This window comes from Streptomyces sp. NPDC090045, from assembly GCF_044747975.1.
Lineage (GTDB): Bacteria > Actinomycetota > Actinomycetes > Streptomycetales > Streptomycetaceae > Streptomyces.
Genome location: NZ_JBIVFA010000009.1, coordinates 115,344 through 230,686, shown reverse-complemented (window position 1 = coordinate 230,686; position 115,343 = coordinate 115,344). Strand labels below are relative to the sequence as shown.

Below are 115,343 nucleotides of genomic sequence, written 5' to 3'. Positions count from 1 at the left end.
AAGACCACGCCGCCCAGGTCGCGTACGACCATCACGCGCCCGGCGAGGGTGGCCTGTTCGCCGGACCGGGCGCCGGGCGGGAGGCCCGGGTGGGCGGCCTTCAGCTGGGCGGTGGTGTGGGTGCGCGGGCGGATTCCCACCGGGTAGGGGTCGGTGCCGGCCGCCCGGATGCGTTCCAGTTTGGCGTGGCGGACGCGGACCTGCTCGGGCAGCCGCTCGGCGGCGGCGAGGCCCCCGCCCTCCTCCCCCACCGCGTCCAGCCCCAGGGAGTCGATGGAGGGCAGCCCTTCGGTGGTGACGGGGTTGGTGAGTCCCTTGGGGTGGGCGTTGCCCCACAGGGTGCGCAGGCTGGGTACGGAGACGAAGCCCTCGGCGATGCCGGAGGCGAGGCTGACCCGGGCGAGCGAGCCGGCGTCCTGGTAGCAGAGGAAGCGGGGGTACCACTCGGGCCCGTACTTGACGTTCGAGCGGTACAGCGCCTCAAGCTGCCACCAGCGGGAGAAGAACAGCAGCAGTCTGCGCCACAGTTTGAGGACGGGGCCGGCGCCGATCCGGCCGCCCTCCTCGAAGGCGGAGCGGAAGACGGCGAAGTTCAGGGAGATCCGCCGGACGCCCAGGCCGGGGGCCGCGGCGCACAGCTGGGCGACCATGAACTCCATGACCCCGTTCGGTGCGGTGCGGTCACGGCGCATCAGGTCGAGGGAGATGCCGTCCTTGCCCCAGGGGACGAAGGAGAGCAGGGCGATCAGCTCGCCCTGCGCGTCGAAGGCCTCGACCAGCAGGCAGTCCCCGTCGGCGGGGTCGCCGAGCCGGTCCAGGGCCATGGAGAAGCCGCGTTCGGTCTCGGTGTCCCGCCAGCGGTCCGCCCGGTCGACGATGGTCTGCATCTCGTCCTCGGAGAGGGCCGAGTGGCGGCGGATGAGGGTGGTGGCACCGGCCCGCTTGACCCGGTTGACGGCCTGGCGGGTGACGCGCATGTCCCGGCCGTCGAGGTCGAAGTGGGCGACCTGCAGGATGGCCTCGTCGCCGAGCTGCAGGGCGCTGAGTCCGGAGCGGGCGTAGGCGGTGGCGCCGTCCTCGGAGGCGCCCATGACGGCGGGCTGCCAGCCGTAGCGGCGGGCCACGGTCAGCCAGGCGTCGACGGCCGGGGTCCAGGCGGCGGGGTCGCCCACCGGGTCCCCGCTGGCGAGGCAGACGCCGGCTTCGACGCGGTAGGTGACGCCGGCCTTGCCGTTGGGGGCGAAGACCACGGCCTTGTCGCGCCGGGTGGCGAAGTAGCCGAGCGAGTCGTTGCGTCCGTAGGCGCCGAGGAGGGCGCGGATGCGGGGTTCCTCGTCCCCGTGCAGGGCGGCGGTCAGCCGCTGGGAGCGGAAGAGGGTGGCGGCCGCGTTCAGCAGGGCGAGGGCGCCGAAGAGGCCGAGCAGGAAGGAGAGCGGGCGGGGCGGGCGGCCGTCGAACTGGCGGGCGGAGAAGAGGCCGCCGAAGACCTCCTTGGCGGCCCAGTCCAGCCACTGGCCCTTGGGCAGCGTGCCGGGGAAGAGGGCGACGAGCCCCCAGCCCACGAGGACGGCGGCGAGCAGGCCGAGGCCCAGCACGAACAGGGCGTGCCACAGGGCCCCGGGCCGGGAGGCGGCGTAGAACTCGTCGCGGGCGGCGATCAGCACGGCCATGGCGGCGACGGCGATGGCCATGGAGGGGACGCCGATCCAGTAGTCGCCGACGGCCATGTCCAGCACGTCGTCGAGGATCAGCAGGGCCAAATAGGTGATGACGATCCACCAGGCGACCTTCTTGCGGGTGCCGAGGGCCGCGGCGAGGAGGAAGAGGAACACGGCGTAGGCGAGGTTCGCGCTGACCGGGACGACGATCAGGTCGAGGAACCGCACGACGTGGCGCAGGAGCCGCCGCAGCGTCGGGGAGAGCGAGAGCAGCGCGCACAGCAGGCCGAGGGCCCCGAAGAACGCGCCGAACCCGTCCGGCACCCGGTTCAGGAAGCGGTTCCGGGTCCCGCGCGTCTCCTCCACGGTGGCACTCATGGTTCGCACTGTAGGGAGGGCCGCGCCGGTGCGCGCGCCGAGCGGAACGGGGCATCGCCTAACCTCGGCAGGGTGACGGAGTACGTGAACACGGGATTCGAACGCGGTACCGACGGACCGAAGGTGATCCTGGCCGGGGTCGACGGGTCCGAGTCCTCACTGCGGGCGGCGGCCTACGCGGCGGGGCTGGCCCGGCGGCAGAACGCGCTGCTGGCGCTGGTGTACGTCCAGCCGGTGATGCCGGCCGGGGCGGCGCTGGGCGCGCCCGTGGCCGACACCACCGGGGAGATCGCGGAGGGCCTGGTGGCCGAGATCCGCGCGTCGGCGGAGCGGCTCAAGGGCGTCTACGAGGTGCGCTGGCAGTTCCACACCTTCCGCGGCGATGCATACACCGGGCTGGTGAGCGCGGCGGAGGAGCTGATGGCGGACGCGGTGGTGGTCGGCGCCTCCGAGCAGGCCGGCCACCGCATCGTGGGCTCGGTGGCGATCCGCCTGGTCAAGGCGGGCCGCTGGCCGGTGACCGTCGTCCCGTAGAACGGCCCGGGAACCGGCCTCAGGCCGGCTTGCGCCACACGGAGATGTGCTTCGCGGAGTCCTGGGTGAACGGCGCCCCGTCCCAGTCCGCGACGCGGCGTTCCCGCTCGAGCCCGGCGATCCGTGCCATCAGGTCGAGCTCTGCCGGCCAGGCGTAGCGGTGCCGGGAGTGGTCGCGGCGGTAGCGGCCGTCCTCGCCTTCGCCCTCGCGGGTGAAGTGGTGCGAGACGAGAATCTGCTCGACGAGGTCGAAGGTGTCGAAGCCGAGATGCTGCTCGGAGACGTCGAACGGCACCGCGACCTGGCCGGGCGGCAGGAACCGCAGCGGCGGCACCCCCAGCTCGATGACGAACCGGCCGCCGGGCGCCAGATGACGTGCGGCGTTGCGGAAGCACTCGACCTGCTCGTCCTGCGTGAGCAGGTTCGTGATGGTGTTGTAGACGAGATAGACAAGGGTGAACTCGCCGGGGACGACGGTGGTGGCCATGTCCCCGATGACCACCGGGAGCGTGCCCTCGTCGATCTTGCGCCGCAGCACCCCTGCCATGTGCTCGGACAGTTCGATGCCCACCACCGGCACGCCGCGTTCCCGGAGCGGGACGCCCACCCGTCCGGTCCCGATGGCGAACTCCAGTGCCCGGCCGTCTCCGGCGAGCTCGGCGAGGAAGGCGAGGGTCGGTCCGAGAACGGCGGCCGAGGAGGTCCCGGCCTCCTCGGCGTCGTAGCGGTCGGCGGTCTCACGGGTCCACAGCTCACTGCTCGTCACGGGCGGCCACTCTGCCGGGTGCCGAGGGGCGCTGTCGACGCATTTGCTTCCCCCCCTCCTACTGGGCGAGGGTGAGGCCGTCCTTGGCGGCGCCCCGGCTGAGCACGGCCTCGATGATCTCCTCCCGGGCGCTCTCGTGGTCGTCCCGGTCGGAGGGCCGTGCGAGGTTGACGACCCGGCCGGCGGACAGGTCCATCATCTGCGGCACGAACTCGGCCTTGGTGACCTGCCAGCGCTGCCCGGCGGCGGCAGGCGGGGCGAAGGTGAAGCGGCCGATCGAGCCGTAGTTGCCCCGCATGTCGCGAGCGCCCGTGTAGTTGAACATCTCGCCCGCGACCTGGTCGCCCATGCCGTAGATGATCCAGGTCCCGTTGACCTTCTCGTAGGGCTGCGGGATGTGCGCGTGCGTGCCGAGGATCATGTCGATGTCCGGCCGGCCGCCGCTCTGCGAGGCGGTCAGCGCCTTGCCGAGCGAGAGCTGGGTCTCGTCCGGTTCGGTCTGCCACTCCGTGCCCCAGTGCACGCTCACCAGCACCACGTCCGCGCCCGCCTTCCGGGCGGCCCGCGCATCCGCGATGATCTTGTCCTGCTTCATCAGGTTGACCGCCCACGGCTGGCCCTCGGGCAGCGGGTAGCCGTTGGTGTCGTAGGTGTACGCGAGGTGCGCCACCTTGGCGGAGCCCGCCGTGTACGTGGTCACCGTGGCCGCCTCGGCCGCCGTACGGGCCGAACCGGCGTGCTTCAGCCCGACCTTGTCGAAGCGGTCCAGCGTGCGGCGCAGCCCCGCGGCCCCGTCGTCGAGGGTGTGGTTCGAGGCCGTCGAGCAGCCGTCGTATCCGGCGTCCTTCAGCCCGTCGGCGACCTCCGGCGGGGACTTGAAGGCCGGGTAGCCGGAGAACGGTCCGCCCTCCTCCCCGTAGATGGTCTCCATGTGGCAGAGGGCCAGGTCGGCCGCGGAGACCACGGGCTTGACCCCGGAGAACATCGGCTTGAAATCGTAGCCGTCGCCGCCCGCGTCGTTCGACGCGCGCTGGATGACGGAGTTGTGCGGCAGTACGTCCCCGCTCGCGACCAGGGTGAAGCCCTGGCCGGCCGGGGATCCGGCGGCGCTGGAGGGGGCCGGTCCGTCGCTGTTCCCGAGGCGGGCGGGTGCGGGGGCGCCGCTGCCCGAGCATCCGGCGGCGGCCGCGGACAGGAGGAGGGCCGACAGGAGGGCGACCGCCTGGGGCAGGGTTCGCTTGGTCATCTACCCAGCTCTCATTAGTACGACTATCTGATATCCGATCACCTGCAATCCATAGAAGTCGACGCCGCAAGTCAAGGAGCGGATCCGGACACGGGCACCGGGCCCACCCCAACGGCGGACACCCGCGGCGCCTCCTGCCGTTCGCCGCGCCGTTCGACCGTTCACCGCCCGCCACGGCCGCCCGGCGGACGACCCGGTGCCTTGGGCGCATCGCCGCGGCGGGACGGTTCCCGGGCGGCTCGCCGCAGGTCAGGGTGGACGCGACGCCTCCCCTGCGGACCCCGTACGGACCCCCGGCAGCCCCCACGCATCTCGGAAGGAGCCCCTCGTGCCGCTCTCCCCCGCCCTCCCGCACACGGACCCCGAGGCGCTGGCCGAACTCCAGCGCGATCACGGGCGGGCCCTGTTCGGTTTCCTGCTCGGCCTCACCGCGGGGGACGCCCAGCGCGCGGAGGACCTCGTACAGGAGACCCTCGTACGGGTCTGGCAGCACCCGGAGGCCCTGGCGAGCGGGCACGAGTCCATGCGGCCGTGGCTGTTCACGGTGGCCCGGCGGCTCGCCATCGACGCCCGCCGGGCCCGGCTGTCACGGCCGCTGGAGGTGGAGGCGGAGGGACTGGAGCAGGCGCCCGCCCCCGACGACGCGGTGGCCGGATCGGTCACGGCGATCGACGTCCGGCGGGCCGTGGGGTCCCTGGGGCAGGAGCACCGCGAGGTGCTGATGCAGGTCTACTTCCGGGACCGGTCGGTGGCGGAGGCCGCCGCCGAACTCGGCATCCCGGCCGGCACCGTCAAGTCCCGTACGTACTACGCCCTTCGCGCCCTGCGGAAGGGACTCCAGGGGTACGGCTACGGCCTCGGAGCGTGAGGTTCCGGCGCGTGCGGACTTCGGGGCAACGGGTCCGGGAAGGCCGTGAAGGGACGCGGACCGGACAAAAAACGCAGGGATTTGGGCATAAGTGCGTCCAAGTTGCGTAAACATCCCCCGCTGCGTGAGCCGCGCGGTGAAGGCTCGGGACTGACGACGACGACGCGCACGACGCGTGGGAGAAGGTGGAACGGTGCAGCCCGAGGGTATGAACGGCACCAGTGACGGCGGGCTCGCGGTGCCCATGGCCTGGCTCTACGCCGAATACATCGCGGACGAACTGCTGCGTACGGGCCGGCTGATCCCGGTCAGCACCCTGGAGTTCCGGGCCGGACGCGACACGCTCGCCCTGACGATCTACCTCTCGGACGCCGCCGGCGAGCTCTCCGGGATCCGCGTGGTCTCGCAGCTCGACGAGTGGATGTCGCTGACGGCGTACGGACACCCCTGGCGCGACTGGGTGCACACGCGGTTCCTCGCGCTGGGCGAGGAGGCCAGGGAGCGCGACCGCGGTGAGGACCCCGACCTGGAGCTGGCCCGGGCGGCGTGGCGCTGGCTGGACCGCACCGAGCTCTTCGCCACCAATCTCGACCCCGGCCGGCACGGCCACGCCGACACCCCGCCGGGACTGGACGAGAACGCGCGGGTGTGGACCCCGGCCTGGCAACTCGGGCTGCCGCTGGGCCACTTGGCGATGCACCTGTTCTGACGCCGCTACGGGGAACGTTCGGCGGGGTCCGTCACCAGGCCGGTGAAATCGGCCTCGTTGCGCTCCGCCCGGGTGACGTACCACCGGGCGATGAGCCACATCACCGGATACACCAGCAGGCCGAGCGCCGCCCACACCAGCGGCCCCGAAGCGGCCCGCGGCAGTACGAACACCAGCGGCAGCGTCCCGACCAGCGCCGCGAGCGCCGCCAGCGCCCCCAGCCCGGCGCGCAGCTGGCTGCGCATCAGCGCCCGTACGTAGGTGGCCCCCAGGGTGGTCTGCTCGGATATCTCCGAGCGGGCCGGGGCATGTGCGGGCGGCCGGCGCCGGGCGCCCCGCGGCACCCCGGTGACGATCTCGCGCCGGGGCGGCGCCTGCTGCTGCTCCTCCGCCATGGCGTGGGAGTCTACGCAGCGCCCCGCTATTTGAGGAGACGTGACAGCCGCCGGTCGGCCAGCGGCTTGCCGCCGGTCTGGCAGGTGGGGCAGTACTGGAGCGAGGAGTCGGCGAAGGACACCGAGCGCACGGTGTCCCCGCACACCGGGCACGGCTCCCCGTCCCGGCCGTGCACGCGCAGCCCGCTCTTCTTCTCGGCCTTGAGCGCGCCGGCGGCCACGCCGTGCGCCCGGGCGACGGCCTCGCCCAGGGTGGTGCGCACGGCCTCGTAGAGGTGGGTCACCTGGTCGTCGTCGAACGAGGCGGCCAGCTTGAAGGGGGAGACCTTCGCCGCGTGCAGGATCTCGTCGCTGTACGCGTTGCCGATGCCCGCGAGGACGCTCTGGTCGCGCAGCACGCCCTTGATCTGGCGCCGTTCCCCGTCGAGCAGTGCGGCGAAGGCGTCCCGGTCGAAGTCCTCGGCCAGCGGGTCGGGGCCGAGGCGGGCGATGCCGGGGACCTCCCGGGGGTCGTGGACCACGTAGACGGCGAGGCGCTTCTGGGTCCCGGCCTCGGTGAGGTCGAAGCCGCCGCCGCCCTCCAGTACGACGCGCAGCGCGAGCGGCCCCTTGCCGGGGCGCGGCGGCTGCGCGGGCAGGGTGTCCTGCCAGCGCAGCCAGCCGGCCCGGGCCAGGTGGGTGACGAGGTGGAGCCCGCCGATCCGCAGGGCCAGGAACTTGCCGTACCGGGCGGTGGCGCCGGCCGGCTGTCCTTCGAGGGCGGACAGCGGCGGGTCGTACGTCTTGAGCACGCTGACGGCGAGCGGGAGGACGCGCTGGACCACCCGCCCGGTGAGGTGCTCGTCGAGGTACTCCCGCAGGGCCTCGACCTCGGGCAGTTCCGGCATGGGTCCAGCCTGCCGCCGCCTCAGGCGAAACGCGAGCTGGGCACGGGCCCCGGTGACGCGACCCGGTCGCGGGGCGCCGAGAGCCACCCGGTGCGGACCCCCGTCACGAACGCCCGGAAGGCCTCGTCCGGGTCGGCCGGGGTGGCACCGTCGCCCTCGTCCGGGGCCGGGTCGGCCGCGGCGATCCCGGCGGCGATCTCCGCCTCGGGCCGGTCGTCGTCCTGCCACGGCGGGGCGACGTACTGGCAGAGCAGCGCGCTGGAGTCGGCGCTCACCGCGGGCGGATCGGTCCAGCAGGTGGCGTGCTCGTGGAGGATCTGGCCGTCGGCGCGCTCCCGCAGCGTGCGCACGAGTTCCTGGTCGGCCGCGTTCAGGTCGTAGGCGACGACGAGGGTGTCGCCGCGGTTGGGTTCGTACGGGACGGCGGGCAGCCCGAGCACGCGGGCGGCGGCGAGCCCGAGGATCCGGTCGGACCGGCCGGGGAGCAGCGAGACGGTGGCGGGGGTGCGCCCGGCGGCCTCCAGCGCTTGCGCGAGCCGGGCCAGGCCGCGGCGGCACTGTTCGGGGCTGTCGCCGAGGTAGGCGTACCGGCCGGTCATCCCGGCGTCCCAGCCGTACGGGGACAGGGTGCCGAGCAGGCCGCCGGTGAGCCCGTAGTGCCAGCCGCGCAGGTCGGCCGCGCCGAGCGGATCGGAGTGCCCCGCGGCCTCTTGGGCCCTTCGGGACCGGCCACTGCGCAGCACCTGGCGCGCCTGGCGCTCGCGCGCGCCCGACCACTGGGGGTCCTCGGGGGCGGGCAGGTCGTGCAGCAGCCGCTCCGCGGCGTCCAGGTCCCCGGCCAGCAGGGTGTGGTGGACCAGCAGGTACGTCTCGGGCCAGGCGGGCAGCCGGTCGCCGCGGCCGGAGAGCAGCGCGGCGGCCTCGGTGTGGCGGTGCTCGTCCTCCAGGGCGGAGACCAGCTCGGCGAGGAGCGGCCGCGAGTCGGGAAGCAGCCGGAGCGCCTCGCGCAGGGGCGCGACGGCCAGGAAGGCGACGCCGCGCTCCACGCAGGCGTAGCCGAGGTCGTAGAGGGCCTGCGGTTCGCCGGCTCGCTCGGCGGCGGCCCCGGCGGCGTCGGCCAGGTCGGTGAAGCCGGCACTCTCGGCCAAGGCCCTTGTGGCTGAGGCGAGTTCGGCGACGGGGAGGGTCTCCGCGCGCGGGCGCAGAGAACGCACGGCTCCGGGCAGATCCCCTGCCTTGAGCAGCCGGCGGACGTCTTCCATGGCGATAGTCATCGCCGTCGATCCTCACGGACCGGGCGGCCCCCCGCAACGGACTTTCCGCGTCTGGGCGCGGGTTGGCGCTCCGCGGGACCGGCCACCGGGCTCCGACCCTCGACTCCGCACGTGATCGGCCGAACCGGTCCTGGTAGGTGCGAAGACCCTTGGCCACGAGGGCGTCCCGATCGACGCGGTCCAGCCGGAGTCCTCTGCCGATCGCTTCGATGAACTCGTCGTGGAAGACGAACACATGGTGCCGATGGGCTTCCGGCAAGGACCTTCCGTAGTGGCGCATGACGTACTCGTGCCGCTCGGCCGGCCACGGCGAGTCGTCCATGACGTAGGCCCAGGCCCATCGGCCGGGGCCGGACATCACCGCGCCATTTTCACCGGGGCCCAAAGGTTGTCCATGGAATAGGAACGAGTACCGCGTGCCCGCGTGGGGGGCCGGCGGCCGTCATGGGGTGGGGCAGGGTGGGTTGAAGTCGACCGCCGTGAAGTACTGGGCCCATTGGGCTCTGGTGATCCGGGGGTACGCGCCGGCGCAGATGCGGGTGGCGACCCGGTCCAGGCCCGTGTCCCGCAGCCGAATCGTGAAGTCGTTGCCGCCGGTGGCCAGGGTGTGGCCGTCCGGGCTGAACGCCACGGCCGGTACGGGGTTCGCGTGGCCGGTGAGGGCGGCGGGAGCGGCCGCACCGCTCAGGTCCCAGAGCAGCGCCTTGCCGTCCGCGGCGCCGGCTGCCAGCCGGCGGCCGTCCGCGTCGAAGATCACCGTGTAGAGCCAGGAGCCGGACCCCGGCAGCTGCGTCACCTTCGCCGGGTGGCTGATGTCGCTGACGTCGATCAGCCAGACCGTCTTGTCCGTACGGTGGAAGGCGGCCAGCCTCCGGTTGTCGGGGCTGAACACGCCGCCGGTCAGCGGATCGGACCGGAACGGGGACGGCAATTCCCGGGGGTTGCGCGGTGCGCCGACGTCCCAGAACCTCAGCGAACCCGACTCGCCGGTGCTCGTCACCAGCGTGCGGCCGTCCGGCCGGAACGAGGCCATCGTGACGTGCGGCCCGTCCTCGGCGATCCCGCTCAGGCGCCGGGGGTTGCCGGGATCGGTCAGGTCCCACAGTCCGGCCGTGTCCTGTGCCCAGACGGCCAGCAGGTGGCCGCCCGGGGCGAAGGCGGTGCCGGCGACTTCGCCGCCGTCGGGGCTGATGACCGATGTCTGCCGGGGCTTGCGGGGATCGGTCACGTCCCAGACGCGGGCGGTGCCGTCCTCGCTCGCCGTGACGAGGGTGCGCCCGTCCGGACTGAACGTCACGCACCGGACGAACCTGGTGTGCCCGTGCAGGACCGACAGCGGCCACAGCGCCCGGCCGCCGGTGACCTGCCACAGCCGTGCGGTGCCGTCCCAGCTGGCGCTGGCGAGCAGGTGGCCGCCGGGGCCGAACGCCAGGGACGTGACCACGTCGTCGTGGGTCGCGAGCGACAGATCCCGCAGGTCGAGGAGCCGGTCGGAGGTGGCGAGCACGCGGCCGTCCGGGCTGAACGCGGCTTGGTAGAACCCGCCCTGAAGCGTACTGGTCCGCTTCGGGGCGGTCCGGGCGGCGAGATCCCAGAACTGGGTGGACCCGCCGACCGAGACGAGCGTGCCGCCGTCCGGGCTGAACGCCACCGACCAGACGATCGCAGGATGGACGGGCAGGACGGCCAGTGGCTGCGCTCGCCGGCTACTGGAGACGTCCCAGACCCGTGCGGTGCGGTCCCAGCTCCCGGTCGCCACGGTCCGGCCGTCCGGGCTGAAGGCGGCCGAGGTCACGGTGTCGGTGTGTCCGCGCAGGACGTCGAGGAGGAGCGGATGCGCGGGGTCGTCGACATCCCACAGTCGGGTGGTGGTGTCGCCGGTCGTCGCCACCGTGCGGCTGTCCGGGCTGAACGTCACCGAGGTGACCGTGGCGGAGTGACCGGGCAAGGTGGCCAGCAGCCGCGGCTCGCGGGGATCGTGCACGTTCCACAGCCGCGTCGCACCGTCGGTGTGACCGGTGGCGATGAGGCCGCCGCTTGGGCGGTACGCCACCCACGTCGGCGCGGAGTGCTGGTCCGGCAGGGTGCTCAGCTCGGCGGGCGCACGCCGGTCGGTCACGTCCCACAGCCGTACGGAGCGTTCGCTCGCCGTGGCCAGGACCCGGCCGCCGTCGTCGAAGGCCACCGACATCAGCCGCTCCGGCTGGTCCACGACGGCCAGCTGTACGGGGTGGTGGGCGTCCCCGACGTCCCACAGCCGGGCCGTGCGGTCCCAGCTCGCGGTGGCCAGGACCGTGCTCTTCGGGGCGAAGGAGACCGAGACCACGTCGGAGGTGTGGCCGGTGAGCCGACTCGTGTACGGCGTCGCGAAGGTGCTCATGAGCTGGTCGCGGACGTCGCCGGTGGCTGCCAGCCGGTACGCGGCCAGGTTCAGCTGCGCGGCGAGCGAGGGGTTGTGCTGCCGCACCTCGGCCGCGTCCGCGGCGGCCTTCCGCGCGATGGCCACGTTGCGCTGCCGGAGGACGGAGTCGCGCGAGTCGACGGCCAGCCCGCCCGCGGTCGCCGCGATCACCACCAGCACGGTGAGCAGCGTGACCAGCTGCCGCAGGCGGACCGTCCGTCGCCTGACCGCCGCGATCTCGCCGGCTTGCGCCTCCCGGCTCGCGTCGAGGAAGCGCCGTTCCTTGCAGGTCAGCCGGGTGTCGTCCGCGGCGGCCAGGTCCAGCGCCGCGGCCAGGCGGGCACCCCGGTACAAGGCGTGCGGGTCGCGGTCCTGCACCTCCCAGCCGGCGGTCGCGTCGGTGAGCTGCCGGTGCAGGAGCAGCCGGTCCCGGTCTTCGGTCAGCCAGCCGCGCAGCCTCGGCCAGCACCGGATGATCGCCTCGTGGGTGATCTCGACGCACCCCTCGTCCAGCGTCACGAGCCGTTGCCGGGCGAGGGATTCGAGCACGTGCACGATGTCGGGGCCCGGGTCCAGCTCGTCCCGGGTGATCCGGCGCCTGGTGTCCTCCGTACCGTCGCCCAGCGCGGTCAGCCGCAGGAACAGCGACCTGGCGAGGTCTTGCTGCACCGGCGACAGGGCCCCGTAGGCGGCCTCCGCGGTGTGCGCGAGCGCGTGCTGGATTCCGCCGGCCGCCAGATAGCCCTCCAGGGTCAGGCGGCTGCCGCTGCGCCGGCGCCAGGTCTCCACCATCGCGTGCGACACCAGTGGCAACGCGCCCGGCTGACCGGTCGCGTCCGCGACCACGGCTGCCAGCAGCGGGCCGGTCACCGTGCAGTCGGCGAGCACGGCCGGCCGGGTGATGGCCTCGCGCAGCTCCTGGCTGCTCATCGGACCGACCGCGATCTGCGCGTCGCGGATCGCCTCGACCAGCCGGGAGTCCTGGACGCAGTGGCCGTAGAAATCGGCGCGCACGCCGAGTACCACCCGGGTCCGGCTGGTCGCCGCCGTGGCGGCCGCGAGCAACAGGGCGATGAACGCGCCTCGTTGGTCGCGGTCCCCGCAGAGGGTGAAGACCTCCTCGAACTGGTCGACCACGATCAGCGTGTCGACGTCCGGTGTCCGGTCGAACATGGCCTGCCGGATGCGCAGGTGCAGCGCCAGGGGATCGTCCAGCAGCTCGGTCACCAGCGCGCCGGGGGCCTCTCCCGTCGCCGCGGCCAGGTGGATCGCGCACTCCTCCACGGGATGCGGGCCCGGCGTGAACAGCATGACCGGCGACCCCGCCGCCCGTGTGCGGGCGACGAGCCCCGCCCGCAGCAAGGAGGATTTCCCCGATCCGGAGGGCCCGAAGACGGCCAGGAAGCGGCGGTCGCGCACCTTCGCGAGCACCTCGCCGGTCAACCGCTCGCGCCCGAAGAAGCGATCGGCGTCTTCCGGTTGGAATGCCGACAGCCCCGCGTACGGCGCGCTCTGGCGGTTGGTCTCCCCGGGCTCGTCGCGTGGTGCGCTCGCCGCGATCTCGGCGGCGAGCGCGGCAGCGATCTCGGCAGCGACCGCGTGCCATCGGGTTTCCCACGCGCGGCGGTCGCCCTGGCACGCCTCGACATAGGCGAGCGTGACGGCGAGGCTGGGAAACGTGTGTCCGCCCGCGGCGTCCGACAGTGTCGTGGACGAATAGTGCGCCCGTTTCGCCAGTGCCCGGTAGGGCGGCCGTCCCGCCGCCTCGCGCAGCTTCCGTAGGTCTGCCGCAAACCGTGTCAGCGGACCGGAGTCCAGGTCGAGCGGGCGTTCGGGGCGTGGCATTGCCTTCCTCTCCGCGTCCTTCCGCGTCTTCGCGCGTCTCTCCGCAGCCGTGTTGGGTGGTGTTTGTCCAGCTTTTGATGTCCGGAATCCTCGTTCCGGCGCCGGACAACGACCGGCGGCTAGACAAGGGCCAGCGCAACCGCGCAACAGCGATCGGAAGGGGAAATCATGAGGTCCGTGCGACGACTGATGCTGCTGGCGGCGATCACCGGGCTGCTGGCCGGCCCTGTCTTGACGGGTTCGCCCGCCTATGCCGCGGCGCCGCTGCTCAAGTCCAACCTGAACGGAAGGTGCGCCGACATCTTCATGTTCCATCAGGAGAACGGCGCCTCCACCGTGACGTGGGACTGCCACGGCGGCACCAACCAGCAGTGGTACTGGGACGGTGAGCAGATCCGTTCCAGCATGAACGGAAAGTGCCTGGAGATCTACGGCCCGCATCTGGGCGACCAGGGCTCGGTGAGCATGTGGGACTGCAACGGCGGTCTCCACCAGAGGTGGTACCGGAACGGGAGCGAGCTCCGTAACCGGGTGAACGGGAAGTGCCTCGACATCCTGGCCGGCCGGCCTGACATCGGCCAGCTCCTGGTGAGCTGGAGCTGCAACGGCGCGCGGAGCCAGAGCTGGGACTTCTGAACGCCCGCCCGGCCCGGCACATCACGTGCCGGGCCGGGCAGGGCAGGGCCGAGCAGGGCAGGCGCCCAAGGGAAGTCGGCTGTCAGTGGCCCGCTTCAGGGTGGCGTGCAACCGCTGGGTCAATGCGGTGGCGAGCACGGTCCTGAACGGCCGTGCGATCGCCGTCACCGGGGGCTCGGACGACACGATGCGGGGGTGGGACCTGGCCGGTCGGGAGCCGGCCGGACAGGTGGTGGACGGCCCGTGGGCCTCGGGAGGCCAGGCCGTGACACCAGGAGGCAGACTGCTGGTCTCCTCCTCTGCGGGACTCGCCGCGCTCACCCACCGCCGACAAGCCGGAGGGAGCCAGGCCCGGGCGGACCGGACTGGCCTTGTCAGTACCGGAACAGCACTCCGCGCCAGGTCCATCCCGCGTTGAGGACCATGGTGCGCAGAGGATCCCGCACGTCCCGCGTGTCGAAGCGCAACGTCTCGACCTTGTGCCGACGGCCGTCGGCACCACGCTGGAACTCCCACTGCCGGTACACCTTGAAGCCCCCGCGGCCGTACTGCTGACCCGATTCGTGCGACGGCTCCCACCGCTCCTCCAGCACGAGCACCTCGTGCTGCGCCGGCACCAGGCGCATGCGGGTCTTGAGCCTCAGCTTCGCCTTCGGAATCTCGCACTCCGCCACCAGGTCGGCCTTCTCCTTGGGCAAGGCATGGCGCACGCTGAACGGCACGTTGCGGCCGTTGAGCGCGAGCAGCGCCTCCCTGAGCTCGATGGTGGGCAGGGGTCTGACACCGCTGTCGGGGTACTTGGTGCCGGTCCACTTGTCCCAGAGACGGCCCATCGTCACACCCCCGCCCCGGTGTCCGCGCGCACCGTGCGCACGAAGTCCTGGAACTCTCCCAGGACTCTGTCGCGCTGAGCCTTGGTGTGCGGGGCGGCCTCCGGAGTGGCAGCGACGAGCCGGCCCTCCGGCATCGGCACCGGCAGTGTCGTGGGCATCTCGGGCCCTCCTTCCACGAAAACGAGCATCAGTCGAGCATCCAGTCCTTGAAATCGCCAGCAGCGGCGTCGGGTGGTGCCAGCACCTGATCCCACAGGTTGCCCCCGTCCGCCCACGTCCACAGCCAGTGGCGCAGCGACGGCATCGCGTGCCGCAGGCCGTCGTGAGGATCCTGCCCCCGGTCCGGTACCCAGCCGTCGGCATCCCAGAGCAGCACCGGGTGATCAACCGCAATCAGCGAGACGTACCACTCCATGGTGCAGCCAGCACCCGTCAGGAAGAACCACGACGCCGACGCCCCCCACCCCGGCCGATCGGTGTGCATGGTCGTCGCGCACGGCCAGTCCGGTACCTGCCAGTGCGGAACGCGGCGCGGCGTCAGCGATGCAAGGCCGCCCTCCGGTCCGAACCCCCCGTCACCGATCTCGGTGTAGAGGCGCCGGAGCAACCGGGGCAGCCGATACCCGAGCGTCCGTTCCGCGCGCTCGACTTCGGCCATCGCAAGCGGCGGAAAAGGCTGGTCCGGTAGGCAGCCCGGGGTAGGCGCCACGTCTTCCGCACCCCACGCAAGGGCGTGCAGCCTCTCCAGAAGCGCGTCGTCATCCGCAGCGGTGCGGTGGGCAGCGTCGGTCACGAGCCGGGACTGTAGTACGCGTGACCGACACCCCTTGGCCCAAGGCCCTGCGCAGGCTCGGACCCTGCAAGGATGCCAGGGACGGTGATGGGGACTTCGGCTCGGCGATGGGTGGATTCAGTGGGACACGGGGGCCAGGAGCAAACCGACTGCAGGACCCGGCTGATGGTTGTTGCCCGGGAGGAACCGTTGCGCTTGTGCTTCGAGCCCTGGGCCAACGAGTACACGGTCCCTGCGGGGCTGAGTGTCATCGTCGAGTTCGGCGACGACGGGCGGCCGGTCGAGGTGGTGCACGAGTCGGACGGGATCACTTTCCACAGTGGCGGGCTCCACCCCGATGTCTGGAGCCTCGACGGCGAGCCCCTTTTCGTACTCAGCGACACCATGCCGGTCTCCCCGGACATGACCAAGTACCTCAAGCCGCTCGGACGGCTCGCACTGCAGCGGGATCGAACTGGACAGGCGGCTCCCTAACCCTCCCCGAGTGCCCGGCACCAACGGCCGCCGCCCGGACCTCCGCCCTGGAGCGGCTCGAGGCGGACCCGGGCACCGCCGCGACGCGGGACGGAGCCCAGGAAGTGCTGCGTGAGGAGATCGAGGCGGATCCGGACTGGGGACGCCGACTCATGGTGTACTTATCGGCCCCTTCGTCACAGAATGTCGGCAGTGTCGTGATCACGGGCAGCCGGGTGTCCGGCAGCCACATCTCCCTCGGTCCGTTGACCGTCAACAACACACCCGGGGGCCGGGCCTTGATCGCCGCGGCGGTGGTGCTGGTCCTCGCGTTGGTCACGCTCGGCACGTACGGGGCCGTGCAGGTCCTCACCTCGGACGGCTCGCCGCGCTCCGCCTCAACCGGAGCAACACCCGGCAATAAGCCTTCGGGGCCGATCGGCGAGGGATCCGGGCCGCAGCCGTCGGGCTCGACCGGGCCGAGCGCCGGTGCGGGAAGCGCCGGTACATCGTCCGGGGCCACGAACGGAGGAGCTGCGTTCCCTACAGAGCGTGAGGCCATGGAGGTTCTTCCCACAGAGGGCGAGGTGCCGTCGCGCCTGGAGGTCCGCCTGCCTCCGAAGGTGACGGCCTCGACAAGCGGCTGCGCCACCGGGGTCGTCACTTACACCGCCGCCGGCGAATACGAAGATCTCGCGACCTTCCGGGCCGAGGCCTGCGGGTCAACGAGAGACGCGGAATTCACGTACGAGTTCAGGGTCAGGCAGCTGGAACACAACGACGGGCTGGCACTCAAGAAGACGACCATGGCGGCTCTCGGCGACGAGCGCGTGAGCTATCAGAGCGAATACGCGGTGGGCCGCAACAAGGGGTCGCACATGATCGTCCGAGTGGGAAGGTTCGTCCTCACCTTGACGTACGGGCCGATCTCCTCCGATGCCGCGTTCCCCCAGGACATCGAGAGCATGATCCGCGCCTTCGTCGAGAACGCGCAGGCCAAACCGGTCGGGTGACCACTCACTGGAGCGGCGTGAAGCGCACCTCGTCGAAGCGTGCAGGTCACCCCGCGATCAGGCACCAGCGGGGCGCCGAAGGGCGGCCGGCTCCACGTCGAGCGCCGCCAGCAGTCGGGCGCTGCGGTTTCCCGGCTCGCTGAGCAGCCGGTCCAGCAGGGCGGAGGTGCCGCCGGCCATCGTGTCCTTGAGCAGCTCGCGCGGCGGCACCGTGTCCTGGCCGAGGTCCGTGCTCGCCATCACCGCACGTACCCGTTGGTGGTCCACCCCGGCCTCGACCAGGACCCGACCCCCGTCGTAGTCGGCTTTCGCCTGTCTCGTCAGGTGCGGGTAGGCCTGCGCGACCGCGTACGTCCGCAGCAGGCCCAGGAGGACATCGTCGGTGCGGACCCTCCCACGGTGCTGTCCGGCAAGCTCCCCGGCCTCCAGGCGTGCCCACAGCACCGGGTGCGCCGCGACGTTGAACGGCGTCACCCTGACCAGCAGCGTCGTCCAGAACTGCCCCAGCTCGCGGGGCTTGTAGCGGCGGCGGCCCACCAGGGCATCGCGCGTGGAGCGCAGCTCCGGCGCGACAGCGTCCGCCACGGCGGGGACCCGTCCCGAACGCACCGCCTGCTGCAGCGCAGCAATGTCCACCCCGCATCCGTTCAGGTAGCTCACCGCCCCGCAGGACGGGTCGTCCAGGATGGCCACCAGCAGATCGGCCGGCGAGCGCTCGATGCCGTGACCGGTCACGGACGGCTGTTCCTGGCACCGGGCGAGCGCCGCTGCCCCGGCCGTGCTGAGCGCGAGCGAGCGGTCCTCCTGCCCGGCCAACGGAACCTCGACCTTTCCTGGTTCCTCGTCCAACCCCCCGACGCCCTGGCGGATCACGTGCGTCGTGAGGTCGTACGGGGCGAGGCACTCCTGAACCCGCTTGTCCTTGCCGATGCAGGCCAGCAGGGTGTGCGTGCTGACGTGGCGCCTTGCGTAGACCGGGCCGAAGGCGGTGAGGAGGGCCTGGTCGGCGCGGAAGTCTGAGGTCATGCGGAAGATCCTGGCCACGGCGCAGGGGTGTTGCATCAGCCGAAGGTCGAAGGCCCGCGCGACGAAAGTCGCCGATGCCGAGCCGGCCAGTTCGCGGTGCGGTCCTTCCGAGATGCCGCCCCCGTCGAGCAGGTAAGTGCGTGCTGCTGGCCTGAAAGCCGGCTGCCGTGCGGCTACTTCAGGAGCCGGAAGCCGGGCTGGCGAGCCCACGCTCTGAGGAATTCTGCTGAGCCGTAGGCGGCGGGCCACGGATCCGTCACCGTCGCGACGATGCCTGGAAGGCCGGTCACGATCGGGATCTGATTCTCAAGAAGTTCGGCATGGGCAACGCCGCCGATCACGTCCATGACAGCGGCGGTGAGCAGGGCCGTGACGACGTGATCGACCGGCCTGTTGCAGAACGCTATGACGTCGACGGCGTGGGTCGGGGTGAAGCCGATCAGTGGCTCCTGGTCGACTTCGTCGGCGTGCTCGGCTTCGAAGATGGCCTCGTCGCCGATGCCGGGTCCCATGAGGGAGACCATGACAGGCCGACGTCCGTCGGTGCCTCCGGTGTCGGCGATGCCGAGGCCTTCCGCGTGAATGTTCAGGTCGTACTCGCCGACCCGCTTCTCTTCAAAGCGAGATGAGGAGCGGACGAGGAGTTCCCGGAGCCGCTGGATGGCCATAGGTGGGACGGGCCCCGCCAGCTCAATCACCAACACCGGTCCGCCCATGACGAGAGCCTAGCCAGCCTGGGCTCCCCTCCCCAACCGATTACGCAGCTGCCCTACCCGCAGACGCCGAGCCTGGACTGTCAGACCCCTGCGGCAGGCTCGCCGACATGGACGAAGACACCATCTGGCGCGGGGTCACCAGGGGATGGTCCCGTCGTCCTCGAAGAACGAACCGCTCGGGCCGCCGTCCGGCAGCGTGGCGAGCCGGATCGCCGTGGCTGCGCCCTGCTCGGGGGTGCGGGGTCCGTGGAAGCCCGTGAAGTCGGTCGCTACCAGACCGGGGCAGGCGGCGTTGATCAGGATGCCCGTGCCGGCGAGTTGGCGGGCGTACTGCACGGTGACGGCGTTGAGGAACGTCTTCGACGGCGCGTAGGCCGCCATGACCGGACCGATCTCGATGTCCGGGTCCGCCTGCCGGGTCAGGGAGCCGACGGCGCTGGAGACGTTGACGATGCGGGGCGACCTGGAGCGCCGCAGCAGCGGCAGCATCGCGTTGGTCACCTGGATGACGCCCAGCACGTTGGTCTCCACCACCGTCCGGACCACGTCGAGATCGAGGCCGGTCGGATCCTGGGCCCACCCCGGCCCCATCTCCCCCGAGATGCCGGCGTTGTTGACCAGGACGTCGAGGCCCCCGGCCTCCAGCTCGACCAGTTCGACGGCCTCGGTGACGCTGCGTCGGCTGGTCACGTCCAGCGGCACGCCAAACGCGTCGACCCCGGCGGCGCGCAGCTTCCCGACAGCGGCCCCGAGCCGGTTTTCGTCACGGGCTCCCACGCCCACGCGGTGTCCCAAGGCGCCCAGACCGGCCGCGATTGCATACCCAATGCCTTTGTTCGCGCCGGTTACCAGCGCGATCTTCGCTTTGCTCATGACATCGATGCTCGCCCTCAGCCGAGCGGAGCGTCCAACACCGAAGCGGTATCCTGCGATACCCACCAGGTATCAGCGCAGGAAGGGGACAGCCGTGGACGCCTTGGAGACCCGCGAGCTCAGGTACTTCATCGCCGTCGCCGAGGAGCTGCACTTCGGCCGCGCCGCCGAACGCCTGGGCATGGCCCAGCCGCCGCTGTCCAGAGCCATCCAGCGGCTCGAGAAACGCCTCGGGGTCTGTCTGCTGGACCGCGACCGCCGCGGCGTGCGCCTGACCGGCGCCGGCGAGGTGCTGCTGCACGAGGGTCGCGCGGCCCTGGACGCGACCGCCGCCGCGGCGCGACGCACCCGCCGCTTCGGCAGCACAGACCGTCCGGGCGGCCCCCGAGAACGCCTGGTCATCGCGGTCAAGGCCGCCGCCTCCCACGATCTGTTGCAGCGGCTGCTCGACGCCTACGCCGCCGAGCCCGACGCCGCCGAGATCGAGGTGCTGGCCGGCGGTTTCACCGAGCAGGAGCAGATGCTGCGCGACGGCCGCGCCGATGTCGCGCTCCTCATCGTGCCGTTCAACTCCCTGGCCGGGTTCGACAGCGAAGAACTGCTGACCGAAGGGCGGATCGCCGTCCTGCCCGCAAGGCACCCGCTCGCGGCGCGCAAGGTTCTGTCCATGGCCGACATCAGCGACGTCCCCGATCTCCCGATCGCCCGCTGGCCACGACACGGCGCCTACGCACCCGGTCCAGGCCCGGAAGTCCGCGACCACACGCAGCTGGCCCAGCTGATCGCCCTCGGACGCACCATGGCCGTCGTCCCGGACTCCGCCCGCACCTGGCTATGGCACGAGCACGCCGCCGTACCCCTGACCGACGCACCCCCCGTCCACACCCACATCGCCTGGCCCCCGCACAGCCGTTCACTCGCCCTCGCCAGCCTGATCCGCACCGCCACGCGGCTGATTCCGGACACCGCGCTGACGCATTGAGCGGCTGCCACCATGGAGTAGCCGGTCAGGACCCCGCCACGCCAGCGCCCTGACCAGCCGCTTCAGGAGGGTGGATCTGATCCCGACCTGTACTCTCAACCACCGGAAACATGGCCTGACTTCGGCAGCTGATGCGGGCGTCTTTCTGCTGTCAGAGCGTCAGAGGAGAAGGTGACACCGTGCCGGTGGCGTTGATGGGCGTGCTGCTGCTCCTCAGTGTGGCCACGGCGGGAGCGGGCATCGTGACCGCTGTACTCCTCCTGAAGAACCCGCCCCTGCCGCGGTCCGCATTCTGTGCGGTGCTCGTTCTGATCTTCTCTTCTTCGGCAGCGGCCGTGTACTGCTACGGCTGGTACTCCGTCACCTTGGGAGGCCCGTTCCCCGAACTGTGCGAAGACCGGAACGCCCTCGGTGCCGAATTGGCGAGCGTGAAACAGGAGTACTGGCCTCTTCGCAGCGCCTGCGTCTACACCGATGGCCCGACGGTGGAGTACGTCTCCATGTCGATCAACGTGCTCGTCTGCGTGCTGGCAGGCCTTGCCGTCGTGCTGACCGTTGCCGCCGCGTTCCTGCGCCGGCCGCAGGCGCCGCGCGAGGTCAGGAAGTGCGCTTCAGGGTCCAGGTGTTCGGGCTGAAGCTGGGGACGGCCGAGTAGCGGCAGCCGCTCGAGTAGTAGGTGTTGGTGATGGTCCAGCCGGCGGGCGGCCAGGTGGAGGCACAGGCGTTGACCTGGGTACCGACCGGGTAGCCCCTGAGGTCCTTGATCTGCTTGGTGTTGGGCGTGAAGCCGGAGCCGCACCCGCCGCTGTTCCACCACTGGGCGTCCACCCACCCGTCCGGGGTGAGCGTGCTGGAGCACATGGTGAGCGTGTCGCCCGGTGCCGCCGAGGCGGGGCTCGCGGTGATCGCGAGGGCGGTGACGGCCATGGTGGACAGAGCGGCGGCGAAACGGGTGCGGATCACGGGACGTTCCTTCCTCGGCACGCTGGGATCGCCGCCGACCATCGGCAGGCCGTACCAGGCGCCGCCTCATTGCTATCCGATCAGTGCAGGCTGCAGACAGTCACCTTTGGGGCATAACCCTGCGGCGGTTTAGCGCCGCAGGGTGCGGGGGTGGGGTGCCCTGGGCGCCGCCGTCCTCGCCGTACTGCTCAGGTCGCAGTGCCGACGGGCGGAAATCATCATCAGGGCGCACTGGTCGCACGGGTGGACGCCGCCATGATGTGCGTCATGGCACAAGAACTCGCAACGCTCGCCCAGCAGACCGCGGACCGGCTGGCCGCGCAGCACGTCGGTGTGGTGGTGGCCGCGGTGGCGGACGACGTCGTGGAGATACGGGGTGCGGGAAGCACCGGCGCGGACCACGGGCGCGTCCCCGGTCCCGGCACCCTGTTCGAGATCGGCTCGGTGACCAAGGCGTTCACCGCCCTGGCCCTGACCAGCCTGGCCTCCGCCGGCACGGTGGGCCTGGACGAGCCGCTCGGCGATCTGCTGCCCGCCGGGACGGCCGTTCCGTCACGGGACGGCCAGGCGATCTCCCTGCAGCATCTGGCCACCCACACCTCCGGCCTGCCGCGACTGCCGAAGGGCATGCTGCTCCAGGCTCTGCTGCGCCCCTCGAAGCCGGATCCGTACGCCGGCTGCACGGCCGACGTCCTGCTGTCCGGGCTGGCCCGGACCCGCCTGGGGGCCACTCCGGGGAAGCGGTTCCGCTACTCCAACCTCGGAGCCGGGCTGCTGGGACTGGCTCTCGCCCGCCGGGCGGGCACGGACTACGAGACCCTCATCACCCGGGAGATCTGCGCCCCGTTGGGCATGACCGACACCGTCGTCACGGTGGACGGCACCCGCTCGGAACGCTCCGCACAGGGCCACGCGCGCCGCGGGCGGCCCACCGCTCCGTGGCACCTCGCCGACCTGGCGGGAGCGGGCGGCCTGCGGTCGACCGCGACCGACCTGGTGGCCTTCGTACGGGCCCAGCTGGACGGCGGCCCCGCGGGGCTCGCCGAGGCGATCCGCCTGAGCCGTGCGTTCGAGCACCGCCGGAGCTCCTTCGCCTGGGTGCACCTCGGCTGGATGGCCCACCGCCTGCACCCCCGGCAGGGCGGCCACCTCCAGATCTGGCACAACGGAGGAACCGGCGGCTTCTCCTCCTTCGTCGGGTTCGACCCGGAGAAGCGACTCGCCGTCATCGCCCTCGGCAACACCCGGCGCCCGGTGGACGGCCCCGCCTTCGACCTCCTGCGCACCCTGCAGACGGAGCGTGCGGCCACGCCGCACTGACCACGGCTCGGAGCCGCTCCGGCCGAAGGCCGCGATCTCCCCCGTCAGGACGGGCCTTCCGCAAGGCCCGTCAGCCCATGACGAACTCGCACCACACGCACTTGCCGCCGCCCCGCGGTTCCACGCCCCACACGTCCGCCAGCCGGTCCACCAGCATCAGTCCGCGGCCCGAGACGCCCGCCTCCCCCGCCTCGCGCCGCCGCGGCAGCGCGCTGGAGCGGTCCTCGACCTCCACCCGCAGCCTGCGTTCGTGGCCCGCCAGGACGCGCAGGGTGACGATCGCCGGGCCGTCGGTGTGCATCAGGGCGTTCACGATCAGCTCGTCCGCCACCAGTTCGATCTCGTCGGACCGCTCCCGCGCGCCCCACGCGCGCACCGCCGCCCCGATCATGTGGCGGGCCGCCACCAGGGCCTCGGGATCCCCGGGTGACACGTGCTGCTGCAGGCGGCTGCCGGCCTGCGGGGCGGCCGCCACCTCGCGGCGCAGCAGGAGCAGCGCCATGTCGTCGTTCCCGCCCCGGTCGTCGGCGAGCGCGCACAGCCGGTCCGCCAGGAACTGCAGGTCGGCCGGCCCGCTGCACATCTGGGAGGTCAGCAGCTGGATGCCGTCGTCGAGGTCGGCGCCGGGCTGTTCCACCAGGCCGTCGGTGCACAGCAGGAGCGTCTCCCCCGGGTCCAGTTCCACCGTGGTCACCGGGTATTCGAGCTGGCCGAACTCCGCCGAGAGGCCCAGCGGCATCCCGCCGCCCACCGGGAGCCGGTGGCAGTCCCCGTCGCGGGTGCGCAGCAGGGGGTCGATGTGGCCGGCCCGTACCAGCTGGAGCACTCCGGTGGAGAGGTCGGCCTCCACGTAGGTGCAGGTCGCGAAGCGGTCCGTGTCCAGTTCGTGCAGGAAGACGGAGGCGCGGGCCATGACGGTGCCGGGCGAGTGCCCCTCGGCCGCGTACGCGCGCAGGACGATCCGGAGCTGGCCCATGACCGCCGCCGCGTGCGTGTCGTGGCCCTGTACGTCGCCGATGACGGCGCCGACCCGGCCGCCCGGCAGCGGGATGACGTCGTACCAGTCGCCGCCGATGTCCCGGCCCATCCTGGCCGAGCGGTACCGTACGGCGATCTCCCCTCCGGGCACCGAGGGGATCCGTCTCGGCAGCATGGCCTGCTGCAGGCCCTCGGCGAGGTCGTGCTCCTGCTCCAGCAGCATGGCCCGCTGGAGGCTCTGCGCGATGCTGCTGCCCAGTGCGACGAGCAGGTTGCGCTCCTCCTGGGTGAAGCCGTCCTTGTCCTGGTAGAGCAGCCCGATCGCGCCGATGGGACGGGCCTGGGCGATGAGCGGAAGATAGGCTGCCGCCGAGATCCGCATGTACGAGATCTTCGACCAGAGCTCGGGATAGCCCTCGGCGAACTCGTCCGCGGAGTCGAGGAAGCGCGGTTGCAGCGAGCGGACGACCTCGCTCATCGGGTACTGCTCGTCGATCCGGGTGTAGCGGGTGCCGGGGACGAAACTGTCCTGGGGGCCCTCGGCCACCAGGTGGATGCGCCCGGCCTCGACGAGGCCCATCACCATGCCCATGGAGCCGAGCCGCTCCAGGCCGTGGGCGTCGCCGATCACGTCGATGACGTCCCGTACGGTCCGGGCGTGCGCGAGGGCGGCCGTCGTGGACTCGACCACCGAGGTCTGGCGGCGCCGTTCCTCGTCCAGGCCGAGGCGCTCCGCCGAGTGGCTGAGCTCGTCGGTCGCGTCGCGGACGATGCCGATGATCCGGTACGGCCGCCCGTCCGGGCCGCGCATGACGCGGCCCTGGGTGTGCGTCCAGCGCAGCAGCCCGTCGCGGCACCGGATGCGGAAGTAGGCGCCGTAGCTGTCCGTCCCGCTCTTGAGGGCGGAGGAGACGAGGGCGTCGAGGCGCGTCGACTCGGTGGCCGGGACGCGCGGGGAGAGCGACTCGGGCCGTCCGTCGTACTCGTCGGGGGTCGTGTCGAAGACGTCGAGGGCCGCTTCGTCCATGTGCATGAGACCGGTCACGAGGTCCCAGTCGAAACTGCCCATGCGGTTCAGCGAGAGCGACCGGTCCGGGTGTGCGGGCCAGTCGTCCGGCAGAGATACGGTGGTCGGCACCGATCCACCATGACACACGGGCCGGTCAGGCGCTCTCCAGCGACTGGCTCCCGTCCGAGGGCTGCGGCTGCAGGTCCGGGTCGACGTACGGGTCCGTGTACGGGTCGGCATACGGGTCCGTATACGGGTCTGCGGAGGGGACCGTGTACGGGTCCGCGTACGGATCGGCATAGGGATCGGCGTACGGATCGGCATAGGGGTCGTTCGGCTGCGGCACCGCTGCGTCGGGGTCGGGCACGAGCCCCGGGTCGTCCGGGTTGGGCTGCGTCAGGTCGAACGGGATGTCCGAAGGAATGTTCGAGGGCACGTCTCCCGGCAGGTCGGAGGGCACGTCTGCTGGGCTGTCCGAGCGCGGCTGCTGCGGCCGGGTGACGGAGTCCGACGGCGAACCCGGGGTCTGCGGGACGCCCGGGCTCTGCGGCGGGTTCTCGCCCTGCGGGTTCTGCGGGGTCTGCGGATTCTGCTGGGCCGTTCCGGTCGGCCGGCAGTCCGGCCCCGCGGCGGCGGGATCGTTCTGGCACGGCTGGACCGAGGCGGACCCCGACGGGGTGACGGGCCCCGACGGGATGCCGTCGGCCGGGTCGTACTGGGGCAGCGTGCGCGGGGGCCGGTCCTGGGCGCCGTCGTCGCCCCGCTTGCGTTCGATCCAGGTGTTGTCGGCGATGTTGACGATCACCAGGTTGTTGATCACGTGGGGGGTGGGTTCGATGACGACGACCTGGTTGGGCTGGTAGCCGCTCCACGGGTCGCCCTTGTGCACCGGGGAGCCCTTGGCGGCGAGCGGGGAGGCCAGCGGGTTCCCGCAGCCGCAGCGCACCCGGGGCATCCCGTGTTCGTCGACGAGGACGGCGGTGCCGGCCTGCAGGACGGACTGGAAGCCGTCGGCGCCGCCGTCGCGGAAGGCGTGGTTGGTGACGCGGGTGTCGGCGCGCAGGACGACGGGGGTGAGGCCGCGCAGGAACTCGGGGATGCTCGCCTGCTCGATGTCCGCGGCCTGGGCGAAGGCGCGGGCCTTGTTGTTGTCGGCGGTCAGGAAGCGGACCTGCTGTTCCACGTCGCAGCTGCCGAGCCGCTGGGTGCCGCCGTAGAGGCCGGGTGTGGCCGCGTTGATGGTGCGGATGCCCTGTCCGGTCGGATTGGGCAGCGGGGGCTGTACGGGAGCGGACTCGGCGGTGGCCGAGGAGGCGGTGAAGGGGTCGGGGCCGGCGGAGGCCACGGGCTGCAGGTAGACCTCCTGGCTCTCGGGTCCGGCCGCGCTCTTGGGCTCTTCGGCGTGGCCACAGCCCGCGGCGAACAGGCCGAGGAGGGCCAAGAGGGCGGCGCCGGCCGGTAGGTGACGGCCCGACGTCTGACGAGATGTCGGATCTGACGGTGCATGCACGTGGATCTCCCTTTTCGCCCCGGTTGCTCCCTCTTGTCTGCCCCATGCGCGCGAGACCCGCAACCGGAGGGCGTCTTGAACATGTTCAAGGAAGGCCGTAGGCTCACCACCGTGAGTTGAACGCGTTCAAGGCGTTCGGCCGCAGCATTGGGGGGAGTCCAGGATGACGGTACTGGTGAACATGATCGTCACCCTGGGCATGCTGTACGTCGTCCCGGCGGGCCTGCGCCTGATCGACCCGGCCGGGCTCCGCCGGACCGCCCGCCTCTGGCCGCTGCTCGCCGCCCCCGGAGCGCTGTGCCTCTGGCTGCCGCGCGGGCTGACCGCCACGGCGCTCGCCGCACTCTACGCGGCGGCCTGCCTGGCGCTCGCGGTCCGGGCCCCGGTCCGGCTGCTGCGGGGCCGCACCCCGGGGCGCGCCCCGGCCCTGGGCCCAGCCGAGATCGCCGTCGCCACCGCGCTGGTCTCGCCCTCGATCGCCGGGACCGCGCTGGTCGCCGAGCGCGCCGGGTACCGGCTCTTCGACTTCGACCTCGACATCCTGGCGCTGACCGTGCCGCACTTCCACTTCGCCGGGTTCACGGCCGCGCTGGTCGCGGGGCTCGTGTGCCGGGCCGTCCGGGACCGGCCCGCGACGGGGCTCTCGCGCTGGGCCGCGTACAGCGTCCCGGCCGGCACCCTGCTGGTGCTGCTCGGCTACTTCGTCGACGACTGGGCGGAGCTGGTGGGCGCGGTGGTGCTGACCGGCGGGATGTGGTCCGTGGCCCTGCTGACCTGGCGGGAGATCCGGCCCGCGGCCCGGGACCGCGGCACGCGGGCGCTGCTCGCGACCTCGGCGGCCGTGCTGGTGGCCACCATGCTGCTCGCCCTGTGGTGGGCGGTCGGCGAGGCCACCGGGATCGTGCACCCCACCCTGACCTGGATGGCCGCGACCCACGGCCTCGGCAACGCCCTCGGATTCGCCCTCTGCTCGGTACTGGCCTGGCGGCGGCTCACCACCGACCCCCGTCCGCCCGCCGACGGCGACCGGCCGCTCACCGTCGAACACCCGCCGTTGACCACCCACCGCTGATCGCCCACCGCTGATCACCACGCCGGCCATCCGCCACCGACCACCCACCGACTGGAGACCTCGCCATGACCCGCCTCATCAGCGCCGGCCGGGACACCGTCAACTACCCCGACAGGGGCGCGACGGCCCACCGGCCGCTGCCCGCCGGATATCACCACCTGAACCACCGCACCCGCCTCGGGCACGGCCGCGCCGTCTTCGAGGCCGCCGGAACCGCGGTGACCACCTTCCACGCGCACCGCACCTCCGGGATGCGGGTGCGCGCCGACGCCGGCGCCGTCCGGCCCGGGAGCCGCGTGGTCGTCGGGATCGGCGTCGGGCCGCTGCGCGTCGACGCCCCGTGCGAGGTGGTCTGGACCGCGTACGAGCCCGCGCGGATCGGTTTCGCCTACGGGACCCGGCCCGGCCACCCCGAGTGCGGGGAGGAGTCCTTCATCGTGGACATGGACCGCGACGGCGCCGTGTGGTTCACGGTGACCGCCTTCAGCCGCCCGAACGCCTGGTACACCCGTCTGGCCGGCCCGGTGGTCCCCTTCCTCCAGCTGAGCTACGCCCGCTGGCTGGGCCACCGCCTGCGCAAGCTGGCCACCGCCGCCTGACCGGTCCGATACTGGAGGCGATGGACTGGTTCACGGCGCCCGGATACTGGCTCGCCCGGCTGGTCTTCCAGCGGGCGCTGGCCGGCGTCTACCTCGTCGCCTTCGTCGGGGCCGCCCTGCAGTTCCGGGCCCTGATCGGGGCGCACGGCATGCTGCCCGTGCCGCGCTACGTGCGGTACGTGCCCTTCCGGCGCGCCCCAAGCCTGTTCCAACTGCGCTACTCCGACCGGCTCTTCGCCGGCTGCGCCTGGACCGGCGCGGCACTGGCCGCCGCACTGGCCGCCGGAGCCGGGGACGAGGTGCCGCTGGGCGCCGCCATGGCCATGTGGGCCCTGCTGTGGCTGCTCTACCTCTCCATCGTGAACGTGGGGCAGACCTGGTACTCCTTCGGCTGGGAGTCGCTGCTGCTGGAGGTGGGCTTCCTCGCCGTGTTCCTCGGCAACGCCTGGGCGGGACCACCGGTGCTGGTGCTGTGGCTGCTGCGCTGGGTGCTCTTCCGCGTGGAATTCGGGGCCGGGCTGATCAAGATGCGCGGGGACTCCTGCTGGCGCAAGCTGACCTGCCTCTACTACCACCACGAGACCCAGCCGATGGCCGGGCCGCTGAGCTGGTTCTTCCACCATCTGCCGAAGCCGCTGCACCGGGTGGAGTGCGCGGCCAACCACGTGACCCAACTGGTCGTCCCGGTCCTGCTGTTCACCCCGCAGCCGGTGGCCTCGTACGCCGCCGGGATCATCGTCGCGACGCAGCTGTGGCTGGTACTGTCCGGCAACTTCGCCTGGCTGAACTGGCTGACGATCACGCTGGCCCTCTCGGCCGTGGACTTCACCGGGCTCGCGGGCCCTCCGCCGGCCGCCGCCTCGCAGGGGGCTCCCGTGTGGTTCGTGGTCCTGGTCTGCGCGGTGACCGCCCTCGTACTGTTCCTCAGCCGCCGCCCGGTGCTCAACATGATCTCGCGCCGGCAGGTGATGAACCGCTCCTTCGACGCACTCCACCTGGTCAACACCTACGGGGCTTTCGGCTCGGTCGGCCGGGTCCGCATGGAGGTGGTGGTGGAGGGCACCGCGGACCGGGTCCCGCACGAGGACGGCGCCTGGCGGGAGTACGGATTCCGGGGCAAACCGACCGAACTGCGCAGGATCCCGCGTCAGTTCGCCCCGTACCACCTGCGGCTGGACTGGCTGATGTGGTTCGCGGCCATCTCCCCGGGCTACGCGCGCGACTGGTTCGGGCCGTTCGTGGAGCGGCTGCTGGCGGGCGACCGGGACACGCTGCGGCTGCTGCGCCACAACCCGTTCCCGGACGCGCCGCCCGTCTACGTGCGGGCCCTGCTCTACCGCTACCGCTTCACGACCTGGCGGGAGCTGCGCGAGACTGGGGCCTGGTGGCACCGCACGCTGGTGCGCGAGTACCTCCCGCCGACCCGTCTCGCGGACGCCTGGCTGTCAGAGCCCGAGTAGAGCGGCCTCCCGCTCGGCGTCGAGTCCGGGGGCCGGCCGGTCGGACCGCTGCGGGGCCTGCCCGCCGAGGGTGCGGAGCCAGGCCCAGGTGTCGGCCACGGTCTCCTCGACCGGGCGGCACTTCAGGCCGGCCTCCAGCGCCCTGCTCACGTCCCCGCCGAACATGTGGTCGTGCAGCTCGCCCTCGGGGAGCCAGACCGGGAGTTCGGTCCAGGGCTCGACGCCGGCCTCGAGGATCAGCGCCGGTTCGGTCCAGCGCAGTTCGGCGCCGCCGCCGGTGACGGCGGCGCAGGCGTCGAGGAGGGCGCCCATGGTGGCGTGCCCGACCGGGGAGACGAGGTTGTACGGGCCGCCGAGCCCGGCCTCGGCCGCGTCCAGGGTCCAGCGCGCGAGGTCGCGTACGTCGATGTACTGGAGCGGGAGTCCGCGCGGGCCGGGGGCGAGCACCGGGCCGCCGCGTGCGGTGCGGTTCAGCCACCACGGGAGCCGGCCGATGTTCTCGTACGGGCCGAGGACGAGTCCGGCGCGCACGAGCAGGGCACGGTCACCGAAGGCGTCCAGCGCGGCGAGTTCGCCGCCCCGCTTGTCCTCGGCGTAGGCGGTGGCCGCGGCGTCCGGCGACCCCTCGACGAGGGGGCCGTCCTCGCCCAGCCCCGCGGGGGCCGGGTAGGCGTACACCGAGCGGCTGGAGATGTACGCGTACCTCCGGGCACGGCCGCTCAGCAGGCGGGCGCTGTCACGCACCGCCGCGGGCGCGCCGCCCCAGGTGTCGACGACGAGGTCCCACTCCCCCGCGGCGAGGGCGTCCAGGCCCCCGGGGGCGGTGCGGTCCCCGTGCAGGGCCGAGGTGCCCGGCGGCGGCGCGTGGTGTCCGCGGTGGAAGACGGTCACCTCCCAGCCCCGGTCGAGGGCCTCCTCGGTGACCGCGCGGCCGACGAATTCGGTACCACCCAGCATCAGCAGTTTCATGCGCTCCAGCCTGCCGGTGGCGTGCGGGGCGCGGAAGCGGTGATCGCCGACAGCGATGACGCTCAGGGCGTACGCGGGAAGGGAACCCGCCGGGAAGCCGCCGAGTTGCCGCCGGGAAGGGCAGCGCCCCCGATGCCGATCGGCACGGGGGCGCTCTGCACTGCTCTGCGGATCAGTCGATTCCGGGCAGGATGTGCGATTCGGCGAGGTCGTCCTCGTACCCCGCGAGCCGGATCGGGGCGGAGCGGGCCCAGACCTCGAGGCTGCCGAGTTCGTCGGTCCGGGGCTTCTTCGCCCGGGATGCCGGTCGCTCCAGCAACGTCGGTTCGGGCTGCGTCATTTCAGTCACCGCGCACTCCTTTGTGTCGCGTAACCCGGCAGGCGGACCGCGCGCCGGGCAAGGGATCAAGGGTTTTCCGGACGCGGTGGCGCCTTAATGGAGCGCGGCCCGGATGGGGGCCGTCTTGATGCCCCAGAGTACACATATGAGCGGACCTCCGCTCGATAGGAAGGCAAAATCCGCTGCGCCCTCTTAGTTTCGTCCCGAGTTCAGCAAGTCGTAGGTCGGCGGGTACGTCACGGGTGGTGTGCTCGGACCCGGATGCGCGAGGCGCGACGGAGGGGGTCGGCGGTGTCGAGGTCCGGAGTGCCGGAGGCCGAAGTACCGTACGTCACAAGCGTGGTGGAGCTGATGGACCTGCTGCACCGCAGCCGCGACGACCACGCTCTGCGGATGGCCGCGCTGATCCGCCGCTCCCACCCCTCCGACAAGGAACTGCAGCTCGCGGGCCTGCTGCACGGCATCGGACGGCTGCTCCGTCCGGGTGACGGAGCGCGACACGCCGTACTCGCAGCGGAAGCGGTGCGCCCGCTGCTGGGCGAGCGGGTGGCCCGGCTCGTACGGCTGCACGCCCCGGGCGCGGGGAGCGACCGGGCCGGTGGGGCCGACGGGCAGGGCGACGACGCCGACGCGGTGGCCACCCTGCGCCAGGCCCACGACGCGGCCGCCGGGTCCGGACTGGACGCGGGCGTGCTGGAGGACTGGCGGCCGCTGCTGGAACTGGTCGCGGCCGGGTCCTGCCGGGCCGCGCCCGCCCGGAACGCGATCGACCCCCTCGGTTCTCCGAGGGGGTCGATCGCGGGCATGCCGTAAGGGCTGTCCCCGGGGCGGCCCAGGGGCCGCCGGGACTACCAGTTCGCCGGGGCGTAGTCCTTCAGGAAGACGCCGAACAGGTCCTCGCCGGCCTCGCCGCGGACGACCGGGTCGTAGACCCGCGCCGCGCCGTCGACCAGGTCGAGCGGGGCGTGGAAGCCCTCCTCGGCCAGGCGCAGCTTGTCGAAGTGCGGGCGCTCGTCGGTGATCCAGCCGGTGTCGACCGAGGTCATCAGGATGCGGTCGGTCTGGAACATCTCCTGACCGCTGGTCCGCGTCACCATGTTCATCGCGGCCTTGGCGGCATTGGTGTTCGGGTGCCCCGCTCCCTTGTAGCCGCGGCTGAAGACGCCCTCCATCGCCGAGACGTTGACGATGTACGCACGCCCGCTGGACGCCTTCCGGGCGGCCTCCGCCATGGCCGGCCGGAGCGCGCTGATCAGGATGAATGGCGACGTGTAGTTGCACAGCTGGGTCTCGAGCAGCTCCACCGGGGAGATCTGGTCGATGGTCTGCACCCAGGTGTTGCTCTCGACGACGTCGGGCAGCAGGCCGCCCGCGTCGATGGCGGTGCCGGCGAGGTGCCGCTCCAGGCTGGCGTTGCCCGCGACCAGGGCGAGGTCGGCGACCTTCTGCGCCTCCAGCCCGCTCACTCCGACGGGCAGCGCCGCCAGGCCGTCGACCGCGCCGGAGTTGAAGGCGCCGATGACGTGGTGGGCGGGGAGCTCACCGGCGGGCAGCGGGGCGGTCTCCCCCTCGACCAGCGCCGCGTAGGCGCTGGGCAGGCGGCGCACGGTCTGCGTCGCGTTGTTGATCAGGATGTCGAGCGGGCCGGCCGCGGCCACCTGGTCGGCGAGGGCCACGGCCTGGGCCGGGTCGCGCAGGTCTATGCCGACGACCTCCAGGCGGTGCATCCAGTCCGCGGAGTCGTCCATCGCCTTGAAACGGCGGATGGCGTCCTTGGGGAAGCGCGTGGTGATGGTGGTGTGGGCGCCGTCGCGCAGCAGCCGCAGCGCGATGTACATGCCGATCTTGGCCCGGCCGCCCGTGAGCAGGGCGCGCTTGCCGGTGAGGTCGGCGCGGGCCTCCCGCCGGGCGCGGTTCTCGACGGCGCACTCCGGGCAGAGCTGGTGGTAGAAGTAGTCGACCTCGACGTACCGCGTCTTGCAGATGTAGCAGGAGCGCGGGCGCTGGAGTATCCCGGCGATGCGGCCGGCCTCGGTGACCGAGGAGGGCAGGATGCCCTCGGTCTCGTCGTCGATGCGCTCGGCGGAACCGGTCGCGGTGGCCTCGGTGACGGCCTTGTCGTTGGCGGTCTTGGCGGCGCGGCGCTCCTGGCGGCGGCGCTGCTTGACCGTGCGGTACAGGCCGGCGGTGGCGCGGCGTACGGTGATGGCGTCGGGGTGGTCGACGTCGAGCTTGTCCAGCTCGTCGAGCACGCTGAGGCAGAGAGCCAGTCGCTCGGGGTCGATGCCCGGCCCGTAGGCCTGCCCGTGGTCGTGGCTTTCTTCGGTCACCGTCATGGCCGCTGCCGTTCCTTGATCACTCGTCCGCATCCGCCTGCTGCGGAAGTCCTCAAAAGGGGAACTGTACGGATCCCACGCGCCTGGAGCCAAACCCGCTCCCGGATCCTGCACGGACCGCGAGCGGCCGGTCACGGTAGGGGTCGGCCGTGGTGGCTCCCGGGGCGCTTAGGGGTCGTCTTCCGCTGCTGTAAGGGCCACGCTGGCGTACTCCTGTACTACGCCGGGAGTATGACCGGTGACCACCTGTGGGCGGAGGAATAGCGCAGATGGGTCGGGCATTGTGGACCTTATGAGTGCACTGGCGCTGGCGGTCCTGCTCTGCCTCGTGTCCGCCTTGGCGTACGCGGGTGGCGCGATCGTCCAGGAACGGGTCGCGGCGAGCACGCCGGACCGCCCGTACGCCCCGCTGCGGCGGGCCGGCTGGTGGGTGGCGGTGGGGCTGAACGGCCTCGGTGCGCTGTTGCACGTGGTGGCCCTCGCGTACGGACCGCTGAGCCTGGTGCAGCCGCTGGGAGCGCTCACCATCGTCTTCGCGCTGCCGATGGCGGCCGTCTTCGTACGGCGCCGGGCGGGCGCGGCGGCCTGGCGCGGGGCGGTCCTGGCCACGGTGGGTCTCGCCGGGCTGCTGGCGCTGACCGGCGGGGACGGCCGGGCGGTGCAGTCACTGGCGGACGGCGAGGGGAGCCTGCTGCTGACGGTGACCGGGGCGGTGGTGGCGGTGCTGTTCGTGGCCGCGCACCGGATGCGCCGGCCGGTGCTGCACAGCGTGCTGCTGGCCGGGGCCGCCGGTACCGCCTTCGGCATGGCCTCGGTGTTCACCAAGTCGGTCGCCGAGAGTTTCGCCCCCGGCGCGCTGGGCGTCCTGTGGCCCGACCTGACCGCGATCGCGGCGCTGGCGGCCGCCGGGCTGCTGCTGTCGCAGGCGGCCTACCGGGGCGCCGGGCTGACCGCGCCGCTGGCCACCGTGACGGTGATCAACCCGGTGGTCGCGGCGACGGTCGGCATCACCCTGTTCGACGAGGGCTTCCGGTACGGGGCCGCGGGCACGGCCGCGGCGGTGGCCAGCGCCCTCGTGGCGGCGGCCGGCCTGGTCCTGCTCACGGTCGTGCCCTCGCACGTGCGCGGGTCAGATGCGGACTCCGTGGCCCCGGAGGTACTTCAGCGGGTCGATGTCGGAGCCGTATCCGGGTCCCGTGCGCATCTCGAAGTGCAGGTGCGGGCCGGTGGTGTTGCCGGTCGAGCCGGAGCGGCCGATCCGCTGGCCGCCGGAGACCTGCTGGCCGGCCTTGACGCCGAGGGCCGAGAGGTGGGCGTACTGGGAGTACCGGCCGTCGGTGTGCCGGATGACGACCTGGTAGCCGTAGGCACCGGCCCAGCCGGCGGAGACGACCTGGCCGGGCCCGACCGACTTGACGGTGGTGCCGGTCGCCACGGGGAAGTCGACGCCCGTGTGGTAGCCGCTGGACCAGTGGGAGCCCGAGACGCGGTACGCGGTGCCGAGGGCGGCGTCGACGGGGGCGGAGAAACCGCCCGCATCCGGCTTCTGCTGCGCTGAGGCGGGCTGCGTCGCGGGCTTCTCGGCCGGCTTTTCGGCTGGTTTTTCGGCCGGTTTCGGCGGTGCGGGCTTCTCCGCGGGCTTCTCGGCCGACGGCTCCCTCGGTTTCACCGGGTCGGCGGTCCGCGGCGGCTTCTCCGGGTCCTGCCGGGCGGGCGGGGGCGTCGACGGCTCCGCGGGCGGCTTGGCCGGTGTGGCGGTGATCCGCAGGGTGAGCCGCTGGCCCGGGAAGATCAGGTTCGGGTTGGGCCCCACCGTGGCGCGGTTGGTCTCGTACAGCGCCTGCCAGCCGCCCTCGACGCGCTGATCGGTGGCGATCGCGGAGAGCGAGTCGCCGGGCGCGACGACGTACGGGTTCGGCAGGACGGAGGTCCCCGTCGGGCGGGGTGCGCCGGCCTGCGCCGGGGCCGCCGTCTTCACCGGCTGGGACGGCGTCACGGCCTCGGGCTGCGCCGCGGACTGCGTCTTTGGCTGCGACGGCGCCTGCGGGGCGACGGCCGGTGCCGGGCCGCTGCGGGTGAGGCCGGCCTTCTTGCCGCACTGCGGCCACGCCCCGGGGCCCTGGCCCTTCAGGACCTTCTCCGCGACCGCGATCTGCTGGTCCTTGGTGGCCAGGTCGGCGCGCGGCGCGTAGGCGGCGCCGCCGAAGGCCCGCCAGGTGCTCTGGCTGAACTGGAGGCCGCCGTAGTAGCCGTTCCCGGTGTTGATGCGCCAGTTGTTGGTGGATTCGCAGGCGGCGACCTTGTCCCAGGTGTCCACGGTCGCGCCGTGGGCGACCCCGGCGCCGATGAGCGGGAGCGCCATCCCGGCGCCGCCGGCGGTGACGGCCAGCGAGGCCCGGTTGATACTGCTCGGCTGATACCGGCGGTGCCGGCCCCGTACACCCATGGGAGCCCCCATTGAAGACATCAGGAACCGCACAACTTAACGTTGCGAACAGAGCATGACAAGGGGCGCAACGGGGCGCTCGCCAGCGGTACTTGACGGTGTGTTGCCCGTCAGGAGATCCACGGGCAGCCGCGTGGGGGTAGCGTCGGCAGTCCCGCACACCGAAGCACACCGAAGCACGCAGGAGCGCAACGATGAGCACCAGCACAGCCCAGATCGGCGTCACCGGACTGGCCGTCATGGGCAGCAACCTCGCCCGCAACTTCGCCCGCAACGGGTTCACGGTGGCCGTCCACAACCGGACCTCGGCCAAGACCACGGCCCTGGTGAACGAATTCGGGCACGAGGGCAGCTTCGTGGCCGCCGAGTCGGCGAAGGAGTTCGTCGACGCGCTGGAGCGCCCCCGCCGCATCGTCGTCATGGTGAAAGCCGGGGACCCGACCGACGCCGTGATCCGCGAGTTCGCCCCGCTCCTGGAGGAGGGCGATGTCATCATCGACGGCGGCAACGCCCACTTCGAGGACACCCGGCGCCGCGAGAGGGAACTGCGCGAGCAGGGCATCCACTTCGTCGGCGTGGGCATCTCCGGCGGCGAGGAGGGCGCCCTCCTCGGCCCGAGCATCATGCCCGGCGGCTCGCAGGAGTCGTGGGCCTCGCTCGGCCCGCTGCTGGAGAAGATCTCCGCCAAGGCCGCCGACGGCACGCCGTGCACCTCGCACGTGGGCCCCGACGGCGCCGGACACTTCGTCAAGATGGTGCACAACGGCATCGAGTACGCCGACATGCAGCTGATCGCAGAGGCCTACCACCTGCTGCGCGAGGTCGCCGGCTACTCCCCCGCGAAGATCGCGGAGACCTTCCGCGGCTGGAACCGGGGGCGCCTGGACTCGTACCTGATCGAGATCACGGCGGAGGTGCTCGCGCACACGGACGCCGCGACCGGCCGCCCGTACGTCGACGTCGTGGCCGACGCCGCCGAGCAGAAGGGCACCGGCCGCTGGACCGTGCAGATCGCCCTCGACCTGGGGGTGCCGGTGTCGGGGATCGCCGAGGCGGTCTTCGCCCGCGCCGTCTCCGGCCACGCGGACCTGCGGACGGCCGCACGCGGGCTCGCGGGCCCGACCGCCACCGCGCTCGCGCCGGAGGCGGCGGAGGCCTTCGCCGCGCAGGTGGAGCAGGCGCTGTACGCGTCGAAGATCGTCTCGTACACCCAGGGCTTCCACCAGATCCGCGCGGGCAGCGAGGAGTACGGGTGGGGAGTGGACCTGGGCGCGATGGCCTCGCTGTGGCGCGGCGGCTGCATCATCCGGGCCGCGTTCCTCGACCGGATCCGGGCGGCCTACGACGCCCGGCCGGACCTTCCGAGCCTGCTGGCGGACCCGGGCTTCGCGGACGAGATCGGCGCGGCGCAGGAGGACTGGCGCGCGGTGATCGTGGCGGCCGTGGGCCAGGGCATCCCGGTCCCGGCGTTCGCGGCCTCACTGGCGTACTACGACGCCCTGCGCGCCGAGCGGCTGCCGGCGGCCCTCACCCAGGGGCAGCGCGACTTCTTCGGGGCACACACCTACCGGCGGACCGACCGCGAGGGCTCGTTCCACACCCTGTGGAGCGGCGACCGCTCGGAGGTCCGCACGGACTGATGCCCGGCGCGCCGCCCTAGTCGGGGGCCCGGATGCCTAGCTGAGGGGCCCCGGCTGGGGGATCGGTGCGGGTCCCGGAGGCGGGGGGATCGGGTCCGGCTCGGGGACCGGTCCGGGCACGGGCGGCACGGGCCGCGGCATGGGCTCGGGATCGGGGAACGGGCTGGGCTCCGGAGGCGGCGGCTGGGTCTGCTCTACGTTTCGTCCCATATGTTCCAGTTTCCCGCGATGGCGGCGGGTACGCCCCCTACCGCGAGGCCGACGTCAACCGCAGGCCGGCGGCCAGTCCCGGGGCAGGGCTGGACAGCACCGGGACCGGGCTCGTGGTCAGGCCGGCGGCCCCGGCCATGGACGCCTGGGCCAGCACGATGACGTCCGCGCCGGTGACGGCATCGGCGGCCGCGGCCACGCGGGCCAGGTAGCCGCCCGTGTCCCCCGCCTCGAAGCGCTCCCAGGCCCCGGCGACCAGGTGCGTACGGACGGACACGCGCCGCTCGCCCGCCTCCGCCTCCTCGGCCAGCAGCTCCGCGGTCGGCGCGAGCGTCGACTCCAGGGCGGCCAGTACGGCGATCCGCGCGCCCGTGCGCACCGCGGCGGCCGCCATCGGCCGGTCCACCCGCAGGACGGGGACACCGAGCTCCGGAGCCAGCGACTCCGCGGTCGCCCCGATGGTCGAGCAGGTGACCAGGACGGGCGCGGGCCCGGCGGCGGCCGGCGCCGAGGCCAGCACCGCAAGCAGGGCCGGGGCCACGGCCCGGGGCCCTTCGGTGCGGGCCCGTTCCAGCAGCTCCGGCTCCACCAGGTGGTGCAGTACGGCCCCCGGGTGGTGCCGGTCGCGCAGCGCGTCGAAGACCGGGACGTGCACGGGCGAGGTGTGCAGCAGGACCAGGCCCGCCCGCGTCACCAGAGGTCGGAGTCCGAGTCGAGCTGCGCCTTGGCCGTCGCCACGACCCCGGCGGCCGGCTCGGGCGCCTGGTCGGGGTGCTTGGCGGCCCAGCTCGCCGCGTACGGGCAGAGCGGCACCACGGGCACGCCCTCGGCGGCGGCGATCCCGTAGAAGGTCCTCACCAGCTCCCCGGCGATGCCCCGGCCCTCATGGGCCGGCTCGACGACGGTGTGCACCGCCACCAGGGCGTGGGGGGCCTCGGCGAGCACGAAGTAGGCGATGAAGCCGACCACCGCCCCGCCCTCGACGGCGAGCAGCCGCCCGGCCTTGCGCTCGTCCCGGAACTCGATCGGCGCGCTCTGGCTCTCCGGCATGGTCCCCGACTCCCGTCAGACAGCCACCGCGTGGGGGCTGCGCTCCTGATCCGTACCCGGCACCGGGGCGGAGGGGTCCGCGCCCAGCTCTACGATCCGATTGTCGCCGTCCACGTGCACGACGCGGGGCTTCAGCACGCGCGCCTCGGCGTCCTCGACCTGTGCGTAGCTGATGAGGATGACCAGGTCTCCGGGGTGCACGAGATGGGCCGCGGCCCCGTTGATCCCGATGACCCCGGACCCGCGCTCACCCTCGATGACGTAGGTCTCCAGCCGGGCCCCGTTGGTGATGTCCACGATGTGGACCAGCTCCCCGGGCAGCAGGTCCGCCGCGTCCAGCAGATCGGCGTCGACGGTCACGGAGCCGACGTAGTGCAGGTCGGCCTGGGTGACGGTGGCCCGGTGGATCTTGGACTTGAACATGGTACGAAGCATGTGGAAACTCCCGGAATGTCTGCTCCCTGCCTGCTTCCCGCAGGTCAAGGGCGTTCGCCGGAGCCTACAACGATTCGCTTCTCCGGTCAGCTGTCCCGCTCGGCGCGGGGCCCGGTCCCGTGGAAACCCTGCGGGCCCTGCCGTTGGTGTCCCGGGGGCGGGGCGCCGGCGGCAGGGCCTGCGGGTGGGGAGGGGTGGGGCGGCTATTTCACCGAGCCTGCCATCACGCCCTGCACGAAGTGGCGCTGGAACGCGAAGAAGACGATCAGCGGGACCACCAGGGACAGGAACGCCCCCGGCGCGAGGACGCCGATGTTGCTTCCGAACTGCCGCATCTGGGACTGCAGCGCGACGGTGAGCGGCTGGGACTCGCTGTCCGCGAAGAGCAGCGCCACCAGCATGTCGTTCCAGACCCAGAGGAACTGGAAGATGGCCAGGCTGGCGATGGCCGGCCGGCCGAGCGGCAGCACGAGCCGGGAGAAGATCCGCCACTCGCTGCCGCCGTCCATCCGGGCGGCTTCCAGCATCTCGCGCGGTATCTCGGCGAAGTAGTTGCGCAGCAGGAAGACGGCGAACGGGAGGCCGTAGGCGACGTGGAAGAGGACGACGCCCGTGACCGTGCCGAACAGTCCCACCGCGCCGAAGAGTTTGGCCACGGGCAGCAGCCCGATCTGCACGGGTACGACGAGGAGCCCGACGACCACCAGGAAGACGCCGTCCCGGCCGGGGAACTCCAGCCAGGCGAAGGCGTATCCGGCGAGTGCCGCGATGGCGACGACGAGGACGGTGGTCGGCACCGAGATCAGGACGGTGTTCCAGAAGGCCCCCGCGATGCCGGAGTCCTTCAGCAGGGCGCCGTAGTTGTCCAGGGACAGCTGGGACGGATCGGTGAGCGCGGTCCACCAGCCGTCGGTGGCGTTGTCCTGCTCGGAGCGCATGGAGGACAGGAGCAGGCCCGCCAGCGGTGTGATCCATACGAGGGCGACCAGGATCAGGATGCCCTGGACCACGGAGCTGCCCAGGAGGCGCGAGAGCCGGCCCCCGCGACGGCGTCCGGGTGCGGACGCCGTCGCGGAGGTGGACGGGGACGGGGGGACGGGCCGGACCGCCGTCGTCCGCCGGGACGGCCCGGGCCGCTCGACGGTGCTGTGGCCGCTCATGCTCCACTCCTTCGGAAACGCCGAACGTTGAAGATCATCGCTGGGACGACCAGCAGCAGGAGCACCATGCTGAGCGCGCTGCCGAGCCCCTGGTCGTTGCCACCGCCGAAGGAGACCAGCCACATGCGGGTGGCCAGCACGTTCGCCTCTTCCTGCACCGGGCCCGGCGCGATGATGTAGACGAGGTCGAAGACCTTCATCACGTTGATCACCAGGGTCACGAAGACCACGGTGAGCACCGGTGCGAGCAACGGCACGGTGATCTTGCGGAAGATCTGGCTCTCGGTGGCACCGTCCATCCGCGCGGCCTCCAGCGCGTCGCGCGGGATGGCCGCGAGGCCGGCGCCGATCAGGACCATCGCGAAGCCCGTCCAGACCCACAGGTAGGCACCGATGATGGCCGGCGTCACCAGCGCGGGACCGAGCCAGTCCACGCCCTGGTACGGGGCGTCGAAGTTGGCCGCGGGCAGCCGGACGGTGTAGTCGCCGTCGGCCAGCCCGGCGAAGCGGAAGGAGCCGTCCGCCGCCGTTGTGGCGGTCGCGGCCACCCGGCCGTCCCGTACGGCCTCGACCGTCATGCCGGGCAGCCCCTTCTCGCCCGGGTCGACCCGGCCCGGCGTGCCCGCGCCGCCGGGGGCGAAGTCGAGGTAGACGACGCCCCCGATCGCGTCCGTGCCGGGCGCCGCGGCGGCCGCGTCCGCAGCGGCCTTCGCCTCGGCGGGCATCGCGTCGGGTGCGACCCCGAGGAACCCGAGGCTGAGCGAGCCCCCGGGTCGCACGGTGCTCCCGGTGCTGTACGGGCCGCCCGCCGTGCCCGTCAGACCGTGGCCCTCCCGGGCCCGGGCCGTCGGATAGGCGGCGGCGTCGTCGAAACCGTCGTGGACCCCGACGACGGCGGCGTTGAGGACGCCCCGGTCCGGGTCCTGTTCATAGGCGAGCCGGAAGATGATGCCCGCGGCGAGGAACGAGACGGCCATGGGCAGGAAGAGCACGAGCTTGAACGCGGTCGCCCAGCGCACCTTCTCGGTGAGCACGGCGAGCATCAGCCCGAGTCCGGTGAGCAGGGTGGGGGCGACGACGACCCAGACGGCGCTGTTGCGGATGGCCTTGAGGGTGGCCGGGTCCTGCACGATCGCCGCGTAGTTCGCGGCTCCGACGAAGCGGTCGCCGTCGGCGTCGAAGAGGCTGCGGCCGAAGGAGAAGAGGACGGGGTAGACGACCAGCGCGCCGAGGAGCAGCAGGGCCGGCAGGACGAAGACGACCGCGAGGCGGCGCTTCCTGCGCTGGGCCCGGCGCCGCCCGTCGGCCGCGGGGCGGGCGGTCATGGTGTCGGCCATGGCGGGCGCCTCAGTTTCCGTAGGCCTTGGCGGCCTCGGCCTCGAGCTTGACGGCGGTGCCCTGCGGGTCCGAGGGGTCGCGCAGGAAGTCCTGGAGGAGCTTCCACTCGCCCGCGCCCTTGGTGCCGCCGAAGGCGGCCGGAGCCTGGTCCGACATGTCGAAGCGGATCGAGTTGCCCGCCGCGATCAGCGAGTTGGCGGTGCTGCGCGTGGTGTCGTCGCTGTACTTGGCGAAGTCGACCTCGTTGTTCGGGGACAGGAAGCCGCCCGCGCCGGCCCAGACCTCGGCGGCCTCGGAGCTCGCCAGGAACTCGACCAGCTTCATTCCGGCCTTGCCGTTCTTGCCGTCCTTGAGGACGACCGCCGCGTCGCCGCCGCTGACGACGGGCGCCCTACCGCCGTCGACCGAGGGGAACGGGAAGAACTTGGCGTCCTGCCCGAGCTTCTTGCCGAACTGTCCCTTGGCGACGCCGCCGACGAAGTCGCCCTCGTAGACCATGGCAGCCTTGGGCTCCGGGCCGAACACCTGCGCGACCGAAGAGGGGAAGTCGGTGCCCAGTGCCGTCTGGGCGCCGCCGGCGACGAGCTGCTTGTCCTTGAACAGTTCCCCGAGGGTGGTCAGGGCCCGGACGACGCTCTCGTCGGTCCACTTCAGCTTGTGCTGGGCGAGCTGGTCGTACTTCTCCGGCCCGGCCTGGGAGAGGTAGATGTTCTCGAACCAGTCGGTGAGGGTCCAGCCGTCCTCGCCGGCTATGGCGAAGGCCGGGCGGCCGGAGTCCGCGAGGGTGCGGCCGGTCTTCAGCAGGTCGCTGTAGCTCTTGGGTTCGCCGACGCCGGCCTGGGCGAAGGCCTCGGGGGCGTACCACACCGTGGACTTGTGGGCGGCCTTGAAGTAGAGGCCGTAGTACGTGCCGTCGACGGTGCCGTAGTTCTTCCACACCGGGGCGAGGGTGGATCCGACCGTCTGGGCGGTCTGGTCGGACAGGGGCTGGAGCCAGCCCTCCTTCGCGAACTGCTGGAGCACGCCCACCTGGGGAACCATCACCACGTCGGGCGCGTTGCCGCCTTCGATCTTGCTGCCGACGAAGGTGGAGACGTTGTCGCCGGAGGGGACGAAGACCGTCTTGGCGCCGGTCTTCTCGGTGAAGGCGTCGAGGACCTTCTTGAAGCTCTGCTGCTCGGCGCCGGTCCAGACGCCTGCCACGGTGACGGTCTGGCCGCTGAGTTCGCCGCCGCTCGCGGTTCCGGTGGCGCCGCCGCAGGCGGTGGTGGAGAGGGCGAGGGCGAGGGCCGCCGTCGCGGTGGCGGCACTCCGACGGGTCGTCTTGCCGGGTCGTCGCATGAGGAGTCCTTTCGAGGAGGTGAGGGGCTGAGGGGGAGGGCGGAGGGGCTCGGGGTCTACGGGTTACGGGGCCGGGTGCTCGCCCGCCCACCAGGCCGCGGTCGCCGCGGGGAGCACCCCGTCGGGGCAGGGGCCGCTGGCGAGCAGCGGAGTGCCGGGGACCGGGGCGGGCACCGGCTCCGTGCCGAAGTTGACCGCGCAGACCAGGCCGTCGCCGCGGGCGATCGCCAGCACGTGCGCCGGGGCGTCGAGCCAGCGCAGGGTGCCGTCGCCGAGCTGCGGCAGGGTGCGCCGCAGCTGGAGGCCGTCGCGGTAGAGGTGCCAGAAGGAACGGGTGTCGGCGAGGGCACGGTCGGTCGCGTGCTCGGCGAACCACTCGGGCTGCGGCAGCCACGGCTTGGCGCCGACCGCCTCCTGGCTGAAGCCGAACGGGGAGGCGTGTCCGGACCAGGGCAGGGGCACGCGGCAGCCGTCCCGTACGTGCTTGCGGCTGCCGGTGCGGCGGAAGATCGGGTCGGTGAGGACCTCGTCGGGCAGGTCGAGGACCTCCGGGAGGCCGAGCTCCTCGCCCTGGTAGACGTAGGCGGCGCCGGGCAGGGCGAGCATCAGGAGGGCCGCCGCGCGGGCCCGGGCGGCGCCCAGTCCGCTGCCCTCCACCCCGGGCTCGCCCGCGTAGCGGGTGACCGTGCGGACCTGGTCGTGGTTGTTGAGGACCCAGGTGACGGTGGAGCCGGTGCCGGCGATGTCGCGCATCGCCTCGGTGATCGTCGCGCGGAAGGCCTCGGCGTCCCAGGGTGCGCTGAGCAGGTCGAAGAAGAACGCCTGGTGCAGTTCGTCGGGGCGGACGTACTCGGCGTGCTCGCGTGCGGTCGGCACGGACACCTCGCCGACGAGCAGTCGCTCGTGGCCGTCCCCGGCGGTGTACTCCTCGCAGACCGCGCGCCAGCGGCGCCATACGCCGTGGACCTCGGGCTGGTTCCACGCCAGCTGGTTGACGGCGTCGCGGGCCCGCTCGTCGGCTTCGGGATCGTCCGAGTCGGGCATCTCGGGGTGCTTGAACAGTCCGGCGGCGACGTCGATCCGGAAGCCGTCGACGCCGCGGTCCAGCCAGAAGCGCAGCACCCGCTCGAAGTCGTCGCCCACGGCCGGGTCGCGCCAGTTCAGGTCGGGCTGCTCGGGCGTGAAGAGGTGCAGGTACCACTCGCCGGGGGTGCCGTCGGGCTCGGTGATCCGGCTCCAGGCGGGACCGCCGAACATGGCGCGCCAGTTGTTGGGCGGCTCCGCCCCGTCCGGGCCTCGGCCGGGCGCGAAGTGGAACCGGGAGCGCGGCGCGCTGCCAGGCCCCGCGGCCAGCGCTTCGCGGAACCACGGGTGCTCGCTGGAGCAGTGGTTGGGAACGATGTCGAGGAGCAGCTTGAGTCCGAGGCGGTGGGTGTCGGCCACCAGCCGGTCGAATTCGGCGAGGTCGCCGTAGACGGGATCGACGCCGCAGTAGTCGGCGACGTCGTAGCCGTGGTCGTGCTGCGGGGACGGATAGAAGGGGCTGAGCCAGATGCCGTCGACACCGAGCTTCCGGAGGTAGGGAAGCCCGGCCCGTACGCCGGCCAGGTCGCCGATGCCGTCCCCGGTGCTGTCGAGGAAGCTGCGGACGTAGACCTGGTAGATCACCGCGTCGCGCCACCAGGAGTCAGGTGCGGTGGCGGTGCGGGAGGGGTGGCCGGTGCCGGCCGGAAGGGTGCTGAGCATCTCGCGTCGACCTGTCTCTGCTGAATGCGAGAGCGCCCTGGATCAGGTGCGCTGTTATGCATGCATGTTAAGTAGGAGCGACCGGAATGTGTCAACGATGTGTCCAGAAACAGCCGAAAGCTGGGGTGGTTTGCTACGAAATGCCCAGGTGCACAAGAAAGGGCTCCTACTTAACATGTAAGTAGGAGCCCTGAGGGAGGTGCCGGAGTGCGATCAGCGCTTGCGGGAGATGGTCCCGAGCTCGCGCGCAAGCCGCGCCACCGCCTGCTCGGGTGTGTGGCGCAGCGCCATCAGGTCCTGCGCCGAGGCCTGCACGGCGAGGCTCACCTGGTCGTAGCGCGGGCTCTTGGGGCGCGGCGCCGCCGACAGCACGCTCTGGCGGAGCGTGGGCAGGTACGGATACGCGCGGATCAGCTCGGGATCCTCGTACAGCGCGGCGCGCACCGGTGGCAGCGAGCCCTCGGTGAGCACCTGCCGCTGGACCCGTTCGCTCGTGAGGTAGGAGATGAGATCGGCCGCCGACGCGGGATGCCGCGCACTGCTGCTGACGGCGAGGTTGGAGCCGCCCAGCACGCTGGTGCCGGGCCCGTCGGGTCCGGGCAGCGGCACGGCGCCGAACCGGCCCGCGACCTTCGACCCTTCCGCGCTCGCGTCCGCGTACAGATAGGGCCAGTTCCGCAGGAAGAGCAGCCGGCCGTCCTGGAACGCCTGCCGGGACTCCTCCTCCTTGTAGCCGAGCGCGTCGCGGGAGATCCAGCCGTCCCGGACGCCGTCCGCGAGGAAGCGCAGTCCGGCGCGCGCCGCGTCCGAGTCCACGGTCACCCGGGCGCCGTCGCCCTGCAGGATCGAACCGCCCGCCGAGTGCACGGCCTCGGTGACGTTGACGGTGAGCCCCTCGTACGGCAGGAACTGGCCGGCGTAGCCGTCCAGCCCGTGCTTCGGGGCGATCGTGCGCGCCTGGCGGACGAGGTCCGCCCAGGTGCGCGGCGGCTCCTCGCCTTCCTCGTCCAGCACGTCCTTGCGGTAGTAGAGCAGTCCCGCGTTGGTGACGTACGGGACCGCGTACAGCCGGCCGTCGAAGGTCGCGGTGTCGACGACCGGCCGCAGGAAGGTGTCCAGGGGGAAGCGGTCGCGCCGGAGCGGGGAGATCCATCCGGCGGCCGCGAACTCGGACGTCCAGGCGACGTCGATGTTCAGCACGTCGAACCGGTTGTTGCCCGATCTCAGTTCGCTGATCATCTGGGCCCGGGTCTCGTCCGCCGAGTCGGGCAGCTCGACGAGCGTGACGCGCTCGCCGGGATGGCTCTCGTTCCAGTCGTCCAGCAGCGGGGGGAGGTAGTCGGTCAGATCGCCCGCCGTCACGAGCGTGAGGGGGCCGCGGGCCCCGGAGGCCGCTCCCGCGTCCGCACGGACGCCGAAACCGGCGTATCCCGCCAGCACCACCGCCGCGACCAGGAGAGCTCTACCCGCGGCACGTGTCCACCGCATAGGTTCCTCCCAGTGCACGATCCGGCTGCGCCGCCGACCATCGCGGCCTATATATACCCGTTAGGCATGGGCGATACTAGACGCCCAGGCAGACAAGACGGGTGGCGATGGCCACTGGCCCGATGCCGGGTGAACAGTTGACTACGGAGCGGGAAGGAGGGGGGAGCGAGTGCGGCTGGCGCTCCTGGCACTCCTCGCCCGTGGCCCCGCTCACGGTTACGAGCTCAAGCAGGACCTTGAGAAGCTCTTGGGCGCCGCGTACCCTCAGCCCAACGTCGGCCAGGTCTACGTCACCCTCGGCCGGCTGGAGAAGAGCGGTCTGATCGACGGCGAGGAAGTCGAGCAGTCGGGCCGGCCCAACAAGCGCACCTACCGGCTGACGGACGCCGGGCACGAGACCGTGCTGGCCTGGTTCGAGGACACCGCCGAGGAACCCCGGGTACGGGACGAGTTCTTCATGAAGCTCGCTCTCGCGCCGGAGTCGGGTCTGGCCGACCCGGTCGCGCTGATCAACAAGCAGCGGCGGCAGTACCTCAACACCATGCGGGACCTGTCGAAGCTGGCCGCGGCCGAGGACCGCGACAACAAGATCTCCCAACTGCTGATCGAGGGCGCCATGCTGCACCTGCAGGCCGACCTCGACTGGCTGGAACGCTGCCAGGAGGAGCTGGAATGAGCGACGACGCCACCATCGCTCCTGCGGTACCCATCGTCCGCGCCGAGGGCCTGACCAAGACCCACCACGGCGAGGGCGCGCCGGTGCACGCCGTGCGCGGGGTGGACCTGGCCGTCCAGCCGGGCGAGTTCGTCGCGGTCACCGGGCCGTCGGGAGCCGGCAAGTCGACACTGCTGCACCTGGTCGGCGGCCTCCAGCGGCCCGACGGCGGCAAGCTCTGGATCGGCGGACAGCGGGTCGACGAGTACCGCGAGGCGCGCTGGGCGGTCCTCAGGCGGCGCAGCATCGGCGTCGTCTTCCAGTTCTTCAACCTGGTCTCCAACCTCACGGTCGCCGACAACGTCGAGCTCCCGGCTCTCCTCGCCGGCGTCTCCCCGAAGGCCGCCCGTGACTCCCGCGCGGAACTGCTCGCCGAACTCGGTCTGGAAGGCCGTGAGCGGTCGATGCCCGGCGAGCTGTCGGGCGGCGAACAACAGCGGGTCGCGCTCGCCCGGGCGCTGGTCAACCACCCCGCACTGCTGCTCGCCGACGAGCCGGCCGGCAGCCTCGACAGCAAGGGAACCCGCGAGGTGCTGCGGCTGCTCTCCCGGTTCCACCAGCGTGGCCAGACGATCATGATGGTGACCCATGACGCCCGGATGGCCAGCGCCGCCGACCGCGTCATCAGCTTCTTCGACGGGCGCATCGCCGACGACGCACAGCTCGGCGACGGGCGCCGCGAGCCGGCCCGTGGTGTCCGTGGCGTACTCGAACTGAAGGAGTGACCGTGCGGGCCACGCTGCGCTGGGCGCACGCCGACCTCCGCGCGCATCGCGGCGAAGCCCTCTTCGTCGTACTGGCCAGCGCCGGGATCATCGCCTCGCTCCTCCTGGCCGGCGCGCTGTTCAGCTACGCCGCGAACCCCTGGCAGCGGATCTTCAACCAGTCCCAGGGCGCGCACATCTGGCTGCACACCCGCGCCGGGGCGGACCTGGACGCCCTGACCGGCGTGGACGGGATCGCCGCCCTCTCGGGGCCCTACCGCACGGCGGCGACGACCGTCGAGTCGCGCGGCGCGCGGGCCGGGGTGACGCTGCGCGCGGCCGCGGTGGAGCCGCCGGGGACGGGACTGCCGATCGTCACCGCGGGCAGCTGGCTGGCCCCGCCGGACGGCGGCGGCGGGGCCGGCACCGTCGTGCTGGAGAGCTCCGTCGCGCGGGCGCTGTGGGCCGAGCCGGGCGACACGGTGCGGGTCACCGGGCCGGCCGGCGCCCCGCGCGCGCTGCAGGTGAGCGGGATAGCCGAGGCGGCCGAGCCGCACTACCGGCCCGGGGGCGGACCGGGCATCGGCTGGGTGCTCCCCGGCACTCTCGACGGGATCGCCCCCGGCGACACCGGGCAGAGCGTGGGCCTGCGCCTGGAGGATCCGAACGACACCGACTTCATGGTCCAGCGCGCCGTGACCGTCCTCGGTGCCGACCGGGTGGCCCAGGTCACCAAGTGGCAGCAGACACGGGCCGAGGCAGGCGGCGACGACCAGCTCCTCGGCCGGATGTTCGCCGTCTTCGGGCTCGGCGCCCTGCTCGCGGCGGCGCTCGCCGCGTCCGGAGCCATCGGCGCCCGGGTCCGTGGGCAGCTGAGGGACATCGCCATCCTCAAGGCCGTGGGCTTCACCCCCGGCCAGGTGACCCGCGGGTTCCTCGTGCAGCACCTGGCCTTCGCGCTCCTCGGCACGGCCCTCGGCACGGCGGCCATCGCCCTGCTGGGCGCGCGGATACCGGGGCGGATCGGCGAGGCGGCGGCGGTGTGGGAGGACCTGCCCGGCCACACCGCGCTGATGATCGGCATCCCCTGCGGCGCGGTCCTGCTGATCGCGGCTGCCACCGGACTCTCGGCATGGCGGGCCGGACGGGTCCCACCGGTGCCGGTGGCACGGGCCGCGTTGCCCTCCGCCGCGCCGATGACCGCACTCGGCAGGCGGGCCCTCGGGATGCGGGTTCCCCCGGCCCTGGTCCTGGGGTGGCGTGCGGCGTTCGCGCGACGCGGCCGGACGGTCATCCCGGTGGCCCGGCTGGCCCTGCCGCTGATGCTCATCACGATCGCTCTCGTCGCCTGGTCGACGCTGGACCAGTTCCGCAGCCGGCCGGCGCAGATGGGACTGCCCGCGGCACTGACCGTACGGGCCCAGCAGCCTGCCGGGCCGTCGGACCCGGAGCTGGAGAAGAGCCTCGCGGCGATCGCGGACGTCGCCGCGGTCCATCCGGGCGCGGAGATGGCGGCGCTCGCGCCGGGGCAGACCGACACCATCACGCTCCGCGGGCTGGGCACGGCCCGGCACCCGTATCCCTCCGCGGTCGTGGAAGGGCGCGCGGTCGACGGGCCGGACGAGGCGGTGGCCGGACAAGGGCTGCTGGATCTCCTCGGGGTGCGGGTCGGCGACTGGGTGCGGATGACCGTCGAGGGGCGGCCGCAGATCCTCCACCTCGTGGGCCGCACCCTCGAACCCGAATCGGGCGGCCGGGTGATCACCACGACCATCGACGCCCTGCGGGAGCGCGATCCGCAGCTGCGGCCCGCCTTCCACGCCTTGGTGCTGCGCGAGGGGGCGGACCCCCGCGCGGTGAGCGGCGCGCTCGCCGCGGCGGCCGGTGGAACGCTGGAGATCCGGGAGACACCGAATCCGGCCGACCGGCTGGAACCGGCACGCGGGGTGATCGCCGCCCTGATCGCGGTGCTGGCCCTGATCGGGCTGACCGAACTGCTGACGCTGATCAGCACCGGCGTACGCGACCGGGGCCGCGACCTGCTCGCGCTGAAGGCGATCGGTCTGACGCCCCGGCAGATCGGATCGATGATCGTGACGGCCGCCGGCCTGACGGCGCTCGTATCCGCCGTGGTGGGCACGACGGTGGGTGTGCTGTCGGGCAGTTGGCTGGTGGACACCCAGGGCGCGTCGAGTGGCATCGGCGCGGGGATCGCGCAACCGCCCCCGCTTCCCGTGCTGTTGACGGTGATCGTCGGGGCGGTGCTGGGCGCGGTGGCGGCTGCTGCGCTCCCGGCGACACGGGCGGCACGGCGGCGCCTGGCGGACTCGCTGAGCGAGACGCTCTGACCCTCCGGGGCCTCTCTGGAGAGCGGCGGGTCCTCGCCCTTGGCCTCGGCTGTCGCGGCGCCATCGATGCAGAGACCGTGACTTGGTGCAGCAGCCACGAACCTTCCGGCGGCGGATACCGCCGGCCGGAGGGATCATCGAGACGAATGGTCCGGCCGCCCCGGCCGCTGCGTCCGGCCGGCGGCGCAGGGGTCGCCGTCGGCACCGCAGCACTGGTGGCTGCCTCGAAGGACCTCGCGGCCAGGCACCAGGAAGAAGGCATTCCATGAAGGAGCCGAGTCCTCGACCCGTTGACGCCCCCAGCGGTCAGCCGCAGGAGGCGGACCGGCTGCGGGAGATCCTCCACGCTCCCGGCTACGTCATGATCCTCGTCTACTCGGCCCTCATCGGCATTCCGGTGTCGCTCATCGCGTTCTGGTTCCTCGTCGGACTCCACGAACTGCAGAACGTCTTCTGGTCGGAGCTTCCGCACCACCTGGGCTGGGACGAGGCCCCCTGGTGGTGGCCGCTGCCCCTGCTGCTCATCGCCGGCCTGATCGTCGGCCTGATCGCCGGCCGGCTCACCGGCGGGGGCGGCCACATACCCGCCGGCGGCCTGCACGCGGGCGCGACGACCCCGGCCGCGCTGCCGGGCGTGGTGCTCGCCGCGGCCGCGAGCCTGCCCCTGGGCGCGGTCCTGGGACCGGAGGCACCCCTGGTCGCCCTCGGTGGCGGCCTGGCCCTGCTCTTCCGGGACCTCACACGGACCCCGGCGACCCCTCAGATCACCGCGCTGCTGGGCGCGGCCGGTGCGGCAGCCGCCATCGCGGCGATCTTCGGCAACCCGCTGATCGCCGCCGTACTCCTCATCGAGGTGTCGGGGATCGGCGGTCCGCAGCTCTTCGCGGTCATGCTCCCCGCCCTGCTCTCCAGCGGAATCGGGGCCCTGGTCTTCACCGGCTTCGGACAGTGGACCGGCCTGGAGACCGGCAGCCTCAACCTCACGCTGCCCACGCCCCTGCCCCGCCTGGACCCGGCGGACGTGCTCTGGACCCTGCTCATCGCCCTCGTCCTCGCCGTGCTCCTGAACCCGGTCCTGGAGGCGGGCCGGCGGGTCGCCGCCTTCGTCTCCGGCCGGGTGCTGCCCCGCACCGTCCTGTGCGCGCTGGGCGCCGCGGCCTGCGCCGCCGTCTACGCGCTGATCACCGGCCGCACGCCCGCGGACGTCGCCCTGTCGGGCCAGGCCACCCTCGGCGAGCTGGCCGCCGACCCGCAGGCCTGGGGCGTGGGCGCGCTGATCGCCGTCCTGCTCCTCAAGACCCTCGCCTACGCGCTCTGCCTCGGCAGCATGCGCGGCGGCGCCATCTTCCCCGCCGTCTTCCTCGGAGCGGCGGCCGGAGCGCTCGTGGCTCCCCTGCCCGGCCTGGGCGCCGTACCGGCCATGGCGGCGGGCATGGCGGCGGCCACCGCCGCCGTGATGCGGCTGCCGGTCAGCAGCGTGGTCCTCGTCGTGCTGCTGCTGGGCAGCTCCGCCATGATCCCCATCGCCATCCTCGCGGCCGTGATCTCCTTCGTCACGACCGAACTGCTCCCGGCCGGCACGGCGCATCCCCCCGCCCCGCTCTCCGAACAGCCCGAGGAAACCGGCGGCCCGGGAGCAGGAGCAGCCGCGGCTCCCTGACGAACCCTGCCGACGGCTTGCCGTGAGCGTGACGCGGTCAGGCCTCCGGCAGTTCCTGCGCCGGCAGCCGGCCCGCCCGTACCGCGTCGACCAGGGCCTGGTGGTCGCGTTCGTTCTGGTCGGCGTACGCCTCGGCGAAGGTGACGAGCGCCCGGTCGAAGGCTTCGCTGCGGCCCAGGTACGCGGCGATCGCAATCCGGTCGCCCGACCGGGCGTGCGCACGGGCGAGGGTGATGCCGCACAGCTCGCCGAACGTCTGCAACTGTGCGGGCGGCATCGTCTCCGGCATGGCGATGCCCTTCCAGTCGCGCAACTGGCGGACGTAGAAGTCGCGCTGCTTGCCGTCGATCCCGTCCACGCGCTCCCAGCCGAGGAAGATGTCGCTCGCCGCCTGCATCAACCGCTGTCCCGAGACCACGCGTTCGCCCTGGTTTCGGTACCTGCTCGCGCCGATGTGGGGGGCGAGCACGGAGGTGTCGGCTTCCTTGGCCTGGAGGAAGAGGGGGTCCCGGCCGTCGCGGCCGAGCAGCAGCAGGATCCAGCAGCGGGTTCCGACGCTGCCGACGCCGACCACCTTGCGGGCCACGTCCGCCAGCCGGTAGTCCTCCAGGAGCGCCCGCCGGTCACTCGCCATCGTGAGGCCGTAGGAGTCCAGCAGGCGGCGGAACCGGCTCTCGAGCTCCCCGCGCTCGACGTCCGGCATCAGGTCCGCGAGCGGTACCAGCAGCGGGGGGTCCGCCGCGATGCTCGGCCGGCCGCCGACCAGCTCCGTGAGTTTGTCGAAGACCTGCAGCGTGTCCCGCGAACGGGCCTTCTCCATCGCACGGGCCAGCTTCTTCCGTCCGCTCTTGTCGAGCTGATCCGTGGTGAGGGCCTCCAGGCGGTCCGCGTCGATCTTCGCGTACCAGACGTCGAGGTTGCCCATGCCGGCGAAGCCGCGCATCGCCTCGCGGTACGAGCGCACCGTGGCGCTCACGATGCCCGCGCGCTCGGCGTCATCGAAGCCGTTCGCCCGGGCCGCGATGACGAAACTCGCCGAGAGCCGTTTGACGTCCCACTCCCAGGGTCCGGGCAGGGTCTCGTCGAAGTCGTTGATGTCGAACATCAGCCGCCGCTCCGGAGAGGCCAGCAGCCGGAAGTTGAGCAGGTGCGCGTCCCCGCACAGCTGGACCGTGACCCCCGAGTCGGGACTGCCGGCCAGGTCGGACGCCATGATCGCGGCGGCTCCCCGGTAGAACCGGAACGGCGACTCCGACATCCTGCTGTAGCGGATCGGCACCAGCTCGGGCACCCGGACCGCGGACTGCTCCTCCAGGATCGCCAGGGGGTCCGGCCTGTCCGGAGACGGCCGGTACACGGCGTGCCCCGACCGCGGCGAGCGGCTCCGGGCCTCCTTGCCCTGGGCCGCGCGTTCCTCGGGTGTGCTGCCGGGGACCGCGCGCATCGAGGTGATCGCGCTCTGGGACATCGCTGCGCTCCTGTCTGGACCTGCGTCCTCAGCACGGGGACGGCGCCCTGCCCGCGCGCCGTCCAGTGGGGTTGCCGTGCGTCGTCCGTGTCAGCCCTGGGCCTCGATCTCGGCCTCGGCGACGGCGATGGCGAAGCCGAGCGCCGTGGCGATGTTGCCGGCTGCCGTCATGACGCGGGCGGTGCCCACGATGGGGGCGATGGCGACCAGTACGTCCTGCAACTGCTCGGCGGTGAGGCCGGCCTGGAGGGCGGGGTCGATGTGGGCGGCGTACGAGATCGGCGGGGCGTCCGATGCCGCGAGGGCCGCGATACGGGTCATCAGGAGCATGTCCGGGGCCAAGCCGCACCGCTCGAGCGAGTCGACCGTCATCGCGGCGAGGGTGTCCAGGACAGGGGTGTCAGATGCAGTGGACATGGTGCACGTCCTCCGGGGTGTGGTCCCGCCCGAGCACGGGGCAAAGTGAGGGGAGAGCATGGCCGTGACCACCGGCATGCCTTCGTTTCCACCCTAGAACCTCACCGGGTACGGCGCATGGGGGCGCATCCCCCCGGTCCGGCGTGCGGCGAGCCGGGGCGCGGCGCAGGCTTGAGGCAGTCAGAAGGGAGCAGCGCCGGTGGCCGAAGCCGATACCCCGGGACGTGCGCCCGGTGCCCTGCGCGGTGTGCTGGCCCCGCTCGCCCTGGCGCAGTTCATCTGCAGCTTCGCCGGTTCGAACATGAACGTGATGATCAACGACATCAGCGAGGACCTCGACACGACCGTGCAGGGGGTCCAGGTCGCGATCACGATCTTCCTCCTGGTCATGGCAGCGCTGATGATCCCCGGCGGCAAGCTGACCGACCGCTACGGACGCAAGCGGTGCTTCCTGACCGGTCTCGCCGTGTACGGTGTCGGCGCCCTGCTGAGCGCCGCCGCCCCGGGGCTGGGCGTCCTCATCCTCGGCAACTCGATCCTCGAAGGCATCGGTACGGCGCTGCTCATCCCGCCCGTCTACATCCTCACGACGCTGCTCTTCACCGAAATGACCTCACGTGCCCGCGCCTTCGGGACCATCATGGCGCTGGGAGGCATCGGCGCGGCCGCCGGGCCGCTGATCGGGGGACTCATCACCTCGGCCATCAGCTGGCGGGCGGCCTTCGTGTTCCAGGCCGTGGTGATCGCCCTGATCATCATGCTGAGCCGCCGGATCGAGGACCCCCTGCCACCGGATCCCACGCGCCCCTTCGACACCGGTGGAGCGGTCCTCTCCGCCGTCGGGCTCGTCCTGCTCGTCACGGGGATCCTGGCGGCGGACGACAACGTCTGGCTCATGCTCGCTCTGATCGTCCTCGGTGCGCTCGTGCTGCTGTGGTTCTTCCTGTCGGTCCGCGCCAAGGAGCGGGCCGGCGAGGAGCCGCTCCTGCCGACGAGCCTGTTCCGCAACCGCACGTCCAATCTGGGTCTCGTCACGCAGAACCTGCAGTGGCTGGTGCTCATGGGGACCTCGTTCACCGTCGCGGCCTACCTCCAGGTGGTGCGGGGATACGACGCGATCCAGACCGGCGTGATCTTCACGGCGGCCACGCTCGGTCTGCTCGTGACGTCGCTGGCCGCCGCGCGCCTGGCGCAGCGGTACGCCCAGCGCACCCTCATCATGGCGGGCTTCGTGCTGACGACCGCCGGAGTCGCCGTCCTGCTGGCCATGGTGGGCGGCTCCCCGAGCCCTTGGGCCTTCGCGCCCGGACTGCTGCTGATCGGCCTGGGGCTCGGTGTGATGCTGACCCCGTCGGTCAACGTCGTGCAGTCGAGCTTCCCCGAGGAGCAGCAGGGCGAGATCTCCGGGCTGTCGCGCTGCGTGTCCAACCTCGGCTCATCGCTCGGCACCGCGATCGCCGGCACCATCCTCGTCGCCGGCCTCACCACCCACGCCTACGCGGCCGCGATGATCACCCTGGCCGTCCTCGGGCTCGCCGGCCTCGCCGCCGCCGTGTTCCTCCCCCGGGGTGCGCGGTCAAGCACCGTTCCCTAGCTGCCGCCGCAGCGGATTGGAGATGTCGTGAAGGACCTCAAGTTCGAGCAGAAGGGCTCCCTGTCCCGCATCGAGGCCGCTGATCAGCTCTCCGCGCTGGCGGAGGCGCTGAGGCAGGGCGGCAACGTCGAACTGGAATTCGGCTCCGGGACGCTGAGTCTGCAGGTCCCCGACGAGGTCAGCACCGAGATCGAGGTCGAAGTCGGCGACGGACAGGTCGAGCTGGAGGTCGAACTCAAGTGGCCCACCGTGCAGACCGGGGCCGCGCCGTCACGGACGAAGCGCCCGGCACGCAGCCGGAGCAAGGCGGCCAGGACGTCGTGACCGCGACGGGGGGCTTCGGCTCCGGATGACTCGTACGACGGGAGCTTCGCGTGTCACACCGCCTGCTGCCCGGCCTCGCGCGGGCGACCGGCGCGGCCGCCTTCGTGATCGCCCTGGCCGCCGCGCCGCCCGGGCCCGCGCTCGCGTTCACCGGTGACAACCACGAGGACATCACCCGGGCGGCCCTGCCCTGGGAGCCGGTCACCCTGTCCGCGATGGCCGGCGCCCGCGACGGGGCGGTCAACGCCAATGACCACGGCGGATACTTCGCCCTCGGCCCGCTGCACTGCGACAATGCCGACTACCTCGCCCCCCGCTACGTCCAGCACTATCCCCGCAGCCGGGACGAGGCCACCACCGAGCTCCTCGCCTGCATCCGTACCTCCGTCGCGCGCTTCCGGAACGCGGTCCGGGCGGCCGACGGCCTCGTCGACGCGGACGGCAAGGTCCGGGCCGACCAGAGCGACCTCTCCTCCCCCTGCACGTGGAAGGAGGCGCCCGACCGCGCCAAGTGCGACGTCCTGGAACAGCTCGGCCGCGGCTGGCACCAGATCGAGGACTTCTACTCGCACTCCAACTGGTCCGACCAGGCCGCCCCCGGTCCGGTCAGCCTCACCGATCCGCCCGGACTGGCCCGTACCGATGTCGCCCCCTTCCTCGACATCCGCCGCTACAGCGCCATGGACGACGCCGACTGGACCCGGGATGCACGCGCCCGCATCCCCGCGGACCTCACGACCGGCTGCTACTCCGACTTCGATTCCACCGGCGTCAAGGCCGAGGACTGCGCCGGCCGGGTCACTCACAACCAAGGCCTCAACAAGGACACCCCCGCATCCCCCCGCTCGAGGACCGGCGACAACTTCGGACACGCCGTGTCCGGGGCCACCGCCGAGATCGCCCGCCAGTGGAACGACTTCAAGGCCGAGCTGCTCTCGGCCTATCCGGATCACCGGCGCGGCGAGCGGATGATCTGCGCCCTGGTCCACGACGACCCCGGGTCGAGCTGCACCTGAACCCGGTCGCGCCCGGCCCGTCTCACCCGTGCCACGCTGACGCGAAGAGCGGCACTTTTTCCCCTATTACGCCGAAATAACCCTTCATCTGGGTGGTCACGGCGGGTTCGGGGTAGCCACCCGGCATGATCACTTTTGGGGTCGAGGAGGAGTACCTGCTGGTCGACCCGGAGACGCTCCTTCCCGTTCCGCTGGTACAGGAGGTGCGTGCCACGGCCAGCCTCACACCGCTCGCGGACGCGCGAGAGGTCCAGGACGAGCTCCTCCAGGCACAGATCGAGGTCGCCACCCCCGTGTGCACGGGCCTGGAGGAGGTGGGGGGCCATCTCCTGCGGCTGCGTCACGCGGTGGCCTCCGCCGCCCAGGCCCACGGCTGCCGCATCGCGATCTCCGCCACCGCCCCGGTCAGGGACGTGCTCCCGGTCCCCGTCACCAGCACGGCGAGGTATCTGAGGATGCGCGGAGAGGCCCGGTTGCTGGTCGACGAGCAGCTGATCTGCGGCATGCACGTCCACGTGGGGATTCCCGACCCGGAGACCGGGGTGGCCGTCCTGAACCGGCTGCGCGTCTGGCTTCCGACGCTGCTGGCGATGTCCGCGAACGGGCCCCTCTGGGACGGGCGGGACACCGGCTTCGCCAGCTGGCGCACGATCATCTTCGGGCGCTGGCCGGTCAGCGGCCCGCCCCCGTACTTCGCCGGGTTCGCGGACTACGAGGCGCGGGCCGACGATCTGGTGGATTCCGGGCTGATCCCCGACCGGGGGCAGCTGTACTGGCAGGCCCGGCTCTCCGAGCGCTACCCGACCATCGAGGTGCGCTGCTGCGACGTGCAGCTGGAGGCGGACGACGCGGTCATGCTCGCAGGCATCGTCCGCGCCCTCGCCGCCACCGCGATCGCCGAGGAGAAGGCGGGGGTCGCTACCCCGCCGTGCCGGCCGGAGATCCTTCAAGCCGCGACGTGGCACGCGGCCCGGCACGGGATGAGCAGCACGCTGATGGAGCCGGGAGGCCGGCTGCGGAGCAGCGGGGACGTGCTGTGCGCCCTCCTGCGGCACATCCGCCCCGCCCTGGAGGAGAACGGCGACTTCCGCGAGGTGAGCTCGCTCGTTCACCGGCTCCTGCGGCACGGCACCTCGGCCGACCGCCAGCGCCGGGCCCTGGCCGAGACCGGCCTGCCTGCGGTCGCGGCCCTGATCACCGCCGGAGCCACCACCGGGTGAGCCGCTCGCCGAGGTGCGATGCTGGAGGGAGTGGAGGGCCGGCGGCTGGACTTCCGGGCCGGCCCCGTCAGCAAGGGAGGACGACGTGCCTGGTCTTCTTCGAGGAGTAGCGCGCACCGCAGTGATCGCCGGCACGGCGACGGCGGTCTCCAACCGAGTGTCGCGGCGCCAGGCGGGCCGGTGGGCCGCGCAGGACGATCAAGCCGCTGCGCAGCAGCAGCAGTACGCTCAGCCCCCGCAACAGCCCGCAGCCCCCGCCGCCGCTCCGCCGATTGCGGACGACATGAGCAGCAAGATCGACCAGCTCAAGGAGCTCGGGGCGTTGAAGGAGCAGGGAATCCTGACGGAGGCGGAGTTCGCGGAGCAGAAGAGCAGGATCCTCAGCGCCTGACCGCGCGGTGACGGCTGACCGCCGCGGTGACCCGGCCGGATGCCGGCCGGGTCACTGCGGCGGTTGGCCGCCTTCGGCTGCTTCCTCCGCGTCGAGGGAGGCGAGCAGGGCCTGCACCGGGATGCGGCCGCTGGCCACCATCTGCGCGCCGCTGCGGCGCAGGGCCCGGGCGAAGGGGGCGGCCCACCGGTTCTCGTAGACCAGGATGGCGGCCGCGTTGCCCGGCTGGAGGGCGTGGCCCGCTTCCTCGAGGTCCTCCTGGTCGAGCAGTTCGGACGACGCGCCTTCGAAGACGGACAGGCCGAAGGAGTTCTCCGCGTCGTCGAGGCCCGTGAGCTCCAGGGCCGTGACGGTTCCGTCAACGTCCTTCTGCACGAAGCGGAGGTCGAGGAGGTGGATGATGCCCTTTTCCACCAGGTCGATCAGCAGGGGGAACGCCTCGCCCGTCATGCGGTTGCCGGGGAACTCGACGACCAGGTAGTCGACGGGGCCCATGTCTTCGATGTCGTCGCTCATGCGCACTCCTCGCGTGTGCCTCGGCGGCCCGGCGGTGTGGGCTGGGGAAATGCGTCGCTGGTCGCCGGGCACGGCTCTGCACTCATTGCAGCATCCGCCGCAGGGCCACGCACCTCCACGCCACGGCGACGGCGCACGGTGGCGGGGTGTCAGCCGGTGAGCTGGTAGAGGCTCCTGCCGACGAGCCACAGTCCCAGCAGGAGGCACAGGACGACGATCGCCTGGTCCTTGTGCCGTTCCAGCCATGCGCGCAGGCCCAGCAGGGCGCGTTGGGCCTTCTCCGGCGCGAACACCATGTACAGCTCCATGCCCAGCAGGGTGGAGGTGGCCAGGAGGCAGAAGGCCATGAGGGCCAGGAAGGACCCTCCGTGGGAGAGGTCGGCCTGGACGACGGTGGTGGCCGCAGCGGCGACCATCCCCCAGGGCTGGAGGAGCACGGCGAGGGCCGCCGCGGACCATCCGGTGGCGTCGTCCATCCGCGACGACACGGATGACCCGGAGGCGGCCGAGGCATCGGTCCCCTCCGGTGCGGAGGGATCCGCGGTCGCGGTGGCACGGCGGCCGCGGCGCCGCCGGTGCTCGCTGTACACGACCAGGCCGACGCCGATCACCAGCGTGGCCACGAGCGCCGCGATCGAGGGGGGAGAGCGGGGCGGGGGCGGCTCCCCGCCGGTGAAGAGGAGGACGAGCGCGATCACGGCCACGAGGCACGCCAGCCAGGCGATGATGAACGCCAGGCCCTTGCGCACCCCGCCGGGTGCGGACACCACCAGGACGAAGGCCATGATCGGCAGCGGGAACAGCGTGACCGCCAGGCCGATGAGGAGCAGGTCGAGCACCATCGCGGCTCACCCCCTCGCGGAGCGGGCCTCAGGCCGCGGCCGCGGTCCGGTCGAGTTCGGCGTCGAGTTCGGTGTCGAGGGCGAGGGCCGCGGTGATGAGGGCGAGGTGGGTGAAGGCCTGGGGGAAGTTGCCGAGCTGTTCTCCGGTGAGGCCGACCTCTTCGGCGAACAGCCCCACGTGGTTGGCGTAGGTGAGCATCTTGTCGAAGGAGTAGCGGGCCTGATGGAGGCGGCCGGCTCTGGCGAGGGCGTAGACGTACAGGAAGGAACACAGGGAGAAGGTGCCCTCGGAGCCCTCCAGGCCGTCGGGGGACGCCTCCGGGTCGTAGCGGTAGACGAGGCTGTCGGAGACGAGTTCGCTGTCCATGGCGTCGAGGGTGGACAGCCAGCGCGGATCCTTGGGGGCGATGAATCCGACCATGGGCATGAGCAACAGGGAGGCGTCCAGGACGGTGTTGTCGTACTCCTGGACGAACGCGTGACGTTTTTCGCTCCAGCCGAGGGTCATGATCTGCTCGAGGATCGCGTCCCGTGCCGCCGTCCAGCGGGACAGGTCGCCGGGGCGGGCCGTGGCCGTGGCCTGGCGGATGCCGCGGTCGAGGGCGACCCAGCACATGAGGCGGCTGTAGGTGAAGTCCTTCTGGCCGCCCCGGGTTTCCCAGATGCCCTCGTCGCGGCGGTCCCAGTTCGCGCAGAGCCAGTCCAGCAGGGCGGCGCAGCGCTGCCAGTCGTCGTAGCCGATGACGTTGCTGACCTGGCCGGTCTGGGCGAGGGCGTAGATCGCCTCGCCGTAGATGTCCATCTGCAGCTGGTCCGCGGCGCCGTTGCCCGAACGTACCGGTACGGAGCCGCGCCACCCCTCCATGTGGTCGAGGACCTCCTCGGTCAGGTACGGGTCGCCGTCGACGCGGTACATGATCTGCAGGGGTTCGCCGTTGGGAGCGCCGCCGTCCTTCAGCCGTCGCAGCAGCCAGCTGCGGAAGGCGTTGGCCTCGTCGGTGAATCCGAGGTCGCGCATGGCTCGGACCGAGAGGGAGGCGTCGCGGACCCAGGTGTAGCGGTAGTCCCAGTTGCGCTCCCCGCCCTCCTGCTCGGGCAGGCCCATGGTGGCGGCGGCGATCGGCGCGCCGGTCGGTGCGTACGTCATCAGCTTGATGGTGATCGCGGAGCGGTTGACCATCTGCTGCCAGCGGCCGCGGTAGGTGCAGTGCCCGATCCAGTCGTGCCAGAAGTCGCGCACGGCGTTGAACTCCTCCACCATGTCGCGCACGTTCACCTCCGGCGGGGCCGCCCCGCCGGCGTCGCAGACGGTCAGCACGACGGCCGCGCGTTCCCCCTCGGCCAGGGCCACGCTCGCCCACACGTCGCTCTCGTCGGCCTCCAGCGCGACCGGCCCCAGTGCTTGCAGGTACGCCGTGATGCCGGGTCCGTCGAAGCGGGCGGTGGCACCGTCGAACGTCAGGTCGTGAGGTGCGCGGCCGTAGTCGAAGCGGGGGCGGCACTCCAGGCTGAAGCGCGCGGTCCCGCGGACGCCGCGCATGACCCGCACCACCTGGTGCCGGTCGGTGACGGTGTGCGGATCGCGCACGGGCATGAAGTCGATGACCTCGCCGACGCCCTCGGGGGTGAGGAAACGGGTCATGAGGACGGCGGTGTCCGCCATGTAGAGCTGCTGGTTGACGACCCCGGCGGTGCCCGGCAGTTCGTCGTCGGAGCCGGGGAGCACGTCGGCGGTGATGGCGAAGTAGCCGCCACGGCTGTCGTCGAGCAGGCCGGCGAAGATGCTGGGCGAGTCGAAGCGAGGTGAGCAGAACCAGTTGAGTACGCCCTCGGACGAGACGAGGGCACACGTCTGCAGGTCCCCGATCAGACCGTGTTCGGCGATCGGCGGATAGGGGCGCATCGGCCCTCCACAAGGGGATAGGGGCTGCCCGGGCAGGCAGAGCGGGGTCCGTTCTCAGGAGCTGAGGACCTTGGCCTTGGCCTGTTCGTACTCGGCAGCCGTGATGTCGCCGCGGTTCTTGAGGTCGGCGAGCTTCGACAGCGCCTCGGCCTGGTCGGTGGGCCCGGCGCTCTCGCGCACGTAGGAGCGGAAGGCCTGTTGCTGCTTCTGGGCCAGGTTGATCTCGCGTTCGCCCATCCCGCGTCCGCGGGCGATCAGGTAGATGAACACGCCCAGGAACGGCACCACGATGACGAGGATGGTCCAGCCCGCCTTGCCCCAGCCGCTCAGATCGTCGTCACGGAAGATGTCGGCGATGACCCGGAAGAGCAGCATGAACCAGAGCACCCAGAGGAAGATGAGCATCATGGTCCAGAAGAAGTTCAGCAGGGGATAGTCGTAGTCCTCTGCCAGGTCGATCAGCGAGTTCTGCATGGCCCGGTCTCCTGTCGTTCGTGGCGGGCCCGGCGGGCCCGGAGAACACCCCGAGAAAACGGATGAGCGGTCGCGTCAGGCGGGCGCGTCATCCGGGCGCGTCACGTCATGCGGGCACCGGGGTGAAGGGGAAGAGCGCGTCGGCTCCCGGCTGGACGACGCCGTAGCTGCTCTCCGGTACCTCGTTCCAGGCGCCGGGCAGGTCGCCGAGGGGTTCGGAGACGATGAGGCGGGTGTCGTCGGAGACCTCCTGGAGGAACGCCATGTCCGGGTGCAGCCGGCGCAGCGCGTCCACCTTGCTGCTGTAGAACAGCGAGCGGGAGGCGTGGGCGCTGGAGTAGCGGAAGGCCCAGACGCGTTCCCCGTCGGTCATGGCGAGCGTCATCTGGAGCGGGGACTCCACCCCGTGCTCGTGCCCGACGCGCTCCACCACTCCCGCCATCCTGGCGATGGCGGTCGGCGGGTCCTCTTCGAGGCCGAAGGTGAGGGCCAGGTAGAACATCACCTCGGAGTCCGTCGTTCCGCCGATGTCGGCGTACAGGGCGGGATCGACGAGCAGGGTGAGGTCCCGGCGCATCAGGTGGAAACCGGTGATCGCGCCGTTGTGCATGAACATCCAGCGGCCGTGCCGGAAGGGGTGACAGTTCGACTGCTGCACCGCCGTCCCGGTCGACGCCCGGATGTGCGCGAAGAAGAGCGGGGAGCGGACGTGGTCCGCCATCTCCCGCAGGTTGCGGTTGTTCCAGGCGGGACCGACGTCCCTGAGGAGCGCCGGGGCGTCGATGTCGCCCGTGTACCAGCCGATACCGAACCCGTCGCCGTTCGTCGTCTCCACGCCGAGCTTGGAGTGGAGGCTCTGGTCGATCAGGGAGTGAGCCGGTTTGTACAGAATGGTGTCGAGCAGCATGGGCGTTCCCGAATACGCGAGCCATCGGCACATGCGTCATCACCTGCGTTTCTCCAGCATTGCGGGAACCGGACCCTCCCGCGCTCGCCCCCGGTGCGGATTGCCGTGCCTTCCCACCGCGCTGCGGGCGGCGTCGTGCCGATCTCGTCCGGCCATCTCATTCTCGGGTCCCTCCCCGAGGACCGCCACGCGGGCGCGGGCGGCCGCGATCCCCTGCGGGCCGAGGGCCGCTCCCCGCTGCCGACGGCCCGTAAAAATTGGAAGATGGAGTATGACCGACCTCCATCCGGAGCGCGTCCAGCCCGGCAAGGGCAGGGCGCGGCGGCCCCAGCGTCTGTCCTCCCTGCTGAGCGTGCGCAGTGTGGCCGGCGAGGTGTTCCTCCTGCAGCTCGCGGTCGTGGTGCTCCTCGTCGCCGCGGCGGTCGCGGCGCTCGTGGTGCAGGCCCGGAGCGCCGCCATGCTGGACGCCCGGCACCGTACGCTCGCCGCCGCCGGAACGTTCGCGGAGTCCCCGGGAATCGTCGAGGCCCTGCGCAGCCCCGATCCGAGCGCGGTGCTGCAGCCCAGCGCGGAGGCGGCCCGGAAGATCGCCGGAGTCGACGGCATCAACGTGTACAGCCTCGACGGGGTCACCCTCACCCACAGCGACCCGCGGCAGATCGGCAAGCACGTCGTCGGCCCCTTCTCCAAGGCGGCGGCCGGCACGTCCTTCACCGAGACCTTCGAGGGGTCCCTGGGCCAGTCCGTGGTCTCGGTCGTCCCCGTCAAGGACCCCGAGGACCACGTCATCGCCGTCGTCGCCTCCCCGGTCACGGTCCAGAACGTCCAGGGCATGGTGAACCGGCAGCTGCCGGTCGTCCTCGGCAGTGCGGCCGCGGTGCTCGCCCTGTCCGCGGGCGGCACCGCGCTGGTGAGCCGCAGACTGCTGCGCCGGACGCACGGCCTGGGACCGGCCGAGATGACGCGGATGTACGAGCACCACGACGCGGTGCTGCACGCGGTGCGCGAGGGCGTGCTGATCGTCGGCGACGGCGGGCGGCTGCTGCTCGCCAATGACGAGGCGCGGCGGCTGCTGGACCTGCCCGGGGACGCGGAAGGGGTGCCCGTCACCGACCTGGGACTGGGGGAGGCGATGTCCGAGCTGATCGCGTCGGGCCGTTCCGCGACCGACGAGCTGCACATGGCGGGCGACCGGCTGCTGGCGGCGAACATCCGGCCCACCGCCCCCTACGGTCAGGCCGGGACCGTCGTCACCCTGCGGGACACCACCGAGCTGCGGGCGCTCGCCGGCCGGGCCGAGGTGGCCCGGGAGCGGCTGAAGCTGCTCTACGACGCGGGGGTGCAGGTCGGGACGACGCTGAACGTGGAGCGCACGGCGCAGGAGCTGGCGGAGGTGGCGGTCCCGCGCTTCGCCGACGTGGTCACGATCGACCTGCTGGACCCGGTGCTGCGCGGCGAGGAGCCGCCCGAGGAGAACACCGAGATGCGCCGCACCGCCGTCGTCGGCCTGCGGGGCGATCACCCGCTCACCCCCGTCGGCGAGCTGATCCGTTTCGCTCCCGCCGGTCCCATGGCCACCGGGCTGGCCGTCAACCGTGCGGTCCTGGAGGCCGACCTGCGCGCCACCCACCGCTGGCGGGCCCAGCACCAGGCCAACGCCCGGCAGATCCTGGAGCGCGGCATCCACTCCCTGATCGTCGTGCCCCTGCGGGCCCGGGGCGTGGTGCTGGGCATGGCCGGCTACTGGCGGGGGCAGGACTCCCCGGCCTACGATGAGGAGGACGTGTCCTTCGCCGAGGAGCTGACCGCCCGGGCGGCCGTGTCCGTCGACAATGCCCGGCGTTACACCCGCGAGCACAACATGGCCGTCACCCTGCAGCGCAGCCTGCTGCCCCGGGGCGTACCGGAGCAGTCCGCCGTCGAGGTCGCGCACCGCTATCTGGCCGCGCAGGCCGGGGTGGGCGGTGACTGGTTCGACGTCATCCCGCTGCCCGGCACCCGGGTGGCCCTGGTGGTGGGCGACGTCGTCGGCCACGGTCTGCACGCCGCCGCCACCATGGGCCGGCTGCGCACCGCCGTGTACAACTTCTCCACCCTCGACCTGCCGCCGGACGAGCTCCTGAGCCACCTGGACGAGCTGGTCGCCCACATCGACGCCGACGAGCAGGAGTGGCAGGGGATCACCGGAGCCACCTGCCTGTGCGCCATCTACGATCCGGTCTCGGGACAGGTGACCGCCGCCACCGCCGGGCATCCGGGCCCCGCTCTGGTCACCCCCGACGGGACCGTGTCCTTCCCCGAGGTGCCGGTCTCCCCGCCGCTGGGCCTGGGCGCGGGTCTGCCCATGGAGACCATGACGCTCACCCTGCCCGAGGGCTCCCGGCTGGCGCTCTTCACCGACGGGCTGATCGAGAGCCGCGACCGCGATCCGGACGCCGGCCTGGCAGCGCTGCGCGGCGCGCTGTCCGGGCCCGCCCGCACCCCGGAGGAGACCTGCACCGCGGTGATCGACGCGATGCTGCCCACCCGGCCCAGCGACGACGTCGCGCTGCTCGTGGCCCGCACCCGCCTGCTGGACCCGGCGCGGATCGCCGAGTGGGACGTGTCCCCCGATCCCGCGGCGGTGTCCCCCGTGCGCAACGCGTGCGCCCGCCGGCTGGCGGACTGGGGCCTGGAGGACATCGCGTTCACCACGGAACTCATCCTCAGCGAGCTGTTGACCAACGCCGTCCGCTACGGCACCGAGCCCATCCGGGTGAGGCTGCTGTACGACCGCTGCCTGGTCTGCGAGGTCTCCGACGGGTCCAGCACCTCCCCGCACCTGCGCCGGGCCGCGGACACCGACGAGGGCGGCCGCGGCCTGTTCCTCGTCGCGCAGTTCGCCGAGCGCTGGGGCACCCGCTACACCGCGCGCGGCAAGATCATCTGGAGCGAGCAGGCGCTCCACGACGGGGCGGCGCCGGCCGCGATGGATCTCGGGGAGGCGCTCCTGGCCGGGTGGGACGACGAGGGGTTCTGAGAGCGCGCCGGCAGGACGGCCAGAAGGAAGACGGCGGACACCACCGTCCGGGACTGCGCCGCGGAGGCCGCCGAACGTACGCTGGCCTCGATCGGTACCGACCGCCCGTTATGGAGCCTTTGTGCCCGCACCCCGTCTCCGGACAGCCTTCGTCGCCGCCTTCCTGGCCCTCGCGGCCGCGCCCCTCGGCGCCTGCGGGAACGAGTCCGTCACCGCGCCCAAGGCACCCGCGGTGGCCACCTCCGCCGCGAACGCCGGCGGCATGGCGGCACTGACCGCGGCGGCGAAGAAGGAGGGCGCGCTCAACACGATCGCGCTCCCCCGCGACTGGGCCAATTACGGCGCGCTGATCGACGGCTTCGAGAAGAAGTACGGGATCAAGGTCGCGGTGGAGAACCCGCAAGGCACCAGCCAGGACGAGGTCGACGCCCTGAAGGAGCGCAGGACCGATGGGCGCGCCCCCGACGTGATCGACGTGGGGGGCTCGTTCGCGCAGTCCGCTGCCCGGCAGGGCCTGCTCGCTCCGTACGAGGTCGCCGCGTTCGACCGGATCCCCGAGGCGCAGAAGGACCCGGAGGCCCGCTGGTACAACAACTACGGCGGCTACATCTCGATCGGCTGCGACGCCAAGCGGGTGAAGACCTGCCCCTCGACCTTCGCCGATCTGCGCAAACCCGAGTACAAGGGCCAGGTCTCCCTCAACGGAGACCCCACCCAGTCCGGCTCCGCCTTCGCCGGCGTCTACGCGGCGGCGCTGGCGAACGGGGGTTCCTTCGACAACATCCAGCCCGGCATCGACTTCTTCGCCGAACTCAGCAGGAACGGCAACTTCAACCCGATCCAATCCTCACCGGAAACGATCGCGAAGGGCCAGACCCCGATCAGCATCGACTGGGACTTCCTCAACCTCGGATACGCCGAGGACTTCCGCAGGAAGGGCGCGGACGTCGACTGGCGGACGGCCATCCCCTTCGACGGCAGCTTCGCCGAGTACTACGCGAACGGGGTGAACAAGGACGCCCCGCACCCCGCGGCGGCGCGCCTGTGGCAGGAGTACGTCTTCAGCCCGGAAGGCCAGAACCTCCGGCTCGGCGCCTTCGCGCGCCCCGTCCTCATGGACGCCATGGCGGAGGACGGCACCCTCGACAAGACCGCCGCGGAGAAGCTGCCGACGGTCGAGGGCACGCCGACGTTCCCGACGGAGGGGCAGACGGAGAAGGCGAGGGAGACCGTCAACCGCGAATGGGCCGAGGCCGTCCCGGGCTGAGCGTCAGTGTCCGGCGGCGACCTTCACCAGCGCGACCGCCGTCCCGATCGCCGCGTCGATCACGCCGGCGAGCAGCGCGTAGGGCGCCCCTCCGCCCATCCGGATCCCTCCGTAGCACCCCCATGCGAACAAGGTGGCGACGTTGACCCCGGCCGCCGTGAGCAGCGCCGTGTCCAGGGCCATCGCTCCCAGCGCCGAGACGCCGACCAGCGCGAGCGGGCCCACCGCGGACAGCAGCAGCGGGCTGCTGACGAAGAGCATCGTGCGCAGTTCCCGTCCCCGGGCGAGGGCGCCGTGGGTCACGCGATGGGCCTGCTGGTCGGCGACGAGCGCGGCCAGCCAGAGGCCGACCGAGGCGGTCGCGATCGTCGCCGCGGCTCCGGGGGCGGTCACATGGCTGCTGCCGGCGAGCCCGACGACGACGGAGATCATGGTGATCGTCGCGTAGAGCCGTTCCTTGAGCTGGGCCGCGGCCGTCTCCGTTCCCGGTGCACCCGCCGCGTGGTCCGTCACGGATCCCACCGTAAGGTGCGGCCCCACCGGGCACCCGGAGCAACACCGGACGCGGCTCCGCATGCCCGGCGGATGCGCACGTCCGGTGCAGGAGCCCGCGGCTCCCCGGCCCGCGGCGCCCTCAGGCGCCGGGTGTCACAGCTTGCGGCACAGCAGGGCGTCCGGTGTCTTGCCCTTGGCCCACGCCCCGGTGAAGGCGATGCCCGCGACGTACTCGTCCGTGCCGCACTGCCCCTTGCGGTTGCCGTAGGCGAACTCTCCGCCCGGGCCTCCGGCCGGCCGGTTGTCGCCCCGGTCGAACCAGACGGTCCGGCCGCCGGTCCCGAGGGTCCGGCTCGCCTGGGCGCACAGGACCGCGGAGACCGCCTGGCCGCGCACGCTGTAGCCGGTCACGAACTGGTTCGGCCCGCACTGGTACTTGGTGTAGCCGCCCGCCCAGTCGCCCTGCTGTACGTGGCGTTCGTCGCGCACCGCCGTCGGCGCCGGGCCGGCGGCCGCCAGGCCGGGGGCCCCGGCGTCGGTGCACAGCCCGCGCCCGTCACGGTGGGCGAGGCCGACGAGGCGCTGTCCGTCGGGGCAGGTCCCCTTGCGGGCTCCCGCGTCCCAGTCCCCGAGGGCCCGTACGCGGACCGACTGGACCGCGTCGGCGTGGTCGAGGTTGAGCATGTCCCAGGTGTCGGAGACGGCGACCTGGCCGCTCTTCTGCGGGGAGGTGACCAGCCGGTTCCAGTCGGTGGCGCGCCAGTCGCCGCCGTCCAGAAGGCCGGAACGGCGGCCCGCCGCGTCGAAGTTGAGGATGGACCAGGTGCCGTGTCCGGTCCAGCCGACCAGGGGCCAGTAGGCGAAGTCGGTGTCGTTGGCGATCAGGTGGTCCACGAGGTTGCCGAACCAGGCGCGTGCCTGCGGGTTGGTCTCGTCGCTGCCGATGCCGAACTCGCTGATCCACAGGGGTGCGGTGAAGTGGGCGCCCGATTCCGAGGTGACGTAGAACGCCTGGCGCTGCAGGGTCGCGAAGAGCTCCTCGCGGGAGAGTTCCTGGTAGCGCGGGTCGTGGGTCTCGCCCATGCCGGTCGCCCCGGTGTGGTTCGGCCCGGTGTAGCCGTAGAAGTGCGCCGCGTACACCAGCTTGTTCGAGGCGACGAGGGTGTGCGAGAGGGTGCGGACCGGTTCGAGCGTGGGACGGCCGTGGGGCAGCCCGTCGGCCGGGATGCCCTGCCAGTTGATGCCTTCGACGATCACCAGGAGGTCGGGGTTGGCCTCGGTGAGGAGCCGGTCCCCGAGGCGCTGGGAAGCGGCCCACCAGTCGTGGTCGTTGCCCCAGTTCCAGTTGGCGTCGTCGGTGACGGTGCGGCGGACCTCGTTGTAGAGGTCGGCGCCGACGACGCGCTTGTTGTCCTTGTAGCGGCGGGCGAGGGCGATCCAGTCGTTCTCCCACTGCGCGGTGGACTGGCTGGTGTTCCAGCGCTCGTTGCCGTCCAGACCGCAGCAGAAGCGTGAGGTGATGGTGTGGTTGTTGAGGATCACCGCGAAGCCCTCGGCCGTGGTGGCCGCGATGACGGCGTCGAAGACCTGGAGCGGGGTCTTGCCGCGCAGACCCGGGTTGGCGGCGACCGAGGCGTCGGACACCGGGCGCTGGTCGTGCAGCATCTCGTTCGAGAACGGCAGCCGGATGCTGTTGATGCCGAGTTCGTGGAATCCGGCGAGGATCCGCGGGATCGGCGCACGGTCCAGGCCGAGCGGCATCTGGTCGGCCTTCTCGCCGTCGTGATGGCTGGCCGGGTCGTTGATGTCGCCGGAGCCGCTCCACGATCCCTGGGCCCCGTGCCAGTTCGCGGACTTGAGCTTGAAGCGGTTGCCGCCCGCGTCGACGACGTAGCGGCCGCGGGTGCTCAGGGGCGCGGTCCAGGAGTCGGCGAGCGCGGCCGAGGCCGTGGAAGCCGCGGTCGTCGGGGACGCGGCGGTCGGGGAGGCGCCGAGCGCGCCGAGCGCGAGCGCCGCGGCGAGTACCGCCGGTAGTAGGGCTCTTCTCACAGTGTCCTCCGAGGGGTCCTGGGGGGTGGGACGTGCGGGGTGGAGTGGGTGGAACGGTGTGGAGCGGTGGCGCTCGGGTTCGCTCAGCTGCCGCCGCTGCCGAGGACGGCGACGCCCCGCGGTGCGAGGGTCACGCGGCGGACGGGGGGCCGGTGGGCGTCGAGCAGGTCCCGGCGGTCGGCCGGCAGCGCCACCTCCTGCTCGTCCTCGCCGTGGTTGAGCAGGATGAGGACGTCGTGACCGGCGCCGTGCCGGATCGTGGCCTGGACGCCGGCGGGCAGGCCGGGCAGCACGGGCACGACACCCGCCTCGGCCAGTGAGCGGTCGACGAGGGCCCGCATCGTGACGGGGTCGGGGCGGGTCGCGACGTAGCGGGCGGTCCCCCGGCCGTGGGCGTGCACCGTGACCGCCGGGCGGTCGTCGTCCCAGTCCGGTCCGGCGAAGAAGAGTTCGGGACGGGCGCCGGTGAGCTTCACGTCCTCGCGCCACAGCGACGCCGGCGGCAGAGGCAGCGGCGGCGCGGGAGCGGCCCGGGCGTCCGGTTCCGGAGCGCGGAGCGGGACCGCCTCGTCCGCCGCGGCCGGCCAGAACTCCTCGACCTTGACGCCCAGTACGTCCTCCAGCGCGGCGGGACGGCCGCCCGTGTGCACGCGGTCGTGCTCGTCGACGATCCCGGTGAAGAACGAGGCGAGCAGGGATCCGCCGGCCGCCACGAACGTGCTGATCCGCGCTGCGTTCTCGACCGACAGCAGGTAGTGGCCGGGCAGCACCAGCAGCTTGTACGGCGAGAGGTCGGCGGCGGGATGGACGACGTCGATGCCGACGCCCGACTCGAACAGGGGCGCGTAGTGGTCGAGGACGCGGTCGAGGCAGCGCACGGCCTCCGAGGGGTGCGAGTCGAGTTCGAGGGCCCACCAGTTGTCCCAGTCGAAGACGATCGCGACCTCGTTGCGGACGAGCGTGCCGGCCAGCTCGGGCACCAGGGCCAGTTCGCGGCCCAGCTCGCGCACTTCGGTGTGGACCCGGGTCCCGGGCCCCGCGTGCGGGACCATGCCGGAGTGGAACTTCTCGGCGCCGCCGCGGGACTGCCTCCACTGGAAGTACATGACGGCGTCCGCGCCCTGGGCGACGGCCTGCCAGCTCCACAGGCGCATCAGGCCGGGGCTCTTGCCCGCGTTGCGGCCCCGCCAGTTGACGGCGGACGGGGCCTGTTCGGTCAGCAGCCACGGCTTCCCGCCGGCGGCGCCGCGCAGGAGGTCGTACGAGAGGGCAGCGCCGATGTGCGCCGCGTCCCCGTGCGGGTCCGGGTAGCTGTCGAGGGCGAGGACGTCCATCTCGGGCGCCCACGCATGGACGTCGACGGCCTTGTGTCCGGCGAGGAAGTTCGTGGTCACCGGGGTGTCGGGGGTGATGCGGCGCAGGACGTCGCGTTCCAGGGTGAAGCACGTGCGCAGGGCGTCGCTGCTGAACCGTTTGAAGTCGAGCTGCTGGGAGGGGTTGGGGTAGGTGGGTGCGCTGCGCGGGGGCAGGATCTGGTCGAAGGAGGTGTAGCGCTGCGACCAGAAGTCGGTGGACCATGCCTCGTTGAGGGCGTCGACCTCGCCGTACCGGGTCGCGAGCCAGCGCCGGAAGTCGGCGGCGGAGGTGGCGCAGAAGCACTCGGCGACGTGGATCCCGTACTCGTTGCCGACGTGCCACAGGCCGAGCGCCGGATGGTCGCGGTAGTGGGTGGCGACGGCTTCGACCAGCCGGACGGCCCGGTCGCGGAAGACCGGGCTGGAGGGGCAGAAGTGCTGGCGGCCCCCCGGGGACAGGATGCCTCCGGAGGCGGTGACCGGCAGGATCCCGGGGTGTTCGGTGGCGAGCCACGGGGGTGGCGAGGCGGTCATGGTGGCCAGGTCGGCGGTGATGCCGTGGGCCGCCAGGTCGTCCATGACGGTGTCGAAGAACCGGAAGTCGTAGGCGTCGCGGGAGGGTTCGACGCGGGCCCAGGCGAAGATCGCGAGGTTGACGAGGTTGACGCCGGCCTGGTTCATCAGGCGCAGGTCCTCGGCGCGGGTGGCCTCGTCCCACTGTTCGGGGTTGTAGTCGCCGCCGAATCCGAGACCGCCCAGCCGCGCGCCGAGGGTTCGCGTGCGGATACGGGCACGGTCGTGTGCCGGAGAGTTCATCTTCCTTGCCCCTTCAGGTACTTCGGGACGTACTGCGTCCCGCGGAGGACGCACCGGCCCGGGTTCAGACGCGTGGCGGTGCCGTGCTGTCGCGCTCCACGAGGGTCGGCATGACCGACACGACGGACGAGTCCGTCGACGGAGCGCCCTCGATCTGGCTCAGGAGCCGGTCCACGCAGGCCGCGCCGACCCGGGTGAGGTCCTGGTCCACGGTGGTCAACGGGGGGAGGAAGTAGCCGGATTCGACGATGTTGTCGAAGCCGACCACGCTGACGTCCTCCGGGACCGAGCGCCCCGCCTCGCGCAGCGCCCGGACCAGGCCGAGCGCCATCTGGTCGTTGGCGGCGAACACCGCGGTGACCTCCGGACGGCCGGCGAGTTCCCGGCCCGCCCGGTAGCCGCTCCCGGCGCTCCAGTCGCCGTGGACGGCCGGCGGGACCGGGGCGCCCGCCGCCCGGAGGACGCGCTGCCACGCTTCGGCGCGGCGGCGCGCGGGGTGGGAGTCCTGGGGGCCGGCCAGGTGCCACACCGTGGTGTGGCCGAGCCCCAGCAGGTGGGTCACCGCGATCTCCGCTCCGGCCGCGTGGTCGGTGTGGACGCCGGGGTAGCGGTGGTCCTCGCCGCCGTCGACGACCACGACCGGAAGCCCCCAGGGGAGCATCAGCGAGCCGGTGAGGATCTGCGCCTCGTTCACGATGACCCCGTCGACGGCATGACCGCTCAGCCTCCGGAACGCCTCCAGCACCGCCTCCTGGGTCTGCGCCTGCGGGACGACGACGTTGACCGAGTACTCGGTGGACTGCACGGCGGAGACGATCGACTCCAGCGTGCGCGCGTTCCCGTGGGCCTTGAGGTCGAAGCTGATGACGCCGATCATCCGGAACTTGCCGGTGGCCAGCGCCCGGGCGGCGGTGTTGGGGCGGTACCCGAGCATGCGGACGGCCCGGACGACCCGGTCGCGGGTGGCCTCGTCGACGTGGGCCGTCGCGTTGACCACACGGGAGACGGTCTGCGCCGAGACTCCCGCCATGGCCGCGACGTCCGCCATCGACGGGGGCCTGGGGCGGTCCGCGGCCGGGGAACGGGGCCTGCGCGGCCGCTGCCCTTCCTTCGCCATGGTGCAGTTCCTCTCGCACGGTGCGGACCGGGCGTCTTCCCGACCGCCGCCATGTTTGCGCGAACATGGCGCGTCGGTCAACAGGTCGGCGAGCGGAAACGTACGGACCGGCGGACCGTCCGCCCCCTCTCCTGCCGCCCGAAATCCCTTGAACTGCAAGGTAACTGACGATCCAACAGAAGCCTTGGTCAAAACTCTTGACACTCTCCGAGAGCACTCGACACACTTCCGAACCGCGCCGCCATGTTGGCGCTAACACGCATCGGAGGTCCTACCCTTGAAACGCGGCGCTGTTCGGCGCAACCTCACCGCCCATGCGTTCTTCCTGCCGTTCCTCTGCGTCTTCGTCGTCGGAGTCGTCGCCCCGCTGGCGTACTCGGTCAACCTGAGCCTCTATCAGGAGCGCATGATCGGCGGGATGGTCTTCACCGGGCTGGACAACTACACCAAGGCCTTCGGGGACAGCCTGTTCCACGCCGGTCTCGCCCGCGTCGCGCTCTTCTTCGCGATCCAGGTGCCGCTCATGCTCGGCCTCGCGCTGGCGGCCGCCCTCGCGATCGACAGCGGCCGGCTGCGCGCGCCGGGGCTGTTCCGGATCGGCATCTTCGTGCCGTACGCCGTTCCCGGTGTCGTCGCGGCGCTGATGTGGGGCTACCTCTACGGCGACCGCTTCGGCCTGGCCGGCGAGATCGGCGACCTCCTGCACACCGAGCTGCCCGACCTGCTCTCCGGGAGCTGGATGCTCGCGTCGATCGGCAACATCGTCACCTGGTCGTACGTCGGCTACAACATGCTGATCTTCTACGCGGCGCTGCGCTCCATCCCCGGGGAGCTGTACGAGGCGGCCGAGGTCGACGGTGCCGGAGCCTTCCGCAAGGCGTTCAGCATCAAGCTGCCGGCGCTGCGCCCCGCGCTGCTGCTGGCCACCACCTTCTCGGTGATCGGCAGCTTCCAGCTGTTCAACGAGCCGAGCGTGCTCCAGTCGCTGGCGCCCGCCGCCGTCTCCACGAACTACACCCCCAACATGTACGCGTACAGCCTCGCCTTCGACGGGCGCCAGTTCCCCTACTCGGCCGCCGTCGCCGTGCTGCTCGGCCTGGTGACCGTGCTCGTCGCGTTCGGGGTGCAGCGCGCGACCGCCCGAAGGGAGCGCCTGCTGTGACCGCAGCGCACCGCCGGCCGGGCCGGGCGTCCACCGCCCTGACCGTGGCGATGGGCCTGATGCTCGCGTACACGCTGATCCCGCTGCTCTGGCTCGCCATCAGTGCGACGAAGTCCAACCAGACCCTTTTCGACTCGCCGGGTCTGTGGTTCGGGGACGGCTTCCACCTGTTCGAGAACGTCCGGGACGTCTTCACCTACGAGGACGGGATCTACCTGCGCTGGTTCGGCAACACCCTGCTCTACTCGGTGGTCGGCGCGGGCGGGGCCTCGGTCATCGCGACGCTGGGCGGGTACGCCCTCGCCACGTACGAGTTCGTGGGCCGCCGGGTGCTGTCCGCGGTCGTCATCGGGGCGATCTCGATCCCCGCGTCCGCGCTCGCCGTCCCGACGTACCTGCTGTTCAGCGACATGGGGATCGTCAACACCCCGTGGGCGGTGCTGCTGCCCTCCCTCGCCAGTCCGTTCGGGCTCTACCTGATGCGCGTGTACGCGACCGAGGCCGTTCCGGTCGCGATGCTGGAGGCCGCGCGCATCGACGGCGCCGGTGAACTGCGCATCTTCCTCACCATCGCGCTGCGCCTGCTGGCTCCCGGTTTCGTCACCGTGCTGCTGTTCACCCTCGTCGCCACCTGGAACAACTACTTCCTGCCGCTGATCGTGCTCAACGACCCGGAGCTGTTCCCGCTCACGGTGGGGCTGCGCCAGTGGGACTCGCTCGCGCAGGGCGGCGCCGGCGCCGGCGCCACACCGATCCTCCCCCTGGTGATCACCGGCAGCCTGCTGGCGGTCGTCCCGCTGATCGTCGCGTTCCTCTTCCTCCAGCGGTTCTGGCAGTCGGGACTGGCCGCCGGCGGCGTCAAGCAGTAGCCCACCGCCCCACCCCCACCCCTGCCTCCCCTCTCCACGTCCCGCACGAAAGGTTTCGACATGAGCAGATCCCTGCGACCGTCGGCTCTCACCCGCGCCGTCGCCGCGGCCGCCCTCGCGGCCCTCTCCCTCTCCCTCTCCCTCACCGCGTGCGGCGGCCCGGGCACCTCCGACGGCGGCGGCCAGGGCGATCCCGCGGCCGTGCGGGCCGCCCTGGACAAGCCCGCCGAGATCACCTTCTGGACCTGGGTCCCGAACATCGACAAGACGGTCGCGCTGTTCGAGAAGAAGTACCCGAAGATCAAGGTCAACCTGGTCAACGCGGGCCGGTCCAAGGACGAGTACACCAAGCTGACCACCGTCCTCAAGGCGGGCACGGGCGCGCCCGACGTCGTCCAGATCGAGTACTTCGCGCTCCCCCAGTTCGCGATGACCAGGTCCCTGGTCGACCTCTCCGGCTACGGCTCCGCCGGTCTGAAGGACAAGTTCGCCGACTCGGCCTGGTCCCAGGTCAGCCTCGCCGACGGGATCTACGGCATACCGCAGGACACCGGGCCGATGGCCATGTTCTACCGCAAGGACCTCCTCGACCGGTTCGGTGCAGCCCCGCCGCGCACGTGGGAGGAGTACGGGGCACTCGCCAGGAAGATCCGCGACGCCGATCCGGAGGTCCGGATCACGTACGTCGACCCCGGCGACGCGGGCACGTCCAACAGCCTGATCTGGCAGGCCGGCGGCAAGCCCTACAGCGTCGACGGCGCCACCGGGGTCACCGTCGACCTCCGGAACGACGCCGGGGCGAAGGCCTACGCCGACACCTGGGGCCCGCTGATCGAGGAGAAGCTGGTCGACTCCACCGCGAGCTGGAACGACGAGTGGTGGAAGTCGATGGCCTCCGGACGGTACGCGACCTGGCTGGCCGGGGCCTGGGCGCCGGCGGTCCTGGAGCAGAACATCCCGCAGAGCAGCGGCCAGTGGTCGGTCGCTCCGATGCCGGGCGGTGTCAGCGCGGAGAACGGCGGCTCGTCGGTGGCGGTCACCACCCAGGCGAGGAACAAGGCGGCCTCGGTCGCCTTCGCCCAGTGGCTGGGCACCGACCCGGAGGCCGTCAGGTCGCTCAACTCCCAGGTCGGGCTGTTCCCCGCGACCAAGGCGCTGCTCGACGATCCCGGCTTCCGCGGCGCCGGGGTGCCGTTCTTCCCCGGCGGCAAGCCGAACGAGGTCTTCGCCGACATGTCGAAGGCGGTGCGCCCCGGCTGGCAGTACCTGCCGTTCCAGGTCTACGCGAACAGCGTCTTCAAGGACTCCGTGGGCCAGGCCCTGCAGCCGGGCGGGAACCTGCCCGGCGCGCTGGCCACCTGGCAGGACCGGGTGAAGGCGTACGGCAAGGAACAGGGCTTCACCGTCAAGTAGCGCGAGGCACCGCCCCTTTCACCGGAGGAACCCCACAGGCATGACGACTCTCGAACTCCCCCTGCTCGACGGGGAACACTGGTGGGGAGGGGCGGCCGCCGAAGGGCGGCACATGCCGTACCCCGACGGCTACGCCTTCGACCTGCGTGACGTGCTGGCCAACCAGGGCATGCCGCTGCTGCTCTCCGACCGCGGCCGCTGGGTGCACAGCGAGCGCACCTTCACCTTCACCCTCTCCGACGGCCGGCTGAGCGTGCGCGCGCACGAGCCGGACGCGGTCGTCGAGTACGGCGAGGGGCACGGCGATCTGCGCGGGGCGTACCGGCACGCCATCGCCCGGCACTACCCGCCGTCCGGCACGATGCCGGACCCGCTCCTCTTCGCCGCGCCGCAGTACAACCTGTGGATCGAGACGGTGTTCGAGCCGACGCAGGAGAAGGTGCTGGCGTACGCGGAGCGCCTGCTCGCGGAGGGCTTCCCGCCCGGCGTGCTGATGATCGACGACCGGTGGAGCAACGACTACGGGGACTGGACCTTCCACCCCGGCCGCTTCCCGGATCCGGCGGGCATGGTCGCCGAGCTCCACCGGCTCGGCTTCAAGGTGATGCTGTGGCTCGTGCCGTACGTGACCCCGGACTCCCCCACCGCGCGGCAGCTGGGCGACCGGGGACTGCTGGTCCGCGACTTCGGAGCCGGCGCGGACGGGCGGGCCGCGGTCGCCTGGTGGTGGAACGGCTGGAGCGCCGGCCTCGACCTGCTCGTTCCGCGGGCACGGGCCTGGCTCGCCGGCCGCCTGGAAGCCCTGCGGGACGGCATCGGCGTCGACGGGTTCAAGTTCGACGGCGGCGACGCCCCGTGGTGGCGCGCGCTCGGCTGCACGGACCCGGAGGCCTATACGCACGCCTGGAACCGCTTCGGGGCCCACTGGCCGCTCAACGAGTTCCGGGACGCGTGGCGCGCGGCGGGCCTGCCGCTCGCGCAGCGCCAGCAGGACAAGTACCACCTGTGGGAGGGACGCTTCGGGCTGGCGAGCCTGATCCCGAACGCCCTGGCCCAGGCCCTGACCGGCCACGCCTTCACCTGTCCCGACATGATCGGCGGCGGCGAGTTCCGCTTCGTCCCGGGCGAGGACGGCGCGGGTTTCGACGAGGAGCTGTTCGTCCGCTACGCCCAGATCGCCGCGCTGTTCCCCATGATGCAGTTCTCGACGGCGCCGTGGCGCGTGCTCTCCGCCGACGGCCTCGCGATCGTCCGCGCGGCCGCCCGCCTCCACACCGCGCTCGCCCCCGAGCTGCTCGCCCTCGCCACGCACGCCGCGGCCACGGGCGAACCGGTCCAGCGCCCCCTCGAATGGGCCTTCCCGCACCGCGGGTACGCGGCGGTCACCGACCAGTTCCTGCTGGGCGACCGTCTGATGGTGGCTCCGGTGGTGACCCGCGGCGCGCTCGGGCGGGAGGTGGTGATCCCGCCGGGCACGTGGCTGGCCGACGACGGCCGGTCGTACGAGGGCCCGGCCACGGTCTGGATGGACGCGCCCCTGGCCCGGCTGCCGTACCTGCGCAGGACGGACGCGCCGCGGGGGTGAGGAGCCGCAGGGGTGAGGCGTCCGGCCCGGGACCCCCGCGTCCCGGGCCGGAGACCCCCCTCCCCCGGCCCGGCGCTACCGCGTCCCGGGCCGCGGCGCGAGGCGGTGCGCGCCCGCGGCGGGGGTGGCCTCCAGGATGCGCGGGGGGCGGTGACCGGCGGCCGCGAAGGCGGCGGTGACCGACTCGCCCACCGCGTCCTCCCGCCCGTCCTCCACCAGCGCGATGACGGAGCCGCCGAAGCCGCCTCCGGTCATCCGGGCGCCCAGGGCCCCGGCGCCCAGCGCGGCGCTCACGGCGAGGTCGGTCTCGGGGCAGGAGACGCGGTAGTCGTCGCGGAGCGAGGCGTGGCCTTCGGTGAGGATCGGGCCGAGCGCCGCGGCGTTCCCCTCCCGCAGCCGGGAGACGGCCTCGGTGACGCGGGCGTTCTCGGTCACCACGTGCCGGACCAGCGGGGCGAGTTCCGCCGGCAGGGTGGACAGGGCCCGCGGGAGTTCCCCGGCGGGCAGGTCGCGCAGGGCGGGCAGGCCGAGCAGCGCGGCCGCGCGTTCGCAGCCCGCGCGCAGGGCGGCGTACGCCCCGTCCCCGAGGTCGTGGGTGACGCGCGTGTCGATCACCAGCAGCCGCAGCCCTTGGCCCCGCAGGTCGAAGGGCACCTGCCGGTGGGCCTCCGGGGTGCGGGCGTCGAGGTGGAGGGCGGCCTCGGCGGTGCAGCAGACGGAGGCCATCTGGTCCATGATCCCGCAGGGGACCCCGGCGAAGCCGTTCTCCGCGCGCTGGGCGATCCGGGCCAGTTCGGGCCCGGGCAGGCCGAGTCCGTACAGCTCGTCGTACGCGACCGCGACCGCGCACTCCAGCGCCGCGGAGGAGGAGAGGCCGGCGCCGGTGGGCACCGTGCTGTCGAAGTGGAGGTCCGCGCCGCCGACCCGGTGCCCCGCCTCGGCGAGCGCCCAGACCACGCCGGCCGGGTAGCCGGTCCAGCCCGTGACGGCGCCGGGGGCGAGCCCGGCCACGGCCAGGTCGGTGATCCGGCCGTCGCCCTGCGCGCTGTGCAGCCGCAGCCGTCCGTCGGTGCGGGCGCGGGCGGCGAGCAGGGTGGTCTGCGGGAGGGCCATGGGGAGGGCGAAGCCGTCGTTGTAGTCGGTGTGTTCGCCGATCAGGTTGACCCGGCCCGGCGCCGCCCAGACCCCGTCCGGGGAGCCGCCGAAGAGCCGCCCGAAGGTGTCCGCGGCCCGTTCGGCCCGGCGGTCGTCGTCCTGCTGAACGGTTCCGTTCACGCCAGGGCCTCCCGCAGTCGCCGCGCGGCCGCCTCGGGGGCCACGTCGTTGATGAAGGCCTCCGTACCGGATTCCGTCCCGGCGAGGAACTTGAGCTTGTCGGGCGTCCTGCGGATGGTGAACAGCTCCAGATGCAGGGCCAGTTCCTCGCCCCCGGTGCGCGGGGCCTGGTGCCAGGCGGAGACGTACGGCGTGGGAGGCGGCCCCTCCGGCCGTTCCGGTACGGGGAACAGCCGGTCGAAGCGGCGCAGCAGGTCCAGGTAAATGCCGGGGAACTCGGCCCGTTCGGCCTCGGTGAGGCAGGTCAGGTCGGGGACGCGGCGGTGCGGGTAGAGGTGCACCTCGTACGGCCAGCGGGCGGCGTACGGCACGAAGGCGGTCCAGTGCTCCCCGGCGGTCACCACCCGCTCGGTGGCGGCGCGGGCACCGGCCAGCAGGTCCTCGAAGAGGTTGCGTCCGGTGGCGGCGCGGTGGGCGGCAGCGGCGGCGGTCATCTTGGCGGTGCGCGGCGTGACGAAGGGGAAGGCGTAGATCTGGCCGTGCGGGTGGGAGAGGGTCACCCCGATCTCGACGCCCCTGTTCTCGAAGCAGTACACCTGCTCGACGCCCGGGAGGGCGGAGAGCTCCGCGGTGCGGTCGGTCCACGCGTCCAGGACGAGGCGGGCGGCGGCCGGGGGGAGGTCGGCGAAGCCGGCCTCGTGCTCCGGCGTGAAGCACACGACCTCGCAGCGCCCGGCTTCGCCCGCGAGGGAGGGGAAGCGGTTCTCGAAGACGGCCACCTCGTAGTCGGCGGCGGGGATCTCGCCGAGCCGGCCGTCCCGGGAGGGGCACAGGGGGCACTCGCCCGCGGGCGGGTGGTAGGTCCGGCCCTGCCGGTGGGAGGCGATCGTGATCCAGTCACCGGTCGCCTCGTCCCGGCGCAGTTCCGGGTGACTGCGCACGCGGTCCAGGGGGCGCAGGTCGGGCGCCTCGCGTACGGCGCTCTCGTCGTTGTCGAAGTAGATCAGTGCGCGGCCGTCCGCGAGTTTCGCGAGGGTCTTCTTCACCCGCCAAGACTAAACAGATTCCAAAACAAATCAACATCACAGCGCGTGCTATGTTGTTGGTTCCTGATCGGATGTCCCCGCTCTCCGGGAGTGACCTCGTGGCCGAGCAGCAGGCTGCACAGCTGGCCCATCAGCGCCGCGCCTTCATCCTCGACGCGGTCCGCCGCGACGGCACGGTACGGGTGGCGGACCTGGTCGGGCAGCTCGGCGTCTCGGACATGACGATCCGCCGGGACCTGGACGCCCTGGCCCGGCGCGGCGCCGTGGAGAAGGTCTACGGCGGGGCCGTCGCCACCGCCGGGGCCAGCGCGCACGAGCCCGGATTCGACGCCAAGTCCGCTCTGGAGGCGGCCGCCAAGGCCGCCATCGCGGACACGGCCGCGGCCCTGGTGGAACCGGGCAGCGTGGTCGCGCTCTCCGGCGGCACCACTGCGCACGCGGTCGCCGCCCGGCTGCTCGGCGTCCCGCGGCTCACGATCGTCACCAACTCCCTCCCGGTGGCCGATCTGGTGCGCTCGGCCGGCCGCGACGGCGCGGGCGCGGCCCCCACCCTGCTGCTCACCGGCGGCTCCCCCACCCCCTCGGCCGCGCTGGTCGGCCCGCTCGCCGACCTGGTGATCGGCTCCCTCCACGTGGACCTGCTCGTCCTCGGCGCGCACGGAGTGACGGAGGAGGCGGGACTGACCACCCCCAACCTCACGGAGGCCCAGACGAACCGGGCCCTGGTCGCCTCGGCCCGGCGGATCGCCGTCGTGGCCGACCACAGCAAGTGGGGGGTGGTCGGCCTGAGTGGTTTCGCCGCCCTGGACCGGGCCGACTGGTTCGTGACCGACGCGGGCATGCCCGCGCCGGCCCGCGCCGTCCTCACCGAGGCGGTGGGTGAACTCCTCATCGCGGGCGAGGACTCCTGATGCCCGCGTGGGCCGGGTAGGGGTGGAAGCCCTCGCCGGTCTTGCGGCCCAGGTGGCCGTCCTCGACCCGCTGCCGCAGCAGGGCGCAGGGCTGGAAGCGGTCGTCGCCCGTGCATTCGAGCAGGACGTACAGGGTGTCGACGATGGTGTCGAGGCCGATCAGGTCGGCGGTGGCGAGGGGGCCCATGGCGTGCCCGAAGCACTCCTGGAAGATCCGGTCGACGGTGGCCGGGTCCGCGGTGCCCTGCTGGACCACCGTCGCCGCCTCGTTGACCGTGAGCATCAGCACGCGGTTGGAGACGAAGCCCGGGCCGTCCGCGACGACGATGCCGTGTTTGCCGATGCCGGCGAGCAGTTCGAGGGCGGTGTTCAGGGTGGCGTCGGAGGTCTCCGGGCAGCGGGCCACCTCCACGGCCTCCTTCAGCGGGGCCGGGTTCATGAAGTGCATCCCGAGGACCTGCCCGGGCCGCTCCGTCTGCGCGGCCAGCCGCTCGACCGGGATGGCCGAGGTCACCGTGGCGAACACGGCCCCGGGCGGGCACACCTCGTCCAGCTCGCGGAAGATCTTCTCCTTGAGCGGGATGCGCTCGGTCGCGCATTCCAGGACGAAGCGCGCCCCGGCCAGGTCCCGCAGGTCCTGCGTCCAGGTGATCGCGTCCAGGGCCTCGTCCATGGACACGGCGGACGGGGCGCCCCGGAACAGTCTGGCCATCCTGATCCCGTCGCGGACCCGGGCCCGCGCGGTGGCCAGGGCCTCTTCCGCCGGGTCGACGACCACGACGCGGTGCCCGGCCTCGGCGAGGCACTGGGCGATGCCGGTGCCCATCGTTCCGGCGCCCACGACGCCGATGACGCCCGTGCCGGCGGTGGCGCCGTGCGCGGTGGTTCCCTGCTGCATGGCCGTCTCCGTGTCTCGGTCTCGTACGACTGCGTCGCGTACGGAAGGCGAAGGCCGCCCGCCCGTCATGCGGTCACCACCCGTACCGGGTGGTTGCGCCCGGGCGGCGGGGCAGCCGGGTCGATGGCCAGGGTCAGCCGGTCACCGGTGTCCTCGGCCACCGCGAATCCCGCGAAGCGCAGCGTCACCAGCATCTGCCGGTTGACGGCGGTGGGCACGAACTCGGCGACCGGACGCCGGCCCGCGGCCAGGGACCGGGCGATGACGTGGTCGATCAGGACCGCACCGGCGCCGCGCGACATGACCCGGCAGGACATGAGGAGCAGTTCGAGGACGGTCGCCCCGTCGCGCAGTGCGGTGACCGCGAGCCCGATGGTGCCGTAGGAGCCGAAGCGGTCCTCCAGCTCGGCGACGAGCACCTCGTGCCCGGGGTCCGCGCACAGCAGGCGCAGTTCCTCCAGGTCGAAGGTGCGGCCGGTGGTGTTCAGCTGATGGGTGCGCAGCGTGAGTTCGTGGGCGCGCGCCAGGTCCGCCCCGGTCGCCCGGCGGACCGTGAGGACCAGGCCGAGGGAGGCCAGGAACTCCGCGGGCGGTCCGGTGTGTTCGGACTCGGCGGCCTTGCGCCGCCGGTCCGTGCGGTAGAGCTGGCGCCGCAGGGCCGACTCCTCCGTGACGAACTCCGGGGTGAACTCCTCGTACGACTCCAGGAGTGCGGCCTCCTCGGCGGAGTAACAGCGCACGACGGGATGGGCCGCGGACACCTCGGCGCGCTCCACCGCGTCGTTGTCGACGAAGGCGATCGTGTCGAGGCCGATGTTCAGCTCGGCGGCGATCCGGGCGACGGCCTCGGACTTGGCGCCCCAGCCGACTTCCAGCACCGTGAACATGGAGTCGAGGCCCTGGGCCGCCAGGTATCCGGCGGCGATGTCGTAATCGCCGCGGCTGGCCACCGCGTGCAGGATCCCCCGCCGGTCCAGGGTGTGCAGGGCCGTTACGGCGGCCTCGAACGGAACGGGTTCGTCCCCTTCGAGGACCACGCCGTCCCACAGGGTGTCGTCGAGGTCCCACACCAGGCATTTGACCACCGGCGCCAGGACCTGCCCGGCCGGCTTCTCCCTCGTCTGGACGTTCATGCCGCTTCCTCCCTCGGCTCCGGCCGGCGCCGTCCGGTGTGGTGGCCGTACGGGCGCAACAGGTGGTCCGCGATGTGCAGTTCGGACACCTGGGCCGAGCCCTCGATGATTTCCATGATCTTGGAGTCCCGGTAGAACCGGCCCACCGTGCTGTCCGGTGCACAGCCGGCGGCGCCGAGGACCTGGACCGCGTCCGCGGCCACCGCCGAGGCGGTCCGCGCCGCCGCGTATTTGGCGACGACGGTCTCCGTGATGGCGTCGGCGTCGCCGGCCTCGCGCAGCCGGGCGGCCCGCAGGCACAGCTCGCGGGCGGCGCGGGCGTCCACCGCCGCGCGGGCGAGCAGCGAGCGCACCAGCTGGTGTTCGGCGAGGGCCACTCCCCCCTGGCTGCGTCCCGCGGCGTGCTCGGCGGCCTCGTGCAGACAGGCCTCCGCCATGCCGACGCAGCCCCAGGCCACCGTGAACCGGCCGTGGTCGAGCGCGTGGGCCGCGACGTGGGAGAGTCCGAAGCCCGCCGGGGCCACCAGGTTCTCGCGCTCCACGCGTACGCGGTCGAACCGTACGTGGGCCAGCTGCCCGGCGCGCATGCCCAGCTGCCCGCGGACCGGCCGGCGGGTGACGCCGGGGCGGTCCGCCTCGACGAGCACGGCGGCCGGGCGGCCGCCCGTACGGCCCAGGACCAGGTACACGTCGGCGATCTCCCCGAAGGTCAGCCACCGCTTCTCCCCGGTCACCGTGACGTGGTCGCCGTGCACCTCGACGGACGTGGTCACGGCCGTCAGATCGCTGCCCGCCTCCGTCTCCGTGGCGGCGAAGGCGGCGAGCAGCTCACCCCCGGCCAGGGCCGGCAGCCAGCGCTCGCGCTGGGCGGCGGTGCCCCAGCGCAGAAGTGCGGCGGACACCATGCCCTGTACGGTGACCAGCCCGCGCAGCGAGCTGCACACGGCTCCCAGCCGGGCGCACAGTTCGCCCAGTTCGGCGGGGGTGGCTCCGAGCCCGCCGTACCGGGCCGGCAGGTCCGCGGCCAGCAGACCGGCCCCGGCCACGGCCCGCACGACCTCCGCGGGAAGCTCGCCGCGCGCGTCCCAGGCGGCGGCGTCCCCGCGCAGCCGGTCGGCGAGCTCCGCCCCCAGGATCACGCCGCCGCCTCTCGGGCCGCGGTCTTCGCCAGGACGAACCGGGTGAGGTTGTCGACCGTCGAGAAGTGGCCCAGGTCGAGGTCGTCGACGTCGACCTCGAAGCCGTACCGCTGCTCCACGAATCCGACGAGCGCCATCGCGAAGAGGGAGTTCACCAGTCCCAGCGCGAAGTAGTCCTCGTCCGGGGCGACGTCGCGTCCGAGGTTCTTGGCGAGGAACTCCTGGAGCTCGCCGGTCACGACCGCGGCGGTGGGCGCGTCCGCCGTGTGCTGTGTGGTCATTCGAGGTCCCCTGTTTCTGGCATGGCCGATGAATGGTGGTGGGTTCCGCGGGGGCGGATGGCGCTCACAGGTAGTGGGTGGCGGCGCCGTCGCCGATCTCCACGAGCAGCAGGCTCCAGGCGGCGACCGGGCTGGCACTGAGCAGCACCGCCCGCTGTCCGTCGTGCAGGCCGCCGCGTTCGAGCTCCGTGTGGAGGTTCAACAGGACGTCGTTCGGGCCGAGATGGCCGTACCGCCGCAGGTTGTCGGAGCAGGTGGGGCTGATCTTGATGTCGAGTGCCTCCTCGGTGAAGCGGAAGGCGCCCTCGGACAGGTTGTGGCTGAGGTGGCAGGAGATGTCCGCCGGTGTCAGGCCGTTGCGTTCCAGGAGGCCCTGGTACAGGCCGCGCAGGCGGTTGCGGGTCTCCATGGCGAGCTGGAAGGAGTATCCGGGGAGGTCCCGGCACTCCTCCCGCCACCGGGCCGTCGGCAGGTCGCGGAAGTCGACGTGGAAGAGGTCCCAGTACCGCCCGTTGGTCTCCTGGACGATGTCGAGGATCCGTACGGGTCCGCTGCGGGAGATCACCGCGGCCGCGCCTCCGTCACCGCTGACGGTCACCGGGTGCCGGTAGCGCAGCGGGGTGGGCGGTTTGCTGCCGTGCGCGACCAGGACGTGCTCCAGGTCCTGGTCGGCGGCGAGCAGCCCCCGCGCGGCGAGCAGCGCCGGGGTGAGGGAGACGCAGCCGAGGCCGCCGACGGAGAACGTCACCGCGCGCTCCGCGCCGAGGTGGGCCTGGAGGCGGGTGGCCGAGGAGGTCATCAGCGTCTCGGGGGCGCGCGAGTCGATCAGGATGAGCGCGCCGATCCGGTCCGCGGCGAGCCCGGACTCCGCCAGGGCCCGGCTCGCGGCGCCGGCGGCGAGGTCGAACGCGGAGAGCGAGTCGTCCGCGCGGACCTCGTCGATGCCGAGCTGGGTGACGGTCTCCCGTTCGGCCTCGCCGAGCCGGGCGAGGCCGGGCAGGTCCGCGACGGGCAGGACGCCGTCGGGCTGGTAGCACGCCACCGTGGTGAACGCCGTTGCGGAGGGCATTCAGTGCCCTCCGTCCGCGACGGCGGCGGCGGAGGCCGTACCGGCGGCGGCGAGCTCGGTGAAGGCCTCCACCAAGTGGTCGGCCAGCGCCTCCATGTCCGCGGCGGCGACCGAGCCGCGGAACACCACGCCGAGTTCGAGCCGCCCGTCGATCACATGGGTCTCGACGACGACGGGCGCCTGGGCGAGCAGCGAGTCCGGCAGCGCCGCGTGGGGCATCGACCGCAGCCGGACCCCGTCACCGGTCAGTTTGAGGAGCCCGTTGTTCGCGTTGGCCAGGTGCTCGACGATGACCGGCGGCTCCGGGAGCGCGCGCAGCTCCGCCACCTCGGGGCTGTGCGGGCTGAGATGGCGCAGGACTCCGTAGCCGATGCCGTCGTTGGGTACGGACAGGGCCGCGCCGGCGGCGGGCAGGACCTCGGCGGGGCCGGCACCGGGCGCGACCGGCACGTGGGCGGGGAACAGGTGGGTGAACCAGCCGAAGGAGGTGCTCCGGTCGCCGTGCCACAGGGCGTTCGGCGCGGCGCCCATGCCCAGCGTGCTCACGAAGGCGTCGGGCGTCCCGCGCCACCGGGACCATGCCACGGCCACCGCGGCGACGGCGGCCTGCTGGCCGGAGGGGCCGCTGTCGGAGAGCTGCGGGGCGACCCGGTCCGCCACGGTACGGCGGATCAGGCTCGGGGGCCCGCCGGGCGTGCCGTTCTCGGGTACGGCGTGCGCGCCGCCCGAGGCGCCCAGGATCCCCTTCCAGTACGGGAGTTCGGCGGCGACCTCGTCGGACGCGGCCATCGCGCGCAGCTGATGCGTCCACTCCCGCCATGCGGCACGGCGGGGCACGGCCGGGGCGTTGCCGCCGAGCGCCGCGTTCAGGTCCTCGATCAGCGGTACGAACGACAGGGCGTCGTAGACGAAGTGGTGGACGGCGAAGAGGATCAGGCCCGGCAGGCCGGCGCCGCGGTCGTAGAAGCGGGCCCTGAACACCGGCCCCCGGGCGAGGTCCACGTCCGCGAAGAGCTCGGCCACGTCGGCCTCCACGTGCGCCTGGACCTGCGCCTCGTCCAGCGGCGGCAGGACCCGGGCGTCGAAGAACGGCGTGTTCTCCCGCTCGGCGCACTCGATGCGCCAGCCGAGGCTGTTGTGCCGGAACCGGTAGCGCAGCGGCTCCTGGAGCTCGACCAGACGCTCGAACGCCGCGCGGACCGTCGCGGTACGGATGCCCGGGGCCGTCTCCAGGACCAGGGGCCGGATGAAGTCCCGTACGGAGGTGCCCGAGGTGGCGAGCATGGCCTGGACGAGCGGGCTCGGCGGCACCGGTTCGAGCACCGGGGCGGAGACGGCGGCGGGCACGGCCCCCGACACGGCTGCGGACACGTCCGCCGCGGGCGCGGCGGCGGGCCGTGAGACGGGGGCGCCACCCCGGGCGACGGCGACGGCGGCGAGTGCGCGCAGCGTCGGGTGCTCCAGGACGTCGTGCGGGGTGACGGTCAGTCCGGCCCGCTCGGCGCGTGCGGCGATGCCCACGCTGAGCAGGGAGTCGCCGCCGATCTCGAAGAAGTTGTCGCCCGGTGCCACCTGCGCGATGCCGAGCAGGTCGGTCCAGATCCTGCCGAGGACGCGCTCGGCCTCCAGCACGGCCGCGTCCGGGCCCGCTCCGCGCGTCACGGTCGTGGTCACCGCGGTCAACTCGCTCACGCTGTGCTGATTCGGCACGTGCCTCTCCCTCATGGTGTGGCGATCGAGCTTTCCGTTGCTCGTCCTGGGCAGGTCGTCATGGCGCACCGTCCGGCCGGGCACCATGTGCTCGGGCAGCTCACGGGCCACCCACGCCGTCAGCTCGGCCTCGCCGGGCAGGTCCTCGCCGGAGACGTGGGCCACCAGGAGCGGGGCGCCGGACGGCTGCTCCCCGGCCACGACCAGCGCCTCGCGCACCCGCGGGTGCTGCATCAGCACCCGCTCGATCTCGGCCGGTTCGACCCGGTGGCCGCGCAGCTCCAGTTGGTCGTCGGCGCGCCCGTGGAACTCGAGGGTGCCGTCGCTCCGTACCGAGGCCAGGTCGCCCGTGCGGTACATGCGGGCACCGGGCTCGTCCGCGAAGGGGTCGGCCACGAAGCGGCTCGCGGTCAGGCCCGGCCTGCCGTGGTAGCCGCGGCCGACTCCGGCGCCGCCGAGGTACACCTCGCCCCGCCGGCCGGCCGGCACGGGCCGGCACGCGTCGTCCAGGAGGTACACGCGGACGTTGGGCAACGGCCGCCCGATGTCCGGGAGTTCGTCGGTCCCGGCGTGGGGAGCGTGCTCGGCCACCCGGCCGGCGGTGGCGCAGACCACGCATTCGGTCGGCCCGTAGATGTTGAGCAGCGCGAACGGTGCGCCTCGCGGCCGCACCCTCAGGAGGTCGCCACCGGTGGTCAGCAGCCGCAGGGCGAGCCCCGGCGCCCCGGACGGTTCGGCGAGGACCGGTTCGGCGAGGACCAGTTCGGCCAGGGGCGTCGGCAGGCAGGCCACGGTGACGCACTGCTCGGCCAGCTCGGCCAGGAGCTTGTCCGGGGTCTGGAGGAGATCCCGTACGAAGCACAGGGTCGCCCCGTAGTACAGGGCCGACATGACTTCGAGGACCGCCATGTCGAAGGCGGGTGAGGCCGTCTGCGCGATGCGGTCCGCGGGGCCGAGCCCGGCCTCCTCGCCGTACCAGCGCAGCAGGTTGAGCAGACTGCGGTGCTCGACCTCGCAGCCGTGCGGGTGCCCCGTGGAGCCCGAGGTGTGCGAGACGTACGCCAGGTTGGCCAGGCCCGCCCGCTGCGGCGGACCGGCCACCGCGCCCCCGACCCCGACCTCGTCGGCATCGGTATCGGCGATCCGGACGGCCGGAATGCCCTCGCCGTCCCAGGCCGGCATGCCCTCCCCCACGACGAGCGCGGGAGCGGTGAGCCCGGCGAGGATGCTCCGGATGCGCCGCTCGGGCACCGCCGGGTCGATCGAGGCGAAGGCGGCCCCGGCCTTCAGGACACCGAGCCAGCCGACGACCAGGTCCGCACCGCGCGGTGCGATCACCGGGACGGTGCTGTCCGGTCCGACGCCGTGCTCGATCAGCCGGTGCGCCAGCCGGTTCGCGCGCTCGTCGATCTCCCGGAAGGTGTGGCCGCCGGCGCCGTCCACGACGGCCACCTCGTCCGGCCGGCTCGCGGCGTGCTCCTCGAAGACCTCGCCGACCAGGCGTCCGTCGCCCGGGTCGCGCGGGTCGCCGACGAGCACGGAGGGCTCGCCGGCGCCCCGGAGGAGTTCGGCCAGGGGCCGGTCCGGCTCGGCCATCGCGGCCGCGGCGACCTCCTGGAGCAGGTCCACCAGCCGGCGGGCGGTCTCGGGCTCGAACAAATCGACCGCGTACTCCAGGTACCCGTCCATCGGCCCGCCGTCCTGGTCGTACAGGCCGATGGTGAGGTCGAACTTTGAGGTTCCGGGGGCGACTCCGGCGACCCCGGTCAGCCCCTCACCGAGGCTCTCGACCGCGTCGACGGTCAGACCGTCCATGTCCTCGGAGGGCCTGGCCGTGTTCTGGTGGGTGTAGCAGACCGTGAACACCGGGTGCCGCGAGGCGTCGCGGTGGTCCGCGTCGGCGACGATCCGTGCGAAGGGGATCTCCTCGTGGTCGAGGACCCCGTTGGCCGTGGTCGCGCAGCGGGCGACGAGGGCGCGGAAGCCGAGCTCCGGGTCGACCTCCGTACGGAACGGCAGGAGGTTGTTGAAGTAGCCGACGAGGTGATGGGTGGCCGGGTTGTAGCGGCCCGTGGTCGCCGCGCCCACCACCACGTCCCGCTGGCCGGCCCACAGGTGCAGGACCGCGTCGATCACGGCGAGCATGGTGACGAAGCTGGTGGTGCTCTCTCCCACGCTGAAGTCGCGCAGCCGCCGGGCGACTTCCGGGTCGAGCGTGAACCGCACGGTGTCGCCGCGGAAGGACTGCACGGGGGGACGCGGGTGGTCGAGCGGCAGTTCGGCGGCGTCCAGGCCCCGCAGTCGGGCACGCCACCACTCCAGACCGCGCTCCATCCGCTCCGTGTCCAGCCACTGGCGCTGCCACGCCGCAAAGTCGGCGTACTGGACGGGCAGTTCGGGGAGGTCGGGAGCTCCTCCGGTACGGCGGGCCGTGTAACAGGCGGTGAGTTCCCGGAAGAAGACCGCCGGGGTCCATCCGTCGAAGGCGATGTGGTGCCAGGTGTGCAGCACCACGTGGTCCTGCTCCCCGACCTTGATCAGCACGGTCCGGAACAGCGGGCCGTGCGCGAGGTCGAAAGGCTCCGTGGCCTCCCCGTCGATCACCCGCGCCAGTTCCGCGAGGCGCTCCGCCCCCGGCAGCGCCGCGAGATCGTGGAAGGTCAGGTGCGGCTCGGTCAGATCGGCCAGGGCGTAGGGCCTGCCGTCCTCGTCGAGGATCCGTGTGCGCAGGACCTCCTGCCGGCCGACCACGTCGCGCAGTGCGCCGTGGAAGGCCTCGCGGTCGAAGGCGCCGACGAGACGCATGCTGGCGGGGATGTTGTAGAGCGGGGTGCCGGGCTTCAGCCGGTCCAGGTACCAGAGCTGCTCCTGGTTGAACGAGAGCGGCAGCCGGCCGGGGCGGGGTATCGGCGTGATGGTCCAGTCGCCCCGTTCGGGTCCCGCCGCCCGCAGTTCGTCGATCCGTGCGGCCAGTTCGCGCAGCGTGGGATGCCGGTGCAGGTCGGCGAAGGCGAGGCGGACGCCGAACTGCTCCTGGGCCTGCCGCAGCACGGTGATGCCGGCGATCGAGGTGCCGCCGAGCCCGAAGTAGTTCGAGTCGGGGAGTACCTCTTCGGCCTTGAGCACCCGTGCCCAGATCCCGGCCAGCCGCGCGGCGGTGTCCCCCCGGCCGCTCGCCGTGAACGGCTCCGGAGCCGTCCCCTCCGCCGGCGCGCCGGCCCGCCGCGCGGGCAGCGGGGCTCCCGGCGGCGTGCACCAGCACGACACCTCGTCGGCGTCGAACGGGTAGGTCGGCACCTCGACGCGGCGTACCCCGGTGCCCTGGTAGTGGCGGTTCCAGTCGAGGTCCACGCCGAGCGAGTACAGCGTGCCGAGCGCGGAGAGCACGCCCTCGCGCGAGGGGTCCGCGAAGAGGCGTACGACCGGCAGCTCGGGGGCGACGCGGTTGATCTCCCGCGCGAGTGCGCCGTCCGCGGCGAGCTCGACCAGGACGGCGCCCTCGTCTGCGAGGTTGCGCACCGCACGGCGCAGCCCGGCCTCGTCGACCTGGCCGGTGAGCGGGGCGTCGGCCGCCTTGCGCCGGGACTCCGCGGCCGTCGCCGGGTCCTGGACCGAGCGCACCACGAGGTTGCCGACGCCGTTGCCGACGAGGCGGTTCTCGGTCAGCCCGAGGGACCGGACGAGGCCGTAGGCCGCCTGCTGCCGGGCGAGCAGCCGGCTGCCGGGCGAGGCCGTGACGTCCCCGGACCCGGACCCGGACTCGGACTTGGAACCGGACTCGGACCCGGACTCGGGAAGGGACTCGGCTTCGGCATCGGCATCGGCGAGCTGCGGGAAGGCGGCGCGCAGGGCCGACCACGTCGCGTCGCCGAGATCCGCGTCCCCGGAGAAGAGCAGCACCAGCGGCGCCTTGGGCGACGGCTCCCGGCCCTCGGTGCGGGCCGCGCGCAGCAGGGCGGCCAGGTCGTCCTTGTCGCGCGCGGCCGCCGCCCACCGGAAGGGGTGGTCGTCGCGTCCCCGGTTCAGCGCGTGGGCGACTTCGGCGAGCCGGTGGCCCGTGCGGTCCAGGAATTCCGCGACGCGCTCCGCGTACGCCGCGAGCGCGCGGGGGGACTTGGCGGAGAGGGTGACCAGTTCGGCCGCCGTCTCCCCGGCCGGCGCAGCCCCCGCCGGGACGGGCGGCGGCTCCTCGACGACCGCGTGCACGTTGGTTCCGGTGAGGCCCGCGGAGCTCACGCCCGCCCGGCGCGTGCGGCCCTCCTCGTGTTCCCAGGGCGTGGCCACCGCGTCGACGTGGACCGCTCCGGTGAAGTCGATGAGCGGGTTGGGCGTCTCGAAGTTGGGGTTCGGGTACCGGGAGCCGTGCCGGAGCCCGGCGAGGACCTTGAAGAGCCCGGCCACACCGGCGGCGTGGTTGAGGTGGCCGATGTTGCCCTTGATCCCGCTGATTCCGCAGGGGTCGCTCAGGCCCGCCTCGGCGAAGGCCAGCCGCAGTCCCTCGGCCTCGATGACGTCGCCCAGCTTGGTACCCGAGCCGTGGCACTCGATGTAGTCGACGGGGGCCGGGCCCGCCTGCCGCCAGGCCTCCACGATCGCCTCGGCCTGTCCGCGGGCGCTGGGCGCGCTCATGCCGGTGGCGCGGAAGCCGTTGTGGTTGACGGCGATCCCGCGCAGGACGCCGTGGATGTGGTCCCCGTCGGCGAGCGCGTCGGACAGCCGCTTGAGCAGGACGAGCCCGCCGCCCTCGCCTCCGGTGGCGCCGTCCGCCCGGGCGTCGAAGGGGCGGCACACCACCTCGGCGGATTCGAGCCCCGGCATCGGCACCCGGTCCTGCTCGGACACGAGCACCGGGTAGACGCTGAGCCCGCCCGCGAGGGCCAGGTCCGCCTGCCCGTTGCGGAGGTTCTCCACGGCGACCGCGATCGCGGTGAGGCTGCTGCTGCACGCGGTGTCCACGACCGCCGTCGGGCCCTGCAGGTCGAGCAGGTAGGAGATGCGCGCGGCCGTCGCGGAGGGGTGCGAGCCGAGGATCTGCTGGGGGTCGGGTTCGGTGTAGAGGTCCTTGTAGTCGGTGTCGGGCGTGCTGAGGACGACCGCGGTCCTGGAGCCCTTCAGGTCGCCGGGCGCGTAGCAGGCGTTCTCGATCGCCTGGTGGGCGAGCTGTACGGTCATCCGCTGGTGCGGGTCCATCAGTTCGGCTTCGCGCCGGGAGATCCCGAAGAAGCGGTGGTCGAAGAGGTCGATCCGGTTCAGGTAGGCCATCGGGGGGTACTCGACGTCCACCGGCGCCCCGCCGTAGTACACCCGCTCCTTGCTCGGCGCCCCTGTGCTGACCCGCCCGCCGAGCAGGTTCTCGTGCAGGGCGTCCAGGTCGTAGGCGTCGGGCAGGGCCAGCGCCACACCGATGATCGCCACCGCTTCCGGGCCGGAGCGGCTCGGGTGCGTCATAGTTCATACCCCATTCCGTCAGTGGTTTCGCGGGCGGTCCCGTCGTCGGGGCCCTGCACGAGGCGGGCCATCGCCTCGACCGTGGTGTGTTCGAAGAGCGCGCTCAACGGCGGTTTGACCGGGCCGAGTCCGGCCAGGCGGTTGCTCAGCGCCAGGAGCGAGAGGGAGGTGCCGCCGATGTCGAAGAACTTGTCGTGCACGCCGATGCCGTCCCGTCCGAGCAGGTCCGCCCAGATCGCGGCGACGGCCCGTTCGGTGGCCGTGCGCGGCCCGGCCGGCGGGGCCTCGGAGCGGGCGGCCGGTTCGTGGGGGCTCGGCAGGGCGTGGTGGTCCACCTTGCCGTGCCGGGTGAGGGGCAGGTCGTCGAGTTCGACGAACACGGACGGCACCATGTACTCCGGCAGCCTGCGCGCCAGATGCGCGCGCAGCTCCTCCGCGTCGAAACCCGTACCCGGACCCGTACCCGGACCCGTACCCGGACCCGCCCCTGAACCCGCACCTGAATCCGTACGCGTGCCGGTTCCGGATCCCGCGTCCGCGTCCGCGACCCGGACCACGTAGGCGATCAGCCGGTGTCCGCCGGTGCCTCCCGGGCTCGGCCGGGCGGCCACCGCCGCACGGGCCACTCCGGGATGCGTCACCAGGGCCGCCTCCACCTCGCCGGGCTCGACGCGGAACCCGCGGATCTTCACCTGGTCGTCGGCCCTCGCCCTGAACACCAGTGCACCGTCCTTCGTCCATGTCGCCACGTCACCGGTCCGGTACATGCGCTCGCCGCCGTCGCCGAACGGGCAGGCCACGAACCGCTGGGCCGTGAGCCCCGGCCGGTGGGCGTACCCGCGCGCGAGACCCGAGCCGGCGAGGTACAGCTCGCCCTCCACCCCGGGTGGGACGGGCCGCAGCCGGTGGTCCAGGACGTAGGCGCGCGTGTTGTCCATGGGCCGCCCGATCGGGACGGACGCCCCCACCCGGTCCTCGGCGGTGACCCGGTGCCGGGTGGCGAAGACCGTCGCCTCGGTGGGCCCGTAGGCGTTGACGACCGTGAGGCCGGGGCAGGCCCGCAGGACCCGTGCCACCGCCTCCGGGGGAACCTGCTCGCCGCCGGTGAGCGCCTCCCGCACCCCGGCGAAGCTCTGCGGCCGTTCGGCGGCGATCACGGCGAACAGCCCGGCGGACATGACCAGGGCGGTCACCCGCTGTCCGGCGATGACGGCGGCGAGCGCGTCCACGTCCAGGCGTCCGGGGGGCGCCACCACGATCGTGCCGCCGTTCAGCAGCGGAACCCACATCTCGTAGCCCGAGATGTCGAAGGTGGGCGCGGAGTGCATCAGCACCCGCTCGTGGGCGCCGCCCGGCCAGCACCGGTCCGCCGCGAGGTCGACGACGGCCCGGTGGCTGACGCCGGCGCCCTTGGGCACGCCCGTGGAGCCCGAGGTGTGGATGACGTACGCGAGGGCGTCCGGCCGGCCGGGAGCGGGCAGGTCGTCCTCCACCGGAGCGGCCGTGCCCGGGCCGTCCACGAGCAGCACGGGACAGGTGTCCGCGGGCAGGCCGGGCGCCGCTGCGGAGGTGGTGAGCAGCAGCACGGCCCGCGCGTCCCGGAGGATGAACTCCGACCGTTCCGCCGGCTGGTCGGGGGCCACCGGCACGTAGGTCCCGCCGGCCTTCAGGACGGCGAGGACCGCCACCACGTACTGCACCGACCGGGGCACGGCCACCGCGACCGCCGACTCCTCGCCCACACCGCGCCGCACCAGTGCGCGGGCGAGTCCGTCGGCGCGCGCGTTCAGCTCCCGGTAGGTGAGGGTCTGCGCGCCGCACACCACCGCGACGGCGTCCGGGGCTTCGGCGACGCGCCGGGCGAAGAGTGCGGGGATCGTGAGCCGCGGCGTGGGCACGTCCGTGTCGTTGACCTCGTGCAGCAGGAGCGCCCGCTCGCCGGGAGCCAGGGCGTCCACGGTGTCGAGCCGGGTGTGCGGCACGGCCGCCAGCCGGCCGACCAGGCGTACGAATCCGGCGGCGAGGGCGTCCGCCGTCGCGCGGTCGAACAGGTCGGTGGCGTACTCGAGCGTTCCCTTGAGGTCCCGGCCCTCTTCCCCGGGGTCCTCGACCTGGAAGAGCAGGTCGAACTTGGCCGTGCCGGCCACGAGCGGTTCGGGGACGGTCCGCAGGCCCTCCAGTGCGAATCCGCCGCCCACTCGCTGCTGCCACGAGAACGCGACCTGGAACAGCGGGTGGTAGGCCGCGGACCGCTCGGGGTTCAGCGACTCCACGAGCCGTTCGAAGGGCACGTCCTGGTGGTCGTAGGCGGTGACGGCCTTGTCCCGCACCTGCCGCACCAGGTTCGCGAACGACGGGTTCCCGGACAGATCGGCGCGCAGCACCCAGGTGTTGACGAAGAAGCCCACCAGGTCGGTCAGGCCCTCGTCGGTGCGCCCGGCGACGGCCGACCCGATGGTCAGGTCGTCGCCGCCGCCCATGAGGTGCAGCAGCACCGCGAGTGCGGACTGGAGCACCATCGGTACGGTGGCGCCGTGGGCGCGCGCCAGCTCCTCCACCGCGGCCCGCGCCGCGGGGTCGAGGGCGAAGGCCACGGAGTCGCCGCGGTGGCTCGCCACCGGCGGCCGCGGCCGGTCGAGCGGCAGCCGCAGGGGCTGCGGCACGCCGGTCAGCTCCTTGCGCCAGTGGGCGAGCTGCACCGCGAACAGGCTCTCGGGGTCGTCCTCGTCGCCGAGCAGCTCCCGCTGCCACAGCGCGTAGTCCGCGTACTGCACCGGCAGTGCGTCCCAGTGCGGTGCGCCGCCGCGCGACCGGGCGGAGTAGGCCGCGGCGAGATCGCGGGCGAGCGGCGCCATCGACTCGGCGTCGGCCGCGATGTGGTGCAGCAGGAGCACCAGGACGTGCTCGTCCGCGCCGCACCGCAGCAGGCTCGCCCGTACGGGCGGCTCGGCCGACAGGTCGAACCGGCGGCCCGTCTCGCGGCGTACCGCGGCGCTGACCTCCTCGGGAGCCACGTCGCGCACCGGCACGTCGAGGAACAGTCCGTCGGCGTCCAGGACCACCTGCGCGGCCTCGCCCCCGGGGTCCGCCACGAACAGGGTCCGCAGGCTCTCGTGGCGCGCCACGACATCGCGGAGGGCCGCCGTCAGCGCCGGCACGTCGAGGGGTCCGCCGATCCGCAGCACGACGGGGTGGTGGTACGTCGGCATGGGTTCGAGTGCGTCGAGGAACTTCAGCCGGCGCTGCGCGTACGACAGCGGCACCCGCTCCGGCCGCTCGGGCGCCGGGCGCAGGACCGGGCGGGAGGATCGGGCCCTCACCTTCGACGCGAGCCGCGCCACCGTCGCCGCCTCGAACACGGTGCGCACGGAGACCGCCGCACCCAGCACCGAGCGGATCCGGTTGAGCAGCCTGGCGACCGACAGCGAGTGTCCGCCGAGGCCGAAGAAGTCGTCGTCGATGCCGACCCGTTCGACGCCGAGGACCTCGGCGAAGAGCTCCGCCAGGGCCGTTTCCGTACGGGTGCGCGGTGCGCGGTACCCGGCCGCGCCGACCGTCTCCGGGTCCGGGAGCGCGCCCCGGTCCAGCTTCCCGTTCGGGGTCAGCGGCAGCCGCTCCAGCGTCACGAACGCGGCCGGGAGCATGTGCTCGGGCAGCAGTCCGCCGAGGTGCCCGCGCAGGTCGTCGGCGGACGGGGCCGGCCGGCCCGCCGCGGGGATGACGTAGGCGAGGATCCGCTTCCCGTCCGCCTGGCCGTCGCGGGCGATCACGACGGCCTGGTCCACCGCCGCGTGTCCGGCCAGCGCCGCCTCGATCTCGCCGAGTTCGACGCGGAAGCCGCGCACCTTGACCTGGTCGTCCGCACGGCCGCGGAAGAGCAGCTCGCCGTCGGCCGTCCACTCGACGAGGTCCCCGGTGCGGTACATCCGCTCGCCCGCCCCGCCGAACGGGCAGGCCACGAACCGCTCGGCCGTCAGCCCGGGGCGGCCCAGGTAGCCGCGGGTCACCCCGGCGCCCGCGAGGTAGAGCTCCCCGGCCACGCCCGGCGGGACGGGGCGCAGCGCGGTGTCGAGGACGTAGGCGCGGGTGTTGTGGATGGGCCTGCCGATCGGCACCCGGCCGTCGTCCGTCAGCTCGCCCATCGTGGCGCCGATGGTGGTCTCCGTGGGCCCGTAGCCGTTGAAGATCCGCCGTCCGGCCGACCAGGCCGCAACCAGCTCCGCAGAGGCCGCCTCGCCGGCCACCATCAGCGACGTGACGCTGGAGAGCGACCCGGCCGGGAGGGCGGACAGCACCGTTGGCGTGAGGATCGCGTGGGTGACCCGGTGGGCGTCGACGGTCCCGGCCAGCGGGGCGCCGGGGACGAGCCGGTCCGGGTCGGCCATCACCAGCGCGGCGCCGGCCAGCAGCGACATGCACAGCTCGGCGACGGAGATGTCGAAGCTCGGCGAGGCGAACTGGAGCACCCGGCTCCCGGAGTCGATCTCCAGCCGGTCGGCGACCACCTTGGCGACGTTGGCGAACCCGGTGTGGGTGACCGCCACGCCCTTGGGCTGTCCGGTGGAGCCCGAGGTGTAGATGACGTACGCGGTGTTGGCCACCGAGAGCGGCCCTGCCCGCTCGGCATCGGTCAGCGGGCCGCCGTCCGCGCGGGCGGCCGCCCCGGCGCCTGCCGCGTCGTCCACTGGGAGCATGTCCGCGGGGAGTTCGGGCAGGCGGTGGGTGGTGGTGCGGTCGGTCAGGATCAGCCGGGTCCCCGAGTCCCGCACCATGTGGCCGAGCCGTTCGGCCGGGTACGCCGGGTCCAGCGGCAGGTACGCGCCGCCGGCCTTCAGCACCGCGAGCACCGCCACGGCCCACTGCGGGGAGCGCCGCAGCGCCACGCCGACGACCGTCTCCGGGCCCACCCCGCGCGCGGCCAGCGTCCGCGCCAGCCGGTTGGCCCGCGCGTCGAGCTCGCCGTACGAGAGGCACTCGTCTTCGAACAGCACCGCGCTCGCGCCGGGCGAGGCCGCCGCCCGCCGCTCGAACAGTTCGGGCAGGGTCAGGGCCGGGGAGTCGAGCGCCGTCCGGTTGAACCCGTCCAGCACCAGCTCCCGCTCGGCCGGTTCGAGGACGTCCACCTGCCCGGCCGACACGGCCTCGTCGGAGGCGAGTTGGTTCAGCACCTGCTGGAGGCGCCGCGCGATTGCCCGGACCGTGGCCCGGTCGAGCGCCTCGGGCCGGTGGTGCAGCGTCAGGCGCAGGTGCGGGTCGGCGACGGCGTTCACGGTCAGCGGGTAGTGATTGCCGGCCACGGCCCGCAGGCTGGTGATCTCGATGCCCGCGTCGGCGTGCGCCTCGGTGAGGCCGAGCCGGTCCACGGGGTACGAGTCGAAGGCCACCAGGGTGTCGAAGAGGACGGGCGTGCCGGTGGCCCGCTGGATCTCGCCCAGCCCGTGGTGGTGGTGGTCGAGCAGGGCCGCCTGCCGCTGCTGGAGCTCGGTGAGGAGCCGGTCGAGGGGGGTGTCGGGGGTGCAGCGCACCCGTACGGGCAGGGTGTTGACGAACAGGCCGACCATCGTGTCCACCCCGGGCAGCTCGGCCGGGCGGCCGGACACCGTCGTGCCGAACACCACGTCCTGCCGGCCGGTGAGGCCGGCCAGCATCACCGCCCAGGCGCCCTGCACGAGGGTGTTGAGGGTGATCCCGAGCCGGGCCGCCCGCCGGGCCAGCGCCCGGGCGTCGTCGCCGGACAGGGGCACCTCGACCTGGCCGTGGGGGGAGTCCTCGGGCGCGGACTCCTCCTTGGGCTGCTCGGGCTGCTCCGTCCGCCGGACCGGGTGAGCACCGCGTACGGACGGCACGAGGAGCGTCGGACCGTCCACCCCGGCGAGCTCCGCCGCCCAGGCGCGCGCCGCGGCCTCCCCGTCCTGACGGGCCAGCCACTGCAGGAACGCGCGGTACTGCGGTGCCCGCGGCAGCACGGAGGCGTCGCCCGAAGAGCCGTACAGCCGCAGCAGCTCCTCGACCAGGAGCGGGATCGACCAGCCGTCGAAGAGCAGATGGTGTGCGGTGACGACGAGTTCGGAGCGCTCCGGGCCCAGGGTCACCAGGGCCATCCGCAGGAGCGGCGGCGCCGCCGGGTCGAAGCGGCTGCCCAGGTCCTGCGCCAGCAGCCGCTCGAGGGCCGCGGCGCGCCCGGCCCCGTCCGGGCCGCTCGCGTCGACGTGCCGCCAGGGCAGCCGTACGTCCTGTGCCACCAGCTGCACCGGATCCCCGGACGCGCCGGACACGAAGGCGGCCCGCAGGGCGGCGTGCCGGTCGAGGAGGGCCTGTCCGGCCGTACGCATCCGCTCCGGGTCCACGCGGCCGTGCAGCGGGAACACCAGCTGCATGTGGTAGGCGTCGAAGGATTCGTCTTCGAGGTCCGCGTGGAAGAGGAAGCCGGACTGGAGGGGTGTCAGCGGCCATACGTCCGTGAGGCCCCGGTAGGTGCGCTCCCATGCTTCGAGTTCGCCCTGTCCGACGGTCACCAGCGGTACGTCCGACGGCGTGAGCCCGCCCGCGCCGGGCGCGGCGGCGTGCCGGGCCAGTCCCTCCAGGGCCGCACTCCACGTCCGGGCCAGCTCCTGCACCTCCGCCCGCGCGAGGACACCGGTCGGGAAGGAGAACTCGGCCTCCAGGCACGGCCCTTGGGGAGTGTCGGCGGTCCACGCCTCGATGTGCAGCGCGGCGGTCGCGGGCAGGCCCGGGTCGGGGACGGCCGGTTCGACGGTGTCGGCCGACCGGTGGAAGCCGAGACCGCGCAGCTCCTGCGGCATGTCGGCGTCGGAGAAGCGGCCCATGTAGTTCAGCTCGACCTGCGGCGCCGGGTGGCGGCTCAGGACGGTGGCGGTCTCCGGGTTGAGGTGGCGCAGCAGTCCGAAGCCGATGCCGTGGTCCGGGATCGCCAGGAGCTGTTCCTTGACGGCCTTGATCAGGTCCCCGGCGGCCGGTCCGCCGGCGAGCACCTCGTCGAGGTCGTGCCCGTCGAGACCGAGGCGGACGGGGAACAGGCTGGTGAACCAGCCCACCGTGCGCGACAGATCGGCTCCCGGTACGACGCCCTCCTCGCGGCCGTGCCCCTCCATGCCCAGCAGTACGGACGGCACGGCGCTGCCGCGGGCCGCGTGCCGGCGGGCGACGGCCACGGCGAGGGCCGCGAGGAGCCCGTCCTGGACCCCGCAGCGGAAGGCGGCCGGCAGCGCGGTCAGGAGCGCTCCGGTGACCGCCGCCGGCACGCGGAGCCGTACGGAGTCCACCGTGTCCATCCGGTCCACGGCCGGGTCGAGCCGCCGGTTGCCGAGGACGGGATCGGGACCGTCCAGGACCGTGCGCCACAGCTCCAGTTCGCCCGTCCTGGTCGCGCCGGAGGCCTCCGCCTCCAGTGCGTGCAGCCACCGCCGTGCGGAGGTCACCACCGGCGGCAGGACGGGGGCCCGGCCCGCGCGCACCGCCCGCCAGGCGGCGGCGAGGTCGGGCAGCAGGATCCGCCACGACACCCCGTCGACCACGAGGTGGTGCAGGACGAGCAGGAGCCGGCCCGCGCCGCCGCCCGCCCCCGGGTCGAACCAGACGGCCTGCACCATCACCCCGGCTGCGGCGTCCAACCGTGCGGTCGCGGCGTCCAGTTCGGTCCCGGACCGCTCGCGCCACGGCGCGTCCCAGCGGCCGTCGCACGCGACGCGCCGGATGAGCGGCGCGGCGTCCACCGAACCCTTCGGATCGACCAGCAGGCTCCCGTCGCCCGCGGGGTCGAGGCGTGAGCGCAGCATGTCGTGGTGGTCGAGGACCGCGCCGAGGGTCGCGGCGAGGCCGGCCGCGTCGATGTCCTCGGGCAGTTCCACCAGGGCGGACATGGTGAACCGCTGCCAGCCGCCCGCGGCACGGCTCTGCGGTGCCGACGGGTGCGGGGCGGGCCCCGGTGCACCCAGGTGCCGGGCGATCGGCGGCAGGGGCATCGGGCCCACGCCGCCGCCGTCGAGCTCCTCCAGTCCCCCGTCCCGCGCGTCCTGGGGGCGTACCGGGGCGGCCAGGGCGAGGGCGGCCACCGTGCGGGCCTCGAAGACCTGCCGCGGGGTGATCTCGATGCCTCGGGCCCGCGCCCGGGAGACCACCTGGATCGAGCGGATGCTGTCCCCGCCCACGGTGAAGAAGTCGTCGTCGACGCCGACCCGGTCCACTCCGAGCACCTCGGCGTACACCGAGCCGAGGATCTCCTCCACCGGCGTGCGGGGGGCCCGGTAGCTTCCGGTGGCGAACTCGGGCTCGGGCAGGGCCGCCCGGTCCAGTTTCCCGCTGGGCGTCAGCGGCAGCCGGTCCAGGATCACGAAGGCGGCCGGGACCATGAACTCCGGCAGCCGGTCCGCCGCGAGCCTGCGCACCTCGGCCACGGACAGCCCGGCGGTCAGGGCGGCGTCCTCGGTGCCGGGCACGGGGACCAGGTATCCGACGAGCTGCGGGCCGGTCCCCCGCCCCTCGCGGACGGCCACCGCGGCCTGCGCCACGCCGGAGTGGGCGGTCAGGGCGGCCTCGACCTCGCCGGGCTCGATGCGCAGCCCGCGCAGCTTCAGCTGGGCGTCGGCGCGGCCGGCGTACTCGAGCTGTCCGTCGGCGGTCCAGCGCGCCAGGTCACCGGTGCGGTACATGCGCGCCCCGGCCGGTCCGAAGGGGTCCGCCACGAAGCTCCGGGCCGTCAGTCCCGCCCGCCCGTGGTAGCCGCGGCCGACCGCCCCGGCCACGTACAGCTCCCCGACCACGCCGGGCGCCACCGGGGCGAGGCCCGGCCCGAGGACGTAGGCACGCATGTTCCCCAGGGGCCGGCCGAGCGGCACGCTGCCCGTGTCCGCGGCGCCGACGGGCCCGGACCCGGCCGTCTCCGCCGCGTTCGCGGTCGCGGTCGCGGTCGCGTAGAAGCTCTCGCTCTGTCCGTACGCGTTGACCACCCGCACCCCGGGCAGTGCGGCCCGTGCCCGCGCCACGAGCGCGGCGGGCAGTGCCTCGCCCGCGAAGACCAGGGTGTCCGCCTCGATGCGGCCGGCGAGGTCCCCGACGTCGTCGAGGAGCCGGGCGAAGACGGACGGCACGGTGCTGATCACGGCGCCCGACCAGGCGTCCCGCTCGGCGAGTTCCATGACGTCCCGGACCAGCTCGACCGTGCCCCCGGCCGCGAGCGCCGTGCAGATCTCGAACACCGACACGTCGAAGGCGACCGAGGTCCCGGCGAGCACCCGCGATCCCGCGGTGACGCCGGCCGGGCCGGCGAGGCGCAGGACGCCGTTCACGACGCCGTGGTGGGTGATCGCGACTCCCTTCGGGGTGCCGGTGGAGCCGGACGTGTACATCACGTAGGCGAGGTGGTGCGGCGAGAGCGGGGTCGTCCGCTCGCCGTCCCGCAGGTCCGTGCCGTCGCCGCCGTCGAGGTCCAGCCGGTCGAGGAGCAGTCGGGGAGCGCCGTCGCCGTCCTGGGGCAGGGCGTGCTGGGTCGCGGAGTCGGTGAGGACGCACAGCGGTCGTGCGTCGGACAGGACGAAGTCGAGCCGGCGGCTCGGGTAGCGCGGGTCGACGGGGAGATGGCCCGCCCCCGACTTCCAGATCCCGAGCAGGGCGACGACCAGGTCGGCGGTGCGCGGCAGGGCGAGCGCCACCAGCTGCTCGGGGCCCGCGCCGTGCCGTACGAGCGCCCGCCCGAGGCGGTTCGCGCGGGCGTTCAACTCCGCGTAGGTGTAGGTCGCTTCGCCGCAGACCAGTGCGACGGCATCCGGGGTGGCGGCCGCCTGCCGCTCGAAGAGCCCGGCGATCGTCAGGTCCGGGGTGACCGCCTCGGTGTCGTTGAACTCGGACAGGATGCGCCGGCGCTCCGGCTCCGCCAGGGTGTCGACCGCTCCGACGCGCAGGCCGGGGGCGGCCACGACCTGCCGCACCACGCGCACGAACCGCGCCGCGAGGGCCTCGGCCGTGCTCCGGTCGAACAGCTCGGTCGCGTACTCGATCTCGGCGCGGATCCCGTGTCCCGGAACCTCGCTCATGCTGAACAGCAGGTCGAACTTGGCGGTGCCGCTCGGGACGGGCCTCAACATGCCCTTCAGAGCGGGGAGTTCGAGCCCCTGGTGGGTGGCGTTCTGCCAGGCGAACATCACCTGGAACAGCGGGTGGTAGGCGGTGGACCGCTCGGGGTTCAGTGCCTCCACGAGCCGTTCGAAGGGCAGGTCCTGGTGGTCGTAGGCGGTGACGGCCTTGTCCCGCACCTGGCGCACCAGATCCGCGAACGACGGGTTCCCGGACAGGTCGGCGCGCAGCACCCACGTGTTGACGAAGAAGCCCACCAGACCGGCGAGGCCCTCATCGGTGCGCCCGGCGATCGGCGCCCCCAGCGTCACGTCGTCCCCGCCGCCCATCAGGTGCAGCAGCGCGGCGAGGGCGGACTGCATCACCATCGGCACGGTGGCGCCGTACGACCGGGCCACGGCCTCCACGTCCGCGAGGAGTTCGGGGCCGAGGGTGAATCCGACGGTGTCACCGCGGTGATCGGCCGCCGGCGGCCGCGGCCGGTCGAGGGGGAGCCGCAGGGGCTGCGGAACCCCGGCGAGTTCCGTGCGCCAGTACGCCAGTTGCGTGGCCAGCACGCTCGCGGGGTCCTTCTCGTCCCCCAGCAGCTCTCGCTGCCACAGGGCGTAGTCGGCGTACTGCACCGGCAGGGCGTCCCAGGCCGGCGCCTCCCCGCGCAGCCGTGCCGCGTAGGCCGCGTCCAGGTCCCCGGCCAGCGGGGCCATCGATTCGCCGTCCGCGGCGATGTGGTGGATCAGCAGTACCAGGACGTGTTCGTCCGTTCCGCAGCGCAGCACGCTCGCCCGCAAGGGGATCTCGGCCGACAGGTCGAAGGGGCGGGCGGCCTCCTGCGCCACCGCCCCGTCCACCTCTTCCGGCGGCAGGTCGCGCACCGGCACGTCCAGCCCGATCTCGTCCACCGGCAGGACGGCCTGCGTCGCGACGCCGTCGGCGTCCGCGAGGTAGACGGTGCGCAGGGCCTCGTGGCGGGCCACGACGTCGCGCAGCGCCCGTTCGAGGGCTCCGATGTCGAGGGCGCCGCCGGCGCGCAGCACGTAGGGCAGGTTGTAGGTCGCCGAGAGGCCCTCGTAGCGGTGCAGGAACCACAGGCGGTGCTGGGCGTACGAGAGCGGCACCGCGGTCGGGCGTGCTTCGGTCCGGCGCAGCACCGGGCGCCCGGGCCGGGCGCCGGCCCCGATCCCGTCCGCCAGCCGTTCCGCGAGCAGTGCCACGGTCGGGGACTCGAACACCGCACGGATCGACAGCTCCGCGCCCAGCTCGGCGCGCACCCGGTTCACCAGGCGGTTGACCAGGAGCGAATGGCCGCCCATGTCGAAGAAGCCGTCGTCTACGCCGACCTCGTCGACGCCCAGCACCTCCGCGAACAGGGCGCACAGCGCCTTCTCCCGAGGGGTGCGCGGGGCCCGCCGCGTCGCTCCCGCCGCGTAGTCGGGCGCGGGAAGTGCGCGCCGGTCCAGCTTCCCGTTCGGGCTCAACGGCACGTCGGCGAGGGGCACCACCGCCGACGGGACCATGTGGTCCGGAAGCCGCTCCGCCGCGAAGGCCCGCAGTTCGCCGGCGGCCGGCCCGGCGGCGCCTCCGGCGGGCACGACGTAGGCCACCAGGCGCCGGTCGCCTGCGCGCTCGTCACAGACGACGACCGCCCGGGTCACCCCCGGGTGGGAGCTCAGCACGGCCTGGACCTCGCCCGGTTCGATGCGGAAGCCGCGGATCTTGACCTGGTCGTCGGCGCGCCCGTGGAAGACCAGCTGGCCGTCCGGGTTGCGTGTGACCACGTCTCCGGTGCGGTACATCCGGCGGCCGGGCGCGCCGAACGGGCAGGTCACGAACCGCTCGGCGGTCAGGCCCGGGCGGCCGAGGTAGCCGCGCGCCAGCGAGTCGCCCGCGACGTACAGTTCACCCGGCACCCCCGCCGGCACCGGTCGCAGCCCGTCGTCGAGGACGTACGTCCGGGTGTTGACGACGGGCCGGCCGATGGGCGGGGTACGGCCGTCGGCGGTGAGCGGGTCGCTGAAGGTGACGATCGCCGTGGTCTCGGTCGGCCCGTAGGCGTTGACCATGTCCCTGTCCCCGGACCACGAGTGCGCCAGTTCGGGGGTGGCCGCGTCCCCGCCCACCGCGAGGCAGCTCACGCCCGGCAGCGTGCCGGGCGGCAGCGCCGCGAGGACCGCGGGCGGCAGGAAGACGTGGGTGATCCGCCGGGCGGTGAGCGTCTCGATCAGGGGGCGGCCGGGCGCCAGTTGCTCCTGGGGTGCGAGGACGAGCGTGGCGTCCGTGAACAGCCCGAGGCAGACCTCGTAGACCGAGACGTCGAAACTCGGCGAGGCGAACTGGAGCACACGGCTGGCGGCCGTCGGGCCGAGCCGCCTGCGCTGTGCCTCGACCAGGCTCGCGAGTCCGGAGTGGGTGACGGCCACGCCCTTCGGACGCCCGGTCGAACCCGAGGTGTAGATCACGTACGCGGTGTTGGCGACGGACAGCGGGCCCGTCCGCTCCGCGTCGGTCAGCGGTGCGGCGTCGAGTCCCGCCAGTGTCGCGGCGGTCTCCGGGGCGTCCAGTCGCAGGACGGGCGCCGCCAGTTCGGGAAGCCGGGGCGCGGTGGTGGCGTCGGCGACGACCAGCAGGGCGGCGGAGTCCGCCACCATGTAGGCGATCCGCTCCCCCGGATACGCCGAGTCCAGCGGCAGGTAGGTGCCTCCGGCCTTCATCACGGCGAGCAGGGCCACGACCAGCTCGTGCGAGCGCGGCAGGGAGACCGCCACCACCGTCTCCGTGCCCACTCCCCGCCGGACCAGTTGGCGGGCCAGCCGGTTCGCCCGTGCGTCGAGGTCCCGGTAGGTCAGCGACTCGTCTCCGCACTCGACCGCCACCGCGCCGGGGGTGGCGGCGACCCGTCGGGCGAAGAGGCCGGGGAGGGTGTCGGCCCCGACCGGCACGGGGGTGTCGTCGTGCCCGTTCAGCAGCTCCTCCCGCTCGGCGGGTCGGAGCAGGTCGACGCGGCCGGTCTTGGTGGCGGGATCGGCGGCGAACTGCCGCAGGACCTGGGCGAACCGCTCGGCGAGGACCGCGGCGGCGTCGTGGTCGATGAGGTGACGGTGGTACTGGAGCACGAGCCTGAGCCTCGGAGCGGCGGAGAGGGTCACCGTCAGGGGATAGTGCGTGCCGACGAGCGATCGGACGCCGTCGACCTCGAAGTCCCCGCCGCGGAGAGCCGATCGGTCCAGTTCGTACGTCTCGGACGTCACCAGGGTGTCGAACAGCAGGCTCGCACCGGTGACCCGCTGGATGTCGGCGAGGCCGCAGTAGTGCGGGGAGAGGGCCGCCTGCCGGTCCCGCATCCCCCGCACCAGATCCGCCACGGTGTCCGCGGGTGCGAGCGGGACCCGTAACGGCAGCGTGTTGACGAACAGTCCGGCCATCGACTCCACGCCGGGCACGGCTTCGGGACGTCCGGGGTCGGTCACCCCGAACACCACGTCGCGCTGCCCGGTCAGCCGGCCGAGCAGCAGCGCCCAGGCTCCCTGCACCACGGTTTCCAGCGGGACGCCCAACTCCACTGCCTGGGCTCCGAGTTCGCGCACGGTCTCCGGGGACAGGAGCACCTCGACCTCGTCGGCGGCGCCGGGCTCCGCCTCGGCCGCCCCGGAGCGGGATCCGGCGTGGAGGACGGGGGCCAGCAGCGTCGGTTCCTCCACCCCCGCCAGCTCGGCGGCCCGCACCCGAGCGGCGGCCTCCCGGTCGTGGCCGGAGAGCCACGCCAGGAAATCGCGGAACTCGGGCGCCCGCGGCGACACGGAGGCGTCCCCGTCGGCGTCGTAGAGCCGCAGCAGATCGTGCACGAGCACCGGCAGCGACCGGGAGTCGAAGAGGAGGTGGTGCGCGGTCAGGACCAGCTCGAACCGCTCCGGGCCCACCTGGACCAGCGCCATCCTCAGCAACGGCGCCGCCGTCACGTCGAAACGGACCTTCAGGTCTTCCGCCAGGAAGGCCTCGAACGCCGCACGCGTCCCGGGCCGGCCGGGCTTCCCCTCCTCGGCCGTCAGGTCCAGTTCGCGCCACGGCAGCACCGCTCCGGCCACCACGGTCTGCACCGGATCCCCGTCGGCATCCGCCACGAAGGCCGCCCGCAGGTTCGCGTGCCGGTCGAGCAGCGCCTGACCGGCTGCCCGCATCCGCGCTCCGTCCACCGCTCCCCGCAGGTGGAGGACGAACTGCATCCGGTAGGCGCCGTGCGGGGAGTCGTCCAGCAGGGCGTGGAACAGCAGTCCCGCCTGCAGCGCGGTCAGCGGCCACGCCTGCGCCGGTTCCGCATCGCGCCGGCGCGGCTCGGCAACCGCCTCGCGTACGAGGCTCACGAACTGCTCCGCGATCGACTCGGCCGCATTCCGCTCGGTCAGTTCCCCGTCGTGGTGGAGGACCCCGGCCACCCCCGCTCCGGAACCTTCACCGGAGGTGCGCGTCAGCGCGAAGGGAAGCTCCTGCCCGCCGTGCGCGTCCCCTGCCTCGTCCCGCATCTGCCGGAGCAGAGCGGCGAACGACGGACCGCCCGGCGGATCCGCCTCCGGGTCCCGCCCGTCGCCGAAGAACCACACCCGTTCCGTCGCGTCGGAGCGTACGGACCGCTCAGGGCGTCCGGAGACCCCGGAGACCGGCAGGCCCAGGCCCAAGCCCAGGGCCGGGGCCGGTCCGCCGTCCGCGCCGAGGCGGTGCAGCAGCACCACGAACGCCGCCCGCAGGACCGCGAAGGACGTCACGCCGTACGCGCGGGCCGTTTCCTCGACGGTGTCGACGAGGTCCGGCTCCAGGACGAACTCCACGGTGCCGCCCGCCGTCGCGCCGGCGGCCTCCCCGGGGCGCTCCGTGAACCACGCCCCACGCCGCACCGAAGACAAAGAGATCACGTGGGTCCGCTCCTGTTCGCTGTACCGAGAGCAGGCCGGACGGGGCCGCTCATTCCAACGGGACGAATTCCAGAACTACTGGCCGAATATCGCCGGCTTCCTCCAGAGAAAGGGAGGAAGTCTCATCAGCGAAAGGGCACCGCACGGCGGCCGCATTTCCCCGCCGGACCATCACTTTCAGGGACCGTAACACGCGGCCAACACCCGTAGAAGGAAAGCGAATTCCACCGTGCCGCCCTTCCCCCATTTCTCAGCGGAGGCCCGGTCAGCCTTGCGGCGCATCACTGTCCCGCTGACGGGACGCCGGCCCGGGCGGTACGTGCCAGCGCACTTCGCCCGTGCCCAGGAGGATCGTGGCCCGCGGCCGCATCGGCTCCTCGCCCCCGCGCGCGAGCAGAACGATCTCGCCGACCTCCGCCCGCATGCTGCCCAGGCGGGCGGCGCACTCCGCGGCCAGCTGCCGCGGGTCGTGGGTGCGCCCCAGCGACAGGTGGGGCGTGAAGGACGGGAACCTGCCGCGGCACAGGGGGAAGGGCTCCGCCAGGGCCCGCTGGAGCCCGGTCCAGGGGGCGGGGCCGGCAGCGGCGGGATCCAGCCACACGGTGGCGTAAGCACGGTGCCTGAAGGCGTGCACTCCGCTGAGGCGGACGGAGAAGGGCCGGATCCCGGTGGCGGCGGCGGCCAGCAGCGGGGCCGCCGCGGCGAAGTCGGCCTCCGGGACGAAGCCGAAGATCAGGTTCACGTGCGGGGGCCAGCGGCGGATCTGGGGGTCGTGCTCGGCCCGGATGCGCTGGATGGGAGGCCACAGACCGGCCGGAGGAAGCCACACGACCGCGGTCCGGGGTGTGGGGGCCACCTCGAGGAATCCTGGGACACCGGCTCCGCCACCGGTGGTCGGGAACCCGTTCACACGGCCATGATGCCCCCGGACGCCGGTCGGGGGCGTGCGCGCGGCGGCTGCTCTCAGCCGGTGAAGGAGCCGTGGCGGCCCGCGCCGCCCGCGAACCGCTCGGCGCCGGCCTGGGTCTCCCCCGCGGTGAGCGGCACGAGCCCGTGCCGGTATTCGGCCGCCAGCGCTTCCCGCTCGTCCAGACCGTGCTGTTCCCGTACGGAGAGCCGGTCGTGCCGCAGGCACAACTGCGGGAACCCGGCGATCTCGTGGGCGAGTCGCTCCGCCGCCCGGCGGGCTTCCCCGGGCGGTACGAGGCGGTTGACGAGGCCGATCCCGTACGCCTCGGCGGCGGTCACGGGGCGGCCGGTGAGGATCAGGTCCATCGCGCGGCTCTCCCCGATCAGGCGCGGCAGCCGCACCGTACCGCCGTCGATCAGCGGCACGCCCCAGCGGCGGCAGAACACGCCGAAGGTCGCGTCCTCCTCGGCCACCCTCAGGTCGCACCACAGGGCCAGTTCGAGTCCGCCGGCGACCGCGTGGCCGCTGACCGCGGCGATCACCGGTTTGGTCAGGCTCAGCCGCGTGGGGCCCATCGGCCCGTCGCCCTCGGCCAGCACCCGGTTGCCGCGGTCGGTGCCGACGGCCTTGAGGTCCGCGCCCGCGCAGAACGTACCGCCCTCGCCCCACAGCACGGCGACGGACGCCGCCTCGTCCTCCTCGAACGCGCGGAAGGCATCGGCGAGCAGGGCCGCCGTCGGGCCGTCGACCGCGTTGCGGACCCCGGGACGGCTGAGGATCACCGTACGCACCGGGCCGTCGGCCTCGGTCCGGACGGCGGACGGGCCGGCGGGCGTCGTCCCCGGTGGTGCGGAGGTCGTGGCCACAGCGGAACTCCCTGGGTCGAGTGGTGTGCGCACGCCCACTCTGCAGCAATCGCGCGGGCGGCACGAGGGGCCGTCGGCCGGCCGGACCGCGGCCGGGCCTGGCCTCACCGCGCCCTGACTGCGCCCGGACTGCGCCCGCCGCCGCGCGGACCTACGCTGCCAGAGGGAGGTGATGCCCGATGTCTGCACCCCGGGCAGCCCCGGCCCGACGTGCGGCCGTGGGAACCGTCTGTCTCTTCATGTTCGCGGGCCCGGGCACGGGCGCCGCCAGGGCCGATGACAACGGCATCGCCGACAAGAGCGCCCCGGCCATCGCCGCGGCCGCCCGCACGGCCATGTCCGGGCTCACGTCCATGCGCATGGCGGCCAAGGTGACCGACGCGTCGGGCACCACCGGCCTGGACCTCCGGTTCGACGCGCAGGGCAACTGCGTCGGCACGGTCACCGCTCCCGGCGGTTCCGGCACGGCCGACGTCATCAAACGCGGTGACGACGTGTGGATGAAGCTCGATGACGAGATGCTGCGGGCCCAAGTGCCGGGCGGCACGGCCGATGACGCGATCGCGCTCATCAACGGCCGATATCTGCACGGCACCACGAGCAGCCCGCTCCTGAGCGATTTCGCCGAATTCTGCGATCTCGACTTCTACAAGAAGGAGTTCACCAGGAAACCGGTGAACGAGCAGCTCGAAAAGGGCCCGCGCACCACCGTCGACGGGCGGCCGGCCATCACGGTCAACAGCCGGCAGGACGACCGGACGGGCACCTACCAGGTCTCCACCGAGGACGAGCCGTACCTCTTGCGGATTCAGGGCACCGACGAGTCCGGCGAGCGGGTGGAGGCCTCCTTCTCCGACTTCGACGAGCCCGTGCGGCCCAAGCCCCCCGCCCCCGCCGACTCGGTCGATCTGTCCGAGCTCCAGTAGCGAAAGGGATCGATCATGATCACCACCGACTTCGTCCCCGGCTCTCCCTGCTGGATCGACCTCGGCGCCCCCGACGTCCCCGCCGCCGCGGCCTTCTACGGCGCCGTGCTCGGGTGGGACTACGAGTCCATGGGTGAGGGCGAGGAGATGGAAGGCGGGATGTTCCGGAAGGACGGCAAGATCGTCGCGGGGCTCGGCAAGCTCACCGAGGAGGGGGCGCGCTCGGCCTGGATGATCTACTACAGCGTCGCCGACGCGGATGCCACGACCCAGGCCGTCGAGCGCGCCGGCGGAACGGTGCGGGTGCCTCCGCGGGACCTCGACGAGTGGGGGCGGATGGCCCAGTACGACGACCCGCTGGGGGGCCAGTTCGCCGTGTGGCAGCCGGGCAAGGACTCCGGGGTCCAGCTGGTGGACGAGCCGGGCTCGCTGTCCTGGACGGAGCTCTACACGAGCGACGCCTCGGCCGCCAAGGACTTCTACGGTGGTCTGTTCGGCTGGACGTTCAGCGACATGCCCCTGCCGGGCGGCGGAGGCACGTACTCCCTCATCACCCCCGCCGGACTGCCCGAGGAGCGCATGCACGGCGGCCTCATGGAGCTGCCCGAGGAGCACCTGGCCCTGACGAACGGGCGGCCGTACTGGCATCCGGTCTTCGCCGTCACCGACTGCGACGCGGCGGTCGCCAGGGTCACCGGGAACGGTGGCGGCGTGCAGATGGGGCCGGAAGACGCCGAGGGCGTCGGCCGGCTCGCCGTGTGCCTCGACCCGTCGAACGCGGACTTCGTGGTGCTGGCCCCGGCCCCGGCCCTGAGCTGAGCCCCGGCCTTGAGGCGAGCCCCGGCCCTGAGGCGAGCCCCGGCCTTGAGCTGAGCCCCGGTCTCAGGCCCTGGACCGGTAGGCGCGCATGGCCAGGGGCATGAAGACCACCGTGATGCCCGCCGCCCAGATCAGGGACCACATGATCGACCGGCCTGCCGGGGTGCCGAGCAGCAGGCCGCGGAAGGCGTCCGACAGGTAGGTGACGGGGTTGACGTTCACCCATGCCTGGAGCCAGCCGGGCATCGTGTCGACCTGCACGAACGCGCTGCTCGTGAAGGTGATCGGAAAGATCAGCGTGAAGGCGAAGACCTGCACCTTCTCCGCGTCGCCGGCCAGCATCCCGATCAGCACCGCCGTCCACGAGACGGCGGCGGCGAAGGTCAGCAGCAGCAGAAGTCCTGCGAGGAGACCGGCGGCGCCGCCGGTGACCTCGAAGCCCAGCAGGGTCCCGAGGCCGATCATCAGGAGCATCGCCCAGAGCTGTTTGGCCAGGTCGGCCGCGATCCGCCCGAACAGCGGCGCCCCGCGGGCGATGGGCAGACTGCGGAGGCGGTCGAAGACCCCCTTGGTGAGGTCGGTGTTCAACGCCATGGCGGTGTACATGCTCATGAAGAGCGTGTTCTGCACGATGATCCCGGCGAGCGCGTACTGGAGGTACTCCTGCGGGGAGCCGGCCATCTGTCCGCCGAAGACGTAGGTGAACAGGAACACGAACATGATCGGCGAAATGCTGTAGTCGACGAGTTCGAGCGGGTTGTGCTTGACGGAGACCAGGCTCCGCCACGCCAGGGTCGCGGTCTGCCGCAGGGCCGCCAGGGGACGCACCCGGCCGCTGCCGCCGAGGGTCCCGGCCGGGGAGGCGGAGGCGGAGGCGGTGGTCATGACAGGCTCCCCGCTGTCGCGTACTGCTCGTCGTCGCCCTCGCCTTCTTCGGGCTCCCGCTCGGCCCGGTGGCCGGTCAGGACCATGAACACCTCGTCGAGGGACGAGCGCCGCAGGGTCAGCTCGGCCACCGCGATGCCCGCCTGGTCCAGCCGGCGCACCACGCTCGGCATGAGCTCCGGATCCTTGACGGGCACGGTGATCTCATCGCCCTCGATCTTGGCCAGTGGCCCCGCCTCCTCGGCGAGCAGGGCGTGCGCGGTGCCGAGATCGGCGGCACGGGCCGGCCGGAGCTGCAGCACTTGCCCGCCTACCTGCGACTTCAGCGCGTCGGGAGTGCCGTTGGCGATCACCCGGCCCTTGTCGATCACGACGATGCTGTCGGCCAGCCGGTCCGCCTCGTCCAGGTACTGCGTGGTCAGCAGGACCGTCACCCCCTCCGCGACGAGGGTGCGCAGCATGTCCCAGACCTCACCGCGGCTGTGCGGATCGAGTCCGGTGGTCGGCTCGTCCAGGAAGAGGATCTGCGGCCGTCCCACCAGGCTGGCCGCGAGGTCGAGGCGTCGTCGCATGCCGCCCGAGTACGTCTTGGCGGCCCGTCCCGCCGCGTCGCCCAGCTGGAAGCGGTCGAGCAGTTCGGCCGAGCGGGCCCGGGCCGGGCCGCGCGCGAGGCCGAGCAGCCGCCCGATCATCAGCAGGTTCTCCGTGCCGGTCAGGTTCTCGTCCACGGCGGCGTACTGGCCGGTCAGCCCGATCAGCGGGCGGACCAGGCCCGCCTGCCGTACGACGTCGTACCCGCCGATCTCCGCCCGCCCGCCGTCCGGCCGCAGGAGGGTGGCGAAGATGCGGACGGCGGTGGTCTTGCCCGCTCCGTTGGGACCGAGCAGGCCGAGGACGGTGCCGGCCGGCACCTGGAGGTCCACACCGGCCAGTGCGCGGGTCTGCTTGAACCGCTTCGCCAGGCCTTCGGCCCGGATCGCGTACCTCATGGAGATCACCTCGGACGCGGGGTACGTGCTGCCACTTCCCTCAACTGTGACGCACACCACTGACACTGTCCGGCCGAGCGGCCCCGCCCCCCTCCCGCCGCCACGGCGCGACCACGGGCGTACCGGCTGTCACCGCGGCGAGATCACGGCAGGGGGCGGGAGCACGTCGACCTCGCCACGAAGGCGATCCCGTCGTACTCCTCGGCGGGTACGAGGGGTGCGACGTGGAAGCGGTAGGTGAACCGGGGGACGTTGGCACCGAAGCTGCGCTGGAGGCCGGGGCCGCGCAGCCACTCCCGTACGGCGGGTGCCGCATGGTCCGCCCCGCCCCGCAGGTCGACCAGGTAGTCGCCCGGCACGGCGGCCGCGAGCCGGGATTCGACCGAGCGGCCCGCGCCGCCGATCCGGTGCCGGACCGCCGGGCCGGTGGTGTCGCCGCCCCGGCGGGCCCGGAACTGTCCCTTCCCGAAGAGCAGGCCCAGCGCGTAGTAGGCCTCGCCGTGGCGGCGGCGCAGCAGGCTCCCGAGTGCGGGTACTCCCGGACCGTAGGTGCCCTTGGCGATGTGCCCGTTGTGCGCCCATACGGCGACCCGGCCGGCCGTGCCGTCCACCAGCGCGTGGACCGCCTCGGCCATGAAGCGGTCCCGGACGGCGTACAGGCTCTCCTCCCCGGGGCTCATCTTCAGGGGCCGGGTGATCAGATCGGCGCACCGGACGAGGATGCCCGCGTGCCGGACCGCGTCATCGGCCGCCTCGGGACTCGTGCGGGCGGCGAGGTCCGCGCGGTGCTCCCGCAGGAACCCGGCCAGCTCGCGGGCCTCCTCGTGGAGACGTCGTCCCGGGTCCGGCCGCGATCCGGGCCGGGAGGCGGCGAGCACGCCCAGGACCTCCCGTACGGACGCGGCGGTCGCCGGCGCGGCCTCCTCCAGGAAGGCCCCGACCACGGCGGCCGAGTCCGCGCAGCACTGCGGGTCGATGCCGACGAAGCGCACCCGCTCGTCCGCCGGGACCGTACGGTTGTGCTCCCGCATCCACTCGACCATCGCGAGGATCTCCCGGGTCCGCCACGTCCAGAAGCCCAGCCGGGAGACCAGTCGGGCGCCGTCGCCGGGGGCGCCCGCCACATAGGCGTCCACGGCCAGGGCCGCCGATTCGCCGGCCTCCATCGCCAGCGCCCTGAACCCCGCCTCGCGGACGAGGAATTCCAGCAGCCGGTGTTTGAGCTGGAAGAACTCCCTTGTGCCGTGCGTGGATTCACCGAGGCCGACGACGCGCACGCCCTTCAGGACCTCGCGCAACGGCAACAGATCCTCGTACGGTGCGCCGGCGGAAAGGCTGGTGAGGGGCCGTGCGTTCGCGGATAACCAGCGCGTGATCTCGTCGGACAAGAGCGGTCTCCTCGGCCGTGGGTGACGACGGCTCCCGCCTCGGCGGGGCCGCTCCTGCCGTCTCGTGATCGTAGTGCGCGTTCACGGTGTGCGGTGGACCCGGGCGAGGACGAGGACGGTGTCATCGGTCGGCGGGGCGGACAGGAGACGCGCGAGGACGTGATCCGCGAGTTCCTCCAACGGGCCCTGTTCCCCGCCCAGTTCGGCACGCAGCGCGTCCAGGCCGGCCTCGATGTCCCGGCCGCGTGCTTCGACGAGGCCGTCGGTGTAGAGCACGAGGGTCGCGTTCTCGGGCAGTTCGACCTCCGTCGCCCGGAAGGCGCAGCCGCCGACGCCGAGCGGGACTCCCAGGACCTCGTCGACGGTCTCCACCTTCCCGTCCGGGTGGAGCACCAGGGGCGGAGGGTGCCCGGCGCTGGCGATGCGGGCGCGTCCGGTCCGCGGGTCGTAGACGATGTACAGGCACGTCGCGAGCTCGATGCCCGTCTCCTGGGCGCACTCGTCGAGTTCGGTGAGCAGGTCGTCGGGCTCGCTGTCGTGCCGCGACAGGGCCTGGGCGGTGATGCGGAGACGGCCCATGGCGGCGGCCGCCGACACCCCGTGCCCCATCACGTCGCCCACCACGAGCGCGATCCGGCCGTCCGGCAGGTTGATCACGTCGTACCAGTCGCCGCCGACCTCGGTGATCCGGCTGCCGGGCACGTACCGGTGGGCGACGTCCACGTACGGGCTGCTCGCCAGGGCGGTGGGCAGCAGCGCCCGCTGCAGGGTGAGGGCGATGTCCTGGACGCGGGAGTACAGGCGGGCGTTGTCGAGGCAGATCGCGGCGCGCGAGGCGAGCTCACCGGCGAGGTTGACGTCGTCCTGGGTGAAGGGCGGCCGGCCCGCGGACCGGCCGAACATGGCGATGCCCTGCACGGTGCCCCGGGCGATGAGCGGGGCGACGAGGACAACGGCCACGCCGCTCTCGGCGAAGAGGCGGGCGCGTGACTCGATGGTGACGGTCCGGGCCAGGAACCCCTCGTCCACCACGGCGGAGACGGCGCAACCGGTGCGCAGCATGTCGTGCATGACGGAGCCGGGTGGGTAGCGGACCTTGTCCACCCCGCTGACGAGCTCGACCGCCGGCCCGGGGAGGATCGTCCCGGAGGCGATCCTGCGGGTGAACAGCGGCCGCGCCGGGTCGAAGTCCTCCGACTCGTCCATCCACTCCACGACCTCGACGACGGCGCCGTCGCAGAAGTCCGGCATCGACGCGTCGACCAGCTCCTGGGCGGTCTGGTTCACGTCGAGGGTGGTCCCGATGCGCGTGGAGGCC

At 72.8% G+C, this 115,343-nt stretch carries 86 protein-coding genes and 1 pseudogene (2 of these 87 cut by a window edge); 33 read left to right on the top strand and 54 right to left on the bottom strand.

The genetic code is table 11. From position 1 onward, the window contains the following. Positions 1–2,036: the 5' portion of a bifunctional lysylphosphatidylglycerol synthetase/lysine--tRNA ligase LysX gene (gene lysX, locus ACIPYQ_RS24200; RefSeq protein ID WP_401254718.1), read on the bottom strand. Its footprint begins 1,270 nt before the window's first position; the window shows 2,036 of its 3,306 coding nt (coding positions 1–2,036); its start codon is at positions 2,034–2,036; its stop codon lies beyond the left edge, outside the window. A gap of 72 nt (positions 2,037–2,108) precedes the next feature. On the opposite strand from lysX, the gene ACIPYQ_RS24195 reads away from it, so the two are divergent. Continuing rightward, the gene (locus ACIPYQ_RS24195; protein ID WP_401254715.1) at positions 2,109–2,570 is read left to right on the top strand and encodes a universal stress protein; all 462 of its coding nucleotides are present in this window, start codon (positions 2,109–2,111) and stop codon (positions 2,568–2,570) included. A 19-nt stretch (positions 2,571–2,589) separates the two neighbouring features. Here the strand turns inward: ACIPYQ_RS24195 and ACIPYQ_RS24190 are convergent, their stop codons facing one another. Together ACIPYQ_RS24190 and ACIPYQ_RS24185 are read right to left on the bottom strand one after the other, a co-directional pair. Next, positions 2,590–3,336 (bottom strand): class I SAM-dependent DNA methyltransferase, encoded by a 747-nt coding sequence (locus ACIPYQ_RS24190; RefSeq protein WP_401254712.1) that lies wholly within the window; start codon positions 3,334–3,336, stop codon positions 2,590–2,592. 58 nt (positions 3,337–3,394) lie between these two features. After that, entirely contained in the window at positions 3,395–4,582 is a 1,188-nt protein-coding gene (locus tag ACIPYQ_RS24185) for a CapA family protein (RefSeq protein WP_401254710.1), read from the bottom strand. Positions 4,583–4,910: 328 nt separating this feature from the next. Between ACIPYQ_RS24185 and ACIPYQ_RS24180 the strand changes: the two genes are divergently transcribed. Beyond that, positions 4,911–5,450 (top strand): sigma-70 family RNA polymerase sigma factor, encoded by a 540-nt coding sequence (locus ACIPYQ_RS24180; RefSeq protein ID WP_401254707.1) that lies wholly within the window; start codon positions 4,911–4,913, stop codon positions 5,448–5,450. 208 nt (positions 5,451–5,658) lie between these two features. Further along, entirely contained in the window at positions 5,659–6,159 is a 501-nt protein-coding gene (locus ACIPYQ_RS24175; RefSeq protein WP_361759354.1) for a hypothetical protein, read from the top strand. Between the two features lie 5 nt (positions 6,160–6,164). On the opposite strand, the gene ACIPYQ_RS24170 is transcribed toward ACIPYQ_RS24175, so the two are convergent. The 4 genes from ACIPYQ_RS24170 to ACIPYQ_RS24155 all read right to left on the bottom strand — a co-directional run bounded on the left by ACIPYQ_RS24170 (position 6,165) and on the right by ACIPYQ_RS24155 (position 12,961). Next, positions 6,165–6,554, bottom strand: coding sequence for a hypothetical protein (locus ACIPYQ_RS24170; protein WP_361759356.1), 390 nt, complete (start codon positions 6,552–6,554; stop codon positions 6,165–6,167). A gap of 26 nt (positions 6,555–6,580) precedes the next feature. Continuing rightward, positions 6,581–7,441 (bottom strand): Fpg/Nei family DNA glycosylase, encoded by an 861-nt coding sequence (locus ACIPYQ_RS24165; RefSeq protein ID WP_401254702.1) that lies wholly within the window; start codon positions 7,439–7,441, stop codon positions 6,581–6,583. Between the two features lie 20 nt (positions 7,442–7,461). After that, complete coding sequence (locus ACIPYQ_RS24160) at positions 7,462–8,715, bottom strand: hypothetical protein (protein WP_401254699.1); 1,254 nt, start codon at positions 8,713–8,715, stop codon at positions 7,462–7,464. A gap of 442 nt (positions 8,716–9,157) precedes the next feature. Continuing rightward, on the bottom strand, positions 9,158–12,961 hold the full coding sequence (locus ACIPYQ_RS24155; protein ID WP_401254696.1) for a hypothetical protein: 3,804 nt from the start codon (positions 12,959–12,961) through the stop codon (positions 9,158–9,160). Between the two features lie 177 nt (positions 12,962–13,138). Here ACIPYQ_RS24155 and ACIPYQ_RS24150 point away from each other — a divergent pair, with 177 nt between their 5' ends. Next, entirely contained in the window at positions 13,139–13,597 is a 459-nt protein-coding gene (locus tag ACIPYQ_RS24150; protein ID WP_361759371.1) for an RICIN domain-containing protein, read from the top strand. A 374-nt stretch (positions 13,598–13,971) separates the two neighbouring features. Here ACIPYQ_RS24150 and ACIPYQ_RS24145 read toward each other — a convergent pair whose 3' ends face one another. From ACIPYQ_RS24145 to ACIPYQ_RS24135, 3 genes are read right to left on the bottom strand one after another with little or no spacing between them, the layout of a single operon-like run. Next, entirely contained in the window at positions 13,972–14,430 is a 459-nt protein-coding gene (locus tag ACIPYQ_RS24145; RefSeq protein WP_401254692.1) for a hypothetical protein, read from the bottom strand. Positions 14,431–14,432: 2 nt separating this feature from the next. Continuing rightward, positions 14,433–14,588 (bottom strand): hypothetical protein, encoded by a 156-nt coding sequence (locus ACIPYQ_RS24140; RefSeq protein ID WP_401254689.1) that lies wholly within the window; start codon positions 14,586–14,588, stop codon positions 14,433–14,435. 29 nt (positions 14,589–14,617) lie between these two features. After that, a complete protein-coding gene (locus tag ACIPYQ_RS24135) occupies positions 14,618–15,223 on the bottom strand; it encodes a hypothetical protein (RefSeq protein WP_401254686.1) in 606 nt (201 codons plus the stop codon). A 195-nt stretch (positions 15,224–15,418) separates the two neighbouring features. Between ACIPYQ_RS24135 and ACIPYQ_RS24130 the strand changes: the two genes are divergently transcribed. Next, entirely contained in the window at positions 15,419–15,697 is a 279-nt protein-coding gene (locus ACIPYQ_RS24130; RefSeq protein WP_401254683.1) for a hypothetical protein, read from the top strand. 104 nt (positions 15,698–15,801) lie between these two features. Next, complete coding sequence (locus tag ACIPYQ_RS24125; protein ID WP_401254680.1) at positions 15,802–16,689, top strand: hypothetical protein; 888 nt, start codon at positions 15,802–15,804, stop codon at positions 16,687–16,689. A gap of 57 nt (positions 16,690–16,746) precedes the next feature. Here the strand turns inward: ACIPYQ_RS24125 and ACIPYQ_RS24120 are convergent, their stop codons facing one another. The 3 genes from ACIPYQ_RS24120 to ACIPYQ_RS24110 form a co-directional block, all read right to left on the bottom strand. Further along, a complete protein-coding gene (locus ACIPYQ_RS24120) occupies positions 16,747–17,715 on the bottom strand; it encodes a Clp protease N-terminal domain-containing protein (RefSeq protein ID WP_401254678.1) in 969 nt (322 codons plus the stop codon). A 173-nt stretch (positions 17,716–17,888) separates the two neighbouring features. Beyond that, positions 17,889–18,431: a DUF6368 family protein gene (locus ACIPYQ_RS24115; protein WP_401254675.1), complete on the bottom strand. Its 543-nt coding sequence runs from the start codon at positions 18,429–18,431 to the stop codon at positions 17,889–17,891. 135 nt (positions 18,432–18,566) lie between these two features. Beyond that, positions 18,567–19,304 carry an SDR family oxidoreductase gene (locus ACIPYQ_RS24110; protein ID WP_401254672.1) on the bottom strand — a complete coding sequence of 246 codons (738 nt, stop codon included), beginning with the start codon at positions 19,302–19,304 and terminating at the stop codon, positions 18,567–18,569. Between the two features lie 94 nt (positions 19,305–19,398). Between ACIPYQ_RS24110 and ACIPYQ_RS24105 the strand changes: the two genes are divergently transcribed. Together ACIPYQ_RS24105 and ACIPYQ_RS24100 are read left to right on the top strand one after the other, a co-directional pair. Beyond that, entirely contained in the window at positions 19,399–20,286 is an 888-nt protein-coding gene (locus tag ACIPYQ_RS24105; protein WP_401254669.1) for a LysR family transcriptional regulator, read from the top strand. 179 nt (positions 20,287–20,465) lie between these two features. Continuing rightward, positions 20,466–20,921 (top strand): hypothetical protein, encoded by a 456-nt coding sequence (locus tag ACIPYQ_RS24100; protein ID WP_401254666.1) that lies wholly within the window; start codon positions 20,466–20,468, stop codon positions 20,919–20,921. On the opposite strand, the gene ACIPYQ_RS24095 is transcribed toward ACIPYQ_RS24100, so the two are convergent. Beyond that, positions 20,884–21,249, bottom strand: a complete 366-nt coding sequence (locus ACIPYQ_RS24095; RefSeq protein ID WP_361759407.1) for a hypothetical protein — start codon at positions 21,247–21,249, stop codon at positions 20,884–20,886. The genes ACIPYQ_RS24100 and ACIPYQ_RS24095 overlap by 38 nt on opposite strands. A gap of 267 nt (positions 21,250–21,516) precedes the next feature. Here ACIPYQ_RS24095 and ACIPYQ_RS24090 point away from each other — a divergent pair, with 267 nt between their 5' ends. Then, a complete protein-coding gene (locus tag ACIPYQ_RS24090; protein WP_401254663.1) occupies positions 21,517–22,569 on the top strand; it encodes a serine hydrolase domain-containing protein in 1,053 nt (350 codons plus the stop codon). A 70-nt stretch (positions 22,570–22,639) separates the two neighbouring features. On the opposite strand, the gene ACIPYQ_RS24085 is transcribed toward ACIPYQ_RS24090, so the two are convergent. Further along, positions 22,640–24,703, bottom strand: a complete 2,064-nt coding sequence (locus tag ACIPYQ_RS24085; RefSeq protein ID WP_401254660.1) for a SpoIIE family protein phosphatase — start codon at positions 24,701–24,703, stop codon at positions 22,640–22,642. A gap of 7 nt (positions 24,704–24,710) precedes the next feature. Beyond that, positions 24,711–26,066, bottom strand: a complete 1,356-nt coding sequence (locus ACIPYQ_RS24080) for a DUF6777 domain-containing protein (protein WP_401254657.1) — start codon at positions 26,064–26,066, stop codon at positions 24,711–24,713. A 163-nt stretch (positions 26,067–26,229) separates the two neighbouring features. On the opposite strand from ACIPYQ_RS24080, the gene ACIPYQ_RS24075 reads away from it, so the two are divergent. The 3 genes from ACIPYQ_RS24075 (at position 26,230) to ACIPYQ_RS24065 (ending at position 29,197) form a co-directional block, all read left to right on the top strand. Further along, positions 26,230–27,138 carry a YndJ family protein gene (locus ACIPYQ_RS24075; protein WP_401254654.1) on the top strand — a complete coding sequence of 303 codons (909 nt, stop codon included), beginning with the start codon at positions 26,230–26,232 and terminating at the stop codon, positions 27,136–27,138. Between the two features lie 65 nt (positions 27,139–27,203). Beyond that, a complete protein-coding gene (locus ACIPYQ_RS24070; protein ID WP_401254651.1) occupies positions 27,204–27,737 on the top strand; it encodes a DUF1990 family protein in 534 nt (177 codons plus the stop codon). Between the two features lie 20 nt (positions 27,738–27,757). Then, positions 27,758–29,197, top strand: coding sequence for a lipase maturation factor family protein (locus ACIPYQ_RS24065; protein WP_401254648.1), 1,440 nt, complete (start codon positions 27,758–27,760; stop codon positions 29,195–29,197). On the opposite strand, the gene ACIPYQ_RS24060 is transcribed toward ACIPYQ_RS24065, so the two are convergent. Then, positions 29,183–30,166, bottom strand: coding sequence for an NAD-dependent epimerase/dehydratase family protein (locus tag ACIPYQ_RS24060; protein ID WP_401254645.1), 984 nt, complete (start codon positions 30,164–30,166; stop codon positions 29,183–29,185). The two genes, ACIPYQ_RS24065 and ACIPYQ_RS24060, sit on opposite strands and share 15 nt — an antisense overlap. A gap of 172 nt (positions 30,167–30,338) precedes the next feature. Further along, positions 30,339–30,515, bottom strand: coding sequence for a hypothetical protein (locus ACIPYQ_RS24055; RefSeq protein ID WP_361759439.1), 177 nt, complete (start codon positions 30,513–30,515; stop codon positions 30,339–30,341). Positions 30,516–30,857: 342 nt separating this feature from the next. Here ACIPYQ_RS24055 and ACIPYQ_RS24050 point away from each other — a divergent pair, with 342 nt between their 5' ends. Further along, entirely contained in the window at positions 30,858–31,319 is a 462-nt protein-coding gene (locus ACIPYQ_RS24050) for an HD domain-containing protein (protein WP_401255034.1), read from the top strand. Between the two features lie 35 nt (positions 31,320–31,354). Here ACIPYQ_RS24050 and ACIPYQ_RS24045 read toward each other — a convergent pair whose 3' ends face one another. Beyond that, positions 31,355–32,842 (bottom strand): SDR family NAD(P)-dependent oxidoreductase, encoded by a 1,488-nt coding sequence (locus ACIPYQ_RS24045; RefSeq protein ID WP_401254643.1) that lies wholly within the window; start codon positions 32,840–32,842, stop codon positions 31,355–31,357. 292 nt (positions 32,843–33,134) lie between these two features. Here ACIPYQ_RS24045 and ACIPYQ_RS24040 point away from each other — a divergent pair. Continuing rightward, positions 33,135–33,875 (top strand): annotated as a pseudogene (locus ACIPYQ_RS24040) (DMT family transporter); the annotation flags it as partial. Between the two features lie 96 nt (positions 33,876–33,971). Here the strand turns inward: ACIPYQ_RS24040 and ACIPYQ_RS24035 are convergent. Continuing rightward, entirely contained in the window at positions 33,972–35,288 is a 1,317-nt protein-coding gene (locus tag ACIPYQ_RS24035; RefSeq protein ID WP_401254640.1) for a transglycosylase family protein, read from the bottom strand. A gap of 194 nt (positions 35,289–35,482) precedes the next feature. Between ACIPYQ_RS24035 and gndA the strand changes: the two genes are divergently transcribed. Further along, on the top strand, positions 35,483–36,928 hold the full coding sequence (gene gndA, locus ACIPYQ_RS24030) for an NADP-dependent phosphogluconate dehydrogenase (RefSeq protein WP_401254637.1): 1,446 nt from the start codon (positions 35,483–35,485) through the stop codon (positions 36,926–36,928). Positions 36,929–37,175: 247 nt separating this feature from the next. Here gndA and ACIPYQ_RS24025 read toward each other — a convergent pair whose 3' ends face one another. The 8 genes from ACIPYQ_RS24025 to ACIPYQ_RS23990 form a co-directional block, all read right to left on the bottom strand. Next, entirely contained in the window at positions 37,176–37,832 is a 657-nt protein-coding gene (locus ACIPYQ_RS24025; RefSeq protein ID WP_401254634.1) for an aspartate/glutamate racemase family protein, read from the bottom strand. Next, positions 37,829–38,188 carry a GNAT family N-acetyltransferase gene (locus tag ACIPYQ_RS24020; protein ID WP_401254631.1) on the bottom strand — a complete coding sequence of 120 codons (360 nt, stop codon included), beginning with the start codon at positions 38,186–38,188 and terminating at the stop codon, positions 37,829–37,831. The genes ACIPYQ_RS24025 and ACIPYQ_RS24020 overlap by 4 nt, the downstream gene beginning before the upstream one ends. A gap of 15 nt (positions 38,189–38,203) precedes the next feature. Next, positions 38,204–38,623 carry an aspartate 1-decarboxylase gene (panD, locus tag ACIPYQ_RS24015; RefSeq protein WP_214953674.1) on the bottom strand — a complete coding sequence of 140 codons (420 nt, stop codon included), beginning with the start codon at positions 38,621–38,623 and terminating at the stop codon, positions 38,204–38,206. A gap of 203 nt (positions 38,624–38,826) precedes the next feature. Continuing rightward, positions 38,827–39,783, bottom strand: coding sequence for a carbohydrate ABC transporter permease (locus tag ACIPYQ_RS24010; RefSeq protein WP_401254627.1), 957 nt, complete (start codon positions 39,781–39,783; stop codon positions 38,827–38,829). Beyond that, a complete protein-coding gene (locus tag ACIPYQ_RS24005; protein ID WP_361766221.1) occupies positions 39,780–41,120 on the bottom strand; it encodes an ABC transporter permease subunit in 1,341 nt (446 codons plus the stop codon). Before ACIPYQ_RS24005 ends, ACIPYQ_RS24010 begins: the two co-directional genes overlap by 4 nt. Before the next feature lie 10 nt (positions 41,121–41,130). Beyond that, positions 41,131–42,462 carry an ABC transporter substrate-binding protein gene (locus tag ACIPYQ_RS24000; protein ID WP_401254624.1) on the bottom strand — a complete coding sequence of 444 codons (1,332 nt, stop codon included), beginning with the start codon at positions 42,460–42,462 and terminating at the stop codon, positions 41,131–41,133. A 63-nt stretch (positions 42,463–42,525) separates the two neighbouring features. Further along, on the bottom strand, positions 42,526–44,208 hold the full coding sequence (locus tag ACIPYQ_RS23995) for a glycoside hydrolase family 13 protein (RefSeq protein ID WP_401254621.1): 1,683 nt from the start codon (positions 44,206–44,208) through the stop codon (positions 42,526–42,528). Between the two features lie 213 nt (positions 44,209–44,421). Beyond that, positions 44,422–45,696, bottom strand: coding sequence for an ABC transporter substrate-binding protein (locus ACIPYQ_RS23990; protein ID WP_401254618.1), 1,275 nt, complete (start codon positions 45,694–45,696; stop codon positions 44,422–44,424). Between the two features lie 169 nt (positions 45,697–45,865). Here ACIPYQ_RS23990 and ACIPYQ_RS23985 point away from each other — a divergent pair, with 169 nt between their 5' ends. The 4 genes from ACIPYQ_RS23985 to ACIPYQ_RS23970 all read left to right on the top strand — a co-directional run bounded on the left by ACIPYQ_RS23985 (position 45,866) and on the right by ACIPYQ_RS23970 (position 51,123). After that, positions 45,866–46,372, top strand: a complete 507-nt coding sequence (locus ACIPYQ_RS23985) for a PadR family transcriptional regulator (RefSeq protein ID WP_361766233.1) — start codon at positions 45,866–45,868, stop codon at positions 46,370–46,372. Further along, positions 46,369–47,136, top strand: a complete 768-nt coding sequence (locus ACIPYQ_RS23980) for an ABC transporter ATP-binding protein (protein ID WP_361766236.1) — start codon at positions 46,369–46,371, stop codon at positions 47,134–47,136. The genes ACIPYQ_RS23985 and ACIPYQ_RS23980 overlap by 4 nt, the downstream gene beginning before the upstream one ends. A gap of 2 nt (positions 47,137–47,138) precedes the next feature. Further along, positions 47,139–49,463 (top strand): FtsX-like permease family protein, encoded by a 2,325-nt coding sequence (locus tag ACIPYQ_RS23975; protein WP_401254613.1) that lies wholly within the window; start codon positions 47,139–47,141, stop codon positions 49,461–49,463. 265 nt (positions 49,464–49,728) lie between these two features. Further along, positions 49,729–51,123 carry a chloride channel protein gene (locus ACIPYQ_RS23970; RefSeq protein ID WP_401254610.1) on the top strand — a complete coding sequence of 465 codons (1,395 nt, stop codon included), beginning with the start codon at positions 49,729–49,731 and terminating at the stop codon, positions 51,121–51,123. 37 nt (positions 51,124–51,160) lie between these two features. Here ACIPYQ_RS23970 and ACIPYQ_RS23965 read toward each other — a convergent pair whose 3' ends face one another. Continuing rightward, on the bottom strand, positions 51,161–52,591 hold the full coding sequence (locus ACIPYQ_RS23965; RefSeq protein WP_401254607.1) for a DUF2252 domain-containing protein: 1,431 nt from the start codon (positions 52,589–52,591) through the stop codon (positions 51,161–51,163). 90 nt (positions 52,592–52,681) lie between these two features. Further along, positions 52,682–53,008, bottom strand: coding sequence for a carboxymuconolactone decarboxylase family protein (locus ACIPYQ_RS23960; RefSeq protein ID WP_361766248.1), 327 nt, complete (start codon positions 53,006–53,008; stop codon positions 52,682–52,684). Positions 53,009–53,207: 199 nt separating this feature from the next. On the opposite strand from ACIPYQ_RS23960, the gene ACIPYQ_RS23955 reads away from it, so the two are divergent. The 5 genes from ACIPYQ_RS23955 (at position 53,208) to ACIPYQ_RS23935 (ending at position 57,553) form a co-directional block, all read left to right on the top strand. Continuing rightward, on the top strand, positions 53,208–54,602 hold the full coding sequence (locus ACIPYQ_RS23955; RefSeq protein ID WP_401254603.1) for an MFS transporter: 1,395 nt from the start codon (positions 53,208–53,210) through the stop codon (positions 54,600–54,602). Positions 54,603–54,629: 27 nt separating this feature from the next. After that, on the top strand, positions 54,630–54,926 hold the full coding sequence (locus tag ACIPYQ_RS23950) for an amphi-Trp domain-containing protein (protein WP_401254600.1): 297 nt from the start codon (positions 54,630–54,632) through the stop codon (positions 54,924–54,926). A 50-nt stretch (positions 54,927–54,976) separates the two neighbouring features. Continuing rightward, the gene (locus tag ACIPYQ_RS23945; protein ID WP_401254598.1) at positions 54,977–55,942 is read left to right on the top strand and encodes a hypothetical protein; all 966 of its coding nucleotides are present in this window, start codon (positions 54,977–54,979) and stop codon (positions 55,940–55,942) included. Between the two features lie 125 nt (positions 55,943–56,067). Next, positions 56,068–57,162: a glutamate--cysteine ligase gene (locus ACIPYQ_RS23940; protein ID WP_401254595.1), complete on the top strand. Its 1,095-nt coding sequence runs from the start codon at positions 56,068–56,070 to the stop codon at positions 57,160–57,162. An 85-nt stretch (positions 57,163–57,247) separates the two neighbouring features. After that, complete coding sequence (locus tag ACIPYQ_RS23935; RefSeq protein WP_401254592.1) at positions 57,248–57,553, top strand: SHOCT domain-containing protein; 306 nt, start codon at positions 57,248–57,250, stop codon at positions 57,551–57,553. 51 nt (positions 57,554–57,604) lie between these two features. Here the strand turns inward: ACIPYQ_RS23935 and ACIPYQ_RS23930 are convergent, their stop codons facing one another. From ACIPYQ_RS23930 to ACIPYQ_RS23910, 5 genes are all read right to left on the bottom strand, one after another. Next, the gene (locus ACIPYQ_RS23930; protein WP_401254589.1) at positions 57,605–58,069 is read right to left on the bottom strand and encodes a DUF6325 family protein; all 465 of its coding nucleotides are present in this window, start codon (positions 58,067–58,069) and stop codon (positions 57,605–57,607) included. A 149-nt stretch (positions 58,070–58,218) separates the two neighbouring features. Further along, on the bottom strand, positions 58,219–58,911 hold the full coding sequence (locus tag ACIPYQ_RS23925; RefSeq protein ID WP_401254586.1) for a GAP family protein: 693 nt from the start codon (positions 58,909–58,911) through the stop codon (positions 58,219–58,221). 28 nt (positions 58,912–58,939) lie between these two features. Next, the gene (locus ACIPYQ_RS23920) at positions 58,940–60,814 is read right to left on the bottom strand and encodes a glycoside hydrolase family 15 protein (RefSeq protein WP_401254583.1); all 1,875 of its coding nucleotides are present in this window, start codon (positions 60,812–60,814) and stop codon (positions 58,940–58,942) included. Between the two features lie 54 nt (positions 60,815–60,868). Continuing rightward, complete coding sequence (locus tag ACIPYQ_RS23915; protein ID WP_401254580.1) at positions 60,869–61,288, bottom strand: SHOCT domain-containing protein; 420 nt, start codon at positions 61,286–61,288, stop codon at positions 60,869–60,871. A 106-nt stretch (positions 61,289–61,394) separates the two neighbouring features. Continuing rightward, entirely contained in the window at positions 61,395–62,228 is an 834-nt protein-coding gene (locus tag ACIPYQ_RS23910; protein ID WP_401254577.1) for a class II glutamine amidotransferase, read from the bottom strand. A 238-nt stretch (positions 62,229–62,466) separates the two neighbouring features. On the opposite strand from ACIPYQ_RS23910, the gene ACIPYQ_RS23905 reads away from it, so the two are divergent. Both ACIPYQ_RS23905 and ACIPYQ_RS23900 read left to right on the top strand, forming a co-directional pair. Beyond that, positions 62,467–65,214, top strand: a complete 2,748-nt coding sequence (locus tag ACIPYQ_RS23905) for a SpoIIE family protein phosphatase (protein WP_401254574.1) — start codon at positions 62,467–62,469, stop codon at positions 65,212–65,214. Positions 65,215–65,335: 121 nt separating this feature from the next. Next, the gene (locus tag ACIPYQ_RS23900; protein ID WP_401254571.1) at positions 65,336–66,481 is read left to right on the top strand and encodes an ABC transporter substrate-binding protein; all 1,146 of its coding nucleotides are present in this window, start codon (positions 65,336–65,338) and stop codon (positions 66,479–66,481) included. 3 nt (positions 66,482–66,484) lie between these two features. On the opposite strand, the gene ACIPYQ_RS23895 is transcribed toward ACIPYQ_RS23900, so the two are convergent. The 4 genes from ACIPYQ_RS23895 to ACIPYQ_RS23880 all read right to left on the bottom strand — a co-directional run bounded on the left by ACIPYQ_RS23895 (position 66,485) and on the right by ACIPYQ_RS23880 (position 72,244). Next, positions 66,485–66,994, bottom strand: a complete 510-nt coding sequence (locus ACIPYQ_RS23895; RefSeq protein WP_401254569.1) for a hypothetical protein — start codon at positions 66,992–66,994, stop codon at positions 66,485–66,487. Positions 66,995–67,129: 135 nt separating this feature from the next. Further along, complete coding sequence (locus ACIPYQ_RS23890) at positions 67,130–69,025, bottom strand: glycoside hydrolase family 5 protein (RefSeq protein ID WP_401254566.1); 1,896 nt, start codon at positions 69,023–69,025, stop codon at positions 67,130–67,132. Between the two features lie 83 nt (positions 69,026–69,108). Further along, a complete protein-coding gene (locus ACIPYQ_RS23885; RefSeq protein ID WP_401254563.1) occupies positions 69,109–71,196 on the bottom strand; it encodes a beta-galactosidase in 2,088 nt (695 codons plus the stop codon). 64 nt (positions 71,197–71,260) lie between these two features. Continuing rightward, positions 71,261–72,244, bottom strand: coding sequence for a LacI family DNA-binding transcriptional regulator (locus ACIPYQ_RS23880; protein WP_361766305.1), 984 nt, complete (start codon positions 72,242–72,244; stop codon positions 71,261–71,263). A gap of 346 nt (positions 72,245–72,590) precedes the next feature. Between ACIPYQ_RS23880 and ACIPYQ_RS23875 the strand changes: the two genes are divergently transcribed. The 4 genes from ACIPYQ_RS23875 to ACIPYQ_RS23860 are packed head-to-tail and all read left to right on the top strand — an operon-like array spanning position 72,591 to position 77,342. Further along, positions 72,591–73,475 (top strand): carbohydrate ABC transporter permease, encoded by an 885-nt coding sequence (locus tag ACIPYQ_RS23875; protein WP_401254560.1) that lies wholly within the window; start codon positions 72,591–72,593, stop codon positions 73,473–73,475. Beyond that, the gene (locus ACIPYQ_RS23870; RefSeq protein ID WP_401254557.1) at positions 73,472–74,344 is read left to right on the top strand and encodes a carbohydrate ABC transporter permease; all 873 of its coding nucleotides are present in this window, start codon (positions 73,472–73,474) and stop codon (positions 74,342–74,344) included. Before ACIPYQ_RS23875 ends, ACIPYQ_RS23870 begins: the two co-directional genes overlap by 4 nt. 60 nt (positions 74,345–74,404) lie before the next feature. Then, positions 74,405–75,757 carry an ABC transporter substrate-binding protein gene (locus ACIPYQ_RS23865; protein WP_401254554.1) on the top strand — a complete coding sequence of 451 codons (1,353 nt, stop codon included), beginning with the start codon at positions 74,405–74,407 and terminating at the stop codon, positions 75,755–75,757. Positions 75,758–75,797: 40 nt separating this feature from the next. Then, positions 75,798–77,342, top strand: coding sequence for a glycoside hydrolase family 31 protein (locus ACIPYQ_RS23860; protein WP_401254551.1), 1,545 nt, complete (start codon positions 75,798–75,800; stop codon positions 77,340–77,342). Positions 77,343–77,417: 75 nt separating this feature from the next. Here ACIPYQ_RS23860 and galK read toward each other — a convergent pair whose 3' ends face one another. Continuing rightward, a complete protein-coding gene (gene galK / locus ACIPYQ_RS23855) occupies positions 77,418–78,617 on the bottom strand; it encodes a galactokinase (protein ID WP_401254548.1) in 1,200 nt (399 codons plus the stop codon). Then, the gene (gene galT, locus ACIPYQ_RS23850) at positions 78,614–79,663 is read right to left on the bottom strand and encodes a galactose-1-phosphate uridylyltransferase (RefSeq protein WP_401254545.1); all 1,050 of its coding nucleotides are present in this window, start codon (positions 79,661–79,663) and stop codon (positions 78,614–78,616) included. The genes galK and galT overlap by 4 nt, the downstream gene beginning before the upstream one ends. A gap of 98 nt (positions 79,664–79,761) precedes the next feature. Here galT and ACIPYQ_RS23845 point away from each other — a divergent pair, with 98 nt between their 5' ends. Further along, complete coding sequence (locus ACIPYQ_RS23845) at positions 79,762–80,574, top strand: DeoR/GlpR family DNA-binding transcription regulator (protein WP_401254542.1); 813 nt, start codon at positions 79,762–79,764, stop codon at positions 80,572–80,574. Here ACIPYQ_RS23845 and ACIPYQ_RS23840 read toward each other — a convergent pair. The 9 genes from ACIPYQ_RS23840 to ACIPYQ_RS23800 form a co-directional block, all read right to left on the bottom strand. Next, positions 80,552–81,472, bottom strand: a complete 921-nt coding sequence (locus tag ACIPYQ_RS23840; protein WP_401254539.1) for a 3-hydroxyacyl-CoA dehydrogenase family protein — start codon at positions 81,470–81,472, stop codon at positions 80,552–80,554. The two genes, ACIPYQ_RS23845 and ACIPYQ_RS23840, sit on opposite strands and share 23 nt — an antisense overlap. Before the next feature lie 65 nt (positions 81,473–81,537). After that, positions 81,538–82,605 (bottom strand): HAD-IIIC family phosphatase, encoded by a 1,068-nt coding sequence (locus tag ACIPYQ_RS23835; RefSeq protein ID WP_401254536.1) that lies wholly within the window; start codon positions 82,603–82,605, stop codon positions 81,538–81,540. Next, complete coding sequence (locus ACIPYQ_RS23830; protein ID WP_401254533.1) at positions 82,602–83,744, bottom strand: acyl-CoA dehydrogenase family protein; 1,143 nt, start codon at positions 83,742–83,744, stop codon at positions 82,602–82,604. The genes ACIPYQ_RS23835 and ACIPYQ_RS23830 overlap by 4 nt, the downstream gene beginning before the upstream one ends. Next, positions 83,741–84,025, bottom strand: a complete 285-nt coding sequence (locus ACIPYQ_RS23825) for an acyl carrier protein (RefSeq protein ID WP_401254530.1) — start codon at positions 84,023–84,025, stop codon at positions 83,741–83,743. Before ACIPYQ_RS23825 ends, ACIPYQ_RS23830 begins: the two co-directional genes overlap by 4 nt. Positions 84,026–84,089: 64 nt before the next feature. Next, complete coding sequence (locus ACIPYQ_RS23820) at positions 84,090–85,094, bottom strand: 3-oxoacyl-[acyl-carrier-protein] synthase III C-terminal domain-containing protein (RefSeq protein WP_401254527.1); 1,005 nt, start codon at positions 85,092–85,094, stop codon at positions 84,090–84,092. After that, positions 85,095–92,252: an amino acid adenylation domain-containing protein gene (locus ACIPYQ_RS23815; protein ID WP_401254524.1), complete on the bottom strand. Its 7,158-nt coding sequence runs from the start codon at positions 92,250–92,252 to the stop codon at positions 85,095–85,097. Beyond that, positions 92,249–107,242, bottom strand: a complete 14,994-nt coding sequence (locus ACIPYQ_RS23810; protein ID WP_401254521.1) for an amino acid adenylation domain-containing protein — start codon at positions 107,240–107,242, stop codon at positions 92,249–92,251. Before ACIPYQ_RS23810 ends, ACIPYQ_RS23815 begins: the two co-directional genes overlap by 4 nt. 265 nt (positions 107,243–107,507) lie before the next feature. Next, positions 107,508–108,098, bottom strand: coding sequence for a 2'-5' RNA ligase family protein (locus tag ACIPYQ_RS23805; RefSeq protein WP_401254518.1), 591 nt, complete (start codon positions 108,096–108,098; stop codon positions 107,508–107,510). A 107-nt stretch (positions 108,099–108,205) separates the two neighbouring features. Next, positions 108,206–109,018, bottom strand: coding sequence for a crotonase/enoyl-CoA hydratase family protein (locus ACIPYQ_RS23800; protein WP_401254515.1), 813 nt, complete (start codon positions 109,016–109,018; stop codon positions 108,206–108,208). A 179-nt stretch (positions 109,019–109,197) separates the two neighbouring features. Between ACIPYQ_RS23800 and ACIPYQ_RS23795 the strand changes: the two genes are divergently transcribed. Continuing rightward, entirely contained in the window at positions 109,198–109,944 is a 747-nt protein-coding gene (locus ACIPYQ_RS23795) for a hypothetical protein (RefSeq protein ID WP_401254513.1), read from the top strand. A gap of 15 nt (positions 109,945–109,959) precedes the next feature. After that, positions 109,960–110,763 carry a VOC family protein gene (locus ACIPYQ_RS23790; RefSeq protein WP_401254510.1) on the top strand — a complete coding sequence of 268 codons (804 nt, stop codon included), beginning with the start codon at positions 109,960–109,962 and terminating at the stop codon, positions 110,761–110,763. A gap of 63 nt (positions 110,764–110,826) precedes the next feature. Here the strand turns inward: ACIPYQ_RS23790 and ACIPYQ_RS23785 are convergent, their stop codons facing one another. The 4 genes from ACIPYQ_RS23785 to ACIPYQ_RS23770 form a co-directional block, all read right to left on the bottom strand. Further along, positions 110,827–111,648, bottom strand: a complete 822-nt coding sequence (locus tag ACIPYQ_RS23785; RefSeq protein WP_401254507.1) for an ABC transporter permease — start codon at positions 111,646–111,648, stop codon at positions 110,827–110,829. After that, complete coding sequence (locus ACIPYQ_RS23780) at positions 111,645–112,637, bottom strand: ATP-binding cassette domain-containing protein (protein WP_401254504.1); 993 nt, start codon at positions 112,635–112,637, stop codon at positions 111,645–111,647. Before ACIPYQ_RS23780 ends, ACIPYQ_RS23785 begins: the two co-directional genes overlap by 4 nt. 143 nt (positions 112,638–112,780) lie before the next feature. Continuing rightward, positions 112,781–114,025: an erythromycin esterase family protein gene (locus ACIPYQ_RS23775; protein WP_401254501.1), complete on the bottom strand. Its 1,245-nt coding sequence runs from the start codon at positions 114,023–114,025 to the stop codon at positions 112,781–112,783. 81 nt (positions 114,026–114,106) lie between these two features. After that, positions 114,107–115,343, bottom strand: the 3' portion of a protein-coding gene (locus ACIPYQ_RS23770; protein ID WP_401254498.1) for a SpoIIE family protein phosphatase. Its footprint extends 827 nt past the window's final position; the window shows 1,237 of its 2,064 coding nt (coding positions 828–2,064); its start codon lies off the right edge, out of view; its stop codon occupies positions 114,107–114,109.

What these genes read in the sequence shown, in the direction of transcription:
- ACIPYQ_RS24185 (WP_401254710.1), bottom strand. Translation starts at nt 4,582, where the DNA reads ATGACCAAGCGAACCCTGCCCCAGGCGGTCGCCCTCCTGTCGGCCCTC.
- ACIPYQ_RS24175 (WP_361759354.1), top strand. Translation starts at nt 5,659, where the DNA reads ATGAACGGCACCAGTGACGGCGGGCTCGCGGTGCCCATGGCCTGGCTC.
- ACIPYQ_RS24170 (WP_361759356.1), bottom strand. Translation starts at nt 6,554, where the DNA reads ATGGCGGAGGAGCAGCAGCAGGCGCCGCCCCGGCGCGAGATCGTCACC.
- ACIPYQ_RS24165 (WP_401254702.1), bottom strand. Translation starts at nt 7,441, where the DNA reads ATGCCGGAACTGCCCGAGGTCGAGGCCCTGCGGGAGTACCTCGACGAG.
- ACIPYQ_RS24160 (WP_401254699.1), bottom strand. Translation starts at nt 8,715, where the DNA reads ATGACTATCGCCATGGAAGACGTCCGCCGGCTGCTCAAGGCAGGGGAT.
- ACIPYQ_RS24155 (WP_401254696.1), bottom strand. Translation starts at nt 12,961, where the DNA reads ATGCCACGCCCCGAACGCCCGCTCGACCTGGACTCCGGTCCGCTGACA.
- ACIPYQ_RS24145 (WP_401254692.1), bottom strand. Translation starts at nt 14,430, where the DNA reads ATGGGCCGTCTCTGGGACAAGTGGACCGGCACCAAGTACCCCGACAGC.
- ACIPYQ_RS24140 (WP_401254689.1), bottom strand. Translation starts at nt 14,588, where the DNA reads ATGCCCACGACACTGCCGGTGCCGATGCCGGAGGGCCGGCTCGTCGCT.
- ACIPYQ_RS24120 (WP_401254678.1), bottom strand. Translation starts at nt 17,715, where the DNA reads ATGACCTCAGACTTCCGCGCCGACCAGGCCCTCCTCACCGCCTTCGGC.
- ACIPYQ_RS24115 (WP_401254675.1), bottom strand. Translation starts at nt 18,431, where the DNA reads ATGGGCGGACCGGTGTTGGTGATTGAGCTGGCGGGGCCCGTCCCACCT.
- ACIPYQ_RS24110 (WP_401254672.1), bottom strand. Translation starts at nt 19,304, where the DNA reads ATGAGCAAAGCGAAGATCGCGCTGGTAACCGGCGCGAACAAAGGCATT.
- ACIPYQ_RS24090 (WP_401254663.1), top strand. Translation starts at nt 21,517, where the DNA reads ATGGCACAAGAACTCGCAACGCTCGCCCAGCAGACCGCGGACCGGCTG.
- ACIPYQ_RS24075 (WP_401254654.1), top strand. Translation starts at nt 26,230, where the DNA reads ATGACGGTACTGGTGAACATGATCGTCACCCTGGGCATGCTGTACGTC.
- ACIPYQ_RS24070 (WP_401254651.1), top strand. Translation starts at nt 27,204, where the DNA reads ATGACCCGCCTCATCAGCGCCGGCCGGGACACCGTCAACTACCCCGAC.
- ACIPYQ_RS24065 (WP_401254648.1), top strand. Translation starts at nt 27,758, where the DNA reads ATGGACTGGTTCACGGCGCCCGGATACTGGCTCGCCCGGCTGGTCTTC.
- ACIPYQ_RS24060 (WP_401254645.1), bottom strand. Translation starts at nt 30,166, where the DNA reads ATGAAACTGCTGATGCTGGGTGGTACCGAATTCGTCGGCCGCGCGGTC.
- ACIPYQ_RS24050 (WP_401255034.1), top strand. Translation starts at nt 30,858, where the DNA reads ATGGACCTGCTGCACCGCAGCCGCGACGACCACGCTCTGCGGATGGCC.
- ACIPYQ_RS24045 (WP_401254643.1), bottom strand. Translation starts at nt 32,842, where the DNA reads ATGACGGTGACCGAAGAAAGCCACGACCACGGGCAGGCCTACGGGCCG.
- ACIPYQ_RS24035 (WP_401254640.1), bottom strand. Translation starts at nt 35,288, where the DNA reads ATGGGTGTACGGGGCCGGCACCGCCGGTATCAGCCGAGCAGTATCAAC.
- gndA (WP_401254637.1), top strand. Translation starts at nt 35,483, where the DNA reads ATGAGCACCAGCACAGCCCAGATCGGCGTCACCGGACTGGCCGTCATG.
- ACIPYQ_RS24020 (WP_401254631.1), bottom strand. Translation starts at nt 38,188, where the DNA reads ATGCCGGAGAGCCAGAGCGCGCCGATCGAGTTCCGGGACGAGCGCAAG.
- panD (WP_214953674.1), bottom strand. Translation starts at nt 38,623, where the DNA reads ATGCTTCGTACCATGTTCAAGTCCAAGATCCACCGGGCCACCGTCACC.
- ACIPYQ_RS24010 (WP_401254627.1), bottom strand. Translation starts at nt 39,783, where the DNA reads ATGAGCGGCCACAGCACCGTCGAGCGGCCCGGGCCGTCCCGGCGGACG.
- ACIPYQ_RS24005 (WP_361766221.1), bottom strand. Translation starts at nt 41,120, where the DNA reads ATGGCCGACACCATGACCGCCCGCCCCGCGGCCGACGGGCGGCGCCGG.
- ACIPYQ_RS24000 (WP_401254624.1), bottom strand. Translation starts at nt 42,462, where the DNA reads ATGCGACGACCCGGCAAGACGACCCGTCGGAGTGCCGCCACCGCGACG.
- ACIPYQ_RS23995 (WP_401254621.1), bottom strand. Translation starts at nt 44,208, where the DNA reads ATGCTCAGCACCCTTCCGGCCGGCACCGGCCACCCCTCCCGCACCGCC.
- ACIPYQ_RS23990 (WP_401254618.1), bottom strand. Translation starts at nt 45,696, where the DNA reads ATGCGGTGGACACGTGCCGCGGGTAGAGCTCTCCTGGTCGCGGCGGTG.
- ACIPYQ_RS23980 (WP_361766236.1), top strand. Translation starts at nt 46,369, where the DNA reads ATGAGCGACGACGCCACCATCGCTCCTGCGGTACCCATCGTCCGCGCC.
- ACIPYQ_RS23970 (WP_401254610.1), top strand. Translation starts at nt 49,729, where the DNA reads ATGAAGGAGCCGAGTCCTCGACCCGTTGACGCCCCCAGCGGTCAGCCG.
- ACIPYQ_RS23965 (WP_401254607.1), bottom strand. Translation starts at nt 52,591, where the DNA reads ATGTCCCAGAGCGCGATCACCTCGATGCGCGCGGTCCCCGGCAGCACA.
- ACIPYQ_RS23960 (WP_361766248.1), bottom strand. Translation starts at nt 53,008, where the DNA reads ATGTCCACTGCATCTGACACCCCTGTCCTGGACACCCTCGCCGCGATG.
- ACIPYQ_RS23940 (WP_401254595.1), top strand. Translation starts at nt 56,068, where the DNA reads ATGATCACTTTTGGGGTCGAGGAGGAGTACCTGCTGGTCGACCCGGAG.
- ACIPYQ_RS23930 (WP_401254589.1), bottom strand. Translation starts at nt 58,069, where the DNA reads ATGAGCGACGACATCGAAGACATGGGCCCCGTCGACTACCTGGTCGTC.
- ACIPYQ_RS23925 (WP_401254586.1), bottom strand. Translation starts at nt 58,911, where the DNA reads ATGGTGCTCGACCTGCTCCTCATCGGCCTGGCGGTCACGCTGTTCCCG.
- ACIPYQ_RS23920 (WP_401254583.1), bottom strand. Translation starts at nt 60,814, where the DNA reads ATGCGCCCCTATCCGCCGATCGCCGAACACGGTCTGATCGGGGACCTG.
- ACIPYQ_RS23915 (WP_401254580.1), bottom strand. Translation starts at nt 61,288, where the DNA reads ATGCAGAACTCGCTGATCGACCTGGCAGAGGACTACGACTATCCCCTG.
- ACIPYQ_RS23910 (WP_401254577.1), bottom strand. Translation starts at nt 62,228, where the DNA reads ATGTGCCGATGGCTCGCGTATTCGGGAACGCCCATGCTGCTCGACACC.
- ACIPYQ_RS23905 (WP_401254574.1), top strand. Translation starts at nt 62,467, where the DNA reads ATGACCGACCTCCATCCGGAGCGCGTCCAGCCCGGCAAGGGCAGGGCG.
- ACIPYQ_RS23885 (WP_401254563.1), bottom strand. Translation starts at nt 71,196, where the DNA reads ATGAACTCTCCGGCACACGACCGTGCCCGTATCCGCACGCGAACCCTC.
- ACIPYQ_RS23880 (WP_361766305.1), bottom strand. Translation starts at nt 72,244, where the DNA reads ATGGCGGACGTCGCGGCCATGGCGGGAGTCTCGGCGCAGACCGTCTCC.
- ACIPYQ_RS23865 (WP_401254554.1), top strand. Translation starts at nt 74,405, where the DNA reads ATGAGCAGATCCCTGCGACCGTCGGCTCTCACCCGCGCCGTCGCCGCG.
- ACIPYQ_RS23860 (WP_401254551.1), top strand. Translation starts at nt 75,798, where the DNA reads ATGACGACTCTCGAACTCCCCCTGCTCGACGGGGAACACTGGTGGGGA.
- ACIPYQ_RS23840 (WP_401254539.1), bottom strand. Translation starts at nt 81,472, where the DNA reads ATGCAGCAGGGAACCACCGCGCACGGCGCCACCGCCGGCACGGGCGTC.
- ACIPYQ_RS23835 (WP_401254536.1), bottom strand. Translation starts at nt 82,605, where the DNA reads ATGAACGTCCAGACGAGGGAGAAGCCGGCCGGGCAGGTCCTGGCGCCG.
- ACIPYQ_RS23825 (WP_401254530.1), bottom strand. Translation starts at nt 84,025, where the DNA reads ATGACCACACAGCACACGGCGGACGCGCCCACCGCCGCGGTCGTGACC.
- ACIPYQ_RS23820 (WP_401254527.1), bottom strand. Translation starts at nt 85,094, where the DNA reads ATGCCCTCCGCAACGGCGTTCACCACGGTGGCGTGCTACCAGCCCGAC.
- ACIPYQ_RS23815 (WP_401254524.1), bottom strand. Translation starts at nt 92,252, where the DNA reads ATGACGCACCCGAGCCGCTCCGGCCCGGAAGCGGTGGCGATCATCGGT.
- ACIPYQ_RS23795 (WP_401254513.1), top strand. Translation starts at nt 109,198, where the DNA reads ATGTCTGCACCCCGGGCAGCCCCGGCCCGACGTGCGGCCGTGGGAACC.
- ACIPYQ_RS23790 (WP_401254510.1), top strand. Translation starts at nt 109,960, where the DNA reads ATGATCACCACCGACTTCGTCCCCGGCTCTCCCTGCTGGATCGACCTC.
- ACIPYQ_RS23785 (WP_401254507.1), bottom strand. Translation starts at nt 111,648, where the DNA reads ATGACCACCGCCTCCGCCTCCGCCTCCCCGGCCGGGACCCTCGGCGGC.
- ACIPYQ_RS23780 (WP_401254504.1), bottom strand. Translation starts at nt 112,637, where the DNA reads ATGAGGTACGCGATCCGGGCCGAAGGCCTGGCGAAGCGGTTCAAGCAG.